The sequence below is a fragment of the Phocaeicola faecium genome (assembly GCF_014837055.1).
GTDB classification, from domain to species: domain Bacteria; phylum Bacteroidota; class Bacteroidia; order Bacteroidales; family Bacteroidaceae; genus Phocaeicola; species Phocaeicola gallinarum.
The window spans coordinates 1-115,343 of the sequence record NZ_JACSPQ010000010.1 but is presented as its reverse complement, the minus strand read 5'-3'; the positions used below and the strand labels follow the sequence as shown (position 1 = coordinate 115,343).

The 115,343-nt window shown below is 46.2% G+C and carries 81 protein-coding genes, 2 tRNA genes and 2 pseudogenes (1 of these 85 running past the window's edge); 43 read left to right on the top strand and 42 right to left on the bottom strand.

What is annotated here, in order from left to right; all coding sequences use genetic code 11:
• From H9626_RS09740 to H9626_RS15060, 4 genes are all read left to right on the top strand, one after another.
• Positions 1–864: the 3' portion of a hypothetical protein gene (locus tag H9626_RS09740; RefSeq protein ID WP_178256766.1), read on the top strand. It extends 495 nt beyond the left edge of the window; 864 of the gene's 1,359 nt are visible here — the last part of the coding sequence; the start codon falls outside the window, past its left edge; the stop codon is at positions 862–864.
• A gap of 43 nt (positions 865–907) precedes the next feature.
• Positions 908–2,170: an imelysin family protein gene (locus tag H9626_RS09735; protein ID WP_191710415.1), complete on the top strand. Its 1,263-nt coding sequence runs from the start codon at positions 908–910 to the stop codon at positions 2,168–2,170.
• A 77-nt stretch (positions 2,171–2,247) separates the two neighbouring features.
• Complete coding sequence (locus H9626_RS09730) at positions 2,248–3,915, top strand: di-heme oxidoredictase family protein (RefSeq protein WP_178256767.1); 1,668 nt, start codon at positions 2,248–2,250, stop codon at positions 3,913–3,915.
• Positions 3,916–4,184: 269 nt separating this feature from the next.
• Complete coding sequence (locus H9626_RS15060) at positions 4,185–6,401, top strand: cytochrome c biogenesis protein CcsA (protein ID WP_191710382.1); 2,217 nt, start codon at positions 4,185–4,187, stop codon at positions 6,399–6,401.
• 16 nt (positions 6,402–6,417) lie between these two features.
• On the opposite strand, the gene H9626_RS09720 is transcribed toward H9626_RS15060, so the two are convergent.
• Positions 6,418–7,038, bottom strand: a complete 621-nt coding sequence (locus H9626_RS09720) for a LuxR C-terminal-related transcriptional regulator (RefSeq protein WP_225230952.1) — start codon at positions 7,036–7,038, stop codon at positions 6,418–6,420.
• Positions 7,022–8,917: a tetratricopeptide repeat-containing sensor histidine kinase gene (locus H9626_RS09715; RefSeq protein WP_191710380.1), complete on the bottom strand. Its 1,896-nt coding sequence runs from the start codon at positions 8,915–8,917 to the stop codon at positions 7,022–7,024. Before H9626_RS09715 ends, H9626_RS09720 begins: the two co-directional genes overlap by 17 nt.
• Before the next feature lie 206 nt (positions 8,918–9,123).
• On the opposite strand from H9626_RS09715, the gene H9626_RS09710 reads away from it, so the two are divergent.
• The 3 genes from H9626_RS09710 to H9626_RS09700 all read left to right on the top strand — a co-directional run bounded on the left by H9626_RS09710 (position 9,124) and on the right by H9626_RS09700 (position 13,018).
• A complete protein-coding gene (locus H9626_RS09710) occupies positions 9,124–10,752 on the top strand; it encodes a leucine-rich repeat protein (RefSeq protein ID WP_191710379.1) in 1,629 nt (542 codons plus the stop codon).
• Between the two features lie 116 nt (positions 10,753–10,868).
• Positions 10,869–11,687 (top strand): putative phage abortive infection protein, encoded by an 819-nt coding sequence (locus H9626_RS09705; RefSeq protein WP_191710378.1) that lies wholly within the window; start codon positions 10,869–10,871, stop codon positions 11,685–11,687.
• Between the two features lie 587 nt (positions 11,688–12,274).
• Positions 12,275–13,018 (top strand): TapB family protein, encoded by a 744-nt coding sequence (locus H9626_RS09700; RefSeq protein ID WP_191710377.1) that lies wholly within the window; start codon positions 12,275–12,277, stop codon positions 13,016–13,018.
• Between the two features lie 87 nt (positions 13,019–13,105).
• Here the strand turns inward: H9626_RS09700 and H9626_RS09695 are convergent, their stop codons facing one another.
• A complete protein-coding gene (locus tag H9626_RS09695; protein ID WP_191710376.1) occupies positions 13,106–15,544 on the bottom strand; it encodes a glycoside hydrolase family 127 protein in 2,439 nt (812 codons plus the stop codon).
• 344 nt (positions 15,545–15,888) lie between these two features.
• Here H9626_RS09695 and H9626_RS09690 point away from each other — a divergent pair, with 344 nt between their 5' ends.
• Together H9626_RS09690 and H9626_RS09685 are read left to right on the top strand one after the other, a co-directional pair.
• Positions 15,889–19,857 carry a hybrid sensor histidine kinase/response regulator transcription factor gene (locus H9626_RS09690; RefSeq protein ID WP_191710375.1) on the top strand — a complete coding sequence of 1,323 codons (3,969 nt, stop codon included), beginning with the start codon at positions 15,889–15,891 and terminating at the stop codon, positions 19,855–19,857.
• A 629-nt stretch (positions 19,858–20,486) separates the two neighbouring features.
• Positions 20,487–20,561, top strand: a tRNA-Glu gene (locus tag H9626_RS09685).
• A 52-nt stretch (positions 20,562–20,613) separates the two neighbouring features.
• Here the strand turns inward: H9626_RS09685 and H9626_RS09680 are convergent.
• From H9626_RS09680 to mutY, 4 genes are all read right to left on the bottom strand, one after another.
• Complete coding sequence (locus H9626_RS09680; protein ID WP_191710374.1) at positions 20,614–21,252, bottom strand: 4'-phosphopantetheinyl transferase family protein; 639 nt, start codon at positions 21,250–21,252, stop codon at positions 20,614–20,616.
• A gap of 1 nt (position 21,253) precedes the next feature.
• Complete coding sequence (gene gldE / locus H9626_RS09675) at positions 21,254–22,606, bottom strand: gliding motility-associated protein GldE (protein ID WP_178256240.1); 1,353 nt, start codon at positions 22,604–22,606, stop codon at positions 21,254–21,256.
• Between the two features lie 73 nt (positions 22,607–22,679).
• Complete coding sequence (locus H9626_RS09670) at positions 22,680–23,108, bottom strand: single-stranded DNA-binding protein (protein WP_191710373.1); 429 nt, start codon at positions 23,106–23,108, stop codon at positions 22,680–22,682.
• An 11-nt stretch (positions 23,109–23,119) separates the two neighbouring features.
• Complete coding sequence (gene mutY, locus H9626_RS09665; protein ID WP_191710372.1) at positions 23,120–24,175, bottom strand: A/G-specific adenine glycosylase; 1,056 nt, start codon at positions 24,173–24,175, stop codon at positions 23,120–23,122.
• Positions 24,176–24,327: 152 nt separating this feature from the next.
• On the opposite strand from mutY, the gene H9626_RS09660 reads away from it, so the two are divergent.
• Both H9626_RS09660 and H9626_RS09655 read left to right on the top strand, forming a co-directional pair.
• Positions 24,328–24,603 (top strand): HU family DNA-binding protein, encoded by a 276-nt coding sequence (locus tag H9626_RS09660; protein ID WP_191710371.1) that lies wholly within the window; start codon positions 24,328–24,330, stop codon positions 24,601–24,603.
• Positions 24,604–24,925: 322 nt separating this feature from the next.
• Positions 24,926–26,500: an Rne/Rng family ribonuclease gene (locus H9626_RS09655; RefSeq protein WP_178256095.1), complete on the top strand. Its 1,575-nt coding sequence runs from the start codon at positions 24,926–24,928 to the stop codon at positions 26,498–26,500.
• 100 nt (positions 26,501–26,600) lie between these two features.
• On the opposite strand, the gene H9626_RS09650 is transcribed toward H9626_RS09655, so the two are convergent.
• The 4 genes from H9626_RS09650 to H9626_RS09635 form a co-directional block, all read right to left on the bottom strand.
• Positions 26,601–27,257, bottom strand: a complete 657-nt coding sequence (locus H9626_RS09650; RefSeq protein WP_178256096.1) for a DUF2490 domain-containing protein — start codon at positions 27,255–27,257, stop codon at positions 26,601–26,603.
• A 374-nt stretch (positions 27,258–27,631) separates the two neighbouring features.
• A complete protein-coding gene (locus H9626_RS09645) occupies positions 27,632–28,264 on the bottom strand; it encodes an outer membrane beta-barrel protein (protein WP_178256097.1) in 633 nt (210 codons plus the stop codon).
• A 17-nt stretch (positions 28,265–28,281) separates the two neighbouring features.
• Positions 28,282–28,914: a DUF4136 domain-containing protein gene (locus H9626_RS09640; protein ID WP_178256098.1), complete on the bottom strand. Its 633-nt coding sequence runs from the start codon at positions 28,912–28,914 to the stop codon at positions 28,282–28,284.
• 24 nt (positions 28,915–28,938) lie between these two features.
• Positions 28,939–29,493 carry a DUF4251 domain-containing protein gene (locus H9626_RS09635; RefSeq protein ID WP_178256099.1) on the bottom strand — a complete coding sequence of 185 codons (555 nt, stop codon included), beginning with the start codon at positions 29,491–29,493 and terminating at the stop codon, positions 28,939–28,941.
• Between the two features lie 148 nt (positions 29,494–29,641).
• Here H9626_RS09635 and H9626_RS09630 point away from each other — a divergent pair, with 148 nt between their 5' ends.
• Positions 29,642–30,289: a hypothetical protein gene (locus tag H9626_RS09630; RefSeq protein WP_191710414.1), complete on the top strand. Its 648-nt coding sequence runs from the start codon at positions 29,642–29,644 to the stop codon at positions 30,287–30,289.
• Position 30,290: 1 nt separating this feature from the next.
• Here H9626_RS09630 and H9626_RS09625 read toward each other — a convergent pair whose 3' ends face one another.
• The 16 genes and pseudogenes from H9626_RS09625 to H9626_RS09550 form a co-directional block, all read right to left on the bottom strand.
• On the bottom strand, positions 30,291–30,875 hold the full coding sequence (locus H9626_RS09625) for an epoxyqueuosine reductase QueH (protein WP_191710370.1): 585 nt from the start codon (positions 30,873–30,875) through the stop codon (positions 30,291–30,293).
• Positions 30,875–31,243 (bottom strand): MarR family winged helix-turn-helix transcriptional regulator, encoded by a 369-nt coding sequence (locus H9626_RS09620; RefSeq protein WP_178256101.1) that lies wholly within the window; start codon positions 31,241–31,243, stop codon positions 30,875–30,877. Before H9626_RS09620 ends, H9626_RS09625 begins: the two co-directional genes overlap by 1 nt.
• Before the next feature lie 4 nt (positions 31,244–31,247).
• Positions 31,248–33,698 (bottom strand): FAD-dependent oxidoreductase, encoded by a 2,451-nt coding sequence (locus tag H9626_RS09615; RefSeq protein ID WP_191710369.1) that lies wholly within the window; start codon positions 33,696–33,698, stop codon positions 31,248–31,250.
• A gap of 169 nt (positions 33,699–33,867) precedes the next feature.
• Complete coding sequence (locus H9626_RS09610) at positions 33,868–34,362, bottom strand: GNAT family N-acetyltransferase (protein ID WP_191710368.1); 495 nt, start codon at positions 34,360–34,362, stop codon at positions 33,868–33,870.
• Between the two features lie 216 nt (positions 34,363–34,578).
• Positions 34,579–34,660: transfer RNA gene (locus H9626_RS09605), tRNA-Leu, on the bottom strand.
• A 228-nt stretch (positions 34,661–34,888) separates the two neighbouring features.
• Positions 34,889–38,620, bottom strand: a pseudogene (locus tag H9626_RS09600) (TIM-barrel domain-containing protein); the annotation flags it as partial.
• Between the two features lie 166 nt (positions 38,621–38,786).
• Positions 38,787–42,838: pseudogene (locus H9626_RS09595) on the bottom strand (glycoside hydrolase family 2 TIM barrel-domain containing protein).
• Positions 42,839–43,223: 385 nt separating this feature from the next.
• Positions 43,224–44,249, bottom strand: a complete 1,026-nt coding sequence (locus tag H9626_RS09590) for a S41 family peptidase (protein WP_178256393.1) — start codon at positions 44,247–44,249, stop codon at positions 43,224–43,226.
• Positions 44,250–44,257: 8 nt separating this feature from the next.
• On the bottom strand, positions 44,258–45,106 hold the full coding sequence (locus H9626_RS09585; protein ID WP_191710366.1) for a DUF3316 domain-containing protein: 849 nt from the start codon (positions 45,104–45,106) through the stop codon (positions 44,258–44,260).
• Between the two features lie 5 nt (positions 45,107–45,111).
• On the bottom strand, positions 45,112–47,751 hold the full coding sequence (locus tag H9626_RS09580; RefSeq protein ID WP_191710365.1) for a DNA gyrase/topoisomerase IV subunit A: 2,640 nt from the start codon (positions 47,749–47,751) through the stop codon (positions 45,112–45,114).
• Between the two features lie 140 nt (positions 47,752–47,891).
• Positions 47,892–49,061, bottom strand: a complete 1,170-nt coding sequence (locus tag H9626_RS09575) for a TolC family protein (RefSeq protein ID WP_191710364.1) — start codon at positions 49,059–49,061, stop codon at positions 47,892–47,894.
• Between the two features lie 3 nt (positions 49,062–49,064).
• The gene (locus tag H9626_RS09570; protein ID WP_191710363.1) at positions 49,065–52,160 is read right to left on the bottom strand and encodes an efflux RND transporter permease subunit; all 3,096 of its coding nucleotides are present in this window, start codon (positions 52,158–52,160) and stop codon (positions 49,065–49,067) included.
• A gap of 245 nt (positions 52,161–52,405) precedes the next feature.
• Complete coding sequence (locus tag H9626_RS09565; RefSeq protein WP_191710362.1) at positions 52,406–53,545, bottom strand: efflux RND transporter periplasmic adaptor subunit; 1,140 nt, start codon at positions 53,543–53,545, stop codon at positions 52,406–52,408.
• Positions 53,546–53,897: 352 nt separating this feature from the next.
• The gene (locus H9626_RS09560) at positions 53,898–54,311 is read right to left on the bottom strand and encodes a DUF6769 family protein (protein WP_191710361.1); all 414 of its coding nucleotides are present in this window, start codon (positions 54,309–54,311) and stop codon (positions 53,898–53,900) included.
• A gap of 22 nt (positions 54,312–54,333) precedes the next feature.
• Positions 54,334–55,011 (bottom strand): BamJ family beta-barrel-assembly machinery protein, encoded by a 678-nt coding sequence (gene bamJ / locus H9626_RS09555; RefSeq protein ID WP_191710360.1) that lies wholly within the window; start codon positions 55,009–55,011, stop codon positions 54,334–54,336.
• A gap of 14 nt (positions 55,012–55,025) precedes the next feature.
• The gene (locus H9626_RS09550) at positions 55,026–56,567 is read right to left on the bottom strand and encodes a glycine--tRNA ligase (protein WP_178256086.1); all 1,542 of its coding nucleotides are present in this window, start codon (positions 56,565–56,567) and stop codon (positions 55,026–55,028) included.
• Between the two features lie 172 nt (positions 56,568–56,739).
• Between H9626_RS09550 and H9626_RS09545 the strand changes: the two genes are divergently transcribed.
• From H9626_RS09545 to H9626_RS09525, 5 genes are all read left to right on the top strand, one after another.
• Positions 56,740–58,101 (top strand): MATE family efflux transporter, encoded by a 1,362-nt coding sequence (locus H9626_RS09545; RefSeq protein WP_191710359.1) that lies wholly within the window; start codon positions 56,740–56,742, stop codon positions 58,099–58,101.
• A gap of 176 nt (positions 58,102–58,277) precedes the next feature.
• Entirely contained in the window at positions 58,278–59,201 is a 924-nt protein-coding gene (gene metA, locus H9626_RS09540) for a homoserine O-acetyltransferase MetA (RefSeq protein ID WP_178256084.1), read from the top strand.
• On the top strand, positions 59,201–61,048 hold the full coding sequence (locus H9626_RS09535; RefSeq protein ID WP_191710358.1) for a peptidase U32 family protein: 1,848 nt from the start codon (positions 59,201–59,203) through the stop codon (positions 61,046–61,048). Before metA ends, H9626_RS09535 begins: the two co-directional genes overlap by 1 nt.
• Positions 61,035–61,988: a hypothetical protein gene (locus H9626_RS09530; RefSeq protein WP_191710357.1), complete on the top strand. Its 954-nt coding sequence runs from the start codon at positions 61,035–61,037 to the stop codon at positions 61,986–61,988. Before H9626_RS09535 ends, H9626_RS09530 begins: the two co-directional genes overlap by 14 nt.
• Before the next feature lie 13 nt (positions 61,989–62,001).
• On the top strand, positions 62,002–63,399 hold the full coding sequence (locus tag H9626_RS09525; RefSeq protein ID WP_178256081.1) for a methyltransferase RsmF C-terminal domain-like protein: 1,398 nt from the start codon (positions 62,002–62,004) through the stop codon (positions 63,397–63,399).
• Positions 63,400–63,401: 2 nt separating this feature from the next.
• Here the strand turns inward: H9626_RS09525 and H9626_RS09520 are convergent, their stop codons facing one another.
• Positions 63,402–64,355 (bottom strand): M48 family metalloprotease, encoded by a 954-nt coding sequence (locus H9626_RS09520; protein ID WP_225230950.1) that lies wholly within the window; start codon positions 64,353–64,355, stop codon positions 63,402–63,404.
• 340 nt (positions 64,356–64,695) lie between these two features.
• Here H9626_RS09520 and aroC point away from each other — a divergent pair, with 340 nt between their 5' ends.
• Positions 64,696–65,778 (top strand): chorismate synthase, encoded by a 1,083-nt coding sequence (gene aroC / locus H9626_RS09515; protein ID WP_178256080.1) that lies wholly within the window; start codon positions 64,696–64,698, stop codon positions 65,776–65,778.
• An 18-nt stretch (positions 65,779–65,796) separates the two neighbouring features.
• Here the strand turns inward: aroC and H9626_RS09510 are convergent, their stop codons facing one another.
• Positions 65,797–66,237: a hypothetical protein gene (locus H9626_RS09510; protein ID WP_191710356.1), complete on the bottom strand. Its 441-nt coding sequence runs from the start codon at positions 66,235–66,237 to the stop codon at positions 65,797–65,799.
• Between the two features lie 105 nt (positions 66,238–66,342).
• Here H9626_RS09510 and H9626_RS09505 point away from each other — a divergent pair, with 105 nt between their 5' ends.
• Positions 66,343–67,701, top strand: coding sequence for a dipeptidase (locus tag H9626_RS09505; RefSeq protein WP_191710355.1), 1,359 nt, complete (start codon positions 66,343–66,345; stop codon positions 67,699–67,701).
• A 284-nt stretch (positions 67,702–67,985) separates the two neighbouring features.
• On the opposite strand, the gene H9626_RS09500 is transcribed toward H9626_RS09505, so the two are convergent.
• Entirely contained in the window at positions 67,986–68,639 is a 654-nt protein-coding gene (locus H9626_RS09500; RefSeq protein WP_191710354.1) for a DUF1349 domain-containing protein, read from the bottom strand.
• 99 nt (positions 68,640–68,738) lie between these two features.
• On the opposite strand from H9626_RS09500, the gene H9626_RS09495 reads away from it, so the two are divergent.
• Positions 68,739–69,500 carry a response regulator transcription factor gene (locus H9626_RS09495; protein WP_178256076.1) on the top strand — a complete coding sequence of 254 codons (762 nt, stop codon included), beginning with the start codon at positions 68,739–68,741 and terminating at the stop codon, positions 69,498–69,500.
• Here H9626_RS09495 and H9626_RS09490 read toward each other — a convergent pair.
• A complete protein-coding gene (locus tag H9626_RS09490; RefSeq protein ID WP_438616944.1) occupies positions 69,492–70,517 on the bottom strand; it encodes an endonuclease/exonuclease/phosphatase family protein in 1,026 nt (341 codons plus the stop codon). The genes H9626_RS09495 and H9626_RS09490 overlap by 9 nt on opposite strands.
• A complete protein-coding gene (locus tag H9626_RS09485) occupies positions 70,514–71,971 on the bottom strand; it encodes an aminoacyl-histidine dipeptidase (RefSeq protein WP_178256075.1) in 1,458 nt (485 codons plus the stop codon). The genes H9626_RS09490 and H9626_RS09485 overlap by 4 nt, the downstream gene beginning before the upstream one ends.
• 152 nt (positions 71,972–72,123) lie before the next feature.
• On the opposite strand from H9626_RS09485, the gene H9626_RS09480 reads away from it, so the two are divergent.
• The 7 genes from H9626_RS09480 (at position 72,124) to H9626_RS09450 (ending at position 79,335) form a co-directional block, all read left to right on the top strand.
• Positions 72,124–72,333: a hypothetical protein gene (locus tag H9626_RS09480; RefSeq protein ID WP_178256074.1), complete on the top strand. Its 210-nt coding sequence runs from the start codon at positions 72,124–72,126 to the stop codon at positions 72,331–72,333.
• Between the two features lie 44 nt (positions 72,334–72,377).
• Positions 72,378–72,980 (top strand): OmpH/Skp family outer membrane protein, encoded by a 603-nt coding sequence (locus H9626_RS09475; protein WP_178256073.1) that lies wholly within the window; start codon positions 72,378–72,380, stop codon positions 72,978–72,980.
• Positions 72,981–73,126: 146 nt separating this feature from the next.
• Positions 73,127–74,323, top strand: a complete 1,197-nt coding sequence (locus H9626_RS09470; RefSeq protein ID WP_191710353.1) for a TonB family protein — start codon at positions 73,127–73,129, stop codon at positions 74,321–74,323.
• A gap of 324 nt (positions 74,324–74,647) precedes the next feature.
• Positions 74,648–76,846, top strand: coding sequence for a S9 family peptidase (locus tag H9626_RS09465; RefSeq protein WP_191710352.1), 2,199 nt, complete (start codon positions 74,648–74,650; stop codon positions 76,844–76,846).
• Between the two features lie 105 nt (positions 76,847–76,951).
• Positions 76,952–77,800 carry a lipoyl synthase gene (gene lipA, locus H9626_RS09460; RefSeq protein WP_178256070.1) on the top strand — a complete coding sequence of 283 codons (849 nt, stop codon included), beginning with the start codon at positions 76,952–76,954 and terminating at the stop codon, positions 77,798–77,800.
• Between the two features lie 49 nt (positions 77,801–77,849).
• Positions 77,850–78,836, top strand: a complete 987-nt coding sequence (locus tag H9626_RS09455) for a hypothetical protein (RefSeq protein ID WP_191710351.1) — start codon at positions 77,850–77,852, stop codon at positions 78,834–78,836.
• Between the two features lie 13 nt (positions 78,837–78,849).
• Entirely contained in the window at positions 78,850–79,335 is a 486-nt protein-coding gene (locus tag H9626_RS09450) for a GNAT family N-acetyltransferase (RefSeq protein WP_191710350.1), read from the top strand.
• A gap of 7 nt (positions 79,336–79,342) precedes the next feature.
• Here H9626_RS09450 and H9626_RS09445 read toward each other — a convergent pair whose 3' ends face one another.
• Together H9626_RS09445 and H9626_RS09440 are read right to left on the bottom strand one after the other, a co-directional pair.
• Complete coding sequence (locus tag H9626_RS09445; RefSeq protein ID WP_191710349.1) at positions 79,343–80,047, bottom strand: SAM-dependent methyltransferase; 705 nt, start codon at positions 80,045–80,047, stop codon at positions 79,343–79,345.
• 88 nt (positions 80,048–80,135) lie between these two features.
• Positions 80,136–80,993 (bottom strand): enoyl-ACP reductase FabI, encoded by an 858-nt coding sequence (locus H9626_RS09440; protein WP_178256549.1) that lies wholly within the window; start codon positions 80,991–80,993, stop codon positions 80,136–80,138.
• 445 nt (positions 80,994–81,438) lie between these two features.
• Between H9626_RS09440 and H9626_RS09435 the strand changes: the two genes are divergently transcribed.
• Both H9626_RS09435 and H9626_RS09430 read left to right on the top strand, forming a co-directional pair.
• Positions 81,439–83,082, top strand: a complete 1,644-nt coding sequence (locus H9626_RS09435) for a fumarate hydratase (RefSeq protein ID WP_191710348.1) — start codon at positions 81,439–81,441, stop codon at positions 83,080–83,082.
• 259 nt (positions 83,083–83,341) lie between these two features.
• On the top strand, positions 83,342–83,779 hold the full coding sequence (locus tag H9626_RS09430; protein WP_178256547.1) for a hypothetical protein: 438 nt from the start codon (positions 83,342–83,344) through the stop codon (positions 83,777–83,779).
• 145 nt (positions 83,780–83,924) lie between these two features.
• On the opposite strand, the gene H9626_RS09425 is transcribed toward H9626_RS09430, so the two are convergent.
• The gene (locus H9626_RS09425) at positions 83,925–85,310 is read right to left on the bottom strand and encodes a PTS galactitol transporter subunit IIC (protein ID WP_178256546.1); all 1,386 of its coding nucleotides are present in this window, start codon (positions 85,308–85,310) and stop codon (positions 83,925–83,927) included.
• Positions 85,311–85,341: 31 nt separating this feature from the next.
• The gene (locus H9626_RS09420; protein ID WP_178256545.1) at positions 85,342–86,136 is read right to left on the bottom strand and encodes a gluconate 5-dehydrogenase; all 795 of its coding nucleotides are present in this window, start codon (positions 86,134–86,136) and stop codon (positions 85,342–85,344) included.
• A gap of 374 nt (positions 86,137–86,510) precedes the next feature.
• On the opposite strand from H9626_RS09420, the gene H9626_RS09415 reads away from it, so the two are divergent.
• From H9626_RS09415 to H9626_RS09405, 3 genes are read left to right on the top strand one after another with little or no spacing between them, the layout of a single operon-like run.
• The gene (locus H9626_RS09415; RefSeq protein ID WP_225230949.1) at positions 86,511–90,593 is read left to right on the top strand and encodes a hybrid sensor histidine kinase/response regulator transcription factor; all 4,083 of its coding nucleotides are present in this window, start codon (positions 86,511–86,513) and stop codon (positions 90,591–90,593) included.
• Positions 90,568–91,725 carry a glycerate kinase family protein gene (locus H9626_RS09410; protein ID WP_191710411.1) on the top strand — a complete coding sequence of 386 codons (1,158 nt, stop codon included), beginning with the start codon at positions 90,568–90,570 and terminating at the stop codon, positions 91,723–91,725. Before H9626_RS09415 ends, H9626_RS09410 begins: the two co-directional genes overlap by 26 nt.
• Positions 91,726–91,742: 17 nt before the next feature.
• Entirely contained in the window at positions 91,743–93,287 is a 1,545-nt protein-coding gene (locus H9626_RS09405) for a Gfo/Idh/MocA family protein (RefSeq protein WP_178256544.1), read from the top strand.
• Positions 93,288–93,393: 106 nt separating this feature from the next.
• Here the strand turns inward: H9626_RS09405 and pfkA are convergent, their stop codons facing one another.
• The 3 genes from pfkA to cmk all read right to left on the bottom strand — a co-directional run bounded on the left by pfkA (position 93,394) and on the right by cmk (position 96,019).
• A complete protein-coding gene (gene pfkA, locus H9626_RS09400; RefSeq protein WP_178256543.1) occupies positions 93,394–94,374 on the bottom strand; it encodes a 6-phosphofructokinase in 981 nt (326 codons plus the stop codon).
• A gap of 96 nt (positions 94,375–94,470) precedes the next feature.
• Positions 94,471–95,334, bottom strand: coding sequence for a 4-hydroxy-3-methylbut-2-enyl diphosphate reductase (locus H9626_RS09395; protein WP_191710347.1), 864 nt, complete (start codon positions 95,332–95,334; stop codon positions 94,471–94,473).
• The gene (gene cmk, locus H9626_RS09390) at positions 95,327–96,019 is read right to left on the bottom strand and encodes a (d)CMP kinase (RefSeq protein ID WP_191710346.1); all 693 of its coding nucleotides are present in this window, start codon (positions 96,017–96,019) and stop codon (positions 95,327–95,329) included. Before cmk ends, H9626_RS09395 begins: the two co-directional genes overlap by 8 nt.
• A gap of 273 nt (positions 96,020–96,292) precedes the next feature.
• On the opposite strand from cmk, the gene H9626_RS09385 reads away from it, so the two are divergent.
• The 6 genes from H9626_RS09385 to H9626_RS09360 all read left to right on the top strand — a co-directional run bounded on the left by H9626_RS09385 (position 96,293) and on the right by H9626_RS09360 (position 102,400).
• A complete protein-coding gene (locus H9626_RS09385) occupies positions 96,293–97,681 on the top strand; it encodes an ABC transporter ATP-binding protein (RefSeq protein ID WP_191710345.1) in 1,389 nt (462 codons plus the stop codon).
• A gap of 26 nt (positions 97,682–97,707) precedes the next feature.
• Positions 97,708–98,505, top strand: coding sequence for an ABC transporter permease (locus H9626_RS09380; protein WP_191710344.1), 798 nt, complete (start codon positions 97,708–97,710; stop codon positions 98,503–98,505).
• Positions 98,499–99,308, top strand: a complete 810-nt coding sequence (locus H9626_RS09375; RefSeq protein WP_191710343.1) for an ABC transporter permease — start codon at positions 98,499–98,501, stop codon at positions 99,306–99,308. Before H9626_RS09380 ends, H9626_RS09375 begins: the two co-directional genes overlap by 7 nt.
• 5 nt (positions 99,309–99,313) lie before the next feature.
• A complete protein-coding gene (locus H9626_RS09370; protein WP_418833642.1) occupies positions 99,314–100,642 on the top strand; it encodes an ABC transporter substrate-binding protein in 1,329 nt (442 codons plus the stop codon).
• A 290-nt stretch (positions 100,643–100,932) separates the two neighbouring features.
• Positions 100,933–101,985, top strand: a complete 1,053-nt coding sequence (locus tag H9626_RS09365; protein WP_191710341.1) for a DUF2027 domain-containing protein — start codon at positions 100,933–100,935, stop codon at positions 101,983–101,985.
• A 4-nt stretch (positions 101,986–101,989) separates the two neighbouring features.
• A complete protein-coding gene (locus H9626_RS09360; protein ID WP_191710340.1) occupies positions 101,990–102,400 on the top strand; it encodes a PaaI family thioesterase in 411 nt (136 codons plus the stop codon).
• A 114-nt stretch (positions 102,401–102,514) separates the two neighbouring features.
• On the opposite strand, the gene H9626_RS09355 is transcribed toward H9626_RS09360, so the two are convergent.
• The 3 genes from H9626_RS09355 to H9626_RS09345 are packed head-to-tail and all read right to left on the bottom strand — an operon-like array spanning position 102,515 to position 107,654.
• Entirely contained in the window at positions 102,515–103,078 is a 564-nt protein-coding gene (locus H9626_RS09355; protein WP_191710410.1) for a chromate transporter, read from the bottom strand.
• Entirely contained in the window at positions 103,078–103,644 is a 567-nt protein-coding gene (locus tag H9626_RS09350; protein ID WP_178256534.1) for a chromate transporter, read from the bottom strand. Before H9626_RS09350 ends, H9626_RS09355 begins: the two co-directional genes overlap by 1 nt.
• Positions 103,641–107,654 carry a hybrid sensor histidine kinase/response regulator transcription factor gene (locus tag H9626_RS09345; RefSeq protein WP_191710339.1) on the bottom strand — a complete coding sequence of 1,338 codons (4,014 nt, stop codon included), beginning with the start codon at positions 107,652–107,654 and terminating at the stop codon, positions 103,641–103,643. Before H9626_RS09345 ends, H9626_RS09350 begins: the two co-directional genes overlap by 4 nt.
• A 342-nt stretch (positions 107,655–107,996) precedes the next feature.
• Here H9626_RS09345 and H9626_RS09340 point away from each other — a divergent pair, with 342 nt between their 5' ends.
• From H9626_RS09340 to H9626_RS09320, 5 genes are all read left to right on the top strand, one after another.
• Positions 107,997–110,339, top strand: coding sequence for a glycoside hydrolase family 20 protein (locus H9626_RS09340; RefSeq protein ID WP_178256532.1), 2,343 nt, complete (start codon positions 107,997–107,999; stop codon positions 110,337–110,339).
• 5 nt (positions 110,340–110,344) lie between these two features.
• Complete coding sequence (locus H9626_RS09335; protein WP_191710338.1) at positions 110,345–112,402, top strand: glycoside hydrolase family 20 protein; 2,058 nt, start codon at positions 110,345–110,347, stop codon at positions 112,400–112,402.
• 114 nt (positions 112,403–112,516) lie between these two features.
• Positions 112,517–113,206, top strand: a complete 690-nt coding sequence (locus H9626_RS09330; protein ID WP_178256530.1) for an energy transducer TonB — start codon at positions 112,517–112,519, stop codon at positions 113,204–113,206.
• Positions 113,207–113,356: 150 nt separating this feature from the next.
• Positions 113,357–114,340, top strand: coding sequence for a polyprenyl synthetase family protein (locus H9626_RS09325; RefSeq protein WP_191710337.1), 984 nt, complete (start codon positions 113,357–113,359; stop codon positions 114,338–114,340).
• A gap of 4 nt (positions 114,341–114,344) precedes the next feature.
• Positions 114,345–115,133, top strand: coding sequence for a TatD family hydrolase (locus tag H9626_RS09320; RefSeq protein ID WP_191710336.1), 789 nt, complete (start codon positions 114,345–114,347; stop codon positions 115,131–115,133).
• Positions 115,134–115,343: the final 210 nt, after the last annotated feature.

The following is a 115,343-nucleotide window of genomic DNA, read 5'->3' as shown; positions in this document are numbered from 1 at the left end:
GGCGGCACGAACATGCACCATACGCCTACCGAGTTTTTCGGCGTCTACCGTCCGGAAGGCGAAAATACCATCATGCCCTGTACGTGGCACGAAACGGGTTTAAGCATCTGGGGGCAGGCGGGCGACTGGCGATATGAAGCCATGATTCTGCCGGGCTTGGATTCTGACCGCTTCAGCCGCAAGAACTGGATACAAGGAGGCGCAGGAAGTCCTTACGAATTTAAAATCGGCAATGCAGTGGCTGGGGCTTTCCGTGTCGACAACTTCTCGGTGAAAGGTTTGCGCCTGTCTGTCAGCGGTTATATAGGCAATTCGTTCAGCAACTCTCTGCGCGGAGCCACGAGCGAGAGCAACAACAGCAGCAGCGGAAACAACCGCTATCAGGACGTGAAAGGCACGGTAGCAATCGGGGCTTTCGATTTTGCTTATAACGACCACAACTGGATTGTACGCGGGAACTTCGACTACGGTCACCTGTCGGATGCAGCCATGATATTCCGTTTCAACAGCGGCATGACCAGCACTTCGCCTTCGCCCAAGCAGGCAATCGGTTCGGATGCCATCGCTGCCGGAATAGAAGCGGGCTACAACATATTCTCACAGTTCGACAAGCTCCACGAGAAAGGTCACAAACTATACATCTTCGGCAGGTATGATTATTACGACTCTATGTATAAAACAGAAACAAACATACAGAAATACGAATGGTGCGGACGCCAGCGCATTGCCGCCGGACTGAACTATTATCCGATGAAGGAAATCGTGATAAAGGGTGAATACTCCATCGGGTTGATGAGGAGTTTCTATAAAAACGAGCCGTCGATTTCACTGGGTGTGGCATACGCCGGACTGTTTACACGCTAAAACCAACAATCAATAATCCTCTAAAAAGTATTACAAAATGAAAATGACTAAGTTTTTTAAGATGCCCCTTTATCTTACGATGGGTGCATTCATGGCGATGGGACTGTATGCATGTAGTGACGAGAATGATCCGGGAACCGGAGGCGGTGAAGGAGAGCTTTCAGAACAGGAACAGGCGTTGAAGAACATTGTAACCGATTTTGCCAACAATACAGCCGTACCCACGTATCGGGGAATGGCAGATGCCGCCATTGAGCTTCATAACGCTTGCTTGGCAATGAAGAATGCCGGAGCAGGAAACGTTACCACGGCGCAAGTGGAAACGGCAGGCGAAGCATGGAAAAAGGCACGCCGCTACTGGGAGTTGAGCGAAGCATGGCTGTTCGGTCCTGCGGGAGATTATAACATTGACCCGCATATCGACTCGTGGCCTTTGGACAAGACTTCGATGGACGCACTGTTGGCTAACGAAGAACAAATGTCGCAGATGGACGAAGACGGTACGTATGTAGGCAATAACTTGGGATTCGGCTTACAGGGATTCCATGCCATCGAATATTTGCTGTTCGAACTGCAAGGTACGGGAGCCGATGCCAAAAGCATTGCCCACAATGTAAACTACACCACCCAAGAGCTGCTTTACATGACCGGCGTTACCGGAGACTTGCGTAACCAATGCGTGCTGCTGGAAGCATGTTGGGCAGGAACGGAAAACGTTACGGCAGAAAAACAAGCCATACTGGAAGACAACGAACTGGACAAAGGGGTTAATTACAGTCAGGTAATGATTAACGCCGGACAAGCCGGCAGCGAATACGTGAACTACTTGGAAGCGGTTCAGGATTTGATTTCGGCTGGTATTCAAAACATTGCCAACGAAGTGGGAAATATCAAGATAGGTAACCCCACCGGATTAGGAGACCCCGCAGGAGGTATGGAGGAAGACCCCGGTTACATCGAATCGCCGTACAGCTTAAATTCAATCACCGACTTCAAGGATAACATCATCAGTATCCAGAATGCGTATGAAGGTTTCCAGAGCAGCGAATCATACAATGCAGGCGAAACCGTTATTCAGCCGTCTACCTATACGCTGAGCGCATACATCAACTCCTTGGATGCCGACTTGGACGAAAGAGTGAAAAAGGCAATAGACGATGCTTATAATGCCATTTCGCAGATGAAAGAACCGTTTGCTTATTGGGCGGGCAGAGACGATGCCATCAATCAGGCGGCTGTCGACGCATGTAATACACTGAACGATATATTCTTCGAAGTCGACAATATCTTATCTGCAAACCATTGATTCATGCAGGAATCAGCTTTAAAGCGGACGTTTTGCCACGTCCGCTCATTGTTACATTTCAAAACTAACTTTACGGTATGAAAAAACATTACTATTTCTTAATGACAACCCTGTTATGTGGCAGTCTGGCTGCTTGCAGCGATGACGAGACGGGGACGGACAACCCGGCAGGAGGAGACTCTGAAACCGAATTGCCCGAATGGTATTACACCGGAGGCGAATTGGGTACTTCGACCGACGTTACTTCCGTAGCTTTCGAGCAACCTACACCCGCAGTCGATCAGGGTGGCTTTACAGCTTCTTTCAACCGGGGCGAGCAGTTGTTCGAAAAGCCTTTTATGGCAAATGTCGATGGCGTACGTCACGGGTTAGGACCGCTTTATATCCGCAGTTCCTGTATGCACTGCCATCCGGGATACGGACACGGAAAGAGCCAGCCTTCGGGTTCATTTAATACAAACGAAATAGGGAACGGATATCTGCTGGTGGTTTACAATCCCGAAACCAACGCATACGTATCTTGGCTGTCGGGGATGCCGCAAACCAAAGCCGTGGCTCCGTTTAAGGAACCGCTCGATGAGTCACAAATACAGATTACATGGCATGAGTATACTGACTCGTATGGAAACAAGTTTGACGACGGCGAGACTTACCAGCTCCGCTATCCGGAGGTTACCATCCCGAAAAGCGCCATTTATGTTGCCAACAAGGGATACGACGTGGGCAACTATGAAGTGCGTTTGGAGTCGACCATCGGTATTTACGGAACCGGATTGCTTGATGCCATTTCCGATGAAGATTTGAAAGCGGAATATACGAAACAGGAACAGGCAGGCGTAACGCTTAATCCGGCAATCTTTGCCAACGGCGAATGGGTGGGACAGTATGCCAATACCACACAGGGAGGCGACGGAACGAAATACCCGTACCGTTACACGTATGCACTGAGCCGAGGTCCGTTACAGGATGCTGCCGGAGCCAATGCGTTTTGGAACATTACGAACGTTACCCGCAGCGACCGGCGTTTCCATTATTTAGACGCTGCCGGAACGTATGCCGACTATTCTTCGAAAGACCCGGAAGTACAGGCGGGATTCCGGAATTACATTGAGAACATCGACCCTGACCATACGCACCCCGACTGGCATACGACCAACTCTGACGGCACATATAACGAAGAGGCAAACATCAAGGCTTATCTTAATTCGAAAGAGCTTGACATTGAAATTACCGACCAAGAATACATCGACCTGATGGTTTGGCACAGAGGACTTGCTGTTCCGGCAGCACGTAATGTAAACGATGAAACGGTTTTGAAGGGAAAAGAATTATTCGAACAAATCGGATGTACGTATTGCCATAAGCCGAGCTGGACTACCGGCGAGGATGAAATACGCGACCCGGCACGGTTCTTCGTTGGCGACAGAGCAAACGAACTTCCCCGGTATCCGCATCAGAAAATCTGGCCTTATACCGACATGGTTCAACATCGGCTGTTTATGGTGAACGACATCCGCACGGGATGGTGCCGGACCACTCCGCTGTGGGGACGCGGACTGCACCAGAAATGTACCGGGGCTGAATATGCCGACCGCTTGCATGACTGCCGCGCACGCACCACGCTTGAGGCTATTATGTGGCACGGTACGAATCCTCAAAGCGATGCGTATGAGACGACTCAGAATTTCCGCAAGCTGTCGAAGGAAGACCGCGATGCCATCATTAAATTCATTGATTCCATCTAAGGCGGAACGGAGGCGGATTGGCTTGAAAAACGCTACCGCTTGCGTTACGTAATTCTAACCGTTAAGTCCAACGGTTCTACCCATAGGACTCCCCTGTCCTACGGGTAGAATTTTGAGGAATATTCCGCCTCGTTTAAAACGCTATTACACAGAATATAAAGGTTAGCTCTTCTTCACAAGCACGGATTGCAAAGCCAAGTTTGAATCTTTTTCCGGATACTCAAGCGCGAGGCTGTGAATCCGTGCTTTATTTCCCAACCCATAAAGACATGAAACTACTGAAAATAGTCAGCTTCGGAGGTATCGGCATTCTGCTTGTCGTTCTTATTACCGCCACCATACTCGAAAAACTGTACGGCACATCGTTTTCTTCACGCTACATTTACCACTCTTACGGCTTTGTCGGCCTGTGGGGAATAGCGGCCGTTGCAGGCATTGCCTACACACTGAAACGCAAACTGTACCGTTTTCCCATAACCTTTTCGCTTCACTTGTCGCTGGCTCTTATCCTGACCGGTGCAATGGTTACGTTTTTATTCGGCAGGCAAGGCAATATTCATTTGCGCATAAATTCCCCTGCGCAACAGATGTTTTGTGACGAAAAAGGCGACAGTATTCCACTTCCCTTCCGAATAAAGCTGAACGGTTTCCGTATAGATTACTATCCCGGTACACAAGCTCCGATGGACTACGTAAGCCAACTGACGGTGACCGACGGCAGCCTCGACGACAACGGAACGGTTTCGATGAACAACATCTACACTTACCGTCACTACCGTTTCTACCAGTCGGCATACGACCCTGATGGGAACGGAGTAACTCTTGCCGTATCGCACGACCCTTACGGGATAGGCATCACTTACGCAGGCTATGCTCTGCTTACCCTCAGCTTTTTATTGTTTTTCTTCGTACCCGACAGTGGATTCCGTAAACTGCTCCGCCATCCGTTGCTTCGGAAAGGAACGGTAACGGCAACGATAATCGTGCTCGGATGTCTCCCCGCGGTATCTGCCGAAACGAATCGCCCCAACGTATTGCCGCCAAACGTAGCCGATGCTTTCGGTAACCTGTATGTATATTACAACGACCGTATTTGCCCGCTCCAGACACTGGCACGCGACTTTACGATGAAACTGTATGGAAAAAGTGTTTATAAAGGGCTGACAGCCGAACAAGTGCTGACCGGATGGTTGTTTTATTATGACGACTGGAAAAACGAGCCGATAATCCGCATCAAAAGCAAAGATGTACAACAGCGGTTGGGAATAACCGGATATGCCCGACTTACCGACTTTATAGGCAAAGAAGGTTACAAACTGAAAGAAACGCGAAGAAGCAATGCACCTGCCCTCAGAGGAGCCAAAGAAGCCGACGAAAAATTCAACCTCATCAGCATGGCGGCAACGGGCAGTCTCTTTAAAATTTATCCTTACCGCCCGACCAACAACGGACCAATGACTTGGATTTCGATGGTAGACCAACAACCGCAGGGCATGGCTCCCGACCAATGGCTTTTCATCAGGAAAAGCATCGGTCTGATAGCCGAACAAATCATCCGGAACAATAACAAGCAGGCTCTTTTCTTCATCGGGAAAATAAAAAAATACCAAGAGAAAGAAGCGGCAGACATATTGCCTTCGCCTCTAAAGTTCAAAGCTGAAAAACTATACAACATGCTCCGCCATACCCGTCCGGTTGCAATGGTTTGCCTCTCAACAGGTATTATTTCATTTATACTCTGCTGCCGCAGCATGAGCCGGCGCAAGCGCATAAATCCAATACTCCGAACGGTGCTGCTTGCTTTGCTGGGAGGCATCGGAGTGTACTTGCTGGCTGTAATCTGCCTACGGGGATACGTAAGCGGCCACCTTCCGCTGTCCAACGGATTCGAGACGATGCAATTCATGGCTGTCTGTGTTATTCTGCTGACTTTCATTTGCTGCCGACGCTTTGAGGCTGTCATAGCTTTCGGATACATGCTCGGCGGACTTGCGTTATTGGTTTCGATGCTCGGCGAAGCCAATCCGCCGATAACCCAACTGATGCCCGTACTGGCTTCTCCCCTGCTGAGCATCCATGTAGTAACCATCATGATAGCTTACTCTCTGCTTGCCTTTGCCATGATGAACGGAATTACCGCTCTCTTGCTTAGGCGCTCACTTCATGACTGTACCGAACAGATAGCGCGTCTGGAAGTTATCAGTCGGTTATTACTCTATCCTGCAGTCTGCTGCCTTGCCCTCGGTATCTTTATCGGCGCGGTATGGGCAAACGTTTCGTGGGGACGCTACTGGGGATGGGACCCTAAAGAAGTCTGGGCACTTATCACTATGCTTATCTATGCCTCTGCACTTCATCCGGCATCGCTTCCGTTTTTCCGCCGTCCGATGTTCTTCCATTGGTTCTGTGTTATCGCTTTCGCAAGCGTACTAATTACTTATTTCGGCGTAAACTTTATCATGGGCGGAATGCACAGCTATGCGTAAAACGTGATATACGCCGTCAGAGCGACCAGCGTTTCCATTTAGCAATCAACTGAGCCACGTTCTTGGCATCAAATTTCTCCATCAAGTGCCTGCGATGTGTTTTCACCGTATTGGGACTTATGAAAAGAGAATCTGCTATCTCGGCTGTATTCATTCCCCGTGCAAGGCAATCCAACACCTCTTTTTCGCGCCGTGAGAAATCAGGAACAGCAAAAGGGCTCAACGACCGGCACGGAGCCAATGCCCTGTCGAAATACCTTCTTCCCTCACGCAATGCGGCAATGGCAAGATGAAGTTCGTTTATATCCGAATTTTTGGAAACGGCTCCATCAATATCCCAATCCGACAACTTAGCCGCCACCCACGGTTCATCGTGCATGGTATAAACAAGGATGCTGCACCGGGGCGCATGATTTCGCAACCGAATAACCAATTTTCCCATATCGACATCCGGAAACTCCAAATCTGTAATATACAAATCGAACCGCCCGGCAAACGATGCTTCCAGCGATTTCTTATCCGATACGCCCACACATAAGGTATTCTCTTTTTGCGCTATCAGTCCTCTCAACCCTTCACACACGATAGGATGATCGTCAATAACCAAAACCCGATATGCCTCAATCCCGTTGTTCATTTTCATTCATGTTAAAAGTCAAAATACATCCATGTCCTCCCTCGTCTGTTTCGCCTTTTTCAAATGTTCCGTGAATGGCTTTCACCCGCTCGCCAACCGTACGGAGTCCGATACCGTCGCCGCCCGCAGGTTTCGCTGTTCCGTTATCCGTTACCTCCAGCCGATAAGCTTCTCCGGCATTGCCGATTAAACGGATGTCGACCTGCGTTGCGCCGCCATGCCGTACGGAGTTCATGGCAAGTTCCTGCACGATGCGGTATAACTCGTAAGCCGTCTGTGGGGGAATGTTGCTGCCCGCATCCGCAGGGGAAGCGTGATACACCACCTTGCAACCCGTATCGTGAGTCACTACATCGGCATAGCGGGACAGTATATCATCGAAACTCATCCGTTCAAATTCGGGAGGCATCAGCTCGTGCGAAATGGCACGAACTTCTCCACGCAATCGCCCGATGGATTCCGACAATTCCGCTGCCGAAAGTCCGTCCGAAGCCGAAGCGACCCTGAGCTGCAAGCCTAACAGTTCATTGGCTATGCCATCGTGTAGTTCGCAGGCAAAACGTTTACATTCCACCTCCAGCCCTTCGATATACCGTTGTGCCGACACCAGCTCTTTTTCCTGCTTCAATTCCTTCAGACGGCGTGTAGTTACTTTTTGTTTGTGGCGCATCATACCCAATACCCCTACCACTAAAAGCAGCAAGACCGATACACCGATACCCATCTTCAAGGTTCGAGCCTCTGTTTCGAGTGCCTGCCGCCGCAGTGCCGATATTTCCAATTCGCGTTCTTGAGCGCGGTACTTCGCTTCAAACTGAGCCATCTGTTCTGCCAGATTCTTCACTACCAACGAGTCGGTCCACATCCGCGCACTATCCATATAAGCAAAAGCTTTTTCTTCCATACCGATTCCTTTGTAACACCGCGCCATCGCTTCGTACATCGTATGAAAATCTGTTCCTGCAGATTTAGCCCTCAACCAATGAAAATCGCGCAACGCATCGGCATATTGTTTCCTGTTCAGTTGAATCTTTGCCCGTGCCTGAATGAACCCCACCACCGGAATAGATGATTCGGGAAGCTCCGGAAGCAAACGGTTTCCGCATTCCAAATAGTAGTTGATGGAATCGTTTTCGCCTGTGTCTCTGAAATACTGAAACAGTCCGGGCATACATCTCATTTGCCATACGGGATTTCCTCCGTCGGCACAAGCCAACTTCCACGCCTGACGGATAGACATTCCCGCCTCATCAGTTTTCCCCACTTCCGACTTGATACTCGCTCTTACCTGCCAAACGCCAAACGTTACATATCGGTCATCGGTTTTCAATACCTGTTCCAATGCCCGGTCTATACACGCTTCGGCATCGGCAAAACGCTTGATATTAAAATATAACACGCTAAGATTTTGGTTCAGATGGGCAAGCCATCCGGCATCGCCGTATTTCAATGCGGCATCGAGGGCTTTATTATAACAATAGAGTGCGGAATCTTGCATGTGCCTGCGGCGGTAAAGGATTCCCAAATCGTTATATACGCTGATGTGTTTTTCCAAATCGGTTACTTGAGAGAGGTAAGGAAGTACGCTTAGCTTCATGTCAAACCCTTTCTCATTTTCGCCACGGTAGATAAACAGTGTGGCTTGTTCGTTCAGCAGGATGGGGTAAACCGGAGACTGCTCTACGCCGGGCGTGGCAAACGCTTTATCGAAGAAATATTGTGCCGAGTCGTACATACTTTCTCCCATCAGTGCAGCGGCCTTGTCGTAAAGGCGCATCAGCAAAGTATCTGTAAACACCTTTTCTGCCCTCATCATACATACCGGGAGACAAACGGTAAAGAACAGAAGCATCACGCATCGCAAATAAAGTAGATTCATCGTTGTGTTGTCATTAGTATTGTGTGTACAAATTTAATATAAATATTTTATTATGACGAAAAGTCGCCTCAAAAAGCTCAAAATAACGGAATAAACAAACACCGTGCACATAAATCATCCTTTCGGGTGACTAAAAAGAAGATTAGATTTCGTTTATTTGAGCAAATTAACACATAAATACATATTAATTTTAAAACCCCTAAAACATGAAAAACTTTTTACTGAAACTAATGTTCTTGGCAATCCCGCTTGGGATGATTGCATGTTCTGATTCGGAAGACGAACCGGAGACTCCTAACGTAGAAGTGACCAGCGTAACAGTCTCACCCGAATCTATTAATATGGTTATAGGAGATACCGAACGTCTTACGCTGACTATTTTACCTGAAAATGCAAGTGTGAAAAGCGGAACTTGGGCTTCGTCTGACGAAGCGGTGGCAACGGTTTCGCAAGACGGAACTGTAACCGCCGTAGCCGAAGGTACGGCTGTAATTACCGTAACGGCGGGAAGCAAAAGCGCTACGTGTAATGTAACTGTCACGGCGGAGCGCATCGAGATTGAAAGCATTGAGATTTCGCCTGCCGAAGTTACGCTGACCCAAATCGGAGAAACTGCCCAACTCACCGCACAGGTCATGCCGGAAGATGCCACCTACACGGAGATTACATGGACTACTTCTGACGAAAGCATTGTCACGGTTACGGAAGAAGGGCTGCTAACAGCCATTGCCGCAGGAAATGCGACAGTGACAGCCGCAATAGGAGAAGTCAGTGCCACTTGCGCCGTTACGGTCAGCATTTCCATAGCCGAGATAAACGGCAACGAGGCAACCGTCGACCTTACGGGAGCTACAAACGAACAGGTAATACAAGCCATAGCCGACGCTTCCGCCGCCGGAGTTACCCGCTTCACTTTCAACGGCGATTATGCTGCACTGGCTCTTGGCGAAAGCACGCCGTTCTCAGGCATCCCCGTTGAATTGCTCGACTTGAGCGGCGTAACGGGATGGCCTTTGGTCAACGGGCTGAAAGGAGTACCGGAAAAAGCTTTCTATGCAAACGACTCCCAAATACAGGAAATCATATTGTCGGAAGAAGTACAAGCCATAGGCAGCTACGCTTTCTATGAAAACACATTACTGACTAAAGTCACCGCTCCGGGAGTACAAACCGTTATCGAATACGCTTTCCAGAAATGTTCCGCATTAGAAATGGCAGATATGCCTCAACTAACCACCCTCGAACGTTGCGGATTCTACGGGACGGCACTGAAAGAGGTCAACTTCCAACTGCTTACATCCATTGGCAGCATGGCGTTTTACAACTGTACTTCGCTGACTACCGTAAGCCTCCCCGAACTGACGGCCGTGGGAGAAATTGCTCCTACCGATGCCGAGAAACGTACCAACACTGCCCAATTCTGTTCATGTACGGCACTGACATCCCTCTCGCTACCCAAAGCCACCATCATTGGCGACATGGCGTTTGATGGCTGTTCGGCACTAACGGAAATAGAATTGCCGGAGGTTACAGATGTAGGGCTTTCCGCATTCCGTTATTGCGATGCGCTAACAAGGGTTCGCCTGCCCAAAGCCACCCGGTTAGAACAATATGCCTTCGGAGACTGCCCGTCATTAGTTAAAGTGGAATTGGTAGCCCCCGCAAGCATCACTGTAAGCAACCATGCCTTCGGTCCGAGTAGCTCGCAAACGTTGAATATAGACCTTACCATCGCTCAAAGAAACAGCTATCAGGTAGGACGGGTGGAAGACATACACGGAGAAGTAACTTACTCATGGAGAAATTATAACTGGAAGAGTGTTTCTTATGAATGATTAGGTGAAATATAAACGATTCAGCCAAACTGATAAAGCAAGAGGTTGCTGAAAAACAACCTTTTGCTTTATGTTTGCGCTTTATATCAGCACAATAAATTTAAACTTTTACAAATATGATAATAACTAATATCCTTTGCATTGATTGGCTTATTTTTATTATTGGTTGGTTAATCCACTTTATTTGTTGCTCAACATGTCCTATTATTGATTGGTTAACTCTCTCAACTGATATATCAACCTGCCATGCTACTTGGGTAGGCAGCATTGCTACTTTGGCAGGCAGTATTGCTACTTGGGGTGCCGCTATTTGTGCTTTAATTTCAATATATTTAGCATACAAAGCTTTCAGAGGACAAGTCAATGCATCACGTAGGGCTTCATTCGATGCTACATTTACTCAAATATTTGCACAACACAATACACTTCGTGCAAGAGTTATAAGTCATAGTAATAGTTTTTGGTGTGAAAAAAATGTTTTTACAAGATGTAAAGAAGAATTTGCTCAAAAAGGCAATCAAACTGTTTTGGAGTTTTGGAAACATTTCAATGAAAAGGTTATTAAAAATGAAGTTTCCGTTGATTTCAAAAACTTTTTTAAATACATATACCATGAAGTAACCACTGTTACAGATCAAGAAAAAAAGGTTTTAGATAACTACACAAAAAAGAAATATATACAACTTATCCAAGCTCAAATGAATAACGATGAATTATTCTGTTATCTTATTAATCAGATAGCTCATTATGATGAGCACGCTACAAATGAAAAAGTAAAAAAATATGCCGACAAACTAAAAAAATATGATTTCTTTAAAGAATTATGTGAGAGTAAGAACTACTACAGAGGTTTAATATATAGAATGTATAAAGACACCAATGATTCCGAAACCATGTGTAAATTTATAAAAAAAGAAAATATCAAAGATATATAAAAGAAAAGGAACAATCTTGTCAAAGATAGTATCATGCACCCTTAAAAATTCATGCGGTAGAACACACAAATTCATCCCATAGACATAATGGGGTTACTTCATACAATCATGTAGGGGCGTATCGCATACGCCCGAAAACACCCACAAAATACGCCCGCACATCAGTGCGTATGCGATACGCCCCTACAAGCTATTTGACAAAACATGTATATTCAATTACCAATATTATAACAATATTAACTAAAAAAGAAAAAACAACCCACACCCCTAAAAAGCCCATCATTTACCCCTTCAAAACATTTGCGGTAGAACACTTAAACCTTGCCCATAGAAAGAGGTAATTCATGCGGTAGAACAGGGGCGTTCATCCCATAGAAATATTGCCTCTATATAGAGGAATAAGAAATATATGTAAATCAAGCAGATAAATCCGGCTCTGCTTTAAAGAAAAAAGAAGAATAACCGTTTCACGCAATAGAGTATTCTATGCTTGAAACGGTTATTTAATTAACAAAAAAGTAATTATAATATTTTTTTTTTTAATTTATTTCCCTTATTTTTGCCTCGACACTTCAATCTTACTATTTATGAAAAAGATTTTTTACGTTCTGGCTATTTCGTTCTTCCCCTTGATGGGAAAAGCCCAGTTTTGCAACCTAAACAAAAATGCGACTTTAGTGTATGTCAACTCGAACCGCGAAACAAATGAAACCCGCATTGATACGGTTACTGTTTCAAACGTTAACCGCAAAGGAGATTATACATGGGTAGAGCAAACGCTGTGTAACCCTGCTGCCCAAAAACAAAAAAGTTTTTATGAAGGATATAATACGGTGAAATTTGTCTATGAACCGAACGGGGTGACAAACCGCATCCTTATTGATGAGAAATGGGGCGTGGAAACCATGAAGAACTTAAAAAAGGAATTAGACAGTTATCAAAACAGCGCAACGAAAAGCAACAAGGATTTTGATGAGCAGTTAGCCAACGCCGAACATCAAAAAGGAGCCATCGCCATTCCGCTAAAAGCCGATGCTGCCAAAGGGGAAAAAATTCCCGACGGACGGTACTCGCTCAAGATGGACTACATGAAAGTGTCTTTCGATTTAAGCAACGGGAAATATGAAGGTTTTGAAAAAGTGACAGTACCCGCCGGAACATTCGACTGCTTGAAGGTTTCTTACAAAATCAAGGCAAACGTTCTTTACCTTCCGCAAACTCAATACATCACCCAATGGTACGCACAAGGCATAGGATTGGTAAAAGAAGAAATAGCAAACAAAAAGAAAGAATTGACGCAAACCCGCCTGCTTGTTGCTGCCGATAAATAGCAACCGCTAATCACATACGAAAAAATGCCCGCACTCAAAGAGCTGAGCGCGGACATTTCATTCTTAATTAGTTTACTTAACTTCCTGTCAGTTTACTTTCCATTCAATGATACCGCCCGATTCCCCTTTCTGTAACTGAGCGGCAATTTTTAAGCCCGTTGTTGTAACGGGTTTGAAGTCGAGGCTGTTATAACAATCTTTCTTCACCCCGTACTCATTTTGTGCCTCTACTTCCTTCCATGTATTACCAGCCTTGTAATAGAGTTTCCAGCTTTGCGGAACACGGAAATTACCATCGTAGTGGTCGAAATCCAGCCAATACACCTGCACGTTTGATACAGTATAAGGTTTATCAAACTCGTATGCGAGTGTTTCTTCCGTTCCTTCTTTCAGCCACCAGTAATGATAGGGTTTCGATGTGTCGGATGAGCGTTTGGGTTCCCATTGGTCATTTACTCCCCATGCATACGAGATAATGGATGCCGATTCGGGAGCATCTTTCTGGATGGGAGCCTGAATGGTAAACGTCTTGGCTTTCGAAGCGATGGTAGGTTCAGGAGTCGGCGTAGCATATTCTTTTGCTTCGGGAATCCATACTTCCATCTGGTCGGCACCGCGGTTATTCCATGTAGAATACGGAATAGCCTTAAACGTTACGTCTTTCACCGTCCCGTCTCGCTCTACTTCTTTTGCCGCTCCGCTCAATACCATTACGCCGTTCAGCAAATCGGCATCGAAAGCTGCCTCTATCTTCGTATCAGGAGTAATGAACTTATTGAACACCGTACTGTCGGGCTGGTCTTTTCCTTCGAGGCAGAACATTATCGGTCCGCGTTCGAGTGCCAACATGCCACGGTCTACTTCTACCGCGTCGTTAGCCTTGATGCGACGCACTTCCATCGGTAAGGTCAGTTCGATTACGTCGCCCGCTTTCCACGTACGTTCTATGGTTTCGTAACCGTCGCCTTCGGCAGCATTTGCCGAAGAACCGTTAACCTTCAATGTATATGCTTTCGGACTATCGGTATAGGCATAGAGGTCGGAAGCTACCGGCGCATTCTGCAACCATCCGGGGATACGTAAGCGAATAGCAAACTTACCTTCTTTTTCAGGAGTAACCTTGATGGCAATCTTTCCGTCCCACGGGTAATTGGTGGTTTGTTCCAATGTCACCTTGTTATCGGCTGTCTGCATTTCGGCAGTACCCTGTATGTAAAGATTTACATAGATATCGTTCTGCTGAGTGGCATACGCATAGTTAGGAACAGAAGCCATGAAGCGGGTCACGTTTCCCGGACAGCAGGCACAGCCGAACCAGCGCTGGCGTTCATGCTCACCCATCGACTCCAGTGGATTATCGTAAAAGAACTTGTCGCCGCTTAGCGATACGCCGGATATGACGCCATTATACAATGCACGTTCCAATACATCTATATATTTGGATTCGCCCGTAGCGAGAAACATGCGATAATTCCAATACACGTTGGCTATGGAAGCACAGGTCTCACAATACGCCGTGTGGTTCTGGAGTTCGTAGTTAGGTCCGAATCCCTCACCCTGCGCACGTGAACCCATTCCGCCGGTGATATACAACTTTTTGCTTACAAGATTATCCCACAAGCGGGTCAGCGCATGGAAATATGCCGTATCGTTTGTCAAGGCAGCTACATCTGCCACGCCCGAATACAGGTATCCGGCACGTACGGCATGGCCTACTATTTCATCTTGTTGCAGAATGGGTTTATGGTCTTGACTGTATTCGCTCAGTTTGTGTCCGTCGGTTCCACGCCCGGTTTCTTCTACAAAATATTTCGCCATGTCGAGGTATTTCTTATCACCCGTTACTTTATACAGCTTACAGAGCGCCATTTCAACGATGGGATGTCCCGACGGCACATGCTTCTGACCTTCGTTAGGACCAAACACCTTGCAAACCAAATCGGCATTCTTTATGGCAACATCGAGCAGCGAACGCTTTCCCGTAGCTCGGAAATGGGCTACGGCAGCTTCATACAAATGCCCGCTGTTATATAGTTCGTGGCTGTTTATCTTCTCCCATTTGGAGCGTCCCCACCAGCCTGACAGCCGATAACACTTATTCGTTACACACGTGGTAAGATAGCCGTCGGGCTCTTGGGCTGAGGCGATAATCGTAATCACACTGTCTAAATAGTGGTCCAGCTTTGCATCATACTTTACGGCAAGCGAGTAGGATGCGCCTTCTATAACCTTATAAGGGTCGGTATCATCGAAAGAAAAGTCTCCCCGATGTTCGCCTTTTTTCAGTCCTCCGGCAATGGCAAAGTTATCGAAGCGACCATTTTTCTCACATTCTTTGAATGCCGAAGGAATAGACACCGTACGGTTAATCTCAATGCGTGGCGACCAGAAGTGGTCGTTGATATGCACTTGCGTAAACGGTACTTCTTCTATCGGAGCATCCGGCTGCGTATAAGTCGGTTTGCTGCAAGAAGCAGTTCCCATTACCATAAGCCCACCTAACAAAATTAATAGATTGTTTTTCATATTATAATTTTTTTTGATTTCCACTATCGCAAATTTAAGCGGAAACCTATCCAAACAATAAAAAGATAGTCCATACTTGTAAGAAAATAGTCGGAATTATTGACAACTGCACCTGCCCTACAAGGCTTCTGAGGGCGGTATTGGACTTTTTTATTATCGTTTTGGATGATTTTACCAGCAAAAAAACCGCATAATATGCCCCAAAAGACATATCCGACATTTTTCCGTCCGGCTTTGCCCTTTCAGAAATTTTTGAATAAAATTTAAGCAAGGAATAAATATTTTTGTAACTTGCGCCCGCTTTCCAACACACAATACGCAAACTTTCTTTTTAAACTAATATTATGGTAACAAGATTATTTATCTGTTTGCTGATTATTTGGCTGAATCTCCTTGCAACAACAGGAACTGTTCTTCCCAATCAATTTCAGTTCAGGCATTATAATATAGAAAATGGTCTGTCATCGAACACCGTATCCGATATTCTGCAAGACCAAAAAGGATATATCTGGATGGCTACAGACGGAGGACTGAACTGTTTTGACGGAACTACATTTACATATATCCAAAAAGGGAACCCGTATTATCCGGAACTGCAAACCAACTTAATCCAAAACTTATGTGAAGTGAATGCAGACGAACTTTGGTTTGGCACCGATTATGGGGTTTATATTTACAACCAGAAGAAAAACGAAATCACAACATTCCGGAAAGAAACAGCAGACAGCATCAGCATACATGCATGGATAGACCATATCATCTGCGATAGAAACAATCGTGTTTGGATTGCATCACGTGGGCAAGGCGTATTCTGCTACGATACACAGTCGGAACAACTCACTCATTATGCTTTTCCGAAGAATGACAGTGTTGTTCTTCGCTTTCTTTGTGATCAAAAAGGGATTCTGTGGGCTTCGAGCCGGAAAGGTTTATACAAATTAAACAGCCAGACAAACCAATTTGAGGCTTTTCCTTTACATGGCGCTGACGACGGCGACTTTTATGCTATGGCGTTATGGGAGGACCCGACGGGAAACCTTTGGGCAGGGACGTGGAAGCAGGGACTTTGGAAAATCGATCGGGAAAGCGGAAGAACCACTCGCTACATCCCACCTCAAAACGGAAAAGGAGCGTTTCATATTCATTCGATAGCGTCTTATACCCCTGACATCTTATTCATCGGTTCAGACGACGGACTGACTGTCTTTAACCTTACCACCGAAGAAAGCACATTTTATCCTTACTACGGAGAAGATACTTCGGCTTTATCCGGCAAATTTATTTACCCCATCTTAAAAGACCGCGAAGGAGGGGTGTGGTTAGGAACATTTTATAACGGAATCAACTATTTGCCCCCTTACAGCGGACAGTTTGAAGGATATTCACTGTCAGACGATAATCCGCTTTTTCAAGGGAAAGTCATCAGTCGTTTTTGCGAAGATAAAAACGGGAAAATATGGATTGCTTCGGACGATGGCGGACTAAGCTGCTTCTCGCCTGCTGCTCGCAAGTTTGAGGATTTCCGGGGAAGGGCAGCGTTTGACAAGGACAATGTTCACGGCTTATGCCTTGACGGTGATGAGCTTTGGATAGGAACATATACGAAGCCTGTGCGTGTGTTAAACCTGAAAACGGGGGCTATCAGGAGCTATGACGGAAACGAAAGCGTCAGCATATATACCATATTCAAAGACAGCCGGAAAAGAATTTGGGCAGGTTCGCTGGAAAAACTTTGCCGATACGACCGTGAGAAAGACAGTTTTGTTTGCGTAAAAAACATCGGTTCGATGGTTATCGAAATAGCCGAAGACCCGCAAGGGTATTTATGGATAGCAACACAAGGACACGGTCTATTCCGCTACCAGCCTGAAACCAGCAAATGGGAACAATATGGAACCAAAGAGGGATTTGACAATCCTACCATCAATCATTTACACATAGACAGGAAAAGCAGACTGTGGGTGGCTACTGCCGAAGGATTGTACCTGTATCAACCGAGCAAAGACTATTTTTCCCGACAGTTATTAAACATTCCGAACGAATATATTAACGCAATGGTAGAGGAAGAAGGTGCGTTGTGGCTGACTACTGCTAAAGGGCTGGTAAAATACGTTCCCGGAGAAGGTACAAAGCAAGTTTTTACCCGGAGCGACGGACTGCAAAGCGAAGCGTTTATTTCGGCTTCGGCTTTGAAAGCAAGAAACGGCGACATCTATGTGGGCAGCATAAACGGGTTCAACCGGTTTACACCCGGAAAATTGAAACAAAACACCCAGCCGCCTGCTGTTGTTTTAACCGGACTGGAGATATTCAATCACGCCATCAAGCCGGAAAAGGGAGGTATACTGCCTGCTTCGCTCGACCGCTTGAACGAAATCCATCTCTCGTATAAAGACAATGTTATTACGCTGAAGTATGCGGCTTTGAGTTACTGTACGCCTCAAAAAAACCAGTATGCTTATAAGCTGGAAGGGTTTGACAAAGACTGGAACTTCGTAGGCTCGCAAAACAGCACGACGTATACCAACCTGCCTGCGGGGACTTACCGCTTCCGGGTAAGGGCGGCAAACAATGACAATGTGTGGAATGAGGAAGGCACTTCGATACGCATCGTGATACATCCTCCGTTCTACCTCTCACTGCCTTTTAAGGTGGCGTACTTCCTGTTATCCTTCCTCGCGCTGGGGCTGTTTATCCGATACATCGTGCGGCGCAGCGATAAAAAACATGCCAAAGCCATCGATGAACTGAACATCCGGAAAGAAAAAGAAATGCACGAAGCTAAAATCAAGTTCTTTACGATGATAGCCCACGAGATACGTACACCCGTTTCGCTCATCATTGGTCCGCTGGAAAAGGTCATGCAGTCTACGCCCAACCTGTCTGCCGAAGTGCGAAAAGACCTTGACATCATCGACCGCAACAGTCAGCGGTTATTGTTCTTGGTGAATCAGTTGCTCGACTTCCGCAAAGTGGAACAAAACGAAATGAAAATGCGCTTTGTGTCGCAAAACATCAAAGACATCATGGAGGCGGTATGCGAACGTTTCCGTCCCTCGATGGAGCAACACGGTGTGACTTTTACAGTGACTTATCCTGACGACAACTTCCGTGCCGACATCGACCGCGAAGCTGTAACCAAAGTGCTGAGCAACTTGCTGACCAATGCCAACAAGTATACGCACAGCCGGATAGACATCTTGTTTGAAACGCAACCCGGACAGCAAACGTTTTCTATCAGCGTTAACGATGACGGACGGGGCATGAAGCCGGAAGAGTTGAAACTCATTTTCCAGCCTTTCTACCAAGCTGCCGACAACAAGCCGGGAACGGGTATCGGGTTAAGCATCGTAAAAGGTATTGTGGAAGCGCATCACGGACGGATTGAGGTGAAATCGGAAACCGACAAGGGGTCTTCGTTCCGTGTCATTCTTCCCGTAAGGCAAAAGAATGCCGAACTGAATGATTCGGAACAAACGGATAGCAGTAATCTGCCGGAAGACATACTGCCCGAACAGTCGGCGGGACAATCGAACCGGAAATTACCTGTCATACTGATAGCAGAAGACAATGAAGACATGATACGGTTCCTCTCCGACAGCCTGCAACCGAACTACACCATTATAACTGCGAACGATGGTGTTGAGGCTTTGGAACGGCTGAAGGAGCAAGAGGTATCGCTTATCGTAAGCGACTGGATGATGCCGAACATGGACGGAGTAGAGTTCTGTAAAGCCGTGCGAAACGACCAGCTCAGCAACCACATTCCCTTTATCCTGCTGACGGCGAAAACCGATAATGCTTCGAAAACCGAGGGTATGAATTGCGGAGCAGACGCATACATCGAAAAACCGTTCTCACTGCAATACCTTGAGGCGTGTATCAAGAACCTGCTCGACCTGCGTATGCAGCTACGCAAGAAGTTCTCGTCGATGCCTACCGTACCTATCAGTTCCATTGCCCGAAACCAAGAGGATGAAAAGTTCCTCACCCGCATGAACCAGTTGATAGAGGAAAACCTCGACAGCCCCAACCTGTCGATCGACTTCCTTGCCGAGCAACTGTATATCAGCCGTTCGGCGCTCTTTGCCAAAATTAAAGGATTGGCAAACCTGACGCCCAACGAGATGATTCAGTTAATCCGGCTGAAGAAGGCGGCTTCGCTCTTGTTGGAAAACAAATACCACATCAGCGAGGTAAGCTACATGGTAGGTTTTAATAACCCATCGTACTTCAGCAAGTGCTTCCAAAAACAATTCGGCATGACGCCGGGGAAATTCATTGAGAGCCATAAAGAAAAGGCAGAAAGCTAATAAAACAAGACGAATGTCCGACATTGATGCAGGGGCGTATCGCATACCTGAACACGCTGGCTTATCCGCGTGGATGATTTCAGGCGTATGCAATACGCCCCTACGAATTATTCGATGAAATGCGACATTCACTAATAACAGAAACGCACCGACTTCCCACAAGAGAATCGGTGCGTTTTTGCTATTTTTATTCGATTAAGAATGGTTTCTGTTAGAAACCCAAACTTCGTTATACCCAATCCATTGATTCCCATTTTGTAATTGAAAAAATCGATAACGAGTCGTCTCACCTGTATCTTTCCATGCCCAATACGAAATATCCTCATTAGGATCTTTCCCACTGTTATTACTCGTAACCTTACCCATACTTTTATCATAATCATCAAGCCTCCCAAAAACGCATCCGTATATGTTAGCTAACGCATCCGCATGTGCAGACCAACGCATACGGATGCGTTACATAACATATAGGGTAGAATTTTTAAGGATGCAAAACAGACCGGAAAATAGGCTTTTGGAACTTTTTTGTACGGAAAGATGTAAAAAATGTGCAGTAAAATTTGCAAATCCGAAAATAATGCGTACCTTTGCACCCGTGTTTGAGAAATGCCTCATCACGAGCTTAGGATGGCCCGTTCGTCTATCGGTTAGGACGCAAGATTTTCATTCTTGAAAGGGGGGTTCGATTCCCCCACGGGCTACCAAGCAAAATGAACCCGCATAAAAATTTGTTTTCATAATTTTTATGCGGGTTTGCTATTTTAAAGCCCACGTACATACAAAGTCGGGATGGGTAAGGTAATGCACCGTGAAACGTTGCGGGTGTTCCGTACGATATTCTTCTGCCGCAAACGTGCCCGACTGCTGCAAACGGAAAGCGTGGATACGCAAATGTTCCGAAAAATCGACTTCCTCGCAACCGATTATCTTATAAAGGGTTTCTTTTGCCGACCAATGGAGTAAAAGCATGTAAAGGCGCGTGGAATGGTCCGCTCCCTCGCAGGCAGACAGTTCCGTGGGGTGCATAAAGCGCGAAGCCACGCGGTTTACCCGCTCGCCGTATTGCTCAATGTCGATTCCCGGCTCGCGGGTGGGATGTATGCCTATGGCGACATACCCCTTTGTATGCGAGACACTTATCAGAAAAGATGCACCTTCTACGTAAGGTTTTCCCGACGGGTGATGGCTGATGGTCAGCTCGCTGCCCGTCAGTTCGCGCAACAACACCCGGACAGCAGTCCGCTCCATGCGGCGCACGGGTGAGCCTAACGCCATCATTTCCGCACGCCATGCTCCGGCATCGCAAAACGAATCCGCCAGCTCGTCGAAGCTCTCCGTCACCTGCCAGATGCCCCACGTCGCTCCCCTGTCGGTCCATTTCTTCAGCAGCGGCATCTTATTCTTCTTTTTTATCCTCCGGCTCTCCGGAACATACCGTTACTTTTACTTTCAGAATGCGGCGCGCATTCATTTCGAGCACCTCGAAACGGTAATTACGGAAGTTAATAACCTCATGCAGGGCGGGGAACTCGCCTTTCAACTCCAACAGCAGTCCTGCCACGGTATCGGCATCGCCTGCCGCTTCTTCGAAAACATCGGCATCTACTTTCAGTATCTTGTAAAAATCGGAAAGCAAGGTCTTGGCTTCGAATATATAAGTATCGTCGGCTATTTTGACGTAAGTAGACTCTTCTTCGTCGTACTCGTCATTAATCTCTCCTACGATTTCCTCGATGATATCTTCCATCGTTACAATGCCCGACGTTCCGCCAAACTCATCGACCACAATCGCAATGTGTATCTTGTTGGCTTGGAAATCGCGCAGCAGGTCGTCAATCATCTTGGTTTCGGGTACGAAAAATGCCGGACGAATCAACTTTTGCCAGCGGAACGTGTCGTCTTTATCGAGGTAAGGCAAAAGGTCTTTGATGTAAAGAATCCCCTTGATGTTATCGCGTGTGTCTTCGTAAACGGGTATGCGCGAATAAGCATTATCGACAATGCAACGCAAGACTTTAGAAAACGGAGTTTCAATATCCAAGTCTACCATGTCGAGCCGCGAAGTCATCACCTCCTTAGCCGTTTCTTCACCAAAACGGATAATCCCCTCTAACATGTTACTTTCTTCAGAGATTTCGTTTTTATCGGTCAACTCCAAAGCCTGTGAAAGCTCGTCGACAGACAGGTTTGTTTTCTTCCGTTGGGAGAATTTATTGGCAACCAATGATGAATGTGCCAGCAAATTAGACAACGGGCGGAACAGCGAACATAACACGCTCATCACAGCAGCCCACTTCCTGCAAAAGCGCAAAGCATGTTGCGCGGAATAGATGCGAGGCATGATTTCGCCAAAGACCAAAAGCAAAAAGACAAGGATAACCGTGACAGATACAAAACCGAGGACACGCATTTCGCCGAAATCAACCACACTGACAAAGAAATAGTTAAGCAGCATGATTATTGCCACATTCACAAAATTATTCGACAAGACGATGGTTGCTTCTAACCGGTCTGAATTGGTCAACAACGCCTTTACACGCTTATCGGCAGGATGATTTTCTTCTTCTACATCATTCAAATCGGAAGGAGAAAGCGAAAAGAAAGCTATTTCTGAAGCAGAAACAAAGCCAGAAATACAAAGCAGCAACAAAGATAACACCAACGCCACAACAGCTCCGACGGAGGGAGTGGCTACAACAATGCCGTGACCCAAAGAGGCCACGCAGGATAAATACGAATCAGGGTCCAATGAATAAAAATTTAGTTAAACAATAAATCCGATGAAGAACGGCGGAAACAAGTGCGCGCTCTTCATCTTCCGGTTAAAACGGCAAATCGTCTGCCGCACTATTGGGCTGCGGAGATGCCTGAGGCGTTTGCACCGGTTGAGCAGGCGGAGTAGTTCCAGCCTGAGCCGGGCGCGAAGAGAGCATTTCCATGTTATCGCCAAATATTTCTACCACGTAACGTTTAATTCCGTTTTGGTCGTCGTAAGAGCGCGAGCGGATTTTTCCCTCTATATAAAGTTTATCGCCTTTATGTACATACTTTTCCGCCACTTCCGCCAAGCCGCGCCACAGCACGATGTTGTGCCACTCCGTACGTTCGGGCACTTGCGTCCCGTTAGCCAGCGTATATCCTTTTTCGGTAGTAGCCAACGGAAAAGTAGCCACAGCCACATGATTATCCAAATATCTTACTTCAGGGTCTTTCCCTACATTTCCTATTAATTGTACTTTATTCAATGACATGAATCAAACTTTTAATCAGGTGTCAAAAATAAAGAAAAAAAACGAGATAACAAACGCGACATCGGAAATTTGTACAAATCGGTTTCACTCACACACCGGTAGTCGGATAAAACCCGAATGTCATCTTTCAAAATGATTTCATAAAAATCGGCATAAATCACACGGTGGGATAGCACATGTTTTTCTTTCTTCCTTAACAGCCTTACACTTTCGGGCTGGCATCCGGCAAACAAATCAGCAAATTCGGGCAACGCCAACAGTGCTTCTTCACTTATTTCACCTGCGGTCTCTATCAAAGGAACCTCGTATAAATTCTGCCAGATATCACCCGCTCCACGCCTGCGAATAAAAGTATATTCCCCCGCGCGTACATATAAATAAACAAAATAACGTGCAGTAACTTTCGTCCGGTGCTGCTTACACGGCAGCATGTTGATTTTTCCCTGCCGAAACGCCACACAACTGTCGACCAACGGGCAGTCGGCACACTGCGGAGCAACAGGTACACACTGCAAAGCTCCGAAATCCATTATCGCCTGATTATAAAGCGCAGGCCGATGCTTGTCGAGCAACTCTTCAGCCAAAGCCGCAAAGAGCTTTTTGCCTTTTGCGGTATCAATCGGTTCGTCAACCCCCAAGTACCTTGCCAATACCCGATACACATTCCCGTCGACCGCCGCACAAGGCATATCGTAAGCAAACGAGCAAACAGCCGCCGCCGTGTAATCGCCTACCCCTTTCAGGCTGCGCACTCCGGCGTATGTGGTGGGGAATCCTCCCTGCTTCACAATCGACTTTGCCGCCTCATGCAGGTTTCTTGCCCGCGAGTAATATCCCAATCCCTGCCAATATTTCATCACCTCGTCTTCGTGTGCATCTGCCAATGTATCCACATCCGGAAAACGCTCTATAAAACGGCAATAATAATCATACCCCTGAGCAACCCTCGTCTGCTGAAGAATGATTTCAGAAATCCATATCCGATACGGGTCTTTCACTCTCCGCCACGGTAAATCGCGTTTATGCTCATCGTACCAATCTATCAGTTTATCAGCAAATTCACCCATTTCAAAACATTTCTGCAAAAATAGATGTTTTTAAAATGCCGGAAATACTTTCTCGAAAAAATGTTTGCAATATATTTTCTAAAGAACGAGAAAAGCTATATATTTGCAGACCAAAAAATTAAGATAACGTATAACAATAATTATTTAGCGAAATGACTAAAGCAGATATCGTAAACGAAATTGCTAAAAACACAGGGATTGACAAACAAACGGTGCTAACCACATTGGAAGCATTTATGGAATCGGTGAAAGAATCTCTTTCAAACGACGAAAACGTATATCTTCGTGGTTTCGGTAGTTTTATCGTGAAAAAGAGAGCGCAGAAAACCGCACGTAATATCTCCAAAAATACCACAATCATCATCCCGGAACACAATATCCCGGCTTTTAAACCGGCAAAAACGTTTACTCTTTCAGTAAAAAAATAATTAACTTAAGTATTAACCCTATAAAATTTTGAAGCTATGCCAAGCGGAAAGAAAAGAAAAAGACATAAAATGTCCACTCACAAACGTAAAAAAAGACTAAGAAAGAACAGACATAAAAGCAAAAAATAATTGTTAGTCTGTCTGACTTCAATAAAGAACAAACTTGCAAAGCGCTTCTCAATAGTCTTTCAGGTTTGTTCTTTGTGTATTGGGATTTTTACACCATAGATTACCGGATTATCGCGAACGACTGATTTTCCAAATCTGAGTAACCTGTGGTGAATTTTTATCATTTAACAACCTAAACAAACTAAGTAATCAAGTGACAAGCGAATTGGTAGTAGACGTACAGCCCAAAGAAATATCTATCGCACTTATGGAAGATAAGAACTTGGTAGAATTTCAAAAAGAAGAACGAAATCTTTCTTTCACCGTAGGGAACATGTACTTGGGAAGGGTTAAAAAACTTATGCCCGGACTTAATGCCTGCTTCGTGGATGTGGGCTTCGAAAAAGACGCTTTTCTTCACTACTTAGATTTAGGACCACAATTTCATTCTTACCAAAAGTATCTGAAACAGGTCATCAGCGACCGTAAGAAGTTACAACCTATCGCGAAGGCTTCCATCATGCCCGACATAGAAAAAGACGGCACCATATCAAACGTTCTTAAGCAAGGGCAGGAAGTAATCGTACAAATCGTAAAAGAACCTATATCGACAAAAGGACCGCGCCTGACGTGCGAACTCTCATTTGCCGGACGCTATCTGGTACTTATCCCGTTTAACGATAAGGTTTCTGTTTCGCAGAAAATCAAATCAAGCGCAGAACGGGCACGCCTCAAACAGTTATTACAAAGTATCAAACCCAAAAACTTTGGAATCATCGTACGTACCGTAGCCGAAGGAAAACGAGTAGCCGAACTGGATGCCGAACTGAAAGTATTGCTGAGACATTGGGAAGAAACCATTACCAAAGCACAAAAGGCAACCAAAATGCCTACTTTGGTATACGAAGAAACAAGCCGCACGGTTGCTATGTTACGCGACTTGTTTAATCCTTCGTACGAAAATATTTATGTAAACGAAGAAAACGTTTACAATGAAGTAAGAGATTATGTAGCGCTCATTGCACCCGAACGGGTGGGCATCGTAAAACGCTACACGGGGCAACTTCCTATTTTCGACAATTTCGGTATTACCAAACAAATCAAATCATCGTTCGGAAAAACCGTTTCTTACAAGAGTGGAGCGTACCTCATCATCGAACATACCGAAGCGCTTCACGTAGTAGATGTAAACAGCGGCAACCGTTCTAAATCTGCCAACGGGCAGGAGGCTAACGCACTCGATGTCAACTTGGGAGCTGCCGACGAATTAGCACGTCAACTGCGCCTGAGAGACATGGGGGGAATCATTGTTGTGGATTTTATCGACATGAACCTCGCGGAAAACCGTCAGAAACTTTACGAACGCATGTGTCAGAACATGCAAAAAGACCGGGCCAAACACAACATACTCCCCTTAAGTAAGTTCGGACTGATGCAAATAACACGCCAACGTGTGCGTCCGGCTATGGATGTCACAACCGACGAAGACTGTCCTACTTGCTTCGGTAAAGGAAAAATCAAACCGTCTATCCTATTTACAGATACATTGGAAAGTAAGATTGACTATATGGTTAACAAACTGAAAGTGAAGAAATTTACCTTACACATCCATCCTTATGTAGCTGCTTTTGTCAATCAGGGACTGGTGTCACTGAAACGCAAATGGCAGATGAAGTATGGATTCGGTATCAAGATTATTCCCAATCAGAATTTGGCTTTCTTACAATATAAATTCTACGACATGAACGGAGAAGAGCTGGATATGAAAGAGGAATTTGAAATCAAATAAATATATCTTCCAACACACATAAACACGGATTCCGACGATGGTAGCAGGGCTTGTCTCCGCACTTACACCACGGCAGAATCCGTGTTTTTTCATTGTTTTATTACAACGCCACCTTTACCTCCACTCCAAATATGTTTCTTGAGTTGTCCGACTCATACTGGCGACAATAGAACACATCCAGCGCACAACGTTTCGAACATGTTATTTCCACTCCCGGACGATAGCGCATCCGGGCTACCCGGAAAAAAGCACGGTCGCCTATCGGTTGATACAGTTCAGGAGCAAAATAAAGGCTCAGTTTCGGCTTGTCAAGCGCATAACTTATTTTCAGGCGAGAACGCAAACGGTTTTCCACTTCGCCTCCGGAAAAGGTTTGCTGGAAGCGTTCGCGCAAAGAGACCTTAAAGTTTCCACAACCTACCGTTCCCTGCGCTCCCAAGTTATAGCGATGACGGAATTTCCACCCTTTGTCTTCACCCAAGTTGCGATAATGAACCTCGTACACTCCTTCCACCTTCAGCCATGACAATACGGTGTACATCAAACCGATTTCTCCTCCCCAGCGGTCTGCCATCTTCAAATCATCTTTCGAACGAAACTCCACGGCACCCGACAGTCTTAAGTCATTCCGAAGCTGATGATTAAGTCTCACCATACTCCATGTGGCAAACTCGTCTGCCTGCGCACAGACTTTGCCTGCCGCCAACATGAACAGCATCAATATCCAACAGCCAACGTAGCTTTTCTTATTTTCCATAGCGTCAATCCATTAATGTCGATACAGCTCCACACCCGGTTCAGCCCAACCGGAAACTTCCTCCTGACAAATATATATTCATTTGTCGGGATATCCAACTAATAGAAAACAATAAAGGCTGCTTCAAGTCATTGCCCGAAACAGCCTTTGCTTCCAATATTGGTTGAATTCTATTGTTCAACCGTCAAATATAGGTAAAATACGCTTGCCTTTTTACACCCCCAAACGCTTCCGTTAGCGTTAAGGTGTCCTATGGGATAAACTGTCTGTTTCTACCCGAAGAGTTGACTGACTTTTCGGGTAGAAATTTCAGACCGTCTGACACACCGGGCGGGATGTAAATAATCGCCTGATTTTTTATGTGCATAACCCGATCAGAATATCACACCCAGACGGAAACCCGCATTGTTTTGTCCGTCGATGTCACACGTCAAAGTCCGCGTCTTGTTCGTTCCATAACTATAATATCCGGCAACATGGAATCCCCAATGCTTTCCGGTAGGGAAAATCTTCAAGCCCAACTCCGGAGATACGTAAAATCCCCAGCCTTTATCATAAAGTCCGCTTGCCCCGAAATAAGTAGTATTGCGCGCAAACATGGCTCCCATTTTCGCACCGATATAGGGCTTTACATATTTTCCGTTGCATAACGTATAAGCCGCTGTCGCCCCGAAAGGAACTTGAAACGCCGAGCGTTGCTGGTCGGTAGTAATCGCCTCGGTAGAAGATATATCCAACGTCTGGCGTCCTACGTAATAATGGTTGGTATGGAAGGCTGCAAACACACCCACATCCCAACGCGGAGCTACCTGATAAGTCCCTTCAAAATTCATACCCCAACCGCTTATTTTGTCTGCAAAATCGGTCGAGAAAGGAGCATTCATCTGCCAGTCTATCGTTACGTGTACTTTACGGGCATCCCACTGTGCAAAACTTTGGGCTGCAACTCCCATAAACATCACACAAGCCAAAGCCATTCTTTTCCAAAGCATATTTATCTTTTTCATAGGTAATTCCTCCTTTATTAGTTATCCGACTGTACATAAGCCGACTGCTCGAAAGCCTGATCGACCGCTTTTAACAACAACGATTGGTTATAGCGTCCGGAGTATTGGAAACCGGAAGCATTTGCATACCATATTACCGGGATGTTTGCTTTTTGTTCTCCTTCCGTACCCTTACCGGTCAAATCAAGCATCTCTACCACCAGCGTATTGGTGTTATAAGAGTAGGTCATAGTGAAAGGATAATACCATCCGCCCCACCACGGGCCCCAGAATCCCCAGTCCCACCAGCCTCCGTAATAAGAGCCGGTGGTAACATAATTGGTCTGCGCCACGTAAGAGACCTGTACTCCCAAGTCAACCTCATCCTTCTTCGAAGCATCCGTTTCGCGGGTATATCCTCTCGCCTCCATATTGGCTTCCACTTGGGCGATGATAGCCTGTGCATTCTCATCTTTCCAATAAGAAGACTTATACCCTCCCGCTTCCAAGATGCTGTCGGGTAGGAAGTAGGTTTTATAAGAACCAAAATCTGCGTCTCCGTCATGGTCAGTATACACCACCAGATCTGCGTCTACTTTATCCATATCCGGATCTTTCTCGCAAGCCGTTGCCAAAAGTGCAATACCTGCCAACAATAAAATCTTTTTCATACTCATATCTCCTTTAATAATTTATCAAAGTGAACGTCCTTTAAACACATTGCTTCTTTCCGTAGGCAATACAACCCCATTCAAGGTCAAGCGGTTGGAGTTAAAGTTCGGAGTAACCGTTACCGAAGCCTGATTGCTTCCTTTCAAAACGTTGATGTCTACGCGCGCCGAAATGCCCGTACCCATCACGTTCATGGATACATAAAGATTACCCTTTTTATCCTTACGGATCTCATATCCTGAGACGCTTCCTTCCACCGTTATGCCTCCCAATCCGTTAAAGCCCGAAGCCGGGATGTTAAACGCTATCTGAACCACAGCCTCATCTCCACTCACCGCCACAAAGTTCGTATTGGAAGAGACGTAAGCCGTCTGTCCATATTTAAACACTACCTTATCGGCTTCCAGCGTAAACGCTTTTTGATTTATCGCCTGCTCAGCCTCAACATATAACAAACTGTCCAAGTGTTCCTGCATTGCTTTTTTCTCTTCACGTGTCAGTTCTCTTTCTTCCTGTGCTTGGATATGGCCCACCATTACGAAGAGAGCCAAAACCATCATTGATACTAATCGTTTCATAAGTCTGTTTTTTTGATGTTACACTTTATAAACAAACCTATTTCACATTTCATGCATCTACTTTGTATAAAAAAATATAACAGACGTTATTCGTACTGATTTATTTCTTATCTTTAAGGCAATAAGAAGTATCTGTATTATGACAAACATCAGTGACATTACCCTTTTAATCGCCGTCATTGCATTGGCTTTGTGGCCTGTTATTTTATTTGCCATGCGCTTCCTGCGCGAACGGCAAAAGCGGCTTGAGCACATCGAGCGAATGACAAAAGACGAACTGGACGACATTACAACGCGCGATTTGGTTATCAGCGTGTTGAAAAAGATAGGATGCCAGCCTGACATCAACGCCGAAGGCCATATTACGTTTAAGTATCAGGGAGATGATTTTTATATAGCGGCTGAAGAAGAAAACCGCTTTATCATGATATGGAATCCGTGGTGGGGTTCTATCAATGCCGATAACGAAGCCCTGCCCTACCTGAAGGAAATCATTAATCTGGTTAATGTAAACTCATTGGTTACCACCGTATTCATGTCGGACGAAGACGGGAAAACCATCGGACTACACTCGCGCTGCCATACGTTCTTTTCGCCCAACGAGGGGGAACTGGAGGAGCACATGAAGATGTTACTGGATTATTTCTTCGACACGCATAACGCCATCAAAGACAACATGAACCAACTGGGTTCGGCTGCCATCGGTGAAGAAGAGAAAAAAGAGCGGGTTAAAGTGAAAGGCTTCTCGGCATACAAAGACAACACGATGCCCATCGAAGCCAATCCGAACAAATAGTTTACTCGTCTTTGCGCATACTGAACTCGCACCCGCAGTATTGCTGATTATAAAAATTATATGCTTTGATAATGGCAATACGGCGTTCGCTCAGTCCGCCCTTGCGCCAGTTTTGTTCCCACCAAACCACATCGGGATACTGAGCCACGGCGTAACGTCCGGCTTCGTTTATCTGCTCCAGACTCTTCCAGCGCGATGAAGCAAGGGTTGTTGTTATGACGGCAAACCCGTGTTCATGGGCATAACGCGCCGTATCGAGCAGACGCATCTTAAAACATTTCAGGCAGCGTCCTCCCCTTTCTGGCTCGCTTTCCAATCCCTTTACGCCGCAGAGCCATGCTTCATGATCGTAATCGGCATCTACGATATCCAGTCCCAACGAGCGGGCATAGCGCGTACACTCGTCTTTACGTATGTTATATTCTTCCAACGGATAGATGTTGGGATTACAATAGTAAATGGTGGGACGCACCCTGTGTTGCATCAGACATTCAATAATTGCCGATGAACAGGGTGCACAGCAAGTATGAAGCAATACCTTGTCTGCCCCTCCGGGAACTTCCAATTCAAATTTCTTTTTCTTCATCAGTCCTTATAAGCATTAAAAAAAGGCAGCAACACCTCCGGAACATCTACTCCTTTATCGGCTACTTCCTGCAAACAGGCATGGCCTTTTTCCGTCAATGTAAAATACATCTGACGTTTGTCTTTCTCGCCCAACGAGCGTACCAGCAGTCCTTTTTCTTCCACTTTACCGATTACTTTCGAGGTATGGGAAGCCATCAGTCCGGTACGTTCGCCAATGGTTCCTGCCGTTACCGTTTCTTTTCCTATGCTGCACAATACCATCGCTTCATTCAGAGAAACTCCGTATTTTGCCTCCAACTCTGACTCTAACGATGAGAGAGCCTTGAAAAGCTCTCTCATTACACATATACATTTTATTTTCTCCATGTCATCATATAAACAAATTAACTTTTGACTGCTCTGCACGCTCCATGTAGGTAGCCACACCTCCAATCGTCACGTTATCCAACAGTTCCGACTTGTCTATGCCCATTACGTCCATCGACATCTGGCAGGCTATGAACTCCACACCGTTTTCTATCGCCTGACTGCGCAGTGACTCCAACGAGTCAATCCCTTTCTGCTGCATCACGTAACGCATCATCCTTGCTCCGATGCCTCCCATGTTCATCTTCGACAGCTTTAACTTGCGGGAGTCGGACGGCAGCATCCAGCCAAACATTTTACCGAAAAGGTCTTTCTTCACTTGAGGCTTTATCGCTTTCTTTATCGCATTCAGTCCCCAGAACGTGAAGAAGATGGTTACTTTCTTTCCGGTGGCAGCCGCGCCGTTAGCCAGCACAAAAGTAGCTAAAGTTTTATCAAGATCATCGCTAAACAAGATGAAAGTTTTACCTTCTTCACCGCAGGATGAACTTGCCGGAGGCGTACAGCGAAGCGGAGATTTCTCTATCGTCACCCGGAATGCACCGTCCGATGAGTCGGAAGCGAGGAAACGGTTTCCTGTGCTTTTGCACCAAGCCTCGGCATCGCGCGGAAAACCGGCATCGGTAGCCAATACTTCCAACCGCTCGCCCGGCTGCAACGCTTCCATTTCTTTCTTTAATTTCATTATCGGACCCGGACATTGGATTCCGCAAGCATCTACCCGCACTACTTTCGCGGCGTCATGTTCTTTACGACAGGCTGACTCGTCCGACCGGCAAGGCTCATCCCATGCGTCGGGCAACGGCACGGGAGTAACTGCCGCCTGATAAGTTTTGATTCCGCCTATGAGGTTTCTTACATCCTTATAGCCGTTTTCTTTCAGGATATTGGATGCCAAATACCCTCGCAATCCTACACCGCAATATAAGAACACGGGCTTATCGGCAGGAATTTCGTTCATACGGGGTCTCAGTTCATCAAGCGGAATATTTACCGAACCGGGAATAGAACCCAATTCATATTCATCTGCCGTACGGACATCTACCAAAGTGGCTTTTGTTAAGTCGGCTTCCGCCAGCTCACGCCAATAGAGCGGAGTCATTTTCCCACTCAAGATATTGCCCGCAACGTAGCCTGAAACGGCAACGGGGTCTTTCGCCGACGAGAAGGGCGGAGCATAAGCATGTTCCAGTGCCATAAGGTCGTAAACAGTTCCTTTCTGCTTGATGGTCAGCGCATACTCATCGATACGCTTATCCACACCGTCATACCCCACGATTTGCGCACCATACAGTTTGCCGTCGGTGGGCGAGAAAGTTATCTTGATATCCATCTGCGACGAAGCAGGATAGTAACCGGCATGTGAACCGGAATGGATGGTTGCCGAAAGATACGGGATATCCATCTGTTTCAAACGCTTTGCCGGAAGTCCCGTAGCCGCAACGGTCATATCGAACACTTTGGCAATCGACGTACCGATGGCTCCTTCGTATTTCACCCGATTGCCGAACACGATGTTGTCTGCCACGATGCGCGCCTGCCTGTTTGCCGGCCCTGCCAGAAAATTCAGCCACGGCTTGCCCGTAATCGGATGAGGAAACTCGATGGCATCGCCCACGGCATAAACCGACTCATCGGAAGTTTGCAGGAACTCATTGACCCAAATCCCCTTCATGTCGCCTATCTTCAGCCCCGCTTCTACGGCAAGCCGGGTTTCGGCACGCACGCCGATAGACAGTATCACCAAATCGGCATCGAGCCGGATTCCCGATTTCAGTCCCACACGGACGCCCTGACCGTTTTCGTCAAAACGTTCTACCGCCTGACCCAAATAAAGACGGACTCCCTTTTGCAGCAGATGCCCGTGTACGAGCGAAGCCATCGAATAGTCGATGGGGCCCATTACCTGATTCGCCATTTCCACAATCGCTACTTCGGCCCCGGCGTGATGCAGGTTTTCCGCCATCTCAAGCCCGATGAATCCGCCGCCTACGATGATGGCACGCTTTACCGGATGTTGCTGCATGTATTGCTTAATCTTATCGGTATCGCCAACGTTACGCAGGGTAAAAATTCCTTTGCTGTCGATGCCCGGCAGCGGCGGACGGACGGGAGATGCTCCCGGAGACAACAATAGCTTATCGTAAGTTTCCGTATAAACCTTTCCGTCTGATGTACGTACCGCGACTTGTTTTTTCTTTGTATCAATAGCCGTGACTTCCGAACGTACCCGCACGTCAATATTAAACCGAAGCCCGAAAGCCTCCGGGGTCTGTACAAACAGGCGGTCGCGCTCCTTAATTACCCCGCCGATGTAATAAGGCAGTCCGCAATTAGCATACGATATATAATCGCCTCGTTCAAATAACACAATTTCTGCTTTCTCGGTATTCCGACGAATGCGGGCGGCTGCGGTTGCTCCTCCGGCTACTCCGCCAATGATGACATACTTCATAGGTTTGTTGATTTTATCTTGTTACTATTATTTTCCATTGGAAACATTAGCAAATGTAAGCTATTATTTCTTTACAGACAAACTTTCCAATAGAAAATATTTATCCAAAACAAGATTTAACATCTGTTCTGACTTTATCAGCCCCTACGGAGCAACCGCTTCCGGCTGACTATATGTGCTGATAGGCGATGCGGGGTGTTCCATTGGCCACATAGATGATTCCGCAACGGACAAAGCCGTTGTTCTCCAACAGCTTCTGCATAATCTTGTTATCTTGGTGGGTATCGGCACGCAGGCTATGGCATTGCTCCCAACACCATTCGATACACGCCTTGCCTATTCCCCGGCAACTGCCGTCGGAAGCCAAGCGGTGGATAACGTAATAGGGGGCATCGTTCAGCCAGTTGCCCGACTCGATGCGTGCATAGTTCGGGTCGGGACTGGGCACGAAAGCAAACGTACCTACCACCTCTCCCCCTTCCTCTTTGCAACACACGTAACAATGGTTTGCCGCTATTTCGCCGGCTATCATCTCACGCTGCGGATAGCCGTTTATCCACTGGCTGGGATTTCCGGTGGCTTTCATGAAACTGCGTGCATGGTCAAAGATTTCCATCAGTCGGTCGAGGTCCTCCATGCGCGCCAAACGTATTTGTACAGACATATCGGTTTCGGTTTTTATAAAAGTTACTATCAATCAAGCAAAAATCCGGGTCAATCAAGACGCCAAAACGCAAGCCGTAGTGCAGGCTGACTCTACCGCTTGCGTTATAGCAAACATTGGGATGCGTTACGTAACGCAAGCGGTAGAATTTCGCGGGTAAAAGCAATAAAAAAAGGATTCAATAAATCAGCGATTTATCAAATCCTTTTCTTACCGTGCGCCTGATAGGACTCGAACCTACACGTCTCACGACACCAGATCCTAAGTCTGGCGCGGCTACCAATTACGCCACAGGCGCAAAAGAAACTTATTGTTTCTCATTTGCGGGTGCAAATATATAACATCTTTTTCTCTTTACAAAATTTTACAGCTACTTTTCAAATTTCAACAGCATAGAAGAAACTGTTTTCAGGACTTCATGCCGGCAAAGGCTATCAAAGACAGCTTCTTTTATACGAAAATAGCATGTGGAACAATAACGGACTGTTATTCACACATGCTATTTTCTTATCACGCCGGATGGCTATCAGAACTTGACTGTATTCAGATTCTTGTCGACCAGCATACCGTCAAGCACTTTCAGGTCAATCTTTTGTTTACGTTTCGCCTTGAACTTGATGGTCATCAGTTCTGCATCTCCTTCCAGATATGGCTTTTCTCCGATGTTTACAAAAGTAGGATACAATGCCTTCGTACCGTTGGTATGCAGACGGTCGTTCGTCAGATTACGCATCTCTTTCATGCCGGCTGCCTCTGTTTCCACATATTCCAGTGCCTGCGGATCGTAAGGCAGTGCGAAGCTCAGGGCATTGACCGAACACATGCCTTTACCCGAAACCCGGATTTCCACGGTTTCGCCTTCATTATACGTCTTCTTTGACGGGGTAATCGAGATTTCGCCAGCCACTAACGGCACTTGACGGCTGCTGACTCCCGACTCCAAACGGGTAGCCACCGCCGAAATGTCGTAAGCGTCAATCAGACCGTTGTCATTCAAGTCTCCCATACTGATGTAACCTTCAAAATCAGAATCTCCCCTACGCAAACCGGTATAGTTCATATAAGAGGTCAAATCGTTTTCGTCCACCAATTTGTCTTGGTTGATATCGCCCGGAATGTAGCTTTCTGAGCCGGGAACTTTAAACACATACAGTTCACGACCTGAACCATACTTGCCCGTAGCAGCCGTAACAGACAGCTTAATGTAACGCGCAGTAGGATGATTTTCGAATACGAAAGTCTTCACGTCACTACCCTTCCAGTCGAAAGCGCCGGCTTCATGCCAATTTGATTTATCCATACTGTAATATACCGTACCTTTGCCCAACGTATCGTTTCCGGCATCCAGACGAGGCAGGTATTGGAATTTATCAAGCTGGTTCACGCTGTTCAGGTCAATAATCAAGTCGAACGGAACAGCTTCTTCGCTCCACTTCGTATGCCATGAATCTCCCTCATCGAAGTTGAATAGCCTGTTCACACCCTGACCTCCCTGATTCGGGCAACTGGTTTCTCCCTTGATGCCACGGATAGCAAATTCGAGCGGGTCTGATTTCGTAGTAGCCGTCACACTTGCCCATTCGGACACACCCGAAGCATTTACGGCACGTACCTTAAACATGCAAGTTGTTTCCGGACGCAAATCTTCAAACAGGAGCTGCGTATCGCGGATGGTACTGTACAACATACCCTTGTACTCAATTTCATAATAATCGGCATTGTTTACTTTCTTCCATGAAGGCGTCAGCGCATAAGCCCCCGTATTCTCCTCCGTCACCTCAGCTTCAGGAGTGATCAGCGCACCTTGACTTACCAACAACTTTTCGGCGGGTGCAAACACATAGCCTTTCATCTCAAGCTGAATGTCGTTTTGGGTTACATCTGTTTCTCCTAACTTCACATGCACTACCGGATTCTTGATTACATGCAGACGAGCCTGTTCACTGCCCGGTGTGGCAAAACGGTTCAGTTCCGGAGACGGTTCATAATAATATACATCCGTTCCTTGCTGCAATTCATCCAAAGAAGCCACCGGCGTAAGTTTCACTTTCTTTCCGCCCACACGTGCCGTCAGTTTCTTCGGCTGTGCAGTTACATTGATACGGAAGTAAGTGCTTTTATGAGTTTCCATTCCAGCAAAAGAACCTTGAACCGGTTCGACATACACATTCAAATCGGCTCCTTCTACCACCGAACGGATACGAGTAGTAGCGTATTGCCCCGAACGATAAGCCTCAGAAACTCCGTCGTCGTCATATTCAGTGAACTCCGTATTTCCGCCGGGATAAAGCTCATATACACGCAAGTGTTTATCCATCTGGCCGACATTGTTATGAGCTGTAGTCATTGGCAGGATGGCTCCCTGCTTAACAAACAAAGGAAGTTTCCATAAAGGAGCTTCAAAATTATTGAGAATCCGTCCGCCCTGATACAAGTCGCCAGTGAAATAATCTATCCAGTTACCTTCGGGCAGATAAATACCGTTACGCACATCGTTTCCCTCCTTATCTGCCTGCGTACTCTGATAGATGGGAGCAACTAACACATAAGGTCCGTAAAGGAACTGATAGCGGGTAGCCGTCCCCAGCGTGTAATCGTTCGGATAATCAAGGAACATGGCACGAATCATCGGTTTTCCGTCTATTGCTTCACGGGCTATGCTGTACGTATAAGGCATGAACTCTGATTTCATTTTCAGATACCAGCGGTTGATGGAAGTAGCCGGTTCGCCCAACGCCTGCGGATATTTCGGATTAGCTCCCCACCCATCCATGTTCAGTTGCATCGGTGTAAAAGTTTTCCATTGGAAATCGCGGACATTGACCGGAACGTTCTTTCCGCCAAAAATACCGTCCATATCCGAAGAAATATTGGGCTGTCCCGACAAGCCCGAACCGATATACGTCGGGATATGGAAGCGAATGTACTCCCATTCTCCTCCGGTCTGGTCGCCCGACCATATACCTGCATAACGCTGAGTACCTGCCCATCCGTCCAGCGAGATGATAAACGGACGTGCATTATTGCCGTAATAAGGCATAATCTGTCCTACATCTGCCACTCCGTTCAGCCCGAATGAATAACCGGCTCCTACCCAAGCCACATCGGTTTTCAGCACACGCACACCTGCATCGCGTACTTCCTTAACAATATCGCGTTGGAGCAAAGGTTCAATTCCTTCTTTGGGATGTAAGTCTGACTGCGTCCACAATCCGATTTCTACCCCTTTCGCACGGGCATAGTCACCCAGTTCTTTCAAGTTCTGTATGTTACCATCCAGTGTAGAGGTCTGTCCGTATCCGGCACCATAACCGTCATTAGGCAGAATCCATCCCAACGGCATATCGGCTGCGTTATAACGGTCAATCACCGCACGGGCTGAGAACTGGTAGTTATTCTTCTCTCCATTCAGTGACTCTTTGATTCCGCCGTTGTCTTTCTGGCTCTCTTTATACTTCTTTCCATCCTCAAAAAGAATCCCCTTTTCGTCTTCTTTCCAATAGTCACGGTTATAGGCATTCAAATGTCCCTCATAAAAACCAAACTTAGGCAAGAGTACCGGATTGCCGGTCAGCTGATAAAAGTCATTCAACAAAGCTACCGGTTCCTCATTTACCATGAAGAAGACATCCAAGTAATTTTCTTCATGAGACAATTTAACCACTCCTTTATCGGTTGCTCCAAAATCATAAAGTCCGGGACGGAACGTGTACCACATTACGCCATAGCCTTCGGTAGACCAATAAAAAGGAGTAGGAGAAGCCACTCCTCCATCAGTCCACTGGTTTGTATTAACGATACGAATGCTTTTCCCCTTGTGAGAAAAGCGTCCGTTCTGTACGCCACCACCATAAAAATACTCATTGTCATGTTCTTTCAGTGACATACAGACTTGTTTCTCCATAAAGTCAACCGGACGTACTGATTCCACTACAACTTTTTGGCGGATTTTATCCGTAATCTTAAACAAAGATGTCTGTTTATCCAACTCAACTTGGATTCTGGCAGTAGAAACGGTAATCACTCCGTCTTTATCCGTCAGTGACAATTCTCCTACCTCTTTTCGGGGACGGTCTACCAAAATCCGGGCTTCAGGAGAAGCCTGTGGGTCACGTACAATACCTCCCATATTATCTTGGAACATCCGGAAAATATTCTCACCGTAAAAGTCAAGAGTCATTCGCTGGTGATTGGAAAAGACCACTTCCACCGCTGACGGATTCAAAACACTGGCACTGCTGATGGTTACCTCGGTCTGCCGGGCAGCCCATCATACGGGAGTAGATGTAGTAAGCAAGCCTCCAAGTAGACACAGAGACAAAACAGAATAATACTTTAGTTTCATAGTATTTAATGATTGATTGTTTTAAAACATAGCGACCTTAGCATAAACACTAAGGTCGCACAAAAATATAATGATTTTTTTAATCGGCAATAACTGTAAACTCTGCACCTCCCGCAAAGTCTGCACCATTTTGTGAATTCAAGCCGATGAAGCGGATATAACGGGCTTTTACCGGATCAGGCAGCATCACTCGTTTTGCCTGAATGCCTTGAGCGAAGGTGCCTTGTGCGGCATCTGTCCAAGTCTTTCCATCCATACTTACTTGCAACTTATAATCCTTAATCACGCCATTCATCCCCCATCCTGACGAGGAAGATATACAAACCCTTTGATTTCCTTTGCTTCACCGGCATCAAAATCAACCCAGTGCGGATACTTTGCTACGGTAACCGAATACATCGTATGCCACATTGTATTACTATCTCCATCTATCAGGTGAGAAGCATCGCCTTCTCCTACTTCCTGACTCGACGCATGAATAACCGTTAAAGGAATATTCTCTATCCGGTTAAAGCTCTCGGTGACGGATATCTTGGGATTATCGACATAAAAGGCTGTTACCGTTCCTCCTTCACGCAAGTTGAATGGAGCTGTATATAATGTAGCCTTTTTAGAATGATTCAACGAATACATTATTTTACCCTCCTTCTTGCCACAGTCAATGGAAACCATCCCGTTTTTATTACGTGAGACCAATAAGGGAGCATCTCCTGATACAGACACTTGGGCATTCCGGACAAAAGATGAATTGCTTACCGGACGAATCAAAAAGTTTATAAAACGGTTTCCTGCCTTAACGCAGTCTTCTTCCAATGGGCCGCCTTGTCCGCAACTATTTCCTCCCAGTCCGGTAACAGCTGCATCCAAATGCAGATGTGTTCCCGTAGACGCGGGTAACTGATAAGGATGAGGTGCCAAAGTCATCTCCATGGCAGACCACGGAAGAGCAGACGCCGACAACACAGAATCTGCAATAAACTCAATTCCGTTACCCTGTTTGTCTGTCAGCGCACACCAACGGACTGATTCTCTATTTCCCATGCTTTGTGGTTTGGGGAAGTTTACAAACAAGTCGCTAACCTTGCTTTGATATTGCTCTATAAAATATCCCGAACAACGGTCTGCATAGTTATTCCACGGTCCACGTCCATAATAAGTATATTGTTCAAACTCGGATGGAATCTGCATGGAATATCCGATACGAGCCAATATCATTTCAGGGTCGTTAGATGTTACACCCGACTGTAAACCGATTGAGCCATCAGGATATACAGTCCATATCTGGTTGCTGGTAAATTTAAAGTCATCTTCACCAAAAGGAGTTTCCGAAAGCTCTTTCACCTTATATCTCCCCGATACTCCACCTTCCAGCACGGCAGGATTGGGAGCTTGAGACACTACCGTATACATCAGTTTGATTACATTTTCCTCATGCTCTTTCGTTGAAATGCGAGTATATCCGGTAACACGGTGTTTCAAGTTATGCAATCCTTTTTCAAACCAACGGCGATATGCCCAGTTATCATTGTCTACGGGAGCTCGCCATGTATCCAATTCAGGTCCTTCTCCGTCACGGATAACCTTCTTTCCCCCATACTCCAAACTATAAATTGTACCTGTATGATTATCAAACTTCACACAGAATCCTTTTCCGGATACGGTGGTAAAATCGGCATTTTCCACTACCTCAGGCTTCGTCATAGAAGCAGTAAGCGATGCCAGCGAAGGCTTATCCCCAGCCTCTTTCAGCAATAACTGTTCTTCCATCTGAACATAACCGGCTTTTGCCCACGGCATGTCTTTCTTCAGCAGGAACTGTACTTTCACAAAATATTCGCTTTCGTCTTTCAGCTCCGTATATTTATAAGGTATCGTATAAACAGCTTTTTCGCGCGGCTTCACAATTTCAGCAGAAGCGGGAATCATGTCGCCTTCTTGTATCTTTTCACCATCTTTATAAAGCGACCAGACAAACCTGTAATTAGAAAGTGGAATGAAATAGTTCTTATTAAACACCTCCACTCTCCCCTGCTTCATGTCCAAAGGTTTTACGCTTACATTCTGATATACCTTTTTCACTTCATAAAATTCGGGTTTAGGAGAATGGTCGGGCAGCAAAATACCATTCATACAAAACATTCCGCTGTTGGGCTTATCTCCGAAATCGCCTCCATAAGCCCAAAAACGGTCGCCTGTATGAGGGTCATAATAATTCAACGCCTGATCTACCCAGTCCCAAATAGCAGCTCCGCAGAAGAAGTTGGTCGACTCAATGGCATCCCAGTAATCTTTCAGATTTCCTCCGGCATTTCCCATAGAATGGGCGTATTCCGACACATGGAAAGGATATTTGATGTCATACTTCCCTTTCACCGCTTCCCGCATCCATGCTATAGAAGGATATTGGTTCGAACCCATATCCACAATATCATTATTGCGCTCATACTGAACCGGACGAGAAGCGTCAAACGCATGTAGCGCATTATAGGCAGACACAAAGTTCTTACCCGGCCCAGCTTCATTTCCCAAAGACCATATTACAACGGAGGGATGATTTACGTGGGCATGTGCCAATTCCATAACCCGGGCTACATGGGCTGCTTCAAATTCAGGCACGTGCGACAAAGAAGCGGCTCCATAATAATATTCATGACTTTCCAGATTAGCCTCATCTTCCAGATAGATGCCATACTTATCGCACAAGTAATACCAGTAAGGGTCACAGGAATAATGCGAGTTCCGCACGTGATTGATATTGCCACGCTTCATGAGCATAATCTCATCTTCCATCTGGCTATGGGAAATGGCATTCCCGCTCTCCGGATTGATTTCCTGCCGGTTCACTCCTTTCAGCTTTACGGGTTTTCCGTTTATGTAATAATAACGTCCGGCCAGCCCGAATTCATCCTGCGATGCCGGAGTATCTTTGATTTCAACCTTACAGAAGCCTAAAGCGGTAGAAAATGTTTCTGCCACACGCCCTTTACGGTCTTTTAATTGGCCTACCAATGTATAGCGGTAAGGCATTTCAGCAGACCACTTCCGAGGTGACTTGACCTGCATAACCGTCCGCACGGTCATGCTTTCCCCGCCTGATAATTCCGCAACCTCTACATCACTCACTTTTCCTTCTGATACCAACTCTGTTTCATCTGAATAAAGTTTGTTGGCATACAGCAAATAAGACAATGTATATCCTTTCATCTTCTTATCATCCAGATTGCGAATGTTTGCTTCTATCTCAAGACTCCCGTTGGTATAGTCTTTATCCAAATCAGGACGTACACGGAAATCGCGCACTTGTGCTTTCGACGTAGATGTCAATGACACCGAACGGAAAATTCCCGGCAACCGGAACATATCTTGTGCTTCCAGAAAAGAGCCATCCGAATTTCGATAAACCTCTACCGCCACGATGTTTTCGCCTTTCCGGTTCAGATAAGGAGTAATGCAAAACGATGAGGTATTTCTTGAGTTTTTTGAAAAGCCGACGTAATGTCCGTTTACCCATAAATAGAAGAAAGATGATACTCCGTCAAAATTCAGATAAACTTCCCGATTCTCCCATGCGGCAGGAACCTCAAAACTGCGGCGATAAGCCCCTACTTCATTACGGTGTTTGTAAGTAACCCAATCCTGAGGGGGAGTACGCATCACGCCTCCCTTCCAGTCGCCGACAGCCACTTTATGCTGAAAAATAACCGGTTGATTCGCATAAATAGGTACGCCATATTTCAATGAGCCGTCTTTCTGTATCCCTACAACGTTCCACTGCATCGGCACCGTCACGTCGTCCCATGCCGATACGTCGAACGAAGGTTTATAAAAATCAGCCGACCGTTCTTCAGGATTACCTACCCAATGAAACTTCCAAGTTCCATCAAGCGACAGATAGAAATCACTGAACTGAGGCAACAGCCTGCGCGCACGCTCTACGTCGGAAAACGTAAAGAACCACGTATGAGGCTGCTCTTTGTTAAGTGACAGTTTCGTAGGTTGTTCCCATTCATTACCTGCGGGCGCAAGTTCTTTGCCATAGGCAAATCCGTCTAACAAAGACTGTTGCGCACTCAAACCCATACTTCCACATAGTAGTAAAGCTCCAAAGATGTACTTTCTTGCATTCTTCATAAATCAGATTCAAAAAATTTAAACTTTTTGTATATTAACGTCAGTTATAATCAAAGCTACTCATTCCGCCCTTTCTTTTCAGAAAGCCCAACTTACACACATCCTACATTCCACCGTAACAAACAGATAATGAAGTTATTCGTACAAGAGGCGAATCCTCTTCCGCATATACCGGAAAATACGACCGTTAGCATCGCTCATCCCAAGCGGAAGAGTCAACCGTTTCTACCCATAAGACTGGTCTGCACTACGGGTAGTGTTTTCTTAAACTCCGGATAGAGTCAGAACAAGTTCAATACAGATTAAAATAGTTTGACACTTTAAATCAATTCTGCCACGAGAGATATTTGCAGTAATAGGTCCTATCCACCATCCGGCAATCAAATCAATTCGTACTGCCCTTTAAAATCCTGCACGCTGTTTCTATCATCGTATCTTTCCCCTGACTGATGTCTTCGCTGGTCATGTCTACCTTCACATCGGGGTCGATGCCAAACTCCAGTTGTTCCATTTCCGGATCGAACATCGGACTTGCTGAAAAGCGGATAGACCATCCGTTGGGTATTTCGGAACTGAAAGGCAAGCCGGAGCCTCCTCCCGTTTTGTTGCCAACCACGGTTACGTTGGGGAATTGTTTCATCGAGTTAACGAAATCGTTTGTTGCACTAAACGAACGTCGGTTCGTCAGCACCACTGCCTTTTTCTGCCAGCGTATGCCTGTCGACGGCTCGACATACACCGCTTTGGGAGAAGAAAAATCGTTGTGTCCCGGTCCGGTTTTATGGCACATATATCCTACCAGTACCTTTTCATTTGTAAACCGCGCGGCAAGTTTCTGAGCCGTTGTCAGATTGCCGCCCCCGTTATTCCGCACATCGATAATCAAGCCATCGCATATCGCCAACTTATCTAACGTTTCATTCAGGTTTCCATCTCCGATGCCGTCTGAAAAGCTGGAGCAATATACATACCCGATGTTATTTTCAAGAATCTGGTATGTCAATCCCGACGAATTGATATAATCCTTTCCCAAATAGTTACTCTGAATACTGTCGCTGAAATTACGCGGGTAGGCATCGAACCATTCGCGGTACTGCGAGGTAGCCTGTGCGCTGCTCAGATTCACATGTCCGTCGCGCAGCTCGTTCACCATTTCAGACAATACCTCGAACAAGGCTTCCGAGCCCATTGACGAAGTGATACGTTTGGCATAACGCTCGTGTACCTCATCCCAATCCAACCCGTACTCCTGATTCTTGTACTCAAGGAAACAATACTGCTCGTCGATGATTTTCCAAAGTGCTTCAAAATTATCTTCCGGCGAATTACCCGAAATATCCTCACGAATACACGAAAGCGTCAGTCCCGACAACAAAACAACAAGAAGGAAATGATATACCGAATGCTTCATATTCATAATCAATAAGGAGTAACGTTATTAGGCATACTGAGTTTGTTTTTCCCTTTCAGGATGTAGAAGTTCCGTACAAAACCTATCATGAAATTATGGGAATAAACGTGGGTTTTCAGGTTATTGACTTTTGCCTGCTGGATATCGCAAACATAGCCTATGCGCATTTTTATCCGGTTAATCGGGAAATCGAGTGTCAGCATCTGGCGAAGCGAGGGGTTGTTATGCAACGAGGTAAAGCGAACATTCTTTCCTCCATTTCCCAACGAAAAGATTTCGTAATAAGACTCTCCGTATTCGGGCGAGAACATAGCTCCCGCCAGCGGCAAGTTTGCCTGATAGCGCAAAATAAAAGGATAGCACTTGATTCGGAATTTATAGATAAGCATCCCCGACGCTGCAAGACTGCCGTATGCTTTGGCTTGAGCCGGATTATTGGAATTCCGCTCGTTATAGATACATCCTCCGTTCAGGTCGAGCATCGGGCCGGCAAGAATCTTCAACTGTTCATTGATACGGAACTGATAGTGCAAGGCGTAATTCCAGTTTATAATGCCCGAATACATGCGTGCCGTTTGTGCCGGATTTTTCGTATATGAAAAATTAACTTGCAACAGGTTTTGGGCAGAGACATTGCCCCCCAACAGTTTGGTCATTCGCATGTTTTCGTACATTAGCCGTACTTCAGGCCCTTCGTACTCCAACGGCGAGAGGTAAGTATCCAACACGTTTGCGTGTCCTGCCCCGAACAGAAAAGAACGCATCACGTAACGTGTAGCATACAAACTGTCTTCCTGTGCTCCTAAACCTGCACACGCAAGCAATGCAAACCAAAGAGTCAGTAATCGCTTTTTCATGGATTCTAAAATAATTTCATTTGTCCGTTTTCTTCTTCCGCCGATTCGGTCTGTTCAGTCCCCTCGTCCGGCTGCAGGTCGTCTTCCGGCTCCGGTTCAGGCATCCGGGTTGGTTCCAGCTCTTCGATGCGGTCTACAGCATACGTGGTGAGACGTTTTCCTTTTGCTTTGAAACTCTTTATTCCCACAAAATCGCTCGCTTCTATCACCAGAGCTTCGCGGAAACTGTCGTGTCCGCCAAAGACTACTTGGATACGCGGATACACCTGACAAGTCAGCAATACCAGCTTATTCTGCTTATTTTCGCCTAAATAGTTCTGACGTTTCGATACGGCATCGAATGTAAACCGCTTCAGATACGGGTAATTCTGCTGGTCGGCATCGTAAAGCACAGCCGTCCAAACCTTTTCCTGATCAAATTTTTCTATTGCCAAGATATCGGCGTCATAATGGTTATTTAAGTCGAAATTGGTAGTATAGAAGTCTCCGTTTTTAAGGATAACCAAAATACTGTCTTCGCTCTGGAACTCTCCGAGGTATGCCCCCCGGCCATCGTAGTTCAGGCGCAACACATCGTGGTCGAACCAAACTTTGCGTCCTCCCAACGTAGAGCCTCCACGTTGTTTCAGCGTAATCTTATGAACCTCGCATTTGGTCAACAGATTTCCCATCGACTGACGACCTTTGATGTTTATCGTACTGAAATCTTTCTCGAAAATAAGCTTCTTGATACGCGGATTCGGACGTAATGTTACCTTAATAACCTCTGCCTCTCCATTGGGATTTGCCGTAAAATAAACAATCTTCGAGCCCGGAGTACCCTGAGTTACATCGTATTCACGGTCGCGAATCATCGAGGTTACATTAAATCGCTTGATGTAATGGAAACCTTCCTTCCCATCCCGATAAATTACATTATAAATCGTACGCTTATCGTTTTTCTTAAAGATATTGACATAAAGGATATTCTTACCGACAAACAGCTTATCGGAGATGCGCACGATTTTGTATTTTCCGTCTTTATAGAAGATAATCACATCGTCAATGTCGGAACAGTTACAAACAAACTCGTCTTTCTTCAGTCCCGTCCCGATAAAGCCTTCCTCGCGGTTGATATACAGCTTTTCATTGGCTTCCGCCACTTTGGTTGCCACTATCGTATCAAAGTTACGTATTTCCGTGCGTCGCGGATAATTCTTCCCGTATTTTTCCTTCAGACGTAAGTACCAGTCTACCGTATACTCCGTGATATGCGACAAATGATTATCTATCTCTTCTATCTCTGCTTTCAGCCGGGCAATAGCCTCATCCGCTTTGTCTTTATTAAACTTCAGGATGCGCGCCATCTTTATTTCCATCAACTTCAGGATGTCTTCTTTCGTAACTTCGCGTACGAATTGAGGATAAAAAGGCGTCAACCGTTCGTCAATATGTTCACAAGCGGCATCCATAGTCTCTGCCTGTTCAAACTGTTTATCTTTATAAATACGTTCTTCTATGAATATCTTTTCCAGCGAAGCAAAATGCAGGGTTTCCAACGTTTCGTTACGCTGAATCTCAAGTTCCTTACGCAGCAAGCCAAGCGTATTGTCGACCGACTTACGCAACACATCGCTTACCGAGAGAAAATGAGGTTTCTTTTCGTCAATGACGCAACAGTTTGGGGAAATGTTTACTTCGCAATCAGTGAAAGCATACAACGCATCCAGTGTTTTGTCAGAAGAAGTACCCGGCGCCAAATGAACCAATATTTCTACTTTATCCGCCGTATTGTCATCTACCTTACGTACTTTGATTTTGCCTTTTTCTACAGCTTTCAATATCGAATCGATGAGCGAAGATGTCGTTTTACCGTAAGGAATTTCGCTGATACAAAGAGTTTTGTTATCAATTTTCGATATCTTGGCACGCACACGCACCACACCTCCACGCTCTCCGTCGTTATAACGGGATACGTCGATGGCACCTCCTGTAAGGAAGTCGGGGTACAGATGAAACTCCTCACCGTGCAGATAAGAAACTGCGGCATCACACAGTTCGTTGAAATTATGGGGAAGAATTTTCGACGACAAACCTACGGCGATACCTTCTACACCCTGAGCGAGCAAAAGCGGGAACTTGACGGGAAGCGTAACCGGTTCGCGGTTTCGTCCGTCATACGAGGCTTGCCATTCGGTTGTCTTAGGATTGAATACCACATCGAGCGCAAACTTCGAGAGGCGGGCTTCGATGTAACGGGGAGCAGCCGCACTGTCGCCCGTGAGGATATTCCCCCAGTTTCCCTGACAGTCGATAAGCAAATCTTTCTGTCCCAACTGCACCAGTGCGTCGCCTATGGAAGCATCGCCGTGAGGATGAAACTGCATCGTATGTCCCACGATATTCGCCACTTTATTATAACGTCCGTCATCCAGCCGTTTCATCGAATGGAGAATACGCCGCTGCACAGGTTTCAGTCCGTCGTTGATATGAGGTACAGCACGTTCCAATATCACATAAGAGGCATAATCGAGAAACCAATTCTGATACATGCCACTTAGCTGATATTTTACCGCCTCATCTGTCGGGGAAGCCGGTTTATAACTTGAATGTTCTTCTTTTTCAGGAGTATTTGTTGATTCTTTATCCAATGTATCTTCGCTCATAATCGTATGCTAACATGCGCAAAGATACAGAGAAAAAACGAGAGGAAAAACAAGGCGGAGCGATTGCTTTCATATTTTTAAGAAAGAAACAAAGGCACACACCCTTGTTTCTTTGCAGGGTGTATGCCTGAGTAACCGATTTATAAACGATTTTCGTAAATCGAAGCCATCAGTTTCTGATACTGATTTTCAAGTGCTATGTAGGCTTGCAGGTTTTTATATACATTTTCCGCCTCCACGTAGAAGTCGATAACAGACAGTTGTCCGGCTTTTACGGCATCGTTAAGCAAGCGCAAGGTTTTGTGCATCAGGGTTACATCGTAGGCTTGCATGGCTTCGCGAAGCTGCTGCATCTCATTAAAGCGGCTTTGCACTTGGGCTTCGGTCTGCAAACGAGCATCATCCAACTGTAATTGGGCACTAAGTGCCTGAGCGCGGGCTATCTTTGTTTTCTTCCGGTTGGAAAACAACGGCAGACTTCCTCCTACAAGGAAACCGTTGCTTTTTTCTCCGACACTCGTATTACGCCGGTACCCCACTTCAATCTTGGGAAGCCAGCTTTGTTTGTTTACGTTCACCTCTTTTGTGGCGGCTCGTACAGCTGCATCGGCTTCCAACAGTCCGGCGTTGGTAGTCATCACTTCGTTATATAAAGTATTATAATCATTAATCGGCTCTACTTGCGGATAGGTATCTGTCGAAAATTCCAGCGGAAGATTTCCGTTCATGGCAAGCAGTTGCTGAAGCGCCGTGCGGTGAGCCGCATTGTTTTGAGCCACTTCCGTTTGGATGCTCATCTGCTCCATCTTGATTTTATTGACTTCCAAGATACCGGCGTCGCCTTTCTCAAAACGTTCTTCAAAGAGTTTCAGCAGTTCGTCGGAATTCCGTTTGCGCTCCGTAAGCAAGGCATTCTCTTTATTCAGCCGAATCAGGTCGAGGCAGAGGTTCTTTGCCGTAAGCAATACTTCGCGACGGGCGGCTTGCTGTTGATGTTCCAATACTTCTTGCTGCAACTTGCCCGACTGCCGGCGTGCGGCGTAAAGAGTCGGAAAGTCGAAGCCTTGCGTTACTACCAGTTCCGAACTTGCCATGCCGTCTACGCCTTTTGCGAAAAACGGACTGTATTCTACCGATGGGTCTTCTAAGTTATTTCGGGTTTGTATCTCCATTTTGCCGGCTTGGGTAGCCTGCCGTTGCGCCTGCAAGGTCTTGTTGTTTTCCTCGATGCTGCGCAACACGTCATCAATAGTCTGCGCCTGCGATACCACAGCAAACGCCAGACAGAGGGTTGTCAGTATGGTTTTCATAAATCACTTATCGTTTTGTTTACGGTTCATCAATTCGTATACTATCGGCACTATAAAGGCGTTAAGGAAAGTAGAGGTAAGCAATCCGCCTAAGATTACTTTTGCCATCGGACTTTGGATTTCGTTTCCGGGCAATCCTCCGCGAAGAGCAAGCGGGATAAGTGCCAATGCCGACGACAGGGCAGTCATGAGGATGGGGTTCAAACGGTCGAGCGAACCATGAACAATACATTCCCGAATGCCCATACCCTGCTCTTCACGTAACAGATTGTAATGACTTATCAGCAACATGCCGTTTCGGGTAGCTATACCGAAAAGCGAGATGAAGCCGATAATGGCAGGGATGCTCAGTTCGCCCGTTGTTACCAGCAGGGCAAACACGCCACCGATTAACGCCAGCGGCAGATTGAGCAGGATGATGCCGCTTTGGGTGGCATTCTTAAACTGCATGTAAAGCAACAAAAAGATGACCACGATGCTCATCACTGAGGTTAAGAGCAACGTGCGGCTGGCTGCCTGTTCGCTTTCAAACTGACCGCCGTATTCGATGTGGTATCCTTCGGGCAACTTGATTTGCTGGTCTACGCGGGCTTGTATGTCGTTCACCACGCTGCGCAAGTCGCGCCCGCTGGTGTTGGCAGAAATCACAATTTTACGTTTTACGTTTTCGCGGTTGATGGTGTTCGGTCCCATTGCCGATACCACATCCGCCACGTAGCTGAGCGGCACCTTTTGTCCTTGTGCATCGTCGATCATCAAGTCTTTTACCCGCTCCATTGTCCCGCGATAATCCTCGTCTGCCCGAACCACCAAGTTGAATGCCTTTCCCTGTTCGTAGACTTGAGAGACTACTTCGCCTGCCATATTTACTGTTACAAACTCATTGAATTGCGGCAATGAGATACCGTATTTTGCCAGCATTTCCTGACGGGGGATAATTTTCAGCTCCGGCCGCTCTATCTGTTGTTCCACGTTCAGGTCGGCTATGCCTTCCACGTCGGCCACGGCATCTTTTATCTGATTGCCTATCTGGAACATCCGGTTCAGGTCATCGCCAAACAGCTTGATGGCGATGCTTGCCTGCGTACCGCTCAGCATGGCATCGATACGGTGGCTGATAGGCTGTCCTATTTCAATGTTTGCACCCGTAAGTACCGAAAGTTTATGACGGACCTCTTCCAACAACTCGGCGTGAGAGCGGTCTTTCAGCTCGAACGGGGCTTCTATTTCAGACACATTTACTCCCAAAGCATGTTCATCCAGCTCGGCACGTCCGGTTTTACGCGCCACGGTCTGTATTTCGGGGATAGACATCAGTATCTCTTCCGCCTGTCTGCCTATCTTGTCGGATTCTTCCAGCGATATGCCCGGCATGGAGCTTACGTTGATGGTAAACGAGCCTTCGTTGAAGGGAGGAAGGAAACTGTGCCCCAATGTAAAAAAGCAGCCTAACGCCACAAGGAAAAGAGCTACCGTACTACCTAAAACAGCTTTTTTATGTTCCAGTGCCCACAGCAAGGCACGTTCGTAATGTTTTTTCAGCCAAACGGCTACAAAGGCTTCTTTCGGCAGTCCGTCTTTCTTAGGATTTCCACCCAACAGATAACTGCACAACACGGGAGTAAGCGTCAATGCCACTACGGTTGAAGCGAACAGCGAAACGATAAAGGCTACACCCAGCGGAACCAGCATACGCCCTTCCATACCGCTCAAAAAGAACAGGGGCACGAAGCTGACGATAATAATCAGCGTAGAGTTCAATATCGGCATACGGACCTCGCGTGAGGCGTTGAACACCACATCGCGCACCGGCTTGCGTTCTGACACGGGTAGCATCCGGTTTTCGCGCAAGTGTTTCCATACATTTTCCACGTCTACGATGGCATCGTCTACCAGCGAGCCGATGGCTATCGCCATACCTCCCAAGCTCATGGTATTGATACTCATGCCCATGTAATGGAGTACGAGAATCGCCACCACCAGCGACAGCGGAAGGGTAATGAGCGAAATAATCGTCGTACGTGTATTGGCCAGAAAGAGGAAAAGTACTATTACCACAAAGATGGCACCTTCGTAAAGCGAATCTTTCACGTTGCTGATGGAGCTTTCGATGAAGCGCGACTGGCGGAACGTGTCGGTAGATATTTTCACATCTTTCGGAAGATTTTTCTGCAAGTCTTTCAACGCCGCCTCCAGTTGGGCAGTCAGTTCGATGGTTCCGGTGTTAGGCTGTTTGGTTACGGTTATCAGTACGGCAGGCTTCCCTTTTTCCGAAGCCACCCCCAGCTTGGGCTGCTGCGAGCCTACCTTTACTTCGGCTACGTCTTCCAGCATCACGGGTACGCCTCCCACGGTCTTTACCACCGAACGAGCCATGCGGTCGACGTCGCTGGTCGATACCACGCCGCGCACGATGTATTCGTTTCCGTACTCGTAAATCACACCGCCGTTCGTGTTTTGGTTCATTCCGCGCGTAACTGCCATAACCTCACCCAGCGTTACGCCGTAATGCTTCATGCGGTCGGGGTGTAAACGCACCTGATATTCTTTTATGTCACCACCCAATACGGCTACTTGGGCAACACCTCCCGTAGAAAGCAGACGGGGACGAATCGTCCAATCTGCCAACGTACGAAGGTCGAGCATCGAAGTGCTGTCTGCCGTCAGTCCTACTATCAGCAATTCTCCCAAAATAGACGACTGTGGTCCCAGCGTAGGTTTTCCCACATTTTCGGGAAGATCTTCGCTTGCCGCCGCCAGCTTTTCGGAAACAATCTGACGTGCCAAGTAGATGTCTGTATCCCAATCGAACTCTACCCACACCACGGAAAAGCCTGTGGTGGATGACGAACGCACGCGGCGCACATTCGTCGCCCCGTTTACTGCGGTTTCGATAGGAAACGTTACAAGCTGCTCCACTTCCTCGGCTGCCATGCCGTTTGCTTCGGTCATCACTACCACAGTAGGAGCATTTAAATCGGGGAATACATCGACTTCGGTATGGTATGCGGTATACGTTCCGCCTATCAGCAAAAGCACCGAAGCCACCAAAATCAGCAAACGATTTTGTAACGAGAAATGTATAATTTTATTAAGCATTTGATGTGAGTTTTTTAGTTACAGGTTTACCAGCTATTTATCAACGCATTACGAGGTAAAAGCCGTATAAATCCGGAACTTGTCATCAATCGGTTTCGGTCTTTTCCGGGGCTTGAAAAATTCTATTCGAAAGACGAGTCCACTCTCCGAATAGAACCGGACGGTTTATCCGCATGAAACAAATAACACAAGCCGAAGCGTTTTTCCGCCTTCCGAAAAACAAACCGCACCGTTAAGACAAGTTCTTAATGATTATGTGTATGTCCCGGAATGGCTGTCGAAGCCGAAGCTAATTTGACATGGATAGCTCCCTGCGTTACAACCTTTTCGCCTCCTTTCAGTCCGGATAAGATTTCCACCCGCTTGCCGTCGTTTGCCCCTACGGTTACTTCCTGCTTGCGGTAACACTCCTCGTCAATCTGGCAATAGATGAAGTACAGACCTTGTTCTTCGGTGAGTGCCGACACGGGGACGCTGAGCACGTTCTGCCGCTCGGATGCCAGCAGATACACCTCGACAAACGAACCGGGTATCACATCGCCACGGTTGTCGAACTCGAAGGTTACGGGAACGTAATACGACGTGCCATCCGAAGACTTTCCGAATGAGAGCAAACGTCCTTTCAGGTCGGCAAGACTGTACACTTTGTCATCGTATGGTGTCTGGAAATTGGCCGAAGCAATGTTATGCAGTCTTGAATAATAACGCTCCGACACTTCGGCACGCAGCATGAGCCGACGGGTTTGGGTAACGCTAAGCAGCGGTTGCCCTACCGTAACATAGTCGCCTTCTTTTACGAAACATGCCTTGACGTAACCTGCCATCGGCGACTTCACCGCCACGCCCTTACCTGCCTTGCTCGGCGAAAGTGCCTCGTAAGCAATGCGTGCATTCTCATAATTTTCTTTCAATACATTAAATTCTTTTTCCGACACGATACGTTCGCCAATGAGTTTTTCCGCACGTTCGTATTCTCCCTTCGCCCGTTCGTAAGCGATGCGTGCGCGCTTCACCGGGTCGCCGTCCTGCAAGTTCTCTGCCGATACGCTCAGCAGTTCCACATCCCGACCTACGGACATTCCCTCGGTAACGGTTCTCGAAAAAGAAACCACGCCTGCCGTAGCAGCTACCAGCGTATTCTCGTCTCCCTGAGCTGCCAATACCTGTCCGCTGGTGGGTATTACTTCCCGGAATGTTCCCGGAGTAACGGTTTCTACCATCACTCCCGCCGCTTTTGCTTTTTCGGGAGTCAAAATAATTTCATCGGAATGTCCGCCATGACTTTCTGCTTCATGGGCTGCTTCTTCCGCTTCGTGGTTGTGTTGTTGCGTACATGCTCCGCACAGGAACAATAACGCTGTCCCCATAAAAAGATATTTCTTCATAAGTTTGGTGTTTTAATAATGCAAAAGTATGTCTTATTTTTGGCAACCGGGTTGCAATGTGATTGCCGGAGAAAAACAAAGGTGAGAACACGCTTCGTTCCGGTTTTACGGAACGAAACATGAATACGACCTTTTACTAAGAAACTGTTTTGAATTTCTCCAAAAAGTTTTCTTGGCTTGATGCATTCGTTTTCGTGTGTGCTTTGGGCGATTTTTTGGTTCTTTCCGCTTCTGTTCTTCGTCAGATAGCCCGCTATCTTCCTCATCACACAATCGGAAATGCCTCAAAAACTCATTCCAAATCATCGCACGATAAATTCAAAACAGTTTCTAAGACTGCAACCCTTTAAACTTATGACAATGCGGGAGGCGCACGAAGGCTCCGGACTGTAACGCAATACAATCCGTGAAGGCGCTCGATATAATAAAAGACATGCTTAGCCGATACTCCGGACGACAGAACCTGTTCTAACACGTCCAGTAACGGGTAAGTAAGGAAATAGAATGTATAGTCGGGAGTAAAATCGAAAGGGCGATTACTCGGAGAAGAGAAAGAGAAATGAGTAACACACGTGGTTTTACACGCATGACTGTCGGTATCGCCCGGATAATGGGTTTCGTTTTCCGCTGTGAGCGGAGAAGTACAGCTCGTCAAATCTGTGTTTAAACAGAACCGTTCTTCGTGATGATGATGAGGAAATGCACCCGCTATCAGCACGACTATGCTGACTACCAACATACAGTATGTACGGAAGCGATGTTGCATTTCCTCATCAGGTTTTATTGTTCTATTCGATTTCAGACATCAAACTTCTGTCATCCGGTCCTTCCGGATGGGTTACGCTGACTAACTTCATGTGGAAACTCAGCACGGAATATCCGCGAATATCCAGATATCCGCTGGCACCATAACCTAACTGATACGGGATGTAGATATCTACGTTATCGCCCGGCTTCATCCCCGGATAAGAACCGTCGTGAGAAGCCATCAGAGCCGTCTGCCACCCTGTTATCAATCCACTCACCAAGAATCCTCTCGGAGTATAGATTTGCGGGGTCTGCACATCGTCCCAATCGCCCTGATAGTTACTGTCAAACTGTTCTCCGTTTATCAGGCTTCCCCTATAATAAGTAGTTATACTGTCGGTATACAGCGGGGCACTTCCTGCAGCAACCGGCTCGCTACGGAAATGAACATACACAGAATCGGTCATATCGAAATTATCATCAAAAACGATACCACCAGTTCCTGCCATTCCGTCGTTCCAGATTTTCCAATTCTGCACACAATACCATCTCCCGTCTGCGTTGGCACGAGCTACATCTACAATCGAATCCAAATAATGCTCATTGCGCGCCTGCCAATTAGCGTACGGATCTTCAACCTGTGTATCTTCTGCACACGAAGCAAAGCCGAACGATAATGAAACCAATACGACAATCAGCCAAAGAATGTTTTTATTCATGCGTTATTCTTTAATTATTGCAGCGTTTTCAGCAAACTTGTAATGCTTACCTTATCTGCAATGATGTTATTCAATTCAGAGATTGCCACCCGTTCCTGTTCCATCGTATCGCGGTTACGCAGCGTAACGCAATTATCTTCCAATGTCTGATGGTCGATTGTTATACAGTACGGAGTACCGATGGCGTCCTGACGGCGGTAACGTTTACCGATACTGTCTTTCTCATCGTACTGGCAGTGGAAGTGGAACTTCAAGTCGTTCATGATTTCACGTGCTTTTTCGGGCAGTCCGTCTTTTTTCACCAATGGCATGACTGCCAATTTCACCGGAGCAAGGGCGGCAGGCAACTTCAAGACTACGCGAGTTTCGCCGTTTTCCAGTTTCTCTTCGCAGTATGCCGCACTCATTACGCTGAGGAACATACGGTCAACCCCGATAGAGGTTTCGATGACATACGGAGTATATGATTCGTTGATTTCCGGGTCGAAATACTTAATGCTCTTGCCTGAGAACTTCTCATGCTGGCTCAAGTCAAAGTTTGTACGGCTATGGATACCTTCTACTTCCTTGAATCCGAACGGCATCAGGAATTCGATGTCGGTAGCAGCATTGGCATAGTGAGCCAGTTTTTCATGGTCATGATAACGGTAGTGGTCATCGCCGAAGCCCAATGCCTTGTGCCATTTCAGGCGGATTTCTTTCCATTTCTTAAACCAGTCGAGTTCGGTTCCGGGTTTTACGAAGAACTGCATTTCCATTTGTTCGAACTCACGCATACGGAAGATAAACTGGCGCGCTACGATTTCATTACGGAATGCCTTACCGATTTGAGCGATACCGAACGGTATTTTCATACGGCCGGTCTTCTGCACGTTCAGGTAATTTACGAAAATACCCTGAGCGGTTTCCGGACGAAGATAAACTTTCATTGCGCCGTCTGCCGTAGAACCCATTTCGGTAGAGAACATCAGATTGAACTGACGTACCTCGGTCCAGTTCTTTGTGCCGGAGATAGGACAAACGATTTCTTCATCCAATATAATCTGACGCAACTCATTCAGGTCGTTGGCATTCATTGCCTTTGAGTAACGTTCATGCAATGCGTCGCGCTTAGCCTGATGCTCCAATACGCGGGCATTCGTAGAGCGGAACTGCTGTTCATCGAAAGCGTCGCCAAACTTCTTGGCTGCCTTTGCCACCTCTTTATTTATCTTTTCGTCGTACTTGGCGATTTGGTCTTCGATTAATACATCGGCACGATAACGTTTCTTCGAGTCGCGGTTATCAATCAACGGGTCATTGAAGGCGTCCACGTGTCCGGATGCTTTCCAAATAGTAGGGTGCATGAATATGGCTGAGTCGATGCCCACAATGTTTTCATGGAGCAACACCATGCTCTGCCACCAATATTGCTTGATATTGTTTTTCAGTTCCACGCCGTTCTGTCCGTAGTCGTATACAGCGCCCAGTCCATCGTATATTTCACTTGATGGAAAAACAAAACCATATTCTTTGCAGTGTGAAACTAACTTCTTAAAAACGTCTTCTTGTGCCATTGTTTATTTATTTTTTATACCTTGTCAATTAACTTTTTGTATAGTACGGGCGCAAAGATACGTAATTATGAGGAAAAAAGAACGATAGGTGTCTTAATTTATCTTTTTTTCCTACTTTTGTATCGCTTTTCGATACAAGCCGACGACGCTTGCTTAAAATACTACTGTGCTTATGAAACGGAAATATAAAGATAAGTATACAGAAATGACCACGGCGCCCGTTCCGCGCCTCATCGGTTCGCTTGCTATTCCTACGATTATCAGCATGTTGATTACTTCGTTCTACGTCATGGCAGACACTTATTTCGTGGGGAAAATCAATACGCAGGCAACGGCGGCGGTAGGTATTTCGTTTTCTATCATGGCGATAATTCAGGCATTCGGTTTCTTTTTCGGACACGGGTCGGGCAACTATATTTCCCGCAAGTTGGGCGCACGCGATTACCAGAGTGCCGAAAAGATGGCATCGACGGGATTCTTCTGCGCCTTCATCGTAGGAGGCATCATTACGCTGCTTGGATTGATATTCTTAAGTCCTATTTGCCGGGCGTTAGGTTCTACCGACACGATTCTGCCCTATGCCGAAACGTATCTGGGCATCATCCTGCTGGGAGCACCTTTCATGGCTTCTTCGCTGGTACTGAACAACCAGATGCGTTTTCAGGGAAATGCGGTGTATGCCATGATAGGGATTATGGTAGGCGCCGTATTGAACATCGGACTTGACCCATTGCTGATTTTTGTTTTCGATATGGGCATTGCGGGTGCGGCGTGGGCCACACTTATCAGTCAGGTATGCAGTTTCAGTATTCTGATTTACATGGACAGCCGGGGAGAAAACATCCGCATCCGTTTGCGCAATTTCACTCCGCGCCCTGCCATGCTGAAAGAAATAGTTTACGGAGGAAGTCCCTCGCTGTGCCGTCAGGGGCTGTCGAGCGTCGCCACCATCTTGCTCAATGTAGCTGCGGGGGCTTACGGCGATGCCGCCATTGCCGGTATGTCTATCGTAACCCGCGTTTGCATGTTTATCAACTCGTTTCTTATCGGTTTCGGACAAGGCTTCCAACCCGTTTGCGGCTATAACTACGGAGCAGGCATTTATCCCCGTGTGCGTCAGGGATTTTGGTTCTGCGTAAAGATTGGCGTGGTTTTTCTGACGGTATGTTCCGTCATCGGCTATATCTATGCTCCCGAAATCGTAGAGTGGTTCCGTAAGGGAGACCCTGAAGTAACAGCCGTAGGAACGCAGGCTTTGCGCTGGCAACTCATCACCCTGCCGCTGGGCACGTGGGTCATTCTTTGCAACATGTTGCTGCAAACCATCCGCCGCCCGGTACGTGCCGTATTGCTGGCTTCGGCACGTCAGGGATTGTTCTTCATTCCCGCCATTCTGATACTGCCCTGCTTCTTGGGCTTACAAGGAGTGGAAATGAGTCAGGCCGTAGCAGACTTGTGTTCGTTCCTGTTTGCTCTCCCCGTTGCCATACCGGTTTTAAACTCGCTGAAAGTGCCAAGAGAATCAACCAATTAGCAAAGGCTAAAATTCTACCCATAGCGCACCATTACGCAACCGTATATGTTGGTTAACGCATACGTATGTGTTGACCAACATATACGGTAGAATTTTTTCAACGACTTTTTAAGGAAGGTGCGTGGTATCGAGGCAACAAATTTATTACCTTTGCCCGAAAATAAAACTAACCAGCTATGCCACTTAATTTACCCGACCGGCTTCCGGCTATTGACCTGCTGAAGGAAGAAAATATATTTGTTATCGACAGTTCGCGTGCCACCACGCAGGATATCCGTCCGCTGAAGATTGTCATCCTCAACCTGATGCCTATCAAAATAACGACGGAAACCGACCTTATCCGTTTGCTTTCAAACTCTCCGCTTCAGATAGAAGTCAGCTTCATGAAACTGAAAAGCCACACGTCGAAAAATACCCCGATAGAACACATGAAAGCGTTTTACCGCGATTTCGACCTGATGCGCGACGAGAAGTTCGACGGCATGATCATCACCGGTGCGCCCGTAGAGTTGTTAGACTTTGAAGAGGTGAATTACTGGCATGAGATTCAAGACATTTTCAACTGGACCCGCACGCACGTCACCTCTACTTTTTACATCTGCTGGGCGGCACAGGCGGGGCTGTATCACCATTACGGCATACCGAAATATCCGCTTCCGAAAAAGATGTTCGGCATATTCGAACACCATATCTGCGAAGGTTTCCAGCACTTGCCTATCTTCCGCGGATTCGACGATGTGTTTTTCGTTCCCCACAGCCGCCATACGGAAGTGCGCCGCGAGGACATCGAACGCTGTCCGGCGCTACGTATCATCTCCGAGTCGGCCGATTCGGGCGTACACATCGTAATGGCACGCGGCGGACGTGAGTTTTTCGTAACCGGACATTCGGAATATTCGCCCTACACACTCGACACGGAATATCGCCGCGATTTGGCAAAGGGGCTGGCTATCGACATGCCGAAGAATTACTACCGCCATGACCAGCCCGATGAGGGACCGCTGGTGAGATGGCGCAGCGTGGCAAACCTGCTGTTTTCTAACTGGCTGAACTATTACGTTTATCAGGAAACTCCTTACGATATTAACCAAATCAAGTAATGAAGAAACAACGCTTGATAGAACTGCTTGCTCCGGCAAAGAATGTGGAGTGTGGCATAGAGGCTGTAAACCACGGGGCAGATGCTGTTTACATAGGCGCACCCCGATTCGGTGCACGTGCGGCGGCGGGAAACTCGATAGAGGACATCGCTGCATTAGTGGCGTATGCACATATATATAATGTACGCATCTACGTAACGGTGAACACGATTCTTCGCGATGAAGAGTTAAGTGATACCGAAAAACTTATCTGGGAACTTTACCGCATCGGTGTGGATGCACTGATTATCCAAGACTTGGGCATCACGCGACTGAACCTGCCCCCTATCCCGCTTCATGCCAGCACGCAGATGGACAACCGCAGTGTGCAGAAAGCCCGGTTTCTCGCCGAAGCGGGATTCCGCCAGATAGTGCTTGCCCGCGAACTGACACTCGATGAGATAGCAAAGATACACGCAGCCTGTCCCGACACGTTGCTCGAAGTATTTGTTCACGGTGCGCTGTGCGTAAGTTACAGCGGACAGTGTTACGTCAGTCAGGCGTGTTACGGACGCAGCGCCAACCGTGGTGAGTGCGCACAGTTCTGCCGCCTTGCTTTCGACATGGTAGATGCCGACGGCAAAGTGATAGCAAAGGACAAACACCTGCTTTCGCTGAAAGACATGAACCAAAGCGAGAATCTGGAAGCCTTGCTCGATGCGGGAGCTTCGTCGCTGAAAATAGAAGGCAGACTGAAAGACGTGGCTTACGTAAAGAACGTTACGGCATATTATCGGAAAAAGCTGGACGAAATATTCAGACGCCGTCCGGAATATGCCCGCGCGTCTTCCGGGCGTGTAAAGCTGGGATTTCGTCCCCAATTAGATAAAAGTTTCAGCCGGGGCTTTACCGATTATTTCTTGCACGGGCGTAACCGCGATATTTTTTCGTTTAACACACCGAAGTCGATGGGCGAAGAGGTAGGAACGGTAAAAGAAGTGCGGAACAATTATCTGAGTGTGGCGGGTATCACTTCTTTCAATAACGGTGACGGACTGTGCTACATAGACGAGCAGGGTAAACTGTGCGGATTCCGGGTGAACCGCGTGGAGGGCAACAAGCTATTCCCTCAAGAGATGCCCCGAATAAAGCCCAAGACCAAGCTGTACCGTAATTTCGACCAAGAGTTTGAACGGCTGATGCAAAAGAAATCGGCAGAAAGGAAAGTGGCAATAAACATGGTGTTCGAAGAAAACGCTTTCGGCTTTACGCTTTCGCTGACCGATGAAGACGATAACCGCATCAGCGTTACGTTGCCCCGCGTAAAAGAGGCGGCGCGTACCCCTCAAACAGAAAACTTGCGCAATCAGTTAAGCAAGTTGGGCAATACGCCTTTCGAAGCGGAAACCATCCAAATCAACCTTTCTGCCGATTGGTTCATTCCTTCTTCCGAACTGGCAGACTTGCGCCGTCGGGGAATCGAAGCATTATTAGCCGCCCGACGCATCAACTACCCGCAACAATGGGAACGATTACCCGAAACGCATCATGCTTTCCCGGTACAAGAGTTAACGTATGCAGGCAATGTGATGAACAAATCGGCATACGGATTCTACTTGTCGCACGGGGTACGGCACATTGCTCCTGCCTTTGAAAAAGAAGCACCGGCCGATGCCGTACTCATGACGTGTAAGCACTGCCTGCGTTACAGCATGGGATGGTGTCCTACCCGCCAAAAGACACGCTCGCCTTACCGTGAGCCTTACTATCTGATAAGCGGAGACGGACGACGCTTCCGTCTGGAATTCGACTGCAAAGCATGTCTCATGAAAGTTTTAACGGATACCGACAGCCATGCGACCCACTAAATATTTACTATTGCTATTCTTGCTGGCTATATGTGTCAGTGCCTGCCATTTCAGGAGAGGGGCATCCGCTTCCGTCAATGGACAGACGGAACTAACAGATTCTTCCATTCAAACACGCCCCTATCCGTTAAGTTCCAACTTCAAGGTACTTGCCGATACGCTTTGGCTGCACCAGCTGCCGTTTACCGACTCTGTCCCGGTAACGTGTGACGATGAGCTGGTGGTTGCCGAATTTGCTATTCATCCTGAAGACTCAGCCGATTCGGTATGGGTTAAAGTGGCACGCGACCAAGCCACCATCGGGTGGATTCAGGAAAAAACGCTTTTAGAAAACATTGTCCCTGTCGACCCCATTTCGCAATGTATCCACTGGTTCAGCAGTTCACGTGCCTTAGCTTTCTTCTCCATCTTAGGAATATTCTTCTTATGGACTGTTTATAGAGCCGTGAGTAAAAAGCAAATCAAACTGATTTGGGTTAATGATATAGACAGCATATTTCCCATCACACTGTCGTGGCTACTGGCGGCAGCAGCTACCCTTTACAACAGCCTGCAACAGTTTGCTCCGCATACGTGGGAGTGTTATTATTATAATCCTTCGCTCAATCCTTTCGAACAAACATTTTTATTAAGCCTATTTTTGCTTTGCCTCTGGCTCATCGCACTGGTAGGTATAGCCATGCTCGATGACCTTTTTCACCAGACCACGCTTGAAGTTGCTTTCTTCTACCTCCTCGGATTAGCCTCATGCTGTATTTTCTTATATATATTCTTTACATATATATGGATTTACGCAGCCTATCTTTGTTTTGCGGCTTATACGATATGGTGCATCCAACGATTACGAAACGCAGCATGTTATCCGTATGCCTGCGGAGCTTGCGGAGCCAAAATGAAAAACAAAGGAATCTGTCCCCACTGCGGAGCATTAAACAAATAAAAAAGAAAAGATAATGAACCTGCCTTTTGATTTTATAGAACAGACTCGCCAACTGATGGGCGCGGAAGCCTGTAACGAACTTTGTGAAGCGCTGACCCGCGAAACGCCTGTAAGCATCCGCATGAATAACGACAAGTGTCCGCTTCATCCGCTTCATGCAACTCCCGTAGCATGGAGCAAGGGATGGTACTTAGACTATCGCCCCACGTTTACATTCGACCCCCTGTTTCACGCCGGGTGTTACTACGTGCAGGAGGCGTCATCAATGTTTGTCGAGCAGGCGTTACGACAATATGTTCACGAGCCGGTGGTCATGCTCGACCTTTGTGCAGCTCCGGGAGGTAAATCCACATTGGCACGCTCCGTATTGCCAGAAGGCAGTCTGCTGGTGGCAAACGAAGTTATCCGGAACCGTTCGCAGGTATTGGCCGAAAACCTGATAAAGTGGGGGCATCCTTCGGTAGTTGTTACAAACAACGACCCAGCCGATTTTGCAGAATTGGGAGGAGTGTTCGATGTTATCCTGACCGATGTTCCCTGTTCGGGAGAAGGCATGTTCCGCAAAGATGAAACAGCCGTTTCGGAATGGAGTTTGGAGAATGTAAATGTATGCTGGCAGCGTCAACGGCGCATCTTACAAGCCATTTGGGGATGCCTGAAACCAAACGGCATACTGATTTACAGCACATGCACATTTAACCGCGAAGAGAATGAGGACAATGTAGCGTGGATTGCCCGTGAATTGGGGGCTGAGGTGCTTCCGATAGAAACCGATGCTGCTTGGAATATTTCCGGAAACCTTACCGGAGGTGAGTTCCCCGTTTACCGCTTCCTGCCTCACCGCACAGAAGGAGAAGGTTTATTTCTCGCTGTATTGCGTAAAACTTGTGAAGACTCTTATGAACCGGCATCCAAACGCAATAAGAAGAACAAGCCGACAGACAAAAAACAAACCGTAGCTTACCCCAAAGCTGTAACCGAATGGATAGCAGACCACAAACAATACGAGTTTTCGGCAGAAAACGGTACGATAACCGCTTTTCCTGCCACTTGGAAAGATTTATACATGCGGATGAAACAAACGCTCCGAGTAATTCATGCAGGTATTACGCTGGCTGAGCAAAAAGGTAAAGACTGGCAACCGTCTCATTCACTGGCTATGAGTACACAACTTGCCCCACAGGTTTTCCCGCTGGCAGACCTCACTTACGAGCAGGCCATTGCTTACCTCCGCAAAGAAGCTATAACGCTGGATGCTTCCATTCCGAAAGGCTACGTCATACTAACGTATCAAAACCATCCGTTAGGCTTCGCTAAAAATATCGGAAACCGAGCCAACAATCTTTATCCTCAAGAATGGCGCATCCGCAGCGGTTATATGCCTGAAGAAGTCAAAACACTTTTATTCTGATTTTATTTGCGCTTTAATACCTTGCGGATATTATCAAGAATTTCAGGAGTCGGAACTTCTGTCTTATTTAATATTACGTACGAAAAATTATCGGCAAGTATTTCTTCGGGATTCGTAACATTACGGGTGTTCTTACCTATCTGCGTATAGAGATCGGTAGCCTTATCAAGCGGATAAATAACTGTTTCTCCGTTCATCTGCACCGGAACGAACTGGTTGTTCAACGGAATTAATCCGACGCAAACGTACTCATTGAGGCTTCCGCTTTCGTAAGGACGGCTGGTATACATAATCATGGCACAATTCCGCTTACTGCCATCAATCGTAAATGTAGCATAATTGTCGTAACGGTTGATGTCGGGGTCGGATATGCGTTTCTCGATTACATCTGCCGGAAACAGAATCTCCCGGTTAAGCACCGTGAAGCCTATCGTTTTATACATCGCACGCTTGAATACCAAGTCGCTCCGTGTAAGGATATGGAAAAGTTCATGCGTCAACACCTGCTGCAAGCTGTCTTCCGAAGCCCCGCTCAAAAGGTTTTCGCCCAAAGCAATCCAGTTTTTACGCGCATATCCACTGCGGTTTCCCTCTTCTTTCATAGAGGTCTTCAGCAGGATTATCTCTTTCGGAAAATGAAGCGTAAATTTCTGCTTTTGTATCTGGTCGCTAATAGCCTTCATTGCTTTATTCACTTTTTCGCGGTCTTGGTCGCTCCAGTTTTGCGTTTCATTCATCGCCAATGTCAGAAATTGCGATTTGCGTCCGTCCTTCTTCTGCAAACGCACCTCTACGTCAAACTGATTCAAACTATTCGTATACTCGTCGATATCGGTTATCAACATTTGAGCTTCTGCCCGCGTTGCAAAGCGATAAGGGATCGTATTCTGCGCCCATGCAGCAGCAGTCCATAAAAAGCAGCCTAAAACAGCCAGAAATATGTTCGAGAATTTCATAATTGTATGTCGTTTAGCGTTATTTCCTGTTTCGGGCAGTAAATATAAGAGAATATTTTGGTTTTTTCTAACAATCCAAAGGAAAAATAGTAGAATAATTCATTGCATTGTTACGCCTGTCGACCGAAATTCCGATTTCTATACAGAAACATCTCCTTCCCTTTTCTCCGAACGCACTATGGAATGAACCTTTGAGGTTACGGATACAGAAATTTAAATACAGCCTCACAAGCCTCCTCCTTCCTTCCGCCGTTTTTATCCGGTTTTGCATCTTTCGTTTTATTTTCTTACTTTTGTGTTTACAAATGTTTCTCATTTCAACTAAAAACGAACAAATATTATGTACAACAATACTTTTGGCAACATATTCCGCCTTACCAGCTTTGGAGAATCGCATGGGAAGGCAATAGGAGGAGTGATAGACGGTTTTCCTGCCGGAATATCCATTGATGAAGATTTCATCCAACATGAACTCGACCGCCGCCGCCCCGGACAGTCGGCGCTTACTACCGCACGCAAAGAGGCAGACAAGGTGGAGTTTCTGTCGGGTATCTACGAGGGGGTATCGACAGGATGCCCCATCGGATTCGTGATATGGAATACCAACCAACATTCCAACGATTATGACAACATGAAAGACGTATTCCGTCCCTCGCACGCCGATTATACTTATACGCAGAAATACGGTGTGCGCGACCATCGCGGAGGGGGACGCTCGTCGGCGCGGGAGACCATCGCGCGCGTTGTTGGCGGAGCTTTGGCGAAACTGGCGCTGAAGCAATTGGGCGTTACCGTAACCGCCTTTACCTCGCAAGTGGGAATTTATAAGCTGGATAAAGATTATACGCATTACGATTTGAGCGTGGCGGAAGAAAACCCGGTTCGTTGCCCCGACCCGGAGATGGCTAAACAGATGGGCGATTACATTTATAATATAAAAGGAGAAGGAGACACGGTAGGCGGAGTCATTTCGTGTGTGGTGAAAGGTTGCCCCATCGGACTGGGACAACCGGTATTCGGGAAACTGCACGCTGCGTTAGGCAACGCCATGCTCAGCATCAATGCAGCCAAAGGGTTCGAGTACGGACAGGGATTTGGCAGCATGAACCTGAAAGGAAGTCAGCAGAACGATTTATTTTATAATGACAACGGACATATCGCCCTGCGTACCAACCGTTCGGGGGGCATACAGGGAGGAATCAGCAACGGCGAGGACATTTATTTCCGAGTTGCGTTCAAGCCCGTGGCAACGGTGCTGATGGAGCAGCCTACGGTAGACGTGAACGGACGTGAAACCGTGCTTCAGGCACGCGGACGGCACGATGCATGTGTGCTTCCGAGAGCCGTACCCATCGTAGAAGCTATGACAGCCATGACGCTGTTAGACTATTACTTACTTGACCGCGCAAGCCGATTGTTTTAGCGCCTGCCGTTTAATTTTTTATTTCTGACTCAGAAGGGTTATTTCGTAAAGGGGATAACCCTCTGTATACTCATCCCAATATTGAGGATAAACCGCCCATACGATTCTTCCGCCCGAAACCTTCTTAACACGTGCCGTCGTAATCTCATCCGCTCCGTCGAGCCGAAGATAAACGTAAGAATGTTGCGACTTCTCGTCTGTCCACCAATTCCCGTCCGCCCGATAATCATCGCTTCCCGTCACGGTAAAACGTCCGTTATCAGCAAAATCAAGCATGTCTCCGGTATCGAAAGGCAAGTATGCCCAGCCGTCATGTCCGAGGTACTCAATGTCCTCCACCAGCCATTTTCCCGGCATGGTGCGCTCGCTGTTAATAAAAGGACTCTGCGTACAGGCAGCCATAGCCAGCACGACACATAATAACAGCACACCAATCCCTCCGTAGTTTTGTTTCTTCATAACGCATTCCACTTATAGTTCTTTCAAAGCCAAATATACGTATAAATACGCTACGAGCGAAAAAAAATTATTATCTTAGCGGATAAACAAATAAATATAACACTTATGGACATCAGACAATACATTCAAGAAAACGAACCGCGCTTCCTCGACGAACTGTTCAGCCTTATCCGCATACCCAGCATAAGCGCACTGCCCGAACATAAAGACGACATGCTGGCTTGTGCCGAACGGTGGCGGCAGTTACTTCTCGAAGCGGGTGCAGACGAGGCGATGATTATGCCCTCGGAGGGAAACCCGCTGGTGTATGCCGAAAAGCGTGTGTCGCCCGAAGCCCCCACCGTACTGGTTTATGCACATTACGACGTAATGCCTGCCGAGCCGCTGGAGCTTTGGAACAGCAAACCGTTTGAACCGGAAATCCGCGACGGGCGTATTTGGGCGCGCGGAGCCGACGATGATAAGGGGCAGGCGATGATTCAGGTAAAGGCTTTCGAATACATGGTGCGCGAAGGGCTGTTGCGCCACAATGTGAAATTCATCTTTGAGGGCGAAGAAGAAATTGGCTCACCCAGCCTCAACGCTTTTCTGAAAGCACATCAGGAGTTGCTGAAGGCTGACGTAATATTGGTTTCCGACACGAGTATGTTAGGTGCCGACCTGCCCTCGCTCACCACAGGGCTGCGCGGATTGGCGTATTGGGAAATTGAAGTGACCGGACCCAACCGCGACTTACACTCCGGACACTTCGGGGGAGCTGTGGCAAACCCCATCAATACGCTGTGTGAGATGTTGGCTAAGATTGTCGATGAAGACGGACGCATCGCCATCCCTCACTTTTACGATGACGTAGAGGATGTACCCGCCGCCGAACGCGAGATGATAGCCCGCATTCCGTTCGACGAAGAAAAATACAAAAAAGCAATCGGAGTCAAGGCTTTGAAAGGCGAAAAAGGATATTCTACGCTGGAACGGAACAGTTGCCGCCCTTCGTTCGACGTATGCGGCATCTGGGGCGGATACACGGGCGAAGGTTCAAAAACCGTATTGCCCTCGAAAGCGTATGCCAAAGTATCGAGCCGCCTCGTACCGCACCAAGACCACGAGAAGATTTCGCGCCTGTTTGTCGACTACATCCAATCCATTGTCCCGGAATACGTGGAAGTTAAAGTAACCCCGATGCACGGAGGAGAAGGCTATGTATGTCCCATCACCCTTCCTGCCTACCAAGCAGCCGAAAAAGGATTCACCAAAGCGTTCGGTCAGAAGCCGCTTGCTGTACGCCGTGGGGGAAGCATCCCCATTATCAGCGACTTTGAACGGATTTTGGGCATCAAGACCGTGCTGATGGGATTCGGACTGGAAAGTGATGCCATCCACTCGCCCAACGAAAACTTTTCGCTCGACATTTTCCGCAAAGGAATAGAGGCCGTGGTAGAGTTTCATAAGGCATTCGGAGCGTAAACATTAAAACCCCATAAAAAAAACGCCGTTATGTATCACCCGACATAACGGCGTTTTTTTACAAGCCTGTTTATACCTTTTTGCCTCACGAGAACGTAAAAAGAAATCCGCCGATGACACACCCCCAAACGCTACCGTTAGTGTTGGTCATTCCATGCGGTAGAGTTGACCAATTCTATTCGGAGAACCGACCGGTTCTACCGCAAAGGTTTTCCTGCCTTTCCGACAAATCGTAATACACTAATAATAAAGTATTTGCAAAACCCTGTTTTACAGACGAATCATCACTCGGCAGAATTTTTCTCCAGCCATTCCAAGCGTCGCTTGTCCGGCAGATGCTTTACTTGGAAGTGTTCGAACCGGACATTAAAACCTTCCCCATCGGGACATGCTCCCATTACTCCCACTTTTATCGGCGTATTATCCGGCATCCACGCATTCCGCATCATGGTGTAAGTTTTGTCATCGAACGAATAAAATATTTCTATGGCGTCCAACCGTCTTACGGCTTTAATCCAGACACAAGACACAGGCTCATCGAGCGCAATCACACTCCAATCGCTTGTGTGATGGGTAACCACGGTGCTCAAATTGAATTTCCCATCAACGTACTCAATGCCTGCCTTGATATAATTTTCGTGGTCAATACGGAGCATCATCCCCGCTTGGTCGAAACGCACACGATAATCTCCCGTAATTTTTACCTTAGCCTCGAACTCTCCTCCGTATTCGGCATAATAAAAAGGTGCGTCATCAACCGTAAACCCGTAATGGGAAATGCGCCAATAATCACTGTGCGGAGTAACAAACATCGAAAGCGAGTTATCTTTAATCTCCCATTGTTCGGGTTCGTTAAACCAATTCATCTTCTCTAATGTCTGTGCAGAAAGCGCCTGCACTCCACAAAAAGCCCAAAGAGCAAATATTAGTTTCTTCATGTTATTTTATTTAGTTTTACTTCATTACATTTGCAAAGATAATCCGCCTTTCACAAGCGGGCAATACTGATAAATAACCATTTCCATCTGCCTAACCACATGGATATACAGCAAACATTAAATAATAAACTGCTTAACCAAGAGTTTTCGACAACAGACAAGGACTGTGAAAGCATTTTAACCGCCCATAAAATGACGGCTCGCACCTACGCCCGCACAGAAAATGCCATCGCAGTGCTCAGCGACATGAAAGCCAATATCAGCTATCTGTATTATGGGGGCGTGGCTGAAACACTGGACATAGCTCCCAAGAATACGGAACAAACCATTTCATCGATTTGGGAGGAGAAAATATTTAAACAGATTCACCCGGAAGACCTCGTCGAAAAATATGCGCAAGAGCTAAGGTTCTTTCATTTCTTAAAGAAAATGCCTGTTGAGAAACGTACCGACTATTATATAGCGAACCGCATACGCATGAGGAATAAAGATGGGAAATACTTTCCGGTTATCCACCGTATGTTTTACATAGCCAGTGCACCTAACGGAAGTATCTGGTTGGCGCTGTGTCTTTATAATTTATCTGCCACCGGAGAAAAGGCAGACAGCCGGATGATTATCGACACTTCGAACGGAACAGGCATAGAACCCGACAGGCTGTCGGAACAGAACATACTGACCACACGAGAAAAAGAAATACTGTCATTCATCGGTGAAGGGAAAGCAAGCAAAGACATCGCCCGGCTGTTATGTATCAGCATTAACACCGTGAACCGTCACCGGCAAAACATTTTAGAGAAATTACATGCCGGCAACTCGATTCAGGCGTATCAAATAGCTAAGGAGTTAGGTCTACTCTGAAACTTCCAACTCAAGCAAAACAGGAAGATGGTCGCTGTAACCGCCGTGGTATTTCATCCCCTTATAAGTGCGAAAGGGAATGTCTCCCCCGTAACGGTCGTCTTCCTCCAAAAGAAACGGATAGCGCAAGATGCAGGCAGCTTTATACGACGTATGAATACGCGGATTGCCTTCAAGCAGATAACCGCTGACTATCATCTGGTCGAGCGTTCCCCACTCGCCCCGGTAACGGTAAGTACCATCAGGCTTTCCGTCCATTAAGTTATATAATGTACGTGCCTCTATTTCCCCTTCGGGTTTCACCGCACCTACCACTTCCGCTATCGAGCGATTGGAAGGATAATCATTGAAATCTCCCATGATAATAACATTCGGACTTTGGCGGACTGCCATAACCGAGTCTGCCGCACGGCGCAAGTATCCGGCGGTAAAAAGACGATAAGGTTCGGTTTCTTTCTCTCCCCCCGAACGCGAAGGCAAATGACATACAAAAACATCAAGCGTATCGCCTGAAACCACACGCCCTGTCACGTGAAGAATATCGCGTGTAGGCCGTCGGTCAATCACCTGATTAGGGATGCGGATGGTTTGTGTATGAATACAGCGAAACGTGGCAGGCTGATACAATAACACCACATCAATTCCCCGCTCATCGGGCGAATCGGTCATAGCATACTTATATCCTGCCTCGCGCAGAGGCGAGTGCGACACCAAGCCTTTCACACAATACTCATTCTCAACCTCACATAATCCGACGAGGTCGGGCACCTGTTCATCTCCTGCCGCCATCACCACTTGGGCGATATTTTTCAACTTTTCATTGTATCGCGTCTGATTCCATCCGCGCGGACTGTCGGGAAGAAACTCTTTATCCTGTTTTAAGGAGTCGTGTCGGCAGTCGAAAAGATTCTCTACATTATACTCCATTACACGGAACGTTTGCTGAGCCGCAGCCGGCAGTCTCATTCCGGCAACGGCTACCAACAAACATAAAAATACGACTGTCTTCCGGCTCATGCTTTTACTGGAATATGAGCTAACACATCAATCAAATGTTTCCAGAACTTGTCTACCGTAGGTATCAGCATACGTTCATCGGGTGAATGCACACCGCGCAGAGTAGGTCCGAAAGAAACCATATCGAGCGATGGATATTTTTCAAGGAACAATCCGCATTCCAATCCCGCATGAATTGCTTTTACCTTAGGCTCTACCCCAAACAGACTCTTGTAGCTTTCCGTTGCCACACGAAGTATCTCCGAAGACGGATTAGGCTTCCAACCCGGATAACCTTCGCCTGTTGCAGTAACAGCTCCCCCCAACTCAAAAGCGGAACGAACCATTTGAGACATATCTTCACGTGACGAATGAATGGAGCTTCGCTGACTGGTTACTATCACGATTTTTCCATCTTTCTGTTTAACCGAAGCCAGATTAGAAGACGTTTCAACCAGCCCTTCTATATCTTGACTCATGGCATACACCCCGTTATGAACAGCATAAATGGCATGGAGAAAACGCTTCATCGATTCTTTTTCCATCACTTCGGGCTGAGCTGCTTCCGATTCAAGCGTCATGGTTACGTTGGGCTCAGTTACTGAATATTCATTCTCTACGTCGGCAAGGAATACATTTAAATCGACACGTACAGCCTCTTTATTCTCCATCGGAACAGCACATACGGCATGGGCTTCGCGAGGAATGGCATTATGCAGATTACCGCCGTCAATAGAACACAAACGTAAATCGTAACGCTGCATCAAGCCCATCAGGTAACGGTTCAGTAACTTATTGGCATTGGCACGGCCTTTATTGATATCATCGCCTGAATGACCACCCGTCAGACCCTGTACACCTACACGGAAAAAGAAGAAACCTTCGGGGGAGGGAACCATCGTACATGGGAATTCAGCATCGGTACGTGCACCGCCGGCACAGCCGATGAACAGTTCTCCTTCGTCTTCCGAATCCAGATTGATAAGGATTTCTCCATCCATGAAACCGTCTTTCAATGCAAAAGCGCCGGTCAGCCCTGTCTCTTCATCTACCGTAAACAAGCATTCCAGCGGACCGTGCTGAATGTCCGTCGAAGCCAGCACAGCCAGTTCCGCAGCCACCCCGATGCCGTTATCAGCTCCTAAGGTTGTACCTTTCGCGCGAAGCCATTCGCCGTCGATATAAGTTTCAATCGGGTCTACATCAAAATCATGTTGCGTATCGTTGTTCTTTTCGCAAACCATGTCCATGTGTGACTGAAGAATTACTTTCTTACGGTTTTCCATACCCGCAGTTGCAGGCTTCTTTATCAAGACGTTTCCGGCTTCATCTACTTTATACTCCAGTCCGTGAGTCTCTGCAAAGTGCGTTAAATACTCCCGTATTTTCCCTTCTTTCTTTGAAGGACGAGGCACTTGACACACTTCTTCAAAATAATGAAACACACATGCTGGTTTTAAATCTTTCTTTTCCATAATAATTGTTCTATTCATCTGAATTAATAATCAATATTCCGCAAAAATAAGTTAAATACACAGGTTTATCTCGCTCAAAATCTTTTTTTTGGCATAAAAGCCACAGAGATTATGACAAAAACTATATATTTGCACCACAAAAATAAGAAGAAATGCTCAAGACTATCTTGATAACAATGTTAATAGTTGCTATTTGCATCGCACTATTATCGGTTAAAATACTTCTGAAAAAGAACGGACGTTTCCCTAACACGCATGTAAGCGGAAGCAAAGCGATGCGTGAACGAGGCATCGGATGCGTGCAGTCGCAAGACCGAGAAGCACGGAAAAATAATCCGAATGCCATACCGGAACGAAAATAAAAAGAGAATAATTAACTAAAAAAGAAATACGAATAACTATCATTATGAAAAGAGCAAAGTATATCCTGAAAGGATTTTGTGCTATGGCTATGGCGTTGCTGTTCGTTCAATGCAACAACAGTAACAATGCTACATCAGAAAAAACAGTTCCGGCTACCGTTAATCCGGGAACAATGAAAATAGCTTACGTGGAAATAGACTCGTTACTGACCAAATACCGCTACTGGAACGAACTGAACGAGCTGATGATTCAGAAAGAAGAAAATATCCGCACTACGCTGAACGAAAAAGCCAAAGAGCTAGATCAGGAAATGCGCGAATTTCAACGTAAATTAGAAAACAATGGTTTCGTTAGCCGCGAACGGGCTGAACAAGAAAATCTCCGCCTGTCACAAAAACAACGCGATTTGCAGCAACTTCAGGAAAAACTGGCTACTGACTTGCAAACTGAAAACCAGAAGAACAGCTTGCAGTTACGCGATTCGATCAATGCTTTCCTGCAAATCTACAACAAAGAAAAAGGTTACGACCTTATCATCAGCAATACGGGATTCGACAACTTGCTGTATGCTAACAAGGCATTTAACATTACGCAGGAAATCGTAGACGGACTGAACGCCCGCTACACGCCGCAAAATAAAAAATAAAACTTCATTACCCCTATAATACAACCAATTATTCAGGCGCGGATTACACGGGTTTCACGGTTCGAATAACGATATAAAGACCGTAATAATCTGTGTAAATCGTGCCTGATTTTTTATAATTTCACTCTTTCCACTCCGATTTGATTATGAAACGCTTTGTTTTCTTCTTATCCGTGCTGGCTCTAACGCTCGCTGGTAAACTCACTGCTTCAGGACAGACTCAAAAACAGACTTTCAACATCTGCGTTCTTAATACCGCAGGCGAGCCGCAAGTGGGAATGATTCTGAAGGTTAACGGATTCGGCAAAGAATACATAAGCGATGAACAGGGGGTGTTCAGCTTTGAGCAGGATATCAGCAAGAACTACGTGCGTACTGCTAATTTTTACTTCCCTACGGATAAGACCAAACCGGTCAAGTCGCTGCCGCTCGACGAGGCTGCCGCTGACACGCTGCTCTACATAGACCGCCCCGAAGACCTTGCCCGCTTCAAACAAAGCGGACGTACGTTTAGCGTACAGGGGAAACTGCTCAGCTACGGCAAGCCTGTTGCCGGAGCGGAAATCCAAATACAAGGAACTGGAAGAAAAGCCACCAGCAACCAGATGGGGGAATTTACCATTGACGCCGATTACAGTCACCTCATCGTGATTCGCGCCAACGGTATGGAGAACCGCTATCTGGAAATCCAGCCTTTTCTGACTCACACCGACGGACCTTACACCATTATGATGCGCCCGAAAGGTTCCGGAAGAATTTACTCGACAGTAGAACAAATGCCGGAATATCCGGGCGGGATGAAGGCGTTTTTCAACTACATAAACCGCAAACTCCGTCCCGCACAGCTTGCCGAAAAAACGGGTGTAGAAGGCGTAACGGTCATCCAGTTTGTGGTAGAAAAAGACGGAGAGGTAACTCTACCCAGCATTGTCCGTCCGCTGGATGCCCGGTTAGATACCGCCGCGCTTCAGGTTATCGAGACCATGCCGCGCTGGATAGCCGGCAAAGACAACGGTGTAAAGGTGCGGTGCAAATATTCCGTCCCCATCCGTTTCAAGAAACCTGCTCCGGCAGCTCCGCTTTCGCCGGAGGATTCTGTCCGCATGGTACTCCAAGCCCAGCGCGAAGACAGCATCAGCAAGTTGCCTCCACGTGCGGTGCGTACGCCTCTTGTTTCGAAATCGGAAATTCCGCTGCCCGAACTCAGTACGGCAGATTCCACACGCTTTAAAATTCCGGAACAGTATCTTGTCAAGTCCGATGCCTCCGTACGCCCCGAACCTAAAAAGCGTAATTTCATCGTACGCTTCTTCCGTTGGCTGTTCGGTAAAGGCAATGACTAATCTTATTTTATCACACTCCTTACGGCAATTCTTTTCTTACCGTAAGGAGTTTTTTTATCATCAAGCCCCGGTTTCATGACCCACACGGGTGAGTTATACAACCCTGTGTGGTGAGTTATATAACCCGGCAGGGTGAGTCGTACAACCCGCCAAGCCGGGTTATAAAAAACAAGCGGAAACACTTTCATGTTTATCCCCTTATCTTACCGTAACCTCCGTAAAAAACTTCAGAACAAAATTCCCTGATTATTTTAAGAATATATTCGCCCGATTCGTTACCTTTGCAAGCAACCTCAATAGCGAAACTAAAAACAAAAGATAATTATGAGAAAACTATTTGCTTTTATCTGTCTGCTGACCCTCGTACTCGGCGTGCAGGCTCAGAAAGTGACTTTACAGGATGTGGCGAACGGTACTTACCGTGCCCAAAGCATCCACGGGTTAAAGCCGATGTTAGACGGCGAACATTACACGCAAATCAGTCCCGACCATAAGCGCATCGTGAAATATTCTTTCAAGACGGGCGAAGAAGTAGGCACGGTGTTCGATGTTGCCACGGCGCGAAACCACACGCTCAAGTCGTTCGACGATTATATCCTGTCGCCCGACGAAAGCCTCATCCTGATTCAAACGGAAACGAAACCCATCTACCGCCGTTCGTTTACCGCCGTTTACTATATCTACAACGTAAAAAACCGCACGCTCGAACCGTTGTCGGAAGGCGGACCGCAGCAAGTTCCGTTGTTCTCGCCAGACAGCCATCAGATAGCTTTCGTGCGTAACAACAACATATTCCTTGTAAAACTGCTTTTCGGGAACAGCGAATCGCAGGTAACGAAAGACGGTGAATATAACAAGGTGCTGAACGGCATCCCCGACTGGGTTTACGAAGAAGAGTTCGGGTTTAACCGCGCGTTCGACTTCAGTGCCGACAGTCGCATGATAGCTTACATCCGCTTCGACGAAAGCCAAGTGCCGATGTTCTCTTTCCCCGAATACAAAGGTATGTTCCCCTCACGGGACGAATACGCAAGCTATCCCGGCGCCTATACTTATAAATATCCGAAAGCCGGAGAAACGAACTCGACAGTTAGCGTACATACATTTGATATCAAGAGCCGCGTAACCCGCAAAATGAATCTGGAGATGGATGCCGACGGATACATTCCCCGCATCAAGTTTACTTCCGACCCCGAAAAACTTGCCATCATGACGCTGAACCGCCACCAGAACCGTTTCAATGTGTATATGGCAAATCCGCGCAGCGCCCTCTGTAAAACCGTTATCCGCGACGAAGCCGAACAGTATATCAAAGAACAAGCCTACTCTGACATTGTTTTCTATCCCGAAAATATCGTGATGATGAGCGAACGCGACGGATATAACCACCTGTATCTGTACAGCATCGGCGGAAATCTGATAAAACAGATCACCAGCGGAAAGTTTGAAGTGAAGGAATTTTTGGGATGGGACCAGAAAACCAACGTGTTCTACTACACGAGCAACGAAGAAAGTCCGCTCCGCTCGGCTGTCTACAAAGTGGACGGCAAAGGAAAGAAGACCAAGCTGTCAACACGTGTAGGTACGAACAACGCGCTGTTCAGCAAGAACTTTGCTTATTACATCAATACGTACTCAAGCAAAGATACCCCTACCCTCATTACGCTGAACAACAATAAGGGTAAGGAAATGGCTACGCTGATGGACAACGCCGAACTGAAATCGAAGGTGGCGAACCTGAATATGCCGACCAAAGAATTTTTCACATTCAAGACTCCCGATGGCGTAGAACTGAACGGATGGATGATGAAGCCTGCCCACTTCGACCCGAACAAGAAATATCCGGTGATTATGCACCAATACAGCGGCCCCGGCTCACAGCAGGTACTCGACCGCTGGGGAATCGGCAGTTTCGGCGACGGAGGCATGTTTGAAGCCTACATGTGCGACAAAGGTTACATCATGGTATGTGTAGACGGACGCGGCACGGGAGGACGAGGTGCAGCATTCGAGAAATGTACTTACCTTTTCTTGGGCGTAAAAGAATCGAAAGACCAAGCTGCTGCGGCACATTACCTGAGTACGCTGCCTTACATAGACGGAACGCGCATCGGAATCTGGGGCTGGAGCTTCGGAGGATATAACACGCTGATGTCGATGAGCGAAGGTTCGGGAGCATTCAAGGCGGGAGTAGCCATTGCCGCTCCTACCGACTGGCGTTTCTACGACAGCGTTTATACGGAACGTTTCATGCGCACACCGAAAGAAAACGGTGAGGGGTACGATGCTGGTTCTCCCATCAAACAGGCTGCCAAGCTGCAAGGCAAGTTGCTGCTGATACACGGCACTGCCGATGATAACGTTCATTTCCAGAACTGCGCCGAATACAGCGAAGCTTTGGTTCAGGCGAACAAGCAGTTCGACATGCAGGTCTATACGAACCGCAATCACGGCATTTCGGGCGGAAACACACGTAACCACCTGATGAACCGTGTTGCCGATTTCTTTATCGAAAACCTTTGATTGGTGAAGAATTAATAATGAATGATTAATAACGTAGTAATACAGCCTCGTTGTTAATCATTCATTATTAATTATTAACTCATTATCCACATTTAACTCTTTTACATGGAACACGTTAAGAAACCCGACTGGCTGAAAATAAGCATCGGAACAAATGCACGCTATACCGAAACGAAACGCATTGTCGATACGCATAAACTACACACCATCTGCAGCAGCGGACGCTGCCCGAACCTCGGTGAATGCTGGGGAAAAGGTACGGCTACTTTCATGATAGGCGGAGCCATCTGCACCCGTTCTTGTAAATTTTGTAATACGCAGACAGGCAAACCCTTACCGCTCGACCCGGAAGAGCCGATGCGTGTAGCCGAATCCATCCGGCTGATGAAGCTGAACCATGCAGTCATCACCTCGGTAGACCGCGATGATTTGCCCGACTTGGGAGCATCTCATTGGGCAAAGACGCTCACCACCATCCGAAAAGTCAATCCCGACATTACGCTCGAAGCCCTTATCCCCGACTTTCAAGGCAGGCAAGAGTTGATAGCCCAAGTGACAGATACACGCCCCGAAATCCTCTCACACAACATGGAAACCGTACGCCGCCTTACTCCCTTAGTGCGCAGCGTAGCCCGTTACGACAACAGTCTGGCAGTTATCCGTCAGATTGCGGAAAGCGGAGTAACAGCCAAATCGGGCATCATGGTAGGACTGGGCGAAACGCCTGACGAGGTAGAAGAAACAATGGACGACCTGATAGCCAACGGATGTAAAATCCTGACCATCGGACAATACTTGCAACCCACCCGCAAGCATTATCCGGTACACGAGTACGTAACCCCCGAACAATTTGCACGTTATCGGGAAATCGGCGAGAAGAAAGGTTTTGCAAAAGTAGAAAGCGGTCCGCTGGTACGTTCGTCTTATCATGCAGAAAAACATCTGTTGAAGTAAACATTTTTGCCCGTGCGCTTGTTATCTATTTTCAAAAAGTCCCCGGCTCATGAAAGCAATCTTGAGATATAAAGACAAAGTCGCATCGTTAGGTTTACTGCCTACCATTATCACCTTGTGCGGATTATATTTTTTCCCTACAACTTTGATGTTAGGTTTCGGATTGGCCATCAGTATCGTAGCCTTATGGTATAACATCGTAAAACTTAAAACCCTTAATTTCTTTTTGCTGCAAGGCATCATAGGAATCGGACTTTGCTACATCCTCCGCCTGCTTACGGGATATGATTACCTGCCTCCCAAAAGCATTACTCCCACGCTGGACTTCATGCTGCTTATCGGGGCTTTCATCCACATTACCGCGCCTGAAATCTATCAAAGCATCCTGAAAAAGTTACACCTGAACGCCTGTGTAACGTTCACGCTCGAAGCCAAAATCATAGTCGTACTGTCTACCCTTCACTTACTGTGCTTGATTATACTAAACTACTGGAGTCCTTCGCTCTCACCCAGAAGTTATTTTCTCATAGCCTACCTCCCGCCCCCGTTTATCTATTTGTTATGCCTGATAGTAAACAGCATCGGCATTCATTTTGCAGCCAAAGAAAACGCCTTCCGGCAGAATCTTCTGCGCATCGCCCCAATATGTAACAAAAAGATTTATCTCACCCAAGACAAGACAAGCGTATGGGATTTGCCCATTGAAATGTTATTCGACGGTTCTCTCCGCAAAGCAGAAAAATATGCCACACGCTTAGCTTACAAACACTTTGCACCTGCACAGCCAGAGAAGCCCATATTCCCCAGACTGATACTAAAATACCAGACTATACTGAGGTGTTCGTATGTAAAGAATATTCAGCTATATATTTTCCCGCTGCGACAAGAAAAAGAAATCTGTTTACCAAACGGACGTTTCTTCTCTTTCGAAGACATCTTTAACACTCCCGAAGCCTTTAGCCAAAGGTTGCGAAAGGAAGCAGAAGCCCTGCAAATGGCGGCTGAGGTTTGGAAGGAATTTGAATCAAACTCATAAAAAAAGAAGCAACATGATACGAAACGTCAAGCCTGAAGATATTCCGGCTATCACAAACATCTATAACACGTACATAACCAACACTTGCATAACTTTCGAAACCGAACCCGTCAGCGAAAAAGAAATGGAACGGCGCATGAGAAGTTTCACGGACAAGAACTATCCTTACTTGGTTTACGAAAAAGACGGAAAAGTTATAGGATACTGTTACGCCCACGCTTGGAAAGAAAAACAGGCTTACAGCCACACCGCCGAAACAACCATTTATCTGCATCCCGACTATACGGGAAAGGGCGTGGGAAGCCTGCTGATGAAAGAACTAATCACCATTTGCCGCAACGCAAAACTACATACCCTGATAGCCTGCATCACTGTACCGAACGAAGCAAGCGTGCGCTTGCACGAATCTTTGGGCTTCCGGCAGGTTTCACGCTTCAATGAAGTAGGCAGGAAATTTGGCAAATGGTTGGATGTGTACGACTTTCAACTCCTTTTATAAACCCGAACTACTTATACAATAAAAAGATACAGGGGATTTTATTCAAATCGGGCAGTTTACCTTTCCATTCTTTGACCGATTTCGTACGGATATATTCTCCGTCACACGTCAGATTGGCAGCGATACAAAGTTTCGTTTGCGGACGGCAGGTACGGAGTATTTCTTCCGCCATTTTATTGTTCCGGTAAGGAGTCTCGATGAAAAGCTGAGTCTGGCTCTCGGTATAGATGCGCGACTCCAACTCTTTCAAACGCTTGGTGCGTTCGCCCGGTTCTATCGGCAGATAACCATGAAAAGCAAAACTTTGACCGTTAAATCCCGACCCCATAACAGACAGAAGGATAGACGAAGGGCCTACCAAAGGAACCACGCGCAGATTCTTTCTCTGAGTTATCGCTACCACGTCGGCACCCGGATCGGCAACAGCCGGACAGCCTGCCTCCGAAATCACCCCCATCGGCGCTCCCTCTTCCAGAGGTTTCAAATAACCGGATACTTCTTCCGCCGAAGTATGCTTGTTCAACGGATAAAAAGTCAGTTCGTCGATATTGATTTCCGCATCGACTTTTTTCAAGAACCGTCGTGCCGAACGGACATCTTCTACTATGAAATGTTTGATACCCCGGATTACTTCACGGTTATACGCCGGCAACACCTTGTCGACCGGAGTATCGCCTAACGTTACAGGCAATAAATATAAAGCTGCATCCATCGTTATTATAACTGAAAAAACACGGACTTACACGAGTATTCGCTATCAAACCGTGTAAGTCCGTGCATTGATATTAAGATTATACTAATCATCCGTAGATGATGTTTCCATTTTCGTCTTTGTATTCGTCAAGTCCTTTTTCATAAGTAGCCATCGCACGCAAGCTCATTCCCACGCTTGAGAAACCTCCATCGTGGAACAGGTTCTGCATGGTTACTTTACGGGTCAGGTCAGAGAACATCACGATGCAATAGTCAGCACATTCGTCTGCCGACGCATTTCCCAGCGGAGACATGCGGTTAGCAAAATCAAACAACTTATCCATTCCTTTCACTCCCGAACCGGCAGTAGTCATCGTAGGCGACTGAGAAATCGTATTGATACGTACGTTATGCTCGCGTCCGTAAATATAACCAAAGCTACGGGCGATTGATTCCAACAGCGCTTTGGCATCCGCCATGTCATTATAACCGTAAAAAGTACGCTGGGCAGCCACATAGCTCAAAGCCAGAATCGAACCGTAATCATTGATAGCATTCAACTTTTTAGCAGACTGAATCATTTTATGGAATGAAACAGCCGATATATCTAACGTTTTCTCCAGCATATCATAATCAAGGTCATCATACGTACGCTTCTTGCGAACGTTCGGCGACATACCAATAGAATGCAGCACGAAGTCAATCTTTCCGCCCAATACCTCCATCGAACGTTTGAACACATTTTCCAAGTCCTCTACGCTGGTTGCGTCTGCCGGAATAATCTCACAGTTCAGTTTCTCTGCCAAAGCAGAAACTTCACCCATACGTACTGCTACGGGAGTGTTCGACAAAGTGATTACAGCACCTTCTTCTACTGCTCTTTCAGCTACTTTCCACGCAATGGATTGTTCGTTCAAAGCACCGAAAATAACCCCTCTTTTTCCTTTCAGTAAATTATAACTCATACTTTATTTATTATAAATTCGGGCACAAAGATACGAACTTATTTACAGACTGCCGCTTAAATTCCATACTAAATCCATATCTTACTGAAAATAAGCGGATATTAAGTTTATTCAGACACGTTTTTTCCCGTGAGAACACAAGCAGAAATCTTCAGCCGGAACCTCCTCCGAACGCTACCGTTAGTGTTACCTGTTTCATGCGGTAGTGTTTACTGTTTCTACCCATAGCGTTGACCGGTTCTACCCATAGCATTTTTCAGGTGTCAAAACATGCCAAAACAACGCTTACAGCCCGTACACGATATGCCGGCAAAAAAGATGGCATGACACAGAAGCATGTTTTTTTGTTGGGAACAAGGCAAAACTTTTCACCTTGATTAAGGAAAAATTTCAATAATACTTTGTACCTTTGCTCCATAATGACTAACATTTTAATTTTTTGATTATGGCAACACCCGAATTCAAGTATCAGCCGATGTTCGAAAAAGGAAAAGATACGACTGAATACTATCTGCTTACCAAAGATTATGTATCAGTAAGCGAGTTTGAAGGAAAACCTATCCTGAAAATCGAAAAGGAAGGTTTGACAGCTATGGCAAACGCTGCATTCCGTGATGTTTCATTCATGCTGCGCCGCTCTCACAACGAGCAAGTGGCAAAGATTTTGAACGACCCGGAAGCAAGCGACAACGATAAATACGTAGCTCTTACGTTCCTGCGCAATGCAGAGGTAGCTGCCAAAGGCGTTTTGCCGTTCTGCCAAGATACGGGTACGGCAATTATCCACGGAGAAAAAGGACAGCAAGTATGGACCGGCTACTGTGATGAAGAAGCTCTTTCATTAGGAGTTTACAAAACTTATACCGAAGAAAACCTGCGTTACTCACAGAATGCTCCGCTCAGCATGTACGAAGAAGTAAACACCCGCTGCAACCTTCCGGCTCAAATCGACATCGAAGCTACCGAAGGCATGGAGTATGAATTCCTTTGCGTGACCAAAGGTGGAGGTTCTGCCAACAAGACTTATTTGTATCAAGAAACAAAAGCTATCCTGAACCCGGCTACACTGGTTCCGTTCTTGGTTGAAAAAATGAAGACATTGGGTACTGCGGCTTGTCCTCCTTACCACATCGCATTCGTTATCGGCGGAACGTCTGCCGAAAAGAACCTGCTGACGGTTAAGCTGGCTTCTACTCACTTCTATGATAATCTGCCTACTACGGGTAACGAATACGGACGTGCGTTCCGCGACATCGAACTGGAAAAACAAGTTCTGGACGAGGCTCACCGCATCGGTTTGGGCGCACAGTTCGGCGGAAAATATTATGCACACGATGTACGCATCATCCGTTTGCCCCGCCACGGCGCTTCTTGTCCGGTAGGTTTGGGCGTATCTTGCTCTGCCGACCGCAATATCAAGTGTAAGATTAACAAAGACGGTATCTGGATTGAAAAACTTGATTCAAATCCGGGCGAACTGATTCCGGAAGCATTGCGTCAGGCTGGCGAAGGCAATGCCGTGAAGATTGACCTGAACCGCCCGATGCCGGAAATCCTTGCCGAACTCGACAAGTATCCGGTTGCTACACGTCTGTCATTAAACGGTACTATCATCGTGGGCCGAGACATCGCTCATGCAAAACTGAAAGAACGCCTTGACCGTGGTGAAGACCTTCCGCAATACATCAAAGATCATCCTATCTATTACGCCGGACCGGCTAAAACTCCGCAGGGCATGGCGTGTGGTTCTATGGGACCGACCACGGCAGGACGTATGGACCCGTATGTAGACTTGTTCCAAAGCCACGGCGGAAGCATGATTATGTTGGCTAAAGGTAACCGAAGCCAAGCCGTTACCGACGCTTGTAAGAAACATGGCGGTTTCTACCTCGGTTCAATCGGTGGTCCGGCTGCTATCTTGGCTCAAAACAACATCAAGAGCATCGAATGTGTGGAATATCCGGAACTGGGAATGGAAGCCATCTGGAAAATTGAAGTTGAAGATTTCCCGGCATTCATCCTTGTTGATAACAAAGGCAATGATTTCTTTAAACAAATCAAACCCCGCTGCACCGGAAACTGCAAATAAATAAAAGTCAAGTTCTGATATTGGCAAAGCATGGATTACACGGATAATATTCGCTGTATTCCATGCTTTTTTCGTACGTCAAAAGCAAAACAAAAAGGTCACTTCTTTTCCATATTTCGTATTAAATCATCTATTTTACTTCAAAATAAATAATAATTCATATTTATTTTTGCTCATTTAAATAATAATTCATACATTTAGGCACGAGGTGTATAAAGCAATTCCTCTACCCTTATTACTAATCTTTAAATCAAGCGCCATGAAAGTCTTAATTATTGGTTTGGAACGTACCGGAAAAGTATTCTCTACCGAACGTTTGTTTCGTAAGAAACTGAATGAAGCTAAAGTGACCGGTGTCGAGATAACCACGGCAGAAATGTCGGAATTAGGTTCACCGGGTGAGAGAAAGCTGGAGAAGAGTTTAAAAGAAATTTTGCACAAAGGAGTGGATTGTATCGTAGTTATGGAACAGTGGCAAAAAGAATTGCTTACACGATTTATGGAGTACAAAACTTGGAGCAAGATTTATTTATTTGCAGACATCTGTAAAAAGAAAATCTCGTCTGCACTACCTTCTTGCGACGTGGACTTCCGCTATCGAAACGAAAGTGAGAAAATAAACGACGGATGTGGAAACTTAGTGGAAGGCATGAAAACATACAAGAAAGGAGACCACTCCGTGAGATTGGCTTTCTGATGCAACGTAAGAGGATTTACATCGCTTTTACAGATAGAGCAAGGCACGGACAATACTTCGCTGCATGGTAGAAAAAGGAAAGAAAAACCATGCAAGAAGCACTGTTCGTGCCTGCTTTTTTTAACACACACGCATCTTTGATTGTTTACTTTTTCTCGCTTTCTTTGATAATCCGCCTGCGGTTGAAAACAGCCAATCCCAAAGTCAAAGCCACCAAAACAATCGAACCGATGACCTTTAAGTTATATATTGCATGAAAAATAATCCACGAAAAGAGGCTTGAGGCAAAATCAAGTGAACCGCCCTGAAAGCCATCGGGAATTTTTACGGCAGCATCTCCGGTCTTTGCATACACATCTTGGGCTGCCTGAGTAAAGAACGGGGCCAAGTCTGTTACGAAATACAAACCTACGATTAATGCCACCAAACCGATTAAAAAGGTTTTCAACACATTTCCTTTTGTTATCGGAAGCACGGCAGGAAAGAGATAAAACATCCCTGCCAGCGATGCCAATGGAAGAAACTGGTTTCCCGGAAGCACAACGGACAGGAAAAGCGTAACCGGAATAAGCAGCAAAGAAACCACCAACGTGGTGGGATGGCCGATAACCAGTGCCGGGCTCATGCCGATATTCAAGCCTACGTTACTCTTAAACTTACGGGCTATCAATTCTCGCGTAGCGTCCGAGATAGGACGAAGTCCTTCTATAAACAATGCCGTTATGCGAGGTATAAGTTCCATCACTGCTCCCATCTTGATACCCAATCCGAGGATGGAAGGAATGCCGTCGACCAATTCTTTACCGTCTTTACATGCCAAAGCACCGATTCCGCATCCTACTACGACGCCTAAAAACAGCGGTTCGCCCATTATGCCAAATTTACGCTTCATGCCTTCGGCATCGATATTCAGCTTGTCGAAACCGGGAATCTTATCCAGCATCTTGTTTATAAGAACTGCAAAAGGTACAAATCCCTGACAAAAAGGCTGTGGAATGGATATCCCTTCCATCTTGTCGTAATAGGTTTGAAACTGCTTACACGTTAAGTCTGCCATTATCAGGGTCAGGATGTAACAGATTACGGCAGCGAAGAATCCCCACCAGATATTATCCGTGGCAAAGTAAATCACCGCACCGATAAAAGCGAAATGCCAATAGTTCCAAAGGTCGATGTTTACAGTCTTGGTAGTCTTCGTAAACAGCATAAGTATATTTACCGCCAAACAAACAGGAATGATAAACGCTCCTACCGAAGTATTATAGGCTACGGAAGCAGCAGCAGGCCATCCCATGTCGAAAATACCGAGACTTAACCCGTAAATTTCGGTTACGCGCTTTAAAGGGTCTCCCAAACTGCCGGTAAGCAGCGCTGTTACAACAGACAGTCCGACAAACCCTACCCCGACAAGCAAACCGCTTTTAAGTGCCTTACCGAACCGGATGCCGATACACACGCCCAGTACGGTAAAAATAATCGGCATCATGACCGCCGCACCCAGTCCGATAATATAACTGAAAACTTGTTCCATAAACAAAGCTCTTGATTATTCGGAGAACCGACTATTTAGGTTGTTTGCCGATATAAGCAAGGATACCGCCGTCTACATACAATACATGTCCGTTTACAAAATTAGAAGCATCCGACGCAAGAAATACAGCCGGCCCCATCAAGTCTTCGGGTGTTCCCCAACGCGCTGCCGGAGTTTTAGCCACGATGAACGCATCGAAGGGATGACGTGAGCCGTCTGCCTGCCGTTCGCGCAGAGGTGCTGTCTGCGGAGTAGCAATATACCCCGGCCCGATGCCGTTACACTGGATGTTGTATTCTCCGTATTCGGATGCGATATTGCGGGTAAGCATTTTCAATCCGCCTTTGGCAGCCGCATACGCCGATACGGTTTCGCGTCCCAGCTCGCTCATCATCGAACAGATATTAATGATTTTTCCATGTCCTTTTTTTATCATGCCCGGAATAACGGCTTTCGATACGATGAAAGGAGCATTCAGGTCGACATCGACTACCTGACGAAATTCGGCAGCAGACATTTCACACATCGGGATGCGCTTGATGATGCCGGCGTTATTTACCAAGATATCGATAACACCTACCTCTTTTTCTACCTGAGCGATAAAAGCATTTACCGCTGCTTCGTCGGTCACATCACATACATATCCGTGAGCTTCTATACCTTTTTCTTTATAAGAAGCCAGACCTTTGTCTACCAGTTCTTGCTTAATGTCGTTGAAAACAATGGTTGCGCCTGCTTGGGCAAAAGCGGTAGCAATCGCAAAGCCGATACCGTAAGAAGCTCCCGTTACGAGAGCAACCTTACCTTCAAGTGAAAAGTTTACCATAGCATTTAATCTTATTTACAAAAAAATATTCGAATGTCAGAGACAAGCCTTCTTAAAGCTTGTCATACAAAATTACGCGATAATCACCAAAGTTATGTACCAAAAAATAAGCAAAAGCAGTAGGAATTTTAAGCATAAATTACATGACGAGAACGCTATGGGATAAGTTGCCTTACGCTTGCGGTAGAAAGGAGGAACGCTATGGGAAGGACTTGAGGTTTCTACCCATAGAAAAAAAACAGGGCTTACAGGTAGTTCTGAAAGGGATGTGACAATGATTTTTGCCTACTATCCGTAATTTTCGAGACAAAACAACAACAAATTCCCGATTTTATCGTACTTTTGTTTCGTTGTAAACTTTGTACTAAAAAAACATGATGAAAAACCTTCTCTTTGTTATCTTAATTTGGATGTTGGCAAGCCATTGCCGTGCCGTCTCTACCGGACCCGAATATACGTTTAAACGTATCGAGGTTACAGACGGACTCACGAGCAATTATGTTATCGACATCGAGCAAGACGGACTGGGGTATGTATGGATAGCAACCGAATCGGGGCTGAACCGATTCGACGGAAGGAACATCACGATTTACAACACCCGGAATTCTGATTTGAAAAGCAATGAGCTGACCTCCATCCTCAGTTGCAACGAAAATCATACGCTATGGATAGGAACCAAACGGGACGGCATTTTCGTATTCGACTGTCTGGCGCAACAATTCATTGCACACTATACTACTAAATCGGGGCTGCTTTCCGATGAAATAGCCCATCTGAGCCGGGCATCCGACGGCGGTGTCTGGATTACTCACCGTTACAGGGGGATAGACCATTATATCCTTTCTTCTCAAACATTCACCCATTATGAAGCCGGCATCATCAAAGGGCTTAAAGAAGGATTCTTCTGTACATGCGACGACGGAAAAGGAAATCTTTTTGTCGGGTATTCAGACCACGGGATGGCTATCATCGATATAAAGAAGAAAACCTGCCGAAACTTTTCCCATGACGCTAAAGAGGCTGAAAGCATACCGGGAAACAGTGTGCAGTGTATTTACACGGATAAGGATGGAAACGTATGGGTAGGAACCGACCGCGGACTTGCTCTGTTTACCCAGCCCAAAGAAAAGTTCATCAACTTCCGGCATGATGCCGACAACCCCAATTCGATTTTATCCGACAGGGTATCCGACATCGGTCAAAGCACCGACGGACGCCTCTGGGTATGTACGCACATGGGGGGAGTCAGCATTTTAGACATGCAAGAAAATGTTTTTACTTCGCGTGAAAACATCCAATTCCATAACATCAAAGTGACCAACGATACACACGGAGTTTCTTCGCCCAACGCAAGTTGTTTCTTACAAGACTCGTTCGGCAATATATGGATAGGAAACTACCGCGGAGGGGCAGACTTTTTAAGCTATGCTCAGCCTGCTTTCCGTACGCTGGAGTATATTACGCTGAAGGACGGGAAATTACGCAACAAGCAAGTGTGGGGAATAGCCGTTGACAACGAAGGACAAATCTGGCTGGGAGGCGAAAATGAAGTGGCTGTGTTTCAGAACAGCAAATTGAAAAAAATCATCTCATTAAACAAACAGACCAATTCCAACACCCATGTATCTACTATATATAAGGATAAAAGCAATACATTATGGTTTGGCTTGTACCGCGACGGGGTTCTAACCTGCAATCCGTCTACGCAAACCGTAACCCGTGTTCCGCTGGACGAAACAGACGTGGAAGCCTGCTGCTTTTACGAGCAGGGAGAAAGCATCTGGATAGGTACACAAAACGGTATATTCACCGTACGAAACGGGAAAGCACGAAAAGAAGATAAAATCAATGCCTTGTTGAAATCGCAGATGGTTCACGGACTGTTATTCGACCAAGCCGGCAGACTCTGGGTAGGAACATTCGGCAAGGGCATCCAAGTTATAAATACGGAACAAACCACGCTGTTACATCACATCGATACCCGGAACGGATTAAGCTCGGACGCTGTAAACGGACTCTTTCAAGACAGTAAAGGAGGAATTTGGGCTGCTACGCGAAACGGGGTTTCGTATATTGCCGACCCTCTGCACCCTGAAAATATAAAGACGTATGCCGACAATGAGAAAACGGCAAACCCCAACGTGCGTGCCATTACCGAAGACCTACGGGGTGAAATATGGATCAGTACCAACGGTGGAATCGCGCATTGGAACAGTTCTGAACAGCGCTTCTATAATTATACATACCGTCAGAATGTTCCTGTGGGCGACTTCATGGATGGTTCGGTATGTAAAGACTCGGAAGGTAACTTATATTTCGGTTCACAAAACGGAGTATGTTGGTTTAACCCTGCCAATGTAGCAGAATCGACAGCCGACATTCCGGTGCAAATCACTGAAATAAAAAGTTACGGGACGCAATCGGATAATGAAAACAAAGAAAAAATCGTTCCGCTTACAGACAAAAAAATAACCCTCTCATACGATTGGAATACGTTTCGCATCATATTCAACGTACTTGACTATACACAAAGTATGCAGGCGGAATATGCTTATACCATGCAAGGATTAGGAAACACTTGGTTTGAAACCCACGAAGAAAATCAGGTTACGTTCCGAAACCTTCCACCGGGGGAATATGTATTTAAGGTAAAAGCCAAACTCAACAACCAGCCGTGGGGAGAAAAGTTTACCTCTGTAAAAATAGTCATAACTCCTCCTCTTTATCTGACATGGTATGCCAAACTCGGATATTTCCTTATTTGCATAGGAATTATAGTTCTTATATTCCGTTTTTACCGGCGTAAACTTACATTGGAAAACCGGCTTAACTTAGAACATCACCGCCACGAAAGCGAACAAAAACTGAATAACGAGCGATTGCGCTTTTATACGAATATTACTCATGAACTGCGTACGCCGCTAACGCTTATTCTCGGTCCGCTGGAAGATTTGCAGGCAGACAAAACGCTCTCGCCTAAACAGGCTAATAAAATCGGTATCATACGCGACAGTGCAACCCGCCTGCTTAATCTGATAAACCAGATTCTGGAATTCAGAAAGACGGAAACGGAAAACCGGAAGCTGAAGGTCGGACGGGAAAATGTAGCAAACTTAATACAAGAAATAGGTATTAAGTATAAAGAACTAAACCGTAATCCGGAAGTAACCATCAACATCCGTACCAACGCAGAAAATCAGGTTATTTACTGCGACCGTGAGATTCTGACTGTGATACTCGACAACCTCATGTCGAACGCTTTGAAGTATACTCCGAAAGGAAGTATTACCCTTTCGCTGTCTGCTGCCGAAGAAAACGGAAACCGCTATACGCTGTTTTCAGTAGAAGACACAGGACATGGCATTGATGCAGAATCGTTAAATCATATATTCGAACGGTACTATCAGGGAAGCGGCAAGTATCAAGTCTCCGGCTCCGGAATCGGACTGGCTTTGGTAAAATCGCTTACCGACCTTCACGAAGGTTTTATAGAAGTAGAAAGCGAACCCGACAAAGGAAGCAAGTTTACCCTGAAGATATTAACGGATAATACTTATCCGAATGCCGAACACCGTTCGACAATCCAAACCGAAACGGCAGAACAGGATGCCGATGCCACGACAGAAAAAGAAGAGAATCGTTCCATCATCCTTGTGGTGGAAGACAACCACGATATACGTGAATATATTCGCAGTTCGTTCGAAAACACGTATGAGGTATTAACAGCCAACAACGGACAGGAGGGATGGGAGTTGGCTCAAAACCGTATCCCCAACATCATTATCAGCGACATCATGATGCCTGTAATGGATGGAATCGAATTATGTAAACACATCAAGGAAGACATACGCACCAGCCATATACCGGTTATTCTGCTCACAGCAAAAGATACGCTGAACGATAAAGAAGAAGGTTATGCAGCCGGGGCAGACTCGTTTATAACCAAGCCGTTCAGTGCCCGCCTCCTGAACAGCCGCATCAATAACATTCTGGAAAACCGTCGGAAAATAGCAGGACTAATAACTTCTACTCCTGTGACAGAAACCGAACGCAAGAATGTGGAAAACGAGCGTCGCACACTGAGCAAACTTGACCAAGAGTTTTTGGATAAAGTAACCAACATCATTGAAGAGAATCTAAGTCTGGAAAAAATTGACGTAGGTTTCATTGCCGATAAAATGTGTATGAGCCACTCTACGCTTTACCGTAAGATAAAAGGACTGACAAATATCTCGGCAAACGAATTTGTACGCAAAATAAAAATGAGAAGAAGCATCGAATTATTGGATAGCGGAGAGTATACCATTACCGAGGTGTCAGACCAAACCGGTTTTGCTACCGTTGCTTATTTCCGTCAGTGCTTTAAAGATGAATTCGGAATGACTCCGACTGATTATATGAAACGACCTAAAACACAACAGCCCAAGCATGATAAAGAAAACAGTTCTCGCCATTGATTCATTCAAAGGTTGTTTATCCTCTGAAGAGGTAGAAAACTGTGCTGCTGAAGAAATCCGCAGACTGTTTCCTACGTGCCAAACCGTTTGCTTGCCGGTAGCAGACGGAGGGGAAGGTATACTCGATACTTTGGTACATATTACCAACGGAAAATTCATTTATACCGAAGTTCATGACCCGCTGATGCGTTTGCAAACCGTCCGATACGGAATATTGGGAGACACGCAAACTGTTGTCATCGAAATGGCTGAAGCGAGTGGGCTTCCTTTATTAACTCCGGAAGAACGTAACCCGATGAAAACAACTTCTTTCGGAACAGGAGAACTGATACGAGATGCTTTGAAACGTGGCTACCGGAAATTCCTGATCGGGATAGGAGGCAGCGCAACAAACGATGGCGGACTCGGAATGTTGCAAGCCCTCGGAGCCAAATTATATAACGCAAACGGAATTGAATTAAGACAGGGAGGTGAAGCCGTATGCAGCACTGCCCGCATTGATATAAGCAGGTTGGATAAAGCCATTCCAGAAGCAAACTTCACCGTGGCTTGCGATGTCCGTAATCCTTTTTGCGGGAAAGAAGGGGCAACGCATGTTTTTGCTCCTCAAAAAGGGGCAACTACATCACAAGTAACCGCTTTAGAGGAAGGAATGAAACGCTTGTCTGAAATCATACGCCAAACCACAGGAAAAAGCATAGCTTCCTTACCCGGCTCAGGAGCTGCCGGAGGAATGGGCGGAGCTTTATACGCTTTCTTTGATGCGAAATTGGTTCCGGGAGCCGATCTGTTATTGGATGCCATTCATTTTGACCAACAAATAAAAGATGCAGACATGGTAATCACGGGAGAAGGAAAAGCCGACTCTCAAACGCTTATGGGGAAAATAGCAGAAAGAGTGCTGAATCGTACACTTCCGCTTGGCATCCCTACGGTATTGATTGCCGGACGCATTGATAACGAAACGGAATTACGTCGTGCCGGATTTGACACTTTGGTTCCTATTACTCCGAAAGGCATGGAACTGGAAAAGGCTGTCTGCCCTGACACCGCACGGAAAAATATCCGAAAAGTTATAAATACATTTTTCACGAATACCTTAAACAATCTGAATCAACCAATTTTATATTAATCAAACATCAAAAAAAAATGAAGACACTAACCAAATTCTTTTTAGGAGCCTGCGTCTTGGCTTCGGTTTCCTGCGCGCAAGTACAGGAGGAACAACTTGTCTCGACCTACGGTACACCGTACCATTGGGAGAAAGGTACTATTGTAGTCGATACTCCGGAACGTCCGGAAGGTCAGCAATCGGTATTGGGACTTACCGCCCCGAAAATGGAAGTCGTTCGAGTAGGCTTTGTAGGCTTGGGCATGAGAGGCCCCGGTGCCGTAGAACGTTTTACGTACATTCCGGGTACACACATCGTTGCGCTTTGCGACCATGAAAAAGACCGTGCTGAAAACTGCCAGAAATACTTGCAGAAAGCAGGGTTGCCCAAAGCTGCTATCTACGATGGAGCTGAAGGCTACAAAGCGCTTTGCGAACGCGATGATATCGACTTGGTATACATTGCCGCCGACTGGATTCACCACTTCCCCATTGCCAAATATGCATTGGAACACGGAAAACATGTGGCTATCGAGGTTCCGTCGGCTATGAACTTGCAGCAATGCTGGGAGCTTATCGACCTCAGCGAAAAGACTCGCAAGCATTGTATGATTCTGGAAAACTGCTGCTACGACTGGTTTGAAATGAATACGCTGAACATGGCACAGCAGGGAGTATTCGGCGAGGTTATCCGCGCACAAGGTGCATACATCCATAACTTGGATGACTTCTGGGATTATTACTGGAAGGATGGAGAACAAGACAAATTGGGATGGCGCTTGCGTTACAACATGGAGCATCGCGGCGATGTATACGCCACTCACGGCTTAGGCCCGGTAGCTCAAGCACTGAATATCCACCGCGGCGACCGCATGACCACACTGGTAGCTATGGATACCAAATCTGTTCATGGAAAGGAATTGGTAGAAAAAGCGACAGGAGAACCTTGCGACACTTTCAGAAACGGCGACCACACCACTACGTTAATCCGTACTCAGCTGGGTAAGGTTATCGAAATCCAACACAATGTTATGAACCCGCAGCCTTACAACCGTTTGTACCAACTGACCGGAACAAAAGGTTTTGCAAACAAATATCCGATTGAAGGATATGCGTTAAGCTCTGAACAGTTGCAAGAGTCTGGTGTAGAACCTAAGGTAGACGACTTGAGTTCACATTCTTTCTTACCGCAAGAAGAAAAAATACAGTTGGAAAAACAATACCAGCATCCTATCCTGAAAAAATACGGCGAAATGGCTAAAGAGGTAGGCGGACACGGAGGTATGGACTTTATCATGGACGCTCGTTTGGTTTACTGTCTGCAAAACGGACTTCCGCTGGATATGGATGTATACGATTTGGCTGAATGGTGTAGCTTGGCTGAATTAGGAAGTATCTCAATGGATAACGGATGCGCTCCGATTGCCTTCCCCGACTTTACTCGCGGTCACTGGAACGACGTAAAAGGTTACAAACATGCTTTCGCGACTCCGGAAGAAGAGGCTGAAACGATGAAGAAAGCCGAAGCTGCTACGCTGAAACTGAAAGAGCAGGGAGCTAAAGACTGGGGCACTGACAAATAAAATCATAACCACTCCCTAACGAAGAGAGGCGACCGATGCGCAATGCTATCAGCCGCCTCTCTTTATATTTAATAATGTAATCTTTCGTCCGAATTACAAGAACAGATTAGATAGACAATTCATTCAGTACATTTACCAGCTCACGGTCAATCGGCTTATCGTTCTTGATAGCTTTTGTAAACGGAACATAAACAATCTGGTCGTTTTCAATACCAATCATTACGTTACGTTGACCTTCCATCAGCGCTTCAATGCTGGCTACACCCATACGGCTGGCAATGATACGGTCGTGAGCCGTAGGACGTCCGCCACGCTGCAAGTGTCCTAAAATGGTTACACGCACGTCGTACTGCGGATATTCATTCTTCACACGTTCGGCATAATGCATGGCACCACCCGTGATTTCGCTTTCGGCAACCAAAACGATAGAGCTGTTCTTCGATTTACGGAAACCGTTGTTGATAAATTCTTCCAACTGGTCTACCTCTGTATTAAACTCCGGAATGATGGCAGCTTCTGCTCCTGCTGCGATAGCTCCGTTCAGTGCAAGGAAACCGGCATCGCGTCCCATCACTTCCACAAAGAACAAACGCTCGTGTGAAGTAGCCGTATCACGGATTTTATCTACTGCGTCAAGAATGGTATTCAGCGCCGTGTCATAACCAATCGTGGTATCCGTTCCATATAAATCGTTGTCGATAGTACCCGGCAAACCGATACACGGAACATCAAATTCCTGTGCAAGCAGTCTTGCTCCCGTCAGCGAACCGTCTCCACCGATAACAATCAGTGCGTCGATGCCTTCACGTTGCATCGTTTCATAAGCAATCTTACGTCCTTCAGGAGTTTTGAATTCCTGACAACGGGCTGTTTTCAATATCGTACCTCCCAACTGTATAATGTTGCTTACGTTTTGCGTTTTGAATTCTTGGATTTCGCCGGTAATCAATCCTTTATAACCTCTATAAATACCTTTTACCTGCAATCCATTATAGATAGCCGAACGTGTTACGGCACGAATAGCAGCATTCATACCCGGAGCATCACCACCGGAAGTCAAGATACCGATACATTTAATAGTTCCCATACGTTTATATTATGTTGTTAGTTAGATTTCTTACTCCTGCAAAGGTAGTAAATCTGTTGCGATAACGATGTTAAAATTCTGTGTTTTTTTGTAGCGTTATTCGTTCATTATTACTTTTTTGCAGGCTTCCATCAACCATTTCGGCGTTGAAGTGGCTCCGCATATTCCGATAGAAAGAGCGTCTTTCAGCAAATTCTTGTCTATTTCTTCCGGACGGTCTATCTGATACGAGTTGGGATTTACCTTCTTACATTCCTGAAAAAGTATTTTCCCGTTCGAACTTTTATGCCCGCAAACAAAAAATATCAAGTCGTGCGAAGCGGCAAACTCGCGGATATTAGGCATACGGTTTGCCACTTGCCTGCATATCGTGTCGTAATATTGAAAGGAAGCATCTGCCGAAATGTGGCTTTCGATGTACGCCACTAACTTGCGGAACTCGTCGAGCGACTTGGTGGTTTGCGAATACAGCCGGATATCTTTCGAGAAGTCCAGCTTCTCGACCTCCTCTAACCTCTCGATAACGACAGCCCGCCCGTTGGTCTGCCCTACCAGTCCCAATACTTCGGCATGTCCTTTTTTCCCGTAGATAACAATTTGCTTCTCGCGGTCGGTGGGTGTCGTGTCGTATTCCTGCTTGATGCGTTTTTGCAGCCGAAGCACTACCGGACACGTGGCGTCGATAATCTCGATGTTGTTTTTTTGCGCCAGCTCGTAAGTCTGAGGCGGTTCGCCATGAGCGCGGAGCAATACTTTCACGTTTTTCAAACGGGCAAACATCTCGTGGTCAATGGTGATAAGCCCCATCTTTTTCAGCCGCTCACATTCCTGACCGTTATGCACGATATCTCCCAAGCAGTAGAGCGGTTCACCCTTAGCCAGCTCCTCTTCCGCCTTGCGGATGGCGGTTGTCACCCCGAAACAGAAGCCCGACCCTTCGTCTATTTCTACGTTATACATGTACAGCCTTATCAAATTGACGTTTCAACCATTCTTTCTGTTCGGCAATGGTCATATTGCTATTATCCAACAAAACAGCATCGTCTGCCTTACGCAGCGGACTCACTTCGCGGTTTTGGTCGATGCGGTCTCGTTCCTCTACGTTATGCAAGATTTCTTCGAACGAAGCCTCCTCGCCCTTTGCTTTCAGCTCGTCGTACCGGCGACGGGCGCGTATTTCGGCAGAAGCGGTTACAAATATTTTCAGTTCGGCATCCGGAAAAACCACCGTGCCGATGTCTCTGCCGTCCATCACGATGCCTTTGTCTTTGCCCATCTCCTGTTGCTGGCGAACCAACGCTTCGCGCACGAATCCCAATGTGGCCACCGGACTGACACGTGAAGATACCTCCATCGTACGGATGCGGTTTTCTACATCTACCCCGTTCAGATACGTTACGGGGCGTTGCGTTTCGGCATCCAAACGGAACGAAATGTGTATATCCTGCATTTGTGTCTTCAGTTCTTCTTCACGGATGGTTCCGTCGGCGTTAAACAGATTATGTTCGATACAATACAGCGTAACGGCGCGATACATTGCTCCGGTGTCGATATAGATATATCCAACTTCTCTGGCAAGGTCTTTCGCCATCGTGCTTTTCCCGCACGATGAAAATCCGTCTATGGCTATGATTATCTTTTTCATATTTACTCTTTAATTCTGTTAATGACAAATGCGGAACAAAGATAAATAAAAGTTTCAAAAGCCGTCAATATTAGGCCGTTTTCTTTACCGCATGTGTTCATCAACACTACCGCATAAACCTGTTCACACTACCGCATGTGTTTACTAACGCTACGGCTTGTGTTTCAAGCCGGTTTCATCGGCATAAGAATAAGCGTTCCACGCAATTTATTTGCCCAAACATTTACCGCTGTAACATTATATATGTATCTTTGCGCACAATTTTCAAAAGACATGCAAAACGATAACAAAACAATCATTGAAATAAACAACGTATCTAAGTTTTTTGGTGACAAAACAGCTTTAGACCACATCAATCTTTCCATCCGCAAAGGGGAGTTTGTAACGATATTGGGGCCGTCGGGATGTGGAAAAACAACGTTGTTGCGACTGATTGCCGGATTTCAAACCGCATCGGAAGGGAACATCTGTATCAGCGGAAAAGAAATAACCCAAACGCCTCCCCACAGGCGGCCGGTCAATACGGTCTTTCAAAAATATGCCTTGTTCCCTCATCTGAACGTGTACGACAACATTGCTTTCGGGCTGAAACTGAAAAAGATGCCCAAGCAAGACATGACGCGCAAGGTGAAAGCTGCATTGAAAATGGTGGGAATGACGGACTACGAGTATCGCGATGTGGACTCGCTTTCGGGCGGACAGCAGCAACGGGTGGCGATAGCGCGTGCCATCGTCAACGAGCCAGAGGTGTTACTGCTCGACGAACCGCTGGCTGCGCTCGACCTCAAGATGCGGAAAGACATGCAGATGGAGCTGAAAGAGATGCACAAACGGCTGGGAATCACCTTTGTTTATGTCACCCACGACCAAGAGGAAGCGCTTACGCTGAGCGACACCATCGTAGTAATGAGCGAAGGAAAAATACAACAAATCGGTACGCCTACCGATATTTACAACGAGCCTATCAATGCATTTGTAGCAGATTTTATCGGCGAAAGCAACATCCTGAACGGTACAATGGTGAAAGACAAGCTGGTTAGGTTCTGCGGACAAGAGTTTGAGTGTGTCGATGAAGGTTTCGGCGAGAACGCTCCGGTGGATGTGGTTATCCGCCCGGAAGATTTATACATATTCCCCGTATCAGACCGGGCACAACTGCGCGGCGTGGTACAGTCGTGCATCTTCAAGGGTGTTCATTACGAAATGGCAGTGATGTGTGCCGACTATGAGATTATCGTTCAAGATTATCATGCGTTCGAGGTGGGCAGCGAAGTGGGACTGCTCGTCAAGCCGTTCGATATCCATATTATGAAGAAAGAGCGTACTTGCAATGTGTTCGAAGGAAAAGTAAAAGACGCCACCCACGTAGAATTCTTGGGATGTGAATTTGAATGTGCTCCCATACCGTCTGAAAAGATTCCGGAAAACGGACAACCGGTGCGCATAGAGGTAGACTTCGACAAGGTTATCCTGCAAGACGATGCCGAAGACGGAATGTTGACGGGCGAAGTGAAGTTTATCCTTTACAAGGGGAATCATTATCACCTGACCGTGCTATCAGACTGGGATGAAAACGTTTTTGTTGACACGAACGATGTGTGGGACGATTCCGACCGTGTGGGTATCACCATCCGCCCCCAAGACATCCGTGTTATTGTATAACCCTGTTGCCTGCTTTTATTAAAGAAATGAACAAACTGCAACTATTTTTCGCGTCGCGTAAAAGTTGGACGCTGCCTTACCTGATATTTTCAGTGATATTTGTAATCATCCCGCTGCTGCTGATTGTGGTTTACGCCTTTACCGACGATGGCGGACACCTTACGCTGGACAACTTCCGTAAGTTCTTCGACCATCCCGAAGCCATGAACACCTTTATTTATTCCATCGGCATCGCCATCCTTACCACCATCGGGTGCATCCTCTTGGGGTATCCCGCCGCTTGGATTCTGAGCCGGAGCAAATCAAGCTACTCGAAAACCATCATCATGCTGTTCATCCTCCCCATGTGGGTAAACATACTGGTGCGTACGCTTGCCACGGTAGCTCTGTTCGATTTCTTCCAACTGCCGCTGGGCGAAGGCGCTTTGATATTCGGAATGATCTATAACTTCATTCCTTTCATGATTTATCCGATATACAATACATTACAGAAAATGGACAGCAGCTACATCGAAGCGGCACAAGACTTGGGGGCAAACTCTTATCAGGTATTCTGGAAAGTAGTCTTCCCGCTCTCCATGCCGGGCATCGTGAGCGGAATCATGATGGTGTTCATGCCTACCATCTCTACCTTTGCCATCGCCGAACTGCTTACGATGAATAACATCAAGCTGTTTGGTACTACGATTCAGGAGAACATCAACAACAGTTTGTGGAACTACGGCGCGGCGCTGTCGCTGATTATGTTATTCCTGATAGCCGCCACTTCGCTCTTCAGTTCCGATGAGAAATCAGAAACAGAGAAAGGAGGCGGACTATGGTAAAACGAATCCTTATGCAGACCTACCTATGGGTGTTGCTGTTACTGCTTTATGCCCCGATAGCTATCATCATCATCTATTCGTTTACCGAATCGAAAGTATTGGGTAACTGGACGGGATTCTCGCTGAAACTTTACGGCTCGCTCTTAAATACCAATGCCCATCATTCGCTCATGAATGCGTGTATCAACACCGTGGCGATTGCTGTTATCGCGGCAACGGTCTCTACCCTTTTGGGCAGCATCGCAGCAATAGGCATCTTCAACCTGAAAGCACGAAACCGTAAAGCAATGGGGTTTGTCAATACCATTCCTATTCTGAACGGAGACATTATTACGGGTATTTCGCTGTTCCTGCTGTTCGTTTCGTTAGGAATCACTCAGGGATTTACTACCGTCGTATTGGCACATATTACGTTTTGTACGCCTTACGTGGTATTGAGTGTGCTTCCCCGACTGAAACAGATGAATCCGAACTTATATGAAGCGGCACTCGACTTGGGAGCTACGCCCATGCAGGCGTTATGGAAAGTTATCATCCCCGAAATCCGTCCGGGAATGATAAGCGGGTTTATTCTGGCGTTGACTATCTCTATCGACGATTTCGCCGTAACGGTATTTACCATCGGAAATCAGGGATTGGAAACCCTCTCTACCTACATCTATGCTGATGCCCGCAAGGGAGGACTGACTCCCGAACTGCGTCCGCTGTCTGCCATTATCTTTATCGTGATATTGGTTACCCTTATCGTGCTTAACCTGCGGACTGATAAGAAGAAACAACTTCAATCACAGAAAACGAAATGAAAAAGCTGAATCTTATCCTCGTAACATTACTTGCCTGTATCGGATTTTCGAGTTGTTATAATGCCGCCGAAAAGCGGGAGAATATACTTAAAATCTATAACTGGGCAGATTACATCGGCGAAGGTGTACTGGAAGATTTCCAACAGTATTACAAGGAACAGACCGGAAAAGACATACGAATCGTGTATCAAACCTTTGATATCAACGAAATCATGCTTACCAAGATAGAAAAGGGACACGAAGACTTTGATGTGGTATGCCCCTCGGAATATATCATCGAACGTATGCTGCATAAGGGGTTGCTGTTGCCTATCGACACGGTATTTGCCCACTCTCCCAATTATATGAACAACGTTGCCCCGTTTATCCGCGAGCAGATTGACAAGCTGACGGCAGACGGCGACTTGCCTGCCAGCCGGTATGCCGTTTGTTACATGTGGGGAACGGCAGGCATCCTTTACAATAAGAAATTTGTCAAAGAAAAGGAGTTGGCGTCATGGGGATGTTTGTGGGACAAACGCTTTTCTGGAAAAATTCTGATGAAAGATGCTTACCGCGATTCTTACGGAACGGCATTGCTGTATGCGCACCGGCAGGAGTTGAAGGACGGAAGCAAGACGGTATCTGAGCTGATGAACGACTACTCGCCTGCGGCTATGGACTCGGTGGAAAAGTATCTGAAGCTGCTGAAACCGAATGTGGCGGGTTGGGAAGCCGATTTCGGCAAGGAAATGATGACCAAAGGAAAGGCGTGGCTGAACATGACGTGGAGCGGAGATGCGCAGTGGGCCATCGAGGAGGCACAGGCAGTAGGCGTTGACTTGGCTTATACCGTGCCGGAGGAAGGCAGTAACGTTTGGTACGACGGTTGGGTAATCCCCCGGTACGCCCGTAACAAAGAGGCGGCAAGTTACTTCATCAATTTCCTTTGCCGTCCCGACATTGCTCTGCGCAATATGGAAGAAAACGGATACGTCAGTTCGATAGCCGCCCCCGAAATTCTGGAGGCTTGTACCGACTCTACGCTGACCGGGTATGTGGATGCGAGCTATTTTTTCGGCGATACGGCGAAACACGTAAAACTGCGTAATACGCAATATCCCGACCGCTCCGTTATTGCCCGCTGCGCCATGATTCGAGATTTCGGCGAACATACGGCACAGGTGCTTGAAATTTGGTCGCGCGTAAAAGGAGACAATCTGAACAGCGGCATCGTAGTCCTGATACTTGTAGTGGTGGGAGGTTTGAGCCTCTGGCAAATTCACCGTCGGTGGACGGCGTACAAACGCAAACGATTGCAACACCGCAAGCGCCGGCGCGTTATCAGAAGGTAAAAAAACGGGATGAAACATGAATACGCATAACCGCCTTGTTTCAAGCCTTTTACCTCTTAGCCGTAAACGTCAAAAACACTAACGGTAGAACCGGTCAGTCTTCCGAATAGAATCGGTCAACACTACCGCATGGAATGCCCCACGCTACCGTTAGCGTTTTTCAGGATATATCGGCTGACTATTTCCCCTTCTTTTTTTCGTAAGGAAAGAAAGTATAAATAAGGTCAATGTTTTCTTTTTTACCGGAAACTTTTTACATTTGTAACTCAATCAATTAAAGATAAGAGACAATGAAAATAGGAGATAAAGTCCGCTTTTTAAGCGAAGTAGGAGGCGGCGTAGTGAAAGGCTTTCAGGGAAAAGACATTGCGCTGGTAGAAGATGAAGACGGATTCGAAATACCCATGCTCATACGCGAATGTGTCGTGATAGAAACAGACGATTACAATATCCCGCTGAAAACGACATCGAAACCGGTGCAGGTGGCTCCCGAAACGGAAGAAGAGGAAGAAGATGACAAACCCATCACTTACCGTGCGCCTGAGATTCGGGGAAATGACGTGCTGAATGTCTTTCTGGCTTACGTTCCGCAAGACGCTAAAGCAATATCCATCACAGCCTTTGATGCTTACCTGATAAACGACAGCAATTATTTTATTGATTTTCTGTATCTGGCGGCAGAAGGGAAAAACTGGACATTGCGCAGCCGGGGCACGGTAAAGCCGAACATGAAAATGCACCTCGAAGAGTTTGAAAAGGCTAACCTGAACGAAATGGAGCGCGTAGCAGTCCAATTAGTGGCTTATAAAGACGACCGCAGTTTCCAGCTCAAGCCGGCTGTAAGCCAAGAAATACGCATCGACACGGTGAAGTTTTATAAACTGCACACTTTCCAGCCTTCCGATTTCTTCAATGAACCGGCGTTAATTTACGACATCGTAAAAGACGACGAAAGCCCGAAACAGGTGTTTGTCTCGGCTGAAGACATTAAAGAAGCGCTGTTGCAGAAAAGCGTACCTGCCGCTCCCCGGAAACAGCCTCAGCCGAAAGCAATGAAAAACGACATCGTAGAGGTAGATTTACATATCAATGAGCTGTTAGACGATACCACCGGAATGGGAAACGCCGAAATGCTCAACTACCAGTTGGATGTATTCCGCAAAACGCTCGACGAATATAAAAACCGCAAGGGACAGCGGATTGTGTTCATCCACGGAAAGGGCGACGGCGTATTGCGACGGGCTATTTTAGATGAACTGAAACGCAAATATAAAACTTACCAAAGTCAAGACGCTTCGTTCCGCGAATATGGTTTCGGAGCGACAATGGTTACTATTCACTAAACCTATGGGAACACTGAAAGAAATGTTGGCGAACGACCGCTTTGCGGTTAACGCCGGAGTAGAATTGCTGGAAATCCAGCCGGGATATGCGAAAGCACGTATGCTCATCACGCAAAACCACCTGAACGCAGGAGGCGTATGTCAGGGCGGAGCTTTGTTTACGTTAGCCGATTTAGCTTTTGCCGCTGTGGCAAACAGCCATCAGAAACTGACACTTTCCTTGAATGCCAACATTACTTTCTTGCGCCCGGCGCGCGAAGGGTATGTTTACGCCGAGGCATTCGAAACATTCAATCATGCCCGCGCTCCGTTTATCGAAGTGAGAATCGTAGATGAAGAACAGCTTTTGGTTGCCGTACTGACCAGTACAGGCTATCGGAAGAGTGAAGAATTGGACGTTGATTCATTGGAATAACGGAAATTAGGGCGACCGAAAAATGAGAGAAGCCCCTACACACCGCTTTGTTTACAGACGGGTGTGCAGGGGCTTTTCATATCACCATTGTCATGCTGGTAAAACCGGCGCAATTCAATAAAAGGCGTAACCTAACACCCCACAAATCACAATCAGCATTATCGGGTTAACCTTATAGCGGTAAGAAGCGATGAAAACCCCGATGAAGAGCAAAGAACTGATAACAATCTGATACGTATCCGTTCCGAAATTCTCTCCGTTCATCAATACCAAAGCAGCGGCGGCAAGCAAGCCTACCACGCCGGGGCGCAGTCCGCGAAACACGGCCTCTACCGCCGGATGTTTCTGAAACTTCAGGAAGAAACGGCTGATTACAATCATCAAAATAAAAGACGGGAGCACGACCGACAAGGTTGTGATGACAGACCCGATAACACCTACTGCATGAGAATATCCGGCATTCACAACAGCCGTGTATCCCACATAAGTAGCCGAATTGATACCGATAGGCCCCGGAGTCATTTGGCTGAGCGCAACGATATCTGTAAATTCGGATGTGGAAAGCCACCCGTAACGGGTTACCACTTCGCCCTGAATCATAGAAAGCATGGCGTATCCTCCGCCAAAACCAAAAAGTCCGATTTTAAAAAACGTATAAAATAATTGTAAAAACAGTATCATTGCTTTTCTTCTCCTTTCTTAGCTTTTTGTTTTTTCTCATACACCCCATACAGGTAACCTCCCAATCCGGAAAGAATGATTACGTAGATAGGCGAAAATCCCAACAACCAGATAAACAAGGCAGAAACAACCGGAATCCAAATGTTGTAGCGGCTGATGCGTGCCGACTTTGCCATTTTAAAAGTAGGAGCGGCTATCAGTGCCACCACGGCAGGACGAATCCCTTTAAAGATACGCTCAACCGTATCCAAATGTTGGAGTTGACGAAAGAAGAGGGCAATGAGCAACATAATGACAAACGAAGGAAGCACTGTTCCCAGTGCCATCCAGAAAGCTCCCCAAAATCCACGTATCTTATAACCGATGAAAATGGCGATATTGACAGCAAATATCCCCGGAACAGTTTGCGCCAAAGCCATTAAATCGAGAAAATCTTCTTTGCTAATCCATTTCCGCTTGTCGACAAGGTCTGCCTCTATCAGTGGAACCATTGCATATCCTCCACCGATGGTAAACAACCCGATGCGGCTGAAGATTAGAAACGATTTGATGTAAAAATTCATAAGTCAGTTCGTGTTGTATGATTAATATCCTGTTTCATATATACGCTGGGCGGCACACCGTAAAATTTCTTGAACGCATCTGTAAAATACTTCGGGTCAGCAAACCCCACACGGTCGGCTATTTCCGCAATCGTATACCGGTGTGTTTTTAACAGATAAGCGGCTTCTTTCATACGGATATTCCGTATAAAGTCATTCGGTGCGATTCCGGTAAGAGCTTTCATCTTGTTATAGAAGCTGGTCCGACTCATATTGACAGCAGCACAAAGCGTATCTACCGTAAGGTCGTTGCCTAACTTTTCTTTAACCAAAGCCGTTACCCGCTGCATGAACTCATCATCCAACCCCGCAGAAACCGGAGGCACAGCTTCCATAGCCTCATCTTCCAAATGGTCTATCGCCTGTCTGTACCGCATCCGAATCAGGTTACGGTTTTCAAGAACCGTGTGAATGGTCGCTTCCAGCACTTTCATATCGAAAGGTTTTACGATGTATTGGTCTGCTTTTATCTCCAAGCCCTGCAATATCTGCTCACGGCTTCCCAATGCAGTCAGCAATATAACCGGTATGTGACTGGTTTCCATATTTCCCTTGATACGGCGGCATAACTCTTTTCCATCCATTACGGGCATCATCACGTCAGACAAAACCAAATCAGGCTGTTGCTTCGTTACCTCTTCAAGTGCCCGCTGCCCATTTTCAACACCAACTACCCGATATATCTCCGAAAGGTTTTGCAAAATGAAAGAGCGCAAAGCCGTGTTGTCTTCTACCACAAGTACCAATGGCGCATCGGGATGACGGGTATTGTCTACCTCCACTTCCTCTAAAAGAGAAGTGGATATCTGTCCGGTAAATACATTTTTGCTTTCTTCTTCTTGTCCCGACGGCTTATAGTGGTAATTCCGGCTATGAATCGGGAAACTGAGATAAAAACTTGTTCCCTTCTTTTCTGTACTGGTGAACGTTATTTTTCCCTCATGGTTCTTAATCTGACGATAAGTAAGCAGCATACCGATACCACATCCCGCAATCAACTGGTTTGTGGCATTCGCTCCTCTGAACAGATATTTAAACAACTTCTTTTGATTCTCTTTCGGAATGCCAATTCCTGTATCAGAGACACAAAGAAACCACCGGTTCTTATTATGCCATGCTTCAACTGTAATGCTTCCGCCTTGTGGAGTATATTTCAGAGCATTCGATAACAGATTACGGATAATCGAATCCATCTTGTTCCGGTCTATCCACACCGTCAAGTTTTCAAAGTCGCTCTTATATGCCAAGCTGATACCTATTTGTGAAGCGTATTCTTTAAAAGGATGCAAATACTTCCGCAAATAATCGTTTAATTCATGTTCAGACACGATAGTTTGTGAACTATAAACATCTTCTTTTTGAAAGTTCAGCAAATTATCGGCAAGTTCAGACAAACTTTCCGTGTTCTGAATCGCCAGCCCGATATTCGCTTTACCTTGTTCACTTAAATGCTCATTGCGCTGTATTTCGCTCAAAGGAGCTTTAATCAGAGTCAAAGGAGTACGGATATCATGCGCTGCGCTGGTAAAGAAATTGATTTTTTCTTTAGAAATTCGTCGCTCGCGCTTTATAACCTGATACCGGAACCACGCATAAGTTGCACCGATAATAAGTGCCGCATAAATCAAGAATGCCCAAAACGTTAACCAGAACGGTCGGCCGATAATAATTTGTATCGTACGTTCTTCCAGCACAAGATGGTTATCTTGCAGGATAGAACGTACTTTCAGCGTATAATTCCCCGGAGAAAGGTTGGTGTAACGTATCAATCCATCGCTTGACGGCGGTGTCCAACCATCGTAAAACCCTTCAAGTTTCCAACTGTACTGGATGTTGGAAGGATTGTCATAATTAATCGAAGAAACTTCCAGCGAGAAGGTATTTTGGTTATAACCCAATTCGATAGAAGGTGTTTCATCCAGCGGACGGACGAGAGGAGAACCTTTTACGCCGGGTATTACACTGCGATACATTATGCTAAAGTTCGAAAAGACCATCCGACTTGAAAATTTATCAGGCAGACTCACACTGTCGGGCAATACGATAGCTCCGTCATTACTGCCAAATATCAGTTTGCCATAGCTCGTACGTACGGCTGCATTGGGATTGAAATCGGCAGGCAACAACCCTTGTTCTTTCGACCAATAGGTAAATGTTTCCTCGGTTTCATTGAAAAGAGACAGTCCCAATTCTGTACCTAACATCAATCCGCCATTACGGTTCGGCAAAATACTGAAAATGTTATTCGTTTGCAAGCTACTGTTCTCGGTATGATAATGAGTGATCTCACCCGTCCGATTGTCGACCACAAACAAACCGTTGCCATAGGTTCCAAAATATGTTTTTGTATTTCCGTCAGGTTCTTCAGGGGTATAAATCGTATTAATACATCCAAAATCAATGTCAGAATGAAAAGCACGCAACTCTTTTCTCGTCTTATCGAATACATAGATTCCGTACATCGAGCCAATCCACAACGAAACGCTATCGCGCCGGGTTATCTGGTTAATAGAATACCCTATATCATATACCACTTTTTGGCGTTTCTCCGGCTCGTATGCTTTCAAACTGTACATTCCTCCGGTCCATATAATCCCCTCGTCATCCTTATAAATACTTCGAATGTATTTATCGGGCGTTTCGTTATTCTGGTCGCTTTCCTGCTGATAAAACACACTCTTCCCCGTCCGTTTGTTTATCAGATAAACGCCCGACATATATCCTCCTGCCAAAATAATGCCCGGATGGATTTCGCAAAGAGAAAAAAAGATATGGTTATCGCTATAAAAATCGTCTTTGAATGAAGAACAATAGTTCGTCCACCGGTTCGTACGCGGATTGTAACAGCTCACTCCGTTATCCGTAGCATACCATGTATCGCCTTCCGAATCTTCTATGATTCCGTTAATGCTGTTGTTTACCAACGAATTGGTATAATTAGGCGAATGTTTCACCCACTCGTAGCTCGGATATTTCTCGTTATAGACAGTAATCCCCATCGGATAAATGGCAATCCAAATCCGATCAGCATAATCAATGTAAATATCTTCGATGATGCTTCCGTTCATCTTGTTAGACTGCTTATTATCTTCCTGCAAGAAATGTCCCAGCTTACGGCGCGGAACATTAAGTTTATAAACACCATCGCCATCGGTGGCTATCAGTATTTCGTCTTTATTTTTCCGACAAGGTATAATGGCATTAACCCCGATGTCTTCCATCGTATTGCCCATGCTTACCAAGTCACGGGTCTGCGGATGATAAATAAACAGCTTATCCAAAAGCGTATTGACAACAAGCTGTCCGGAAGAAGCATGATAATAGATGTAATTAATCCGGCTGATATTCTTCAAATCAATAACCTGCACATCGCTTAACGCACCTCCTTGAAGACGAACCGCATACAGCTGATACTCGGTAGCCATGTAAAACAAATCGTCGCTTGCCTGCGTAATGCTGATTACCTTACCCGGCACAGAACGCTCAAGCCTGACACTGCGGTTTTCGCTGCAACGGTAAATGTACTGCTGATTGTCGACACAAAACCAAATATTATCCTGCTTGTCAAGATATATCGCGGTAACCGGCTTCTTCCGAGTTTCCGGAAACGAATCGCGCAAGTAAAACTTCAACTGAAACTGATTTTTCATCCGGTCGAAACAAAACGCCAACCCGTCTTTCCCTATCTCCCACAGCCTGTTCTTGCTATCGGTTTTCAGTGAATTCAGGTTGGGATAAAAATTAACCGTCCGCCCGTCTTTCTGCAAGTTATAATGGATAAACCGCTTACCGTCGTAACGGTCTACCCCTTTATGAGTCAGTATCCACATATAGCTTTGCTCTGTTTGTCTGACAGATAACACCCGCCGACTACTAAGCCCTTCGTCTGTTCCGAGATACTTAAAAATTTGAGCCTGAACAGATACGAAAGAAACTATCAAGCTAAATAACAGGATAACTATTTTTCTCATGCAAGTTCTTTCTTGATTATAATTCTCATGCAAATGTCGGAAAAAAGGACGGCTTATCAAAGTTCATCTCCTAAATAATGTGATTTTGTTTCGCTGTTTAAGTTTTATTCTTTACATTTGCCTATGGTTACAATTTGCGCCTCTGATTACAGCACATTCAAAGCCTAAGCAGAACCTGCAAAACATATACGGATGCGTTGATGAACATATACGGTAGCGTTGGGGAACATATACGGTAGCGTTTTCGGAGGCTTAAACAAGCCGGTACAGGCTTACTTGACACATACAAGATGTAGCGACTTTTATAACTTATTATCAACTACTTAACCTTAATCTATCGGTATGATAAATTATTGGAAATTTAAAATCGGGGGACTATTATTGGCAGGGGTTCTTGCCGTATCTTGTTCCAACAAAGAAATTATCATGGCAAACTATCAGGTAATACCGAAACCGTTACAAGTCTCGGAAGTGACAAACGACATGTTCCTCTTGAAAGAAGGAGTAAACATCGTATACCCGGCAGGGAATGAAAAGATGAAAAAGAATGCCGAATTTTTGGCTTCGTACGTACAAAAGCAAACGGGACTTGCATTGAATATAAAAGAAGGCGAACCGGAAAAAGGAGCCGTATGTCTTTGCTTAGGACTGGAGAACGACAATCCGGAGGCATACAAATTGACGGTTGGCGGAGAGCAAATCATAATTACAGGCGCATCGGAAGCCGGTGTCTTTTACGGCATCCAGACGTTACGCAAATCATTGCCCGTGGCACAGAATGTAGAAGTAAACCTTCCGGCGGTTGAGATAAGCGATGCTCCGCGTTTTGGTTATCGGGGGATGCATTTAGATGTATCCCGGCACTTCTTCAACATGGACGAAGTGAAAACTTACATCGACATGCTTGTGCTGCATAACATGAACCGTTTCCATTGGCACCTGACCGATGATCAGGGATGGCGCATCGAAATCAAGAAATACCCCAAACTACAGTCTGTTGCTTCTCAACGCTCTGAAACGCTGGTAGGCAGATGGGGGTCGGGCAAATACGACGGAACTCCCTACGGCGGATATTTCACACAGGAGCAAATCAAAGAAGTCATAGCTTATGCTGCCGAGCGTTATGTTACAATCATACCCGAAATAGACCTGCCGGGACACATGCAAGCTGCACTGACAGCATATCCCGAATTAGGATGTACGGGAGGACCGTATGAAGTAAGAAAAATATGGGGAATTTCGGATGATGTTTTGTGTGCAGGAAACGATTTCACCCTTCAGTTCATAAAAGATGTGTTGGCGGAAGTGGCAGACTTATTCCCGTCGGAATACATCCACATCGGAGGCGACGAATGCCCGAAAGTACGTTGGGAGAAATGTCCGAAATGTCAGGCACGCATCCGTGCGCTCGGTTTGAAATCGGACGCCCACCACACAAAAGAGCAACGCCTGCAAAGCTACATCATCAATGAAGCCGAAAAGTTCTTAAGCACAAAGGGTAAGAAAATTATCGGATGGACAGAAATATTGGAAGGCGGCTTGTCGCCCAATGCTACACTGATGTCATGGATTGGCGAAACAGGCGGAATAGAAGCTGCACGCCAGCATCATGATGTTATCATGACCCCGAATACTTATCTGTATTTCGATTATTATCAGACAAAAGATACTGAAAACGAGCCGCTTGCCATCGGCGGTTACGTGCCCATCGAAAAGGTATACAGCTACGAGCCTATCCCGTCGGTGCTGAAACCGGAAGAAGCACAATATATAAAAGGTGTTCAAGCCAACTTGTGGACAGAGTATATCGGAACGTTCAGCCAAGTGCAATACATGGTGCTTCCACGTATGGCTGCCTTGTGTGAGGTACAATGGAGCGCACCCGAACTGAAGAACTACAAAGATTTCTTGAAACGGATGCCTCAACTGACTGATATCTACGATTGCATGGGCTGGAATTATGCAAAACATATTTACGACGTAAATGTAGACATCAAGCCTATAACCGAACAGAAGGGCTTACAGGTTACGCTGTCATCGCTGGCAGATGACCCGATTTACTACACTCTTGACGGCACAGACCCGACAGAACAATCGGAGCAATACACCGAACCGTTCATGATAACATCTGCCTCGGTACTGAAAACCATGACGGTACACCCCTCACGAGGAGCAAGCCGCATTTATACCGACACGATACAGACGCATAAAGGATTCATGAAACCCATATCGCTGGTATTGCAACCCGGAAAAGAAAATCTGAAACCGGAAAAAGCTGCCGTTTTGGTTGACGGACGCAAAGGTGGCATGGGACGCGATTCCGGACGCTGGATCAGTGTACAGGGCAAGAGCCTTGAGGCTGTAATCGACTTGGAAGAACCGACAGAAGTGGGTTCGGCTACCATCCATACGTTCGTATGGCAAGGAGGCTGGATATTCGATGTCAAAGAATACACGGTGGAGGTGTCGGAAGACGGAAAGGCATACAAAAAAGTAGCTTCGAAATCTTACCCGACTATGGAACCGAGCACTGAAGAAGGCATACATACCCACACATTGACTTTCGACCCGGTGAAAACACGTTTTGTAAAAGTTACAGTAAGCGGTGAAAAATCCATGCCTGAATGGCATGAAGCAAAGGGTATCCCGGCAATGTTATACGTAGATGAAATCATTTTAAATTGACAAATATGAAAAAATTCTTATTTCCTTTATATTGCATCGTATCTGCTTGCCTCGTGAGCAGTTGTTCCGACAAACAGGCTACCGTAGAGCTGACCCCTACCCCCTTGTCATGCACCGTAGATAACGGAACATTCAATTGGAACAATGATACTTGGATAACTCTGAAAGGAAGTGGTATAGACAGTACCATCATCAACACAGCTTTTAAAAGCAGCGGACAACTGCCGGTACAGTATGCAAAAACGGTTCCGGAACGAAACATGATTCTGCTGGAGCGTGTGGAGCAGTTACCTACTGTTCATCACCCCGAAGGATACACGCTAACGGTCCGTCCCGAAACCATCAGTATACAAGCAACTTCAGACGCCGGACTGTTTTACGGCGTACAGACGTTGCTGCAACTGGCTAAAGCCGGAGGAGGAAAAGTGCAGGCGGTAACCATCGTCGACGAACCTCGGTTTGAGTACCGCGGAATCATGCTTGATGTTTCCCGCCACTTCCGGACAATAGACTTTCTGAAAAAACAAATCGACCTGCTGGCTTCTTACAAAATCAACCGTTTGCACCTACACCTGACCGACGGTGCCGGATGGCGACTGGAAATCAAGCAATATCCCCGCCTGACGGAATTTGCCGCATGGCGTAAACCGGCCACATGGAAAGCATGGTGGGAAGGAGAACGCCAATACTGTGAACAAACCGACCCGGAAGCATACGGAGGATATTACACGCAAGACCAAATACGCGAACTGTTAGAATATGCACGCCTGCGGTGTGTTACCATTATCCCTGAAATAGAAATGCCTTCTCACTCTGAAGAGGTGCTGACGGCTTACCCCGAACTGTCATGTACACACGAGCCTTACAAGCAAGGCGACTTCTGTATCGGCAATGAAAAGACATTTGAATTTCTGGAAAACGTATTGTCGGAAGTGGTAGAGTTATTCCCCTCGCAATACATCCACATAGGCGGAGACGAAGCAAGCAAAGCATCATGGAAAACTTGTCCGCTCTGTCAGGCACGCATGAAAAAAGAAGGACTCAAAGACGTAGACGAATTACAAAGCTACCTGATTCACCGAATAGAGCGTTTTTTAAACGCAAAAGGAAAAACGCTGCTGGGATGGGACGAAATCTTGCAGGGTGGAGTGGCTCCCAACGCCGCCGTAATGTCATGGCGTGGTGAAGAAGGAGGCATCAAAGCCGTGCGCGACGGACATCCCGCCATCATGACTCCGGGAGAGTATTGTTATTTCGATGCCTACCAAGATGCTCCTTATTCGCAGCCCGAAGCCATAGGAGGATATTTGCCGCTAAACAAGATGTATGGCTACGACCCCGTGCCCGACTCATTGTCACAAGAAGAAGCTAAGTTAATAAAAGGAGTACAAGGAAACCTGTTTGCAGAATATATCCCAACAGACGAACACATGGAATACATGCTCTACCCGCGTGCCATTGCTTTGGCTGAAGTAGCATGGACACAACCTGCCAACAAATCATGGGATTCTTTCCGCCAACGTATTCTGAAAATCATCCCCGAAATAAAAGCGAAAGGATACAACACTTTTGACTACAGTCAGGAAATAGGCAACCGCAAAGAAGCATTAGAACCGATAGAACATCTGGCAAAAGACAAGCCTGTCACGTTTAATATCCCCTACTGGGAAAATTACCCCGCTAACGGAGCTAAAACCTTAACCGACGGATTGCGCGGAGGATGGAACTATAACGATAAACGGTGGTTGGGCTATGTAAAAGACATGGATGTTGTAATCGATTTGGGCGAAGAAACCACACTACACTCCATCGGAGCAGACTTCATGCAAATATGCGGCCCGTATGTTTATATGCCTGCCCAAGTTATAATTTCAGTTTCGCAAGACGGAAAAGAATATAGCGAGTTAACAAAAATCGACCACAAGATAGTAAAAGACGATGCCGTATCGTTCAAAAACTTCGGGTGGACGGGAGAAACTTCTGCCCGCTACGTACGCTACCAAGCCATGCAGGGCGACATACAAGGCTCAGTTCTTTTTGTCGATGAAATCGTTGTAAAATAAAGCAGTAACCATTCGTTTAACGTATTAATGAGATTTTACCCTCAGATGTTTGGTTTTAGAAAGAAAAACCTTATATTTGCAAGATAGAGATTTATAAACCTTAATAAATTATTTATGGAAATCAAGAAATCGCCCAAAGCAGATCTGGAAAGCAAAAGAACTACCGGACTGTTAATCGGTTTTGTACTGGTTTTGGCAGCGATGTTTGTTGCTTTCGAATGGACAGAACGTGACAAAAAAATCGTAACCGACACGGGTATCACTGAGCCGATTTTTGAAGAGGAAATGATTCCTATTACGGAACAAGAAGAAAAACAACCCGAAACTCCTCCTCCACCCGAAGCCCCGAAAATGGAAGAAGTGTTGCAAATTGCCGATAACGATGCCAATGTAGAAGAATCGACAATTTCTTCCAGTGAAGAAAATAATCAAGCGGTAGAAATCAAATATGTACCGGTTGAAGTGGAAGAAGAGGAACCGGAAGAACAACAGATATTCCAAGTCGTAGAAGAAATGCCGGAGTTTCCGGGAGGTATGGCGGAATGTTTGAAATTCATCAGTAAAAACATCAAATATCCGACTATCGCACAGGAAAACGGTATTCAAGGACGTGTCATTATCCAATTTGTGGTTAATCAGGACGGCTCTATCGTTGACCCGGTGGTAATGCGTACTGTCGACCCTTATCTCGACAAAGAAGCATTACGAGTTATCCAAATGATGCCCAAATGGAAACCCGGAAAACAGCGTGGAAAACCTGTACGTGTAAAATACACTGTTCCGGTAACATTTAAATTGCAGTAAACGAGAACAGATAGGACTCTGACCTATTATCAGAGATAATTCCTATACTTCTCCATAAAAAAATGAGTAAAAGGCTTGTAAGCATCCGCATTTGAATGTTTGCAGGTCTTTTACCTTTTCACTCAAGAAGTTCTTAATACTTAATAAGATATGATACAACAAACAAGCGAACAGCTATTCAAACAAATACATAACTACATAGAAAATCTATCTTATATGCACGAACCCAAAGGTTTGTACGAACCCATAGAGTATGTTTTGTCATTAGGGGGGAAACGTCTGCGCCCCGTCTTAATGCTGTTGGCATATAATCTGTATAAGGAAGATGTAGAACAAATTTTCCCACAAGCTGCCGGAATAGAAACTTATCACAATTTCACGTTGCTGCATGACGACTTAATGGATAAAGCAGAAATGCGCAGGGGAAAACCTGTGGTTCATAAAAAATGGAACGAAAACACAGCCATCCTATCAGGAGATGCCATGCTGATACTTGCTTACCAACTCACCATGCAAGATTGCCCAACTGCATATATGCGTTCTGTAATGGAAACATTCAGCAAAACAACGCTTGAAGTATGCGAAGGACAGCAATGGGACATGGAGTTTGAAACCCGCGAAGATGTTACAATAGAAGAATACATCGAAATGATTCGTTTGAAAACTTCTGTCCTCTTAGCTGGCGCTTTAAAGATTGGGGCTATCTTAGGAGGAGCACCAGCCGAAGACGCACAATGTTTATATGACTTCGGTATCAAAATGGGATTAGCATTCCAACTACAAGATGATTATTTAGACGTGTATGGAGACCCGGCTGTTTTCGGAAAGAAAATTGGAGGTGACATCCTATGCAATAAGAAAACTTACATGCTGATAACCGCTCTGAACAGTGCGGAAGGAAACGACAAAGAGATTCTGAAATACTGGTTGGAAGCTACGGACTTCAATCCGGACGAAAAGATTGCCGCCGTTACACATATATATAATAAGGTAGGAATTGCCACTGCCTGCAAAACAGAAATCCAAAGATATTACGCTGAAGGATTGGCTCTATTAGACAAGGTTTCGGTAGAAGATTCACTCAAAGAAAACTTACGCTCATTCGTTTGTCGCTTAGTAGACCGTAAATTATAAAACCATGATAGCTTTAATAGACACACATACACACCTTTACACGGAAGAATTCGACGAAGATCGAGAACTTGCCATCATCCGTGCCAGAGAATCAGGAGTAAGCAGACTGTTTATGCCGAACATAGACGACACTACAGTTGAAGCGATGCTTTCTCTATGCGAAAACCATGACGAATGTTACCCTTTGATTGGATTACACCCCACTTCTGTAGACGAGAATTGGAAACAACGTTTAAACGTCATAAGAAAATGGTTAGACTCTGCACGCAGATTTTATGGCATCGGCGAAGTCGGGTTAGACTTGTATTGGGACAAAACTTTCCGAAAAGAACAAATGCAAGCATTGGAAACACAAATCCAATGGGCATTAGAAAAAGACTTGCCCCTGATTATCCATTGCCGTAATGCTTTCACAGATTTAATGACGGTTTTCGAACCTTACAAAGACACAAAGCTACATGGTATTTTTCATTGCTTTTCAGGAACAGAAGAAGAAGCACATAAGCTGTTGGAGTATGATGGATTTATGTTAGGCATAAACGGAGTGGTTACTTTCAAGCGAAATCTTTTGCCTGAAACCCTAAAAACCGTTCCGCTAAACCGAATCGTTTTAGAAACAGACTCCCCATACCTTGCTCCTGTTCCGTACAGAGGTAAAAGAAACGAAAGCGCTTATCTAACCAAGATAGCAGAAAAACTTGCAGAAATATACGATGTACCTACCGCAGACATTGCTTATGCTACAACGAAAAACGCTCTAAAAGTCTTCAAGAAGACAGCGAAAAACATTTAAAATTCATTAAATTTATAGGAATAATCAAAGTTTGCTAAAGTGAATGTTAGGTAAGACAAAAAAAAAGAATACATTTGTACAAGTAATCATTTGTCGTTTGCAATTTATTTATTAATTTGCATCCGATATGATGGAGAGGTGCTCGAGTGGTTGAAGAGGCACGCCTGGAAAGCGTGTATACGTCAAAAGCGTATCACGGGTTCGAATCCC

What these genes read in the sequence shown, in the direction of transcription:
- H9626_RS09735 (WP_191710415.1), top strand. Translation starts at nt 908, where the DNA reads ATGACTAAGTTTTTTAAGATGCCCCTTTATCTTACGATGGGTGCATTC.
- H9626_RS09730 (WP_178256767.1), top strand. Translation starts at nt 2,248, where the DNA reads ATGAAAAAACATTACTATTTCTTAATGACAACCCTGTTATGTGGCAGT.
- H9626_RS15060 (WP_191710382.1), top strand. Translation starts at nt 4,185, where the DNA reads ATGAAACTACTGAAAATAGTCAGCTTCGGAGGTATCGGCATTCTGCTT.
- H9626_RS09720 (WP_225230952.1), bottom strand. Translation starts at nt 7,038, where the DNA reads ATGAACAACGGGATTGAGGCATATCGGGTTTTGGTTATTGACGATCAT.
- H9626_RS09715 (WP_191710380.1), bottom strand. Translation starts at nt 8,917, where the DNA reads ATGAATCTACTTTATTTGCGATGCGTGATGCTTCTGTTCTTTACCGTT.
- H9626_RS09710 (WP_191710379.1), top strand. Translation starts at nt 9,124, where the DNA reads ATGAAAAACTTTTTACTGAAACTAATGTTCTTGGCAATCCCGCTTGGG.
- H9626_RS09705 (WP_191710378.1), top strand. Translation starts at nt 10,869, where the DNA reads ATGATAATAACTAATATCCTTTGCATTGATTGGCTTATTTTTATTATT.
- H9626_RS09700 (WP_191710377.1), top strand. Translation starts at nt 12,275, where the DNA reads ATGAAAAAGATTTTTTACGTTCTGGCTATTTCGTTCTTCCCCTTGATG.
- H9626_RS09695 (WP_191710376.1), bottom strand. Translation starts at nt 15,544, where the DNA reads ATGAAAAACAATCTATTAATTTTGTTAGGTGGGCTTATGGTAATGGGA.
- H9626_RS09690 (WP_191710375.1), top strand. Translation starts at nt 15,889, where the DNA reads ATGGTAACAAGATTATTTATCTGTTTGCTGATTATTTGGCTGAATCTC.
- H9626_RS09680 (WP_191710374.1), bottom strand. Translation starts at nt 21,252, where the DNA reads ATGCCGCTGCTGAAGAAATGGACCGACAGGGGAGCGACGTGGGGCATC.
- H9626_RS09670 (WP_191710373.1), bottom strand. Translation starts at nt 23,108, where the DNA reads ATGTCATTGAATAAAGTACAATTAATAGGAAATGTAGGGAAAGACCCT.
- mutY (WP_191710372.1), bottom strand. Translation starts at nt 24,175, where the DNA reads ATGGGTGAATTTGCTGATAAACTGATAGATTGGTACGATGAGCATAAA.
- H9626_RS09660 (WP_191710371.1), top strand. Translation starts at nt 24,328, where the DNA reads ATGACTAAAGCAGATATCGTAAACGAAATTGCTAAAAACACAGGGATT.
- H9626_RS09650 (WP_178256096.1), bottom strand. Translation starts at nt 27,257, where the DNA reads ATGGAAAATAAGAAAAGCTACGTTGGCTGTTGGATATTGATGCTGTTC.
- H9626_RS09645 (WP_178256097.1), bottom strand. Translation starts at nt 28,264, where the DNA reads ATGAAAAAGATAAATATGCTTTGGAAAAGAATGGCTTTGGCTTGTGTG.
- H9626_RS09640 (WP_178256098.1), bottom strand. Translation starts at nt 28,914, where the DNA reads ATGAAAAAGATTTTATTGTTGGCAGGTATTGCACTTTTGGCAACGGCT.
- H9626_RS09635 (WP_178256099.1), bottom strand. Translation starts at nt 29,493, where the DNA reads ATGAAACGATTAGTATCAATGATGGTTTTGGCTCTCTTCGTAATGGTG.
- H9626_RS09625 (WP_191710370.1), bottom strand. Translation starts at nt 30,875, where the DNA reads ATGAAGAAAAAGAAATTTGAATTGGAAGTTCCCGGAGGGGCAGACAAG.
- H9626_RS09620 (WP_178256101.1), bottom strand. Translation starts at nt 31,243, where the DNA reads ATGGAGAAAATAAAATGTATATGTGTAATGAGAGAGCTTTTCAAGGCT.
- H9626_RS09615 (WP_191710369.1), bottom strand. Translation starts at nt 33,698, where the DNA reads ATGAAGTATGTCATCATTGGCGGAGTAGCCGGAGGAGCAACCGCAGCC.
- H9626_RS09610 (WP_191710368.1), bottom strand. Translation starts at nt 34,362, where the DNA reads ATGTCTGTACAAATACGTTTGGCGCGCATGGAGGACCTCGACCGACTG.
- H9626_RS09590 (WP_178256393.1), bottom strand. Translation starts at nt 44,249, where the DNA reads ATGAAGCATTCGGTATATCATTTCCTTCTTGTTGTTTTGTTGTCGGGA.
- H9626_RS09585 (WP_191710366.1), bottom strand. Translation starts at nt 45,106, where the DNA reads ATGAAAAAGCGATTACTGACTCTTTGGTTTGCATTGCTTGCGTGTGCA.
- H9626_RS09580 (WP_191710365.1), bottom strand. Translation starts at nt 47,751, where the DNA reads ATGAGCGAAGATACATTGGATAAAGAATCAACAAATACTCCTGAAAAA.
- H9626_RS09575 (WP_191710364.1), bottom strand. Translation starts at nt 49,061, where the DNA reads ATGAAAACCATACTGACAACCCTCTGTCTGGCGTTTGCTGTGGTATCG.
- H9626_RS09570 (WP_191710363.1), bottom strand. Translation starts at nt 52,160, where the DNA reads ATGCTTAATAAAATTATACATTTCTCGTTACAAAATCGTTTGCTGATT.
- H9626_RS09565 (WP_191710362.1), bottom strand. Translation starts at nt 53,545, where the DNA reads ATGAAGAAATATCTTTTTATGGGGACAGCGTTATTGTTCCTGTGCGGA.
- H9626_RS09560 (WP_191710361.1), bottom strand. Translation starts at nt 54,311, where the DNA reads ATGCAACATCGCTTCCGTACATACTGTATGTTGGTAGTCAGCATAGTC.
- bamJ (WP_191710360.1), bottom strand. Translation starts at nt 55,011, where the DNA reads ATGAATAAAAACATTCTTTGGCTGATTGTCGTATTGGTTTCATTATCG.
- H9626_RS09550 (WP_178256086.1), bottom strand. Translation starts at nt 56,567, where the DNA reads ATGGCACAAGAAGACGTTTTTAAGAAGTTAGTTTCACACTGCAAAGAA.
- H9626_RS09545 (WP_191710359.1), top strand. Translation starts at nt 56,740, where the DNA reads ATGAAACGGAAATATAAAGATAAGTATACAGAAATGACCACGGCGCCC.
- metA (WP_178256084.1), top strand. Translation starts at nt 58,278, where the DNA reads ATGCCACTTAATTTACCCGACCGGCTTCCGGCTATTGACCTGCTGAAG.
- H9626_RS09535 (WP_191710358.1), top strand. Translation starts at nt 59,201, where the DNA reads ATGAAGAAACAACGCTTGATAGAACTGCTTGCTCCGGCAAAGAATGTG.
- H9626_RS09530 (WP_191710357.1), top strand. Translation starts at nt 61,035, where the DNA reads ATGCGACCCACTAAATATTTACTATTGCTATTCTTGCTGGCTATATGT.
- H9626_RS09525 (WP_178256081.1), top strand. Translation starts at nt 62,002, where the DNA reads ATGAACCTGCCTTTTGATTTTATAGAACAGACTCGCCAACTGATGGGC.
- H9626_RS09520 (WP_225230950.1), bottom strand. Translation starts at nt 64,355, where the DNA reads ATGAAATTCTCGAACATATTTCTGGCTGTTTTAGGCTGCTTTTTATGG.
- aroC (WP_178256080.1), top strand. Translation starts at nt 64,696, where the DNA reads ATGTACAACAATACTTTTGGCAACATATTCCGCCTTACCAGCTTTGGA.
- H9626_RS09510 (WP_191710356.1), bottom strand. Translation starts at nt 66,237, where the DNA reads ATGAAGAAACAAAACTACGGAGGGATTGGTGTGCTGTTATTATGTGTC.
- H9626_RS09505 (WP_191710355.1), top strand. Translation starts at nt 66,343, where the DNA reads ATGGACATCAGACAATACATTCAAGAAAACGAACCGCGCTTCCTCGAC.
- H9626_RS09500 (WP_191710354.1), bottom strand. Translation starts at nt 68,639, where the DNA reads ATGAAGAAACTAATATTTGCTCTTTGGGCTTTTTGTGGAGTGCAGGCG.
- H9626_RS09495 (WP_178256076.1), top strand. Translation starts at nt 68,739, where the DNA reads ATGGATATACAGCAAACATTAAATAATAAACTGCTTAACCAAGAGTTT.
- H9626_RS09490 (WP_438616944.1), bottom strand. Translation starts at nt 70,517, where the DNA reads ATGAGCCGGAAGACAGTCGTATTTTTATGTTTGTTGGTAGCCGTTGCC.
- H9626_RS09485 (WP_178256075.1), bottom strand. Translation starts at nt 71,971, where the DNA reads ATGGAAAAGAAAGATTTAAAACCAGCATGTGTGTTTCATTATTTTGAA.
- H9626_RS09480 (WP_178256074.1), top strand. Translation starts at nt 72,124, where the DNA reads ATGCTCAAGACTATCTTGATAACAATGTTAATAGTTGCTATTTGCATC.
- H9626_RS09475 (WP_178256073.1), top strand. Translation starts at nt 72,378, where the DNA reads ATGAAAAGAGCAAAGTATATCCTGAAAGGATTTTGTGCTATGGCTATG.
- H9626_RS09470 (WP_191710353.1), top strand. Translation starts at nt 73,127, where the DNA reads ATGAAACGCTTTGTTTTCTTCTTATCCGTGCTGGCTCTAACGCTCGCT.
- H9626_RS09465 (WP_191710352.1), top strand. Translation starts at nt 74,648, where the DNA reads ATGAGAAAACTATTTGCTTTTATCTGTCTGCTGACCCTCGTACTCGGC.
- lipA (WP_178256070.1), top strand. Translation starts at nt 76,952, where the DNA reads ATGGAACACGTTAAGAAACCCGACTGGCTGAAAATAAGCATCGGAACA.
- H9626_RS09455 (WP_191710351.1), top strand. Translation starts at nt 77,850, where the DNA reads ATGAAAGCAATCTTGAGATATAAAGACAAAGTCGCATCGTTAGGTTTA.
- H9626_RS09450 (WP_191710350.1), top strand. Translation starts at nt 78,850, where the DNA reads ATGATACGAAACGTCAAGCCTGAAGATATTCCGGCTATCACAAACATC.
- H9626_RS09445 (WP_191710349.1), bottom strand. Translation starts at nt 80,047, where the DNA reads ATGGATGCAGCTTTATATTTATTGCCTGTAACGTTAGGCGATACTCCG.
- H9626_RS09440 (WP_178256549.1), bottom strand. Translation starts at nt 80,993, where the DNA reads ATGAGTTATAATTTACTGAAAGGAAAAAGAGGGGTTATTTTCGGTGCT.
- H9626_RS09435 (WP_191710348.1), top strand. Translation starts at nt 81,439, where the DNA reads ATGGCAACACCCGAATTCAAGTATCAGCCGATGTTCGAAAAAGGAAAA.
- H9626_RS09430 (WP_178256547.1), top strand. Translation starts at nt 83,342, where the DNA reads ATGAAAGTCTTAATTATTGGTTTGGAACGTACCGGAAAAGTATTCTCT.
- H9626_RS09425 (WP_178256546.1), bottom strand. Translation starts at nt 85,310, where the DNA reads ATGGAACAAGTTTTCAGTTATATTATCGGACTGGGTGCGGCGGTCATG.
- H9626_RS09420 (WP_178256545.1), bottom strand. Translation starts at nt 86,136, where the DNA reads ATGGTAAACTTTTCACTTGAAGGTAAGGTTGCTCTCGTAACGGGAGCT.
- H9626_RS09415 (WP_225230949.1), top strand. Translation starts at nt 86,511, where the DNA reads ATGATGAAAAACCTTCTCTTTGTTATCTTAATTTGGATGTTGGCAAGC.
- H9626_RS09405 (WP_178256544.1), top strand. Translation starts at nt 91,743, where the DNA reads ATGAAGACACTAACCAAATTCTTTTTAGGAGCCTGCGTCTTGGCTTCG.
- pfkA (WP_178256543.1), bottom strand. Translation starts at nt 94,374, where the DNA reads ATGGGAACTATTAAATGTATCGGTATCTTGACTTCCGGTGGTGATGCT.
- H9626_RS09395 (WP_191710347.1), bottom strand. Translation starts at nt 95,334, where the DNA reads ATGTATAACGTAGAAATAGACGAAGGGTCGGGCTTCTGTTTCGGGGTG.
- cmk (WP_191710346.1), bottom strand. Translation starts at nt 96,019, where the DNA reads ATGAAAAAGATAATCATAGCCATAGACGGATTTTCATCGTGCGGGAAA.
- H9626_RS09385 (WP_191710345.1), top strand. Translation starts at nt 96,293, where the DNA reads ATGCAAAACGATAACAAAACAATCATTGAAATAAACAACGTATCTAAG.
- H9626_RS09380 (WP_191710344.1), top strand. Translation starts at nt 97,708, where the DNA reads ATGAACAAACTGCAACTATTTTTCGCGTCGCGTAAAAGTTGGACGCTG.
- H9626_RS09375 (WP_191710343.1), top strand. Translation starts at nt 98,499, where the DNA reads ATGGTAAAACGAATCCTTATGCAGACCTACCTATGGGTGTTGCTGTTA.
- H9626_RS09365 (WP_191710341.1), top strand. Translation starts at nt 100,933, where the DNA reads ATGAAAATAGGAGATAAAGTCCGCTTTTTAAGCGAAGTAGGAGGCGGC.
- H9626_RS09360 (WP_191710340.1), top strand. Translation starts at nt 101,990, where the DNA reads ATGGGAACACTGAAAGAAATGTTGGCGAACGACCGCTTTGCGGTTAAC.
- H9626_RS09350 (WP_178256534.1), bottom strand. Translation starts at nt 103,644, where the DNA reads ATGAATTTTTACATCAAATCGTTTCTAATCTTCAGCCGCATCGGGTTG.
- H9626_RS09345 (WP_191710339.1), bottom strand. Translation starts at nt 107,654, where the DNA reads ATGAGAAAAATAGTTATCCTGTTATTTAGCTTGATAGTTTCTTTCGTA.
- H9626_RS09340 (WP_178256532.1), top strand. Translation starts at nt 107,997, where the DNA reads ATGATAAATTATTGGAAATTTAAAATCGGGGGACTATTATTGGCAGGG.
- H9626_RS09335 (WP_191710338.1), top strand. Translation starts at nt 110,345, where the DNA reads ATGAAAAAATTCTTATTTCCTTTATATTGCATCGTATCTGCTTGCCTC.
- H9626_RS09330 (WP_178256530.1), top strand. Translation starts at nt 112,517, where the DNA reads ATGGAAATCAAGAAATCGCCCAAAGCAGATCTGGAAAGCAAAAGAACT.
- H9626_RS09325 (WP_191710337.1), top strand. Translation starts at nt 113,357, where the DNA reads ATGATACAACAAACAAGCGAACAGCTATTCAAACAAATACATAACTAC.
- H9626_RS09320 (WP_191710336.1), top strand. Translation starts at nt 114,345, where the DNA reads ATGATAGCTTTAATAGACACACATACACACCTTTACACGGAAGAATTC.